This window comes from Paenarthrobacter sp. TAF1, assembly GCF_052113825.1.
GTDB classification, from domain to species: Bacteria; Actinomycetota; Actinomycetes; order Actinomycetales; family Micrococcaceae; genus Arthrobacter; species Arthrobacter nicotinovorans.
Map to the genome: position 1 here is coordinate 1 of NZ_JBFRDO010000001.1, position 114,869 is coordinate 114,869.

Sequence of the window (114,869 nt, forward strand, 5' to 3'; positions counted from 1 at the left end):
GCTTTGTCCAGGGCGGTGCTGATGATCGTCGCGGACCGGGACGGGACCTGTCCGGTGTGGAGGGCCTCGGCGAGTCTTTGACGACGGGCCGGGATTTCCTGGCCGGTTATTCCGGCCCCGGGCAGGACATCGTTCGCGAGGGCGAGCCGGCGCCGTGCTTCGCCGATCCCGATCCGCAACCGGGCCCGGAGGAACTCCGCCGCGTTCCGGTACCCATCATCCAAAACACTGCCACCACCACCAGCACCAGCACCACCCGCTTTGACGGCGCTTCCGGTGGCTGCTTCACCCGTACCACCACCGGATCCACCGCCGACGCCGCCTTCTGACTCACCGGCGGGCTCGGTCCACCCCGTCCGCCACTCCTGCGCACTCGACGGCGGGGTCTGTCCGGGCTGCGGTGCCGGCGCCGCACGCTGCGCCTCCGTCCGGGTCCGCTCCACAGCCTGCGCCGCGACGACCTGCACGTACTCCAGCTGACGAGACAGATCCTCTACCCGGCCCGCAAAATCAGCAGCCTCCCCAAAGCCAAACAACCGGGCATCGGCAGCGACCGAATCACACAGCTCGACCAACGCCTCGGAAGCATCGTCAAGCAACTGTGCCTGTTCTGACGGACCACCTCCAGAGCCGGACGTGGGTCCGCAGCTGACAGGAAGCCTCTTACTGTTGTGATCGCTCGGGGACAAATCGCTGGAGCCTGATTGCTCGGATTGCGGATTCCCTGAACGGAAGGACACGTCGGACGGTTCGCCCGGCCGACTGAGAACCTGCCCGTTTGTGTCCATGCAACGAGCCTGTCATGGCCCGACGCCGGCGATTAGCCCCCTCACGGGCTATGTGGAAAAGTCCGTGACTACGCCGGTCTTGGAAGCCGAAAATCCACCCATGCAGCTCCTGCTGACAGAGCCTCCAACGGCAACATCCTCATCATGCCGAGAGGGTTTCTGCCAGTACCCGTAACAGCAGTGACTGCTTACACTCAGCCAAAGCGTGTTAGATGGAAACATCCACTAAAGACAGACACGTTGGAGAAACATGCCTACCGCTTCCGCATTTGCCTCACCCTCGGCCACGGGCGACCTGACCCTGACCACCATTGAACGCCGCGAAGTTGGCCCGAACGACGTCCATATTGATATCAAGTTTGCGGGTATCTGCCACTCGGACATCCACACCGTTCGCGGTGACTGGGGTCCCCAGCAGTACCCCTTGGTGCCGGGCCACGAAATCGCCGGCATCGTTACCGAGGTTGGCGCCGAGGTGACCAAACACAAGGTCGGCGACCGCGTCGGCGTCGGCTGCATGGTCAACTCCTGCAAGGAATGCAAGAACTGCCTGGCCGGCGAGGAACAGTATTGCCTGAAGGGCAACGTGGGCACCTATGGCGCGGTGGACCGCGACGGTACCATCACCCAGGGTGGCTACTCCAGCAACGTCGTGGTGAATGAGGACTTCGTGGTGACCATTCCGGAAGGGCTGGACCTCGATGTTGCTGCTCCGTTGCTTTGCGCCGGTATCACCACCTTTTCCCCGCTGCATCACTGGGGCGCGGGTCCGGGCAAGAAGGTAGCGATTGTCGGGCTGGGCGGTCTCGGACACATGGGCGTCAAGATTGCCCACGCCATGGGTGCCGAGGTGACGGTTCTGTCGCAGTCCCTGAAGAAGATGGAAGATGGCCTGCAGTTGGGCGCAGACCACTATTACGCGACCAGTGACCCCGCCACCTTCGAACAGCTCGGCGGTACGTTCGACCTGATCATCAACACGGTCAGCGCTTCGATCGACATCAGCGCCTACCTCCAGTTGTTGACGCTCGACGGGACGCTCGTCAACGTCGGCGCGCCCGCAGAACCGCTCCCGGTGAACGCCTTTGCCTTGATCGGCGGTCGCCGTCGTTTCGCCGGCTCCATGATCGGTGGCATCCGCGAAACGCAGGAGATGTTGAACTTCTGTGCCGAGCACGGCCTTGGTGCGGAGATCGAGGTCATTCCTGCCAGCAAGATCAATGACGCTTACGAACGAGTTCTCGCCTCGGACGTCCGCTACCGCTTCGTCATCGACGCCTCCACCATCGGCTAGTCCGAATGTTTCGAAAGGCCGCGCCCTCAAAAGGGGCGCGGCCTTTCGGCTGCCAGGACGGCACCAAAAAACAGCGACAATGGTTTGGTGACTTTCAGACTGGACACCATTGGCAGGGGACTGGTCTTCGCCGACTCCATCCAGGACCTTGCAGCGGCCCTGTCGCAACAGGGCGAAGGCGGCACTGCGGTTGTGCAGGCACCGCCAGGTACGGGAAAGACCACGCTGGTGCCGCCGCTGCTGGCGAACCTCATTGGTCAGTGGCATTCCGGGCAGCCACGCGTCGTCGTGACCCAACCCCGGAGGGTCGCAGCACGTTCCGCCGCACGGCGGCTCGCTTCCTTGGACGGAACCCGGTTGGGCAGCAAGGTGGGCTACACCGTCCGTGGCGAGTCCAGGACGGGTCCGGACACGATGGTGGAGTTCGTTACTCCCGGGATACTCGTCCGGCGACTCCTCAACGACCCCGGTTTGGAGGGCGTCCAGGCGGTGGTCCTGGACGAGGTCCATGAGCGGGGCCTTGAGTCTGATCTTCTGGTGGGGATGCTCGCCGAGGTCCGCGAACTCCGCGAGGACCTCACACTGGTCGCCATGTCGGCAACCCTTGATGCCCGGCGGTTCGCCGCGTTGTTGGGAACCGGGGACGACGGCGGCGGGCCGGCTCCCGTTATCGACTGCCCTTCCGTAATGCACCCTTTGGACGTTCAGTGGCGTCCGTTCCGGGAACACCGTTTGGACGAACGGGGAGTGGCCCGTACCTTCCTCGATCACGTTGCCCGCACCACGGCGGAGGCCCACGCAGCCGCCGTGGCCGGGAACCCCGACGTGGATGCCTTGGTGTTCCTCCCGGGCGTCCGTGAGGTATCCGACGTCGCTTCCCGCCTACGGGCGGAGGTGTCGGGGAACGTTGAGGTTCTTGAGTTGCACGGCCAAGTGGGTCCTGACGCCCAAGACCGCGCAGTATCCGGGCGGGAGCCGGGAGGCGCAGCACGGATCATCGTGTCCACGTCTCTGGCTGAGTCGTCACTCACCGTTCCGGGAGTCCGGTTGGTCGTCGACTCAGGGCTGTCCCGCGAACCGCGCAGGGATGCCGGCCGCGGCATGTCCGGTCTCGTTACCGTCTCCTGCTCACGTGCATCGGCGGATCAGCGTGCGGGGCGCGCGGCGCGGCAGGGACCGGGTACCGTGGTCCGCTGCTACGACCAACGGGACTTTGCTTCCGCCCCTGCCCATCAAACCCCGGAGATCCTGGCCTCTGACCTGACTGGAGCGGCGTTGGTGCTCTCGTGCTGGGGCGCGCCCCGCGGCAAGGGGCTGGCGTTGTCGGATACCCCGCCCTCTGCCGCCATGGACGACGCTATGGAAGTGCTCAGGGAACTGGGCGCCGTGACGGAAGACGGAACAGCCACCGCCCTGGGCAAAACTCTTTCGCGCGTACCCGCCGATCCGCGTCTGGCCCGGGCCCTGCTGGACGGATCAGCAGTTGTGGGCCGACGCGTCGCGGCCGAGACGGTGGCCATGGTGGCCGGCGATCAGCGTGCTCCCGGGGCGGACTTGACCAAGCTACTGGGCTACCTGCGTTCCGGATCAGATCCCGCAGCGCGGCGTTTCGCCGAAGACGTGAAGCGGATGGAGAGCATCGCGCGGCAGGAGGCGACCGCCGTCGTGCCCTTACCAAATGCCCGCCACATCACGGCGGCTGAGGCGCCCGGCTTCGTGGTGGCGCTGGCGTTCCCGGACCGTATGGCCAAACGCGTTACGGGGAGTGGCCCGGACAGCTATCTGCTGACCTCGGGTACGCGGGCGGGACTGCCGGCCGGGAGTCCGTTGTCAGGGCACGATTGGCTGGCGGTTGCTGAGGTCTCACGCGCGCAGGGCCGCGACGCTGCCGGGACGGGCGCGGTTATTCGCTCGGCCGCGCCGCTTTCGGCGGAACTGGCCGAGGCCGCGGCCCCCCACCTCTTGACCGGGAAGGAGTACGCCACCTTTGACCAAGGTCGCGTGACCGCCCGCCTGGAACGGAGGCTTGGGGCGATTGTGCTGTCCTCAACGCCGGTACGTCCCAGCGTCGCGTCCGGACGAAGGGCAGTAGCAGAGTCCCTGGGCAAGAACGGATTATCCATGCTGCATTGGTCCAGCAACGCCGATGCGTTCCGGCGGCGTTTGGCCCTGCTCCACCGTGAGCTCGGTGATCCTTGGCCAGATGTCACGGAATCAGGCCTGTTGGCCAGGTTGGAAGAATGGTTGGCCCCCGAGTTGGAGGCGATGGCCACTGGCACTGCTGCCAGTGCCGTGAATCTTGCCGATCCGCTGCGCCGCCTCCTTCCATGGCCGGATGCCGGCCGTTTGGACGTTCTTGTTCCCGAACGCCTTGCGGTGCCCAGCGGTTCTCTGGTGCGCCTTGACTATCCGGACGTGGATGACGACGGCGGTCGTCCCGTCGTGGCGGTCAAGTTGCAGGAGTGCTTCGGCTGGGACAGCACGCCCCGGCTGGTGGACGGCAGGGTGCCCGTGCTCTTTCACTTGCTGTCCCCGGCAGGGCGTCCCCTGGCCGTCACGGATGATCTCTCGTCTTTCTGGTCCGGCCCCTACGCGCAGGTCCGGGCAGAGATGCGGGGACGTTATCCCAAGCATCCCTGGCCCGAAGACCCGTGGACCGCACCGGCTACCGCCAGGACCAAGAACCGGATGTAGGGCGGCCTGCTAGGCCGAACGGTCCAGCATGAACTGGATTTCCCCGTCCACGAACGTTCCCAGGACGCGGCTTGCGGCCAGCTCGTCCGGCGCTGCGCTAAGAGGGTCCAGTTCAAGAACAGTGAAGTCCGCCCGCTTGCCCTTGGAAATGGACCCCGAAACATCCCATAGCCCTGCGGCTTTTGCTGCGTGTGAGGTGTAGCCCTCAAGCGCTTGAAGCGCCGTAAGTGCCTGGGCGGGAGCGATGGGGTCCTGCTCCGGGTGGCCCGAACGGCGCCGCAGGCGTGCATCCGCCATGATGGGCAACGGCGGGAAAGGAGCGATTGGCCAATCGGAGCCAATCCCCAGGGCGACACCGGCTTCACGAAGATCCCGGCAGCGCCACGCCCTGTCGGCCCTCTCGGGACCGAGCCTGGTGGACCAGTTGTCGCTATGGTCGGCCAGGGAGTAATGAGTGCAATGGGTCGGTTGCATGCTCGCCACCACCCCCGCATCCTTGAAGCGCGCCACGAGTTCGTCCGGAACGGTTTCGAGGTGCTCGATCCTGTGGACGGTCCGGCGGAGGACATCCGACGGCACAACATCGCGGAGGGACTCCATCGCTTCCAGCACGTGTTGCACTCCGGCGTCACCGATCGCGTGGGTCGCCGTCGGGATTCCGCGGGTGGCGAAGTAGCGGACGGCGGCTGAGTATTCTTCTGGCCGCGGCCAGAAGGGCGCCGTGGATTCGCCGTACAGATCGGGTTCGTAGAGCCAGGCCGTTCCGTTATCCACCGTTCCATCTACGAACAGCTTGATGGCTTCAACGGACCAGCGGCGCCCACCCTTGCCCAAGGTACGGGCGAGTTCCTTCCAGTCGTCCTCTCCGGTGCCAGGCATGCACCACGGCGCAGAGCGCAGCCGGAGCGGCAGCTCACCGTCGGCCTCGAGTGCGTGGAAGAGCGCTGCGGATTCTGCACTGTGGTCCATGATGTGGCCGCCGGTGAGTCCCGACCTCGCAAAATCCCGGAGCAACGCGGCCAGTCTCGTCTTGCGCCGGGCAAAGGACTCCTGGGGGATGTGGCGCTGCACGAGCTCCATGGCGGCGGCTTCGAGCAAGAGGCCGGTAGGAACTCCTTCGGCGTCACAGACCACTTCCGAGGCTTGCTCGAACGCGTACCTGCCACGGACGCCGGCCACCTCCAGGGCGCGGCTGTTGGCCACGGCCGAGTGCCCGTCGAACAACCGGATCAGTGCCGGTTTGCCGCCGCTGACGTCGTCCAGCATGCTGCGGTGCAAGGGCGCCGTGCCGAACGCGTTCGGATTCAGGCCCCAGCCACGCAACCACTCGTCGTCGTGTGCTGCCTGGTCGCGGAGGAGCGTCCGAACTTCATCAAGCGTCGAAGCACCGGAAAGGTCCACACCGACGGTGAGGTCCAGGCCGAATACCGGATGGATGTGGCAGTCAACCAGGCCCGGCGTGAGTGTCGCGCTGCCGAAGTCCACCACGTTTGTGCCCGCCTGTCGCCAGTCGTGGGCGTCAGCGCGGCTCCCGACGGCGGTCACGGTGCCGTCGCTGACCCCGACCGCTTGGACGGGCCCACGCTGTGGGTGCTCGTCCAGGGTGTGGATGGTATCGGCGAGGACGATGAGGTCAGGAGTCATGGGTTTCAAAGCTTCCAATCCGGGCGAAGACATCGGGGCGGGCAGTGCGCAGGCGGCGGGCGATCAGCAGGCCTGCGAGGAAAACGATGGGTGTGACAGACAGGAGAATGGCGTTGGTGACGGCATCGGCAAAGGTCAGCAGTTCGATGTTGACGGCGATCAGCGCCACGACCCCGAAGAGCAGGAAGGCCGATGCAATGCTGACTGGAATGAGCACTCGGTTGGTCACTGCGGCGGGGTTCCGGCGCAGGTAGATGAACGCGGCCACCGAAACAAGCCCCTGCAACGCCACGATCCCCACGATGCCTGGTGTGTTGACCCAAATGAGCAGGTGCTTGTAGGGGTCGGCATTGGCCACGGCACAGATCAGGATGACGACGGCGGCCAGCACCGTCTGGATCTGTCCCGCACGGTGCGGTGACTTGTATTTCGGGTGTGTCCTGCCCAGGAAGGCGGGAAGGATCCCGTCCTTGGCCAGCATGTAGACATAGCGGTTGATGGCGTTGTGGAAGGCCAGCTGGGAGGCATAAACGCTGGTCACGATCAGCACATACATGACGACCTCGGCCCAGGGGCCCACGTACTGGTTAATGGTGGCGAAGAACATCCCGTCGGCGAGTTCACCGGCAGCAGCCACCACGTTCCCGTTGCCGAATGCCTGGATGACCGTCCACACAATGAAGGCGTAGAACACGGACATGAATCCCACGGCGATGTAGGTCGCCCTGGGGACGGACTTGTCCGGATTACGTGCTTCATGCCGGTACAGGACCGTTGATTCGAAGCCCATGAACGCCGCGAAGCAGATAGCGAGAATGGCCAGGACTCCGGGAGTGAAGGCGTTTTCGGGGGAGAAGGAAGCGAAACTGATACCTTCGGCACCTCCGCGGGCCAGGATGCCAACACCCATGATGGCGAGGATCGCGGTCTCAGCGATGAGCAAGACGCCCAGCACCTTGGCGCCGACGTCAATTCCGCGGTAGCCGAGGAACCAAACAGCCGCTATCGCGGCCAGGGCTACCAGCGGCCAAGGGACTTCCAGGCCGAAAAGCGTTCGAAGCATGGCTTGGGTCTGGACCGCGAACAGCCCGTAGACCCCGATTTGCAGACAGTTGTAGGACACGATCGCGAGGATTGCCGAGGCAAGTCCCACCGTCTTGCCCATGGCCAAGGTGATGTAGGTGTAGAAGCCGCCGGCGGCTTTGACGTGCTTGGTCATTGCCATGAAAGCGACGGCGAATACCAACAGCACCGCGCCGGCGACGACGTAGCCCATGGGGGCGCCGATGCCCCCGATTCCAATGGCTACGGGGGCCACGCCGGCCATGACGGTAAGTGGGGCCGCTGCGGAGATCACCAGGAAGGCGATGCCGCCGGTGCCGATGGCGTTCCGTTTGAGCCCGTTTCCAGCATCGGCTGCTGGCGGTCGGGTTTCCAGATCAGACATGGGGATCCTATGGGGTGAAGGGGAAAACTGGGGGAGGGAGACTTAAGCGAAAGCCTTTCGTTTATCGTAAGGTCTTGTGATCCGCAGCACAATACCCATCGGGCAACTTCTGGCTAGAGTCGTAACAACAACCTTGAATGGAGTACCCCGTATGGCACGCCCGCTGGTCCCGCTGATATCCATCGACGCACTCGTCACCGCCGCCCTGGAGTTGGTGGACGAGGCCGGGGACTTCAGCCTGCCCAAACTGGCCAAACGGATCGGCGTCAGCCAGTCCTCCATCTACAACCACGTCAGTGGACGCGAAGAGATCCTTGAACTCATGCGGGGCCGCATCATCTCCGAAAGCACTTACGAACTCGACGCCCGGCAGGATTGGGAGGCCGCCCTTCGCGCGATTGTCCGTAGCTACCGGGATGCCTTTGCCCGGCACCCCAGGCTCGCTCCGCTGCTGGTACTGCAGACGGTGCAGGACCACCAGGTCCTTGGGCTCTACGAGGACCTGGCACTGGCCCTGGAAGCCGCCGGTTTCCGCGGCCGCGACGTGTTGTCCGCGATCTCCACCATCGACAGCTTCGCACTGGGTTTTGCCTTGGATCTGGCAGCCCCGGACGTTGTCTGGGCACCTCCACAGCAGGGCTTCCCGGCCCTCAGCGGCGCCTTGGCCAACGCGGGACCTGCCGATGAGCGGGGCGAAGCGGCCTTCGAATTCGGTTTGGAAATCCTCATCGCGGGCTTGCATACCCGGCTGCGGACCGCGGTTCAGTGAACTTTCTGCAAATGTGGTGGGAGGCGGTGGTCCGTGGTTTCACCCAGACCCACACCACTGCCGTACCCATGCCTGTCCTCGTTGGCATCCTCGCCTGTGCTGTGGTCCTCAGCATCCCGCGCGCGACGTGGCGATGGTTCGGCCTGTACGTCACCTTCGTCCACGAACTGGGCCATGCCTACGCAGCCCTCATGACGGGAAGATTCGTCCATGGACTCCGGATCGGGCTCGATCACTCCGGCCGCCTGGTCAGCAGTGGCCGGAGCGCCTTCGGTGCGGCGTGGTCCGGTTTCTGGGGTTATCCTGCCCCGGCCGTCGTGGGACTGTGCCTGATTGCGGCGGTCAGTGCCGGGCGGTCCGGCGCTGCCATGTCGGTCGGGGCCTTGATCCTCTTGGTTTCTCTGGTCTTCCTGCGCAACCTCACGGGGATACTGGTGGCTCTGGCCAGCGCAGGGATTGCCCAAGTTTTGCTCCTTTTTGCCACTCCCGACGTAGTCAACTACGTCGTGTTGGCCCTGGGCGTAGCCCTGACCGTAGGAGGGGTGCGTGACCTCTTGAAGCTGGCCGGCGTCCACACAAAACGCCGTGAACGCCTCGCTTCGTCAGACGCTTTCATTCTGGGCCGGACCACTGGCGTGCCTGGGTTTGTGTGGCTCTCCGGGTTCACGGTCGTCATTGCCGGCTGCGTGGCGGCGTCAGCGTGGTTGCTGTGGGGGCTGCTCACCGTTTAGCCCGGCATCAGGGACAGCGGGGGACGTGCGACGCCGCGGGCTTTGGTTCAGTGGCTGCAGGCACTTGCCGTGTGGTCGCCTCAGGGTGTCCAATCCTCTTAAAGATTCGGAGCTCTGGATGCGAACCATGAGCGTTCGGGCTCCGCGGCGGGAGAACCTCAGGAGATGCCATGTCTGCAAAGGGCACGCGGGATGCAGGAAAAGCTACAAGCCCCACCGCGAATGAAACCAGGCGCAGTGGGAACGGCGTGGTTTCTGCACACCGAGACCCCGCCAGGATACGCAACGTGGCACTGGTCGGGCATTCGGGCTCCGGCAAATCGATGCTGGTCGAAGCGCTGCTCGCGGCAACGGGAGCCATTACCAGGATGGGCTCCATCAGCGAAGGCACGACTGTCAGCGATGCTGATCCTTCAGCCATCCATCAACAACGCTCGGTAACCCTGTCCGTCGCACCGATCCTCATTGGCGACATCAAGGTCAATCTGATCGACACCCCCGGCTACACCGACTTCACAGGCGAGTTGCGGGCTGGTTTGCGGGCCGCCGACGCGGCCCTTTTTGTTGTGTCCGCCGTGGAGGGAATCGACGGCGCCACCGTCGCGCTGTGGAGCGAATGCGAAAAGATCCGGTTGCCCCGCGCAGTAGTGATCAGCAAACTGGACCATCCCCGCGCAGACTTCAGCGCCGCCGTCGAGCGCTGCCGGGAAGCCTTCGGAGAATCTGTCCTCCCGCTGTACGTTCCGGCAGTGGGTAACGCCGGCCTCATCGGTGTCCTTCACGGCGCAGCGGAGGAGTTGACCCCCACGGCCGATGTGGAATCAGTAAGGGATGCCCTGCTGGAAGGAATCATTGCCGAAAGCGAAGACGAAACCCTCATGGACAGGTACCTGGGCGGTGAAGAACTGCCGTTGCCCGACCTCATCAACGACCTTGAAACCGCCGTGTCACGCGGCAGTTTCTTTCCCGTGTTGCCCACCTCGGCCGAAACGGGCCTTGGGTTGCCGGAACTGATGTCCCTGCTCACCGACGCTATGCCATCGCCCCTTGAACGGACGCCACCTGCAGCCATGACGCTCGACGGTTCATCGCTGAAGACGTTGCACTGCGATCCCGCGGGCCGTCTCGCCGCCGAGGTCGTGCGGACCACCGTGGACCCTTTCCTCGGCCGGGTGTGCCTGCTTCGGGTCTTCTCGGGAACGCTGCGCGAGGATTCGTCCATTCACATCGGCGGCAGGGGACTGGCGGACAGGGGACATGAGGACCACGACGCGGATGAGCGCATCACACACCTGTACTCCCCGGTGGGATCCAGCCTCAAAGCCGTCCCGGAGTGCATCGCGGGTGACATCTGTGCCATCAGTAAACTGGCAAGTTCCGAAACAGGCGACACCGTCTCGGACCGCGAAGCCCCGCTCCTGATCGAGACCTGGAACATGCCCGAACCCTTGATGCCGATCGCCGTGGAGGGCGCATCACGAAGCGACGAAGACGCGTTGGCGAAGAGCATTGGAAAGGTAGCGGCCGCCGATCCAACACTCAGGCTTGAGCGCAACCCGGACACCCATCAGCTCATCTTGTGGTGCATGGGCGAAGCGCACGCCGAGGTGATCATGGACCGCTTGCGAAACCAAGGCGTGAAGCTGCAGACCGTGGATATCATTACTCCCCTTCGGGAGACGTTCGCCAGCAAGGCAACCGGACACGGCCGCCACGTCAAGCAATCAGGCGGCCATGGCCAGTTCGCCATCTGCGACATCGAGGTGGAACCGCTGGCACGCGGCGAGGGGTTTGCGTTCACGGACAAGATCGTTGGCGGGGTCATTCCGGGAACGTTTGTCACGTCCGTGGAAAAGGGGGTCCGGGCCCAAATGCTCAAGGGGGTGTCTGCAGGATTCCCGGTGGTGGACATCAAGGTAACGCTGGTGGGTGGCAAGACCCACAGCGTGGATTCCTCCGATGCCGCCTTCCAGGCAGCAGGCGCCTTGGCGCTGCGGGAGGCTGCCGCCGCCGCGAAAATCCAACTCCTTGAACCTGTCTCCTCCGTGGTGATCAGCGTGCCCGACGAATACGTCGGAGCTGTCATGAGCGACCTCTCCGGGCGACGAGGGCGGGTGAACGGCACCAATGCCACCGACAACGAGGGTACCGAGATCCTTGCGGAAGTGCCGGACCAGGAACTCCTGCGTTACGCCATCGACCTCCGCGCACTCACGGCCGGCACAGGACATTTCCGGAGATCGTACCTTCGCCACGAGCCACTGCCCAAGTAGGTTCAGGCACCCGTTTTCAAGAACGCAGCTACCTCGGGTGCCAGCGAAGCACCTGTTTCAGCGGCGGTCCGCTTCAGGCCCTTGACCGCAAATGAATGGTCACCGCCCTCGCACCACTGGAGCCTCGCCGTCGGGCCGATCCTGGACACCACGCCTTCCAGGATTTCAGGAGTGGCGAAGGTGTCCCGGGTGCCCTGCAGGAACAGCATCGGCACGGTTATTCCGTAAAGGTGTTCATCCCGGAGCTTCTCAGGCTTCCCGGGGGCATGCAGCGGGTACCCAAGGTAGACGAGTCCCTGCGCGGGCATGCCTTCGGCCACCGCCATGGACGCCATGCGCCCCCCGAACGATTTGCCTGCGGCCCATAACGGATTACCGTCCGACAACTCTGCCGCTGCCTCCATCACGGCCCGCCACGTTGCGATGGCAAGTGGCGGACGGTCCGGGAAGCGACGCCCGGCTTCGCGGGAGGGAAAGTTGAAACGGAGTGTAGCCACACCCTCCTGCGCCATGGCCGAGGCGAAGCCCTGCAGGAAGGGATGTTCCATCCCGGCCCCGGCGCCATGGGCCACCACCAAGGTGGCAAAACTGTCCTCAGGCTGGACATGGAGGGCGGAAACACGGGTATCAGCGACGGCGACGGTCAGGTATGTCTCGACGGTGGGCATATGAACATCATTACCTACCGGAGCGGCAGGAGAAGAGCCCATCACGAAACACGCCCTCGGGCATCAGGCACAAGGTGCTGACGCGGCGCACCTTTACGGGGTAGCTTGTGCCCATGGCGAGTGAAGCAACCACTGTAACCGTGCCCGGTCCCAACGGCCCACGTGAGGTCAGGATTTCCAGTCCGGGCCGGGTCATGTGGCCGGACGCGGGGCTTACCAAGCTCGATCTCGCCAACTACCTGATCGATGTCGGCGAGCCGTTTGTCGCCGCCAACGGCAACAGGCCTGTGAGCTTTCAGCGGTACTCAGGAAACATCGATGGAGAGATGTTTTTCTCCAAGAACCCTCCCAAGGGCGCCCCTGAGTACGTTCGCGCCGTCACTGTTACCTACCCGAGCGCGCGGTCACACCCCCAACTGGTCATCGACGAACCTGCGGCAGCGGTGTGGGCAGCCCAGATGAACACAGTGGTTTTCCACCCCTGGGCTTCCCGTGCCAACGATCCCGATAACCCCGACCAGCTACGGATCGATTTGGATCCCCAGCCCGGGACGGATTTCGACGACGCCATCCCGGCTGCGATTGAGCTTCGCTCTGTCCTGGAGGAGGCCGGGCTGACGGCGTTCATTAAGACATCGGGTAACCGTGGTCTGCATGTTTACGCCCCCATCCATCCCAAGCACGAGTTCCTCGAGGTCCGCCACGCCGTGATCGCTGCCGGACGCGAACTTGAGCGCCGCATGCCCGACAAGGTCACCACGGCGTGGTGGAAGGAGGAACGCGGAAAGCGGATCTTCGTGGATTTCAACCAGGCCAACCGGGACCGGACCATCGCTGGCGCCTACAGCCCGCGGGCTGTACCGACAGCGCAGGTGTCCTGCCCTTTGACCTGGGAGGAACTGGAGAATGCGGACCCCGGTAAGTACACCATCACCACTGTTCCCGACCGGTTGAAAAAGGTGGGGGATCCTTGGGCGGCCATGCACGATCATCCAGGTGACATTGACGTCCTGCTCACATGGTGGGAACGCGATGTCGAGAACGGCCAGGGCGAGATGCCTTTCCCGCCGGAGTTTCCCAAAATGCCCGGTGAACCCATGCGGGTACAGCCAAGCCGGGCGCGAAAGCCGGAATAGTACGCCACCGCCGTCGGCCTTGACCGTTATTCGAAGCGGGAAGGATCGCCCGTACCGCGCCGTACCACCTCGGCCACCCCGCTCGAAAAGTCGATCACCGTGGTTGGTTCCGAACCTGTGTCTCCGGCATCGATCACGCCGTCCACCTGGTTGTCCAAACGCTCCTTGATTTCCCAGCCCTGGGTCAACGGTTCTTCCTCATCCGGCAGCAGGAGCGTGCTGGACAGCAGAGGCTCGCCCAATTCGGCGAGAAGTGCCTGCACCACCTTGTGGTCCGGGATGCGGACGCCGACTGTTTTCTTCTTGGGGTGCAGAAGCCGCTTCGGAACCTCCCGGGTGGCCGGAAGGATGAACGTGTAGCTGCCGGGGGTTACAGCTTTGATGCTCCTGAAGATGTCGTTGTCCAGCATGACGAACTGGCCCATCTGGGCGAAGTCCTTGCAGACCAGAGTGAAGTGGTGTTTGCCGTCCAGATGCCGGATGGTGCGTATCCGGTCCAGCGCTTCCCTGTTTCCGATCTGGGCGCCCAAGGCATAGCAGGAGTCGGTGGGGTAGGCGATCAAGCCGCCGTCCCGCAGCATATTCACCACTTGGCCGATGGCGCGTGGTTGAGGGTCTTCCGGGTGCACATCAAAGAATCTGGCCATGCAAAGAGCCTACGACAAAGCTACGACAACACGTCCTTGTTGGAGAATTTCGCATACGCCAAGGCGCCGCACACCACTATGTAGCCGGACTGCAGCAGCGCGTTCGCACCAAACGATGTCCAGTCGATGGGCTGCCTGAGCAGATCAGCGAAGTCCAGCCAGTGGTGGCTGAAAAGCCACGGATGCAGCCACTCCAGCTGTGGCAGGTTGTCGAGGACCTGCGACACGACGGACAGGACAATCGTGGCTGCCATGGCACCAACAGGCGCATCGGTGAAGGTCGAGATCAAAAGGCCGATCGCCCCCAACCCCATCAGGAACACCGTGATGTAGGCAGCGATCAGCAGCGACCGCAGTGCGGAATCGCCCACGCTGACGGTGTCGCCGGACAGCAGGGTGACCGGCCCTACGGGAAAGAGGACGACGCCGGCCAGGGTGCCTGACGCTGCCACAGTTGCCGTCGCGGCACAACAGAAGGCGACCGTTCCCGCGTACTTGACCAACAGCAGGCGAATGCGCCCCGCAGGTGCCAACAGCAGGTACCGCAAGGTTCCGAGGTTCGCTTCCCCTGCGATCGTGTCTCCTGCCACCACACCTATGGTGAGGGGAAGGAACAATGGCACGCATACCACCAGCGCCGTGACCGCCACGAAGAGCCCGTTCTGGGTGATCCTGTCCAGGAACAGCGGGCCGCGGCCAGGAGTTGCGGGCCTCGACGACAACCTCACCGCGACTGCAATCAGGATGGGCACGGCGGCCAACGCGACCAGCATGGCCCACGTGCGGAGCCTGCGGAAGAGTACCGACAGTTCAGAGGCAAGGAGTGCCCACCCTGCCCCGGACCGCCCGGTGGCAGATGGAATACCAGCAGCGGTTTCAGCCGGCAACGTCAAACCCCTCTCCAGTAAGGGACACGAACCGTTCTTCCAGGCTTGCGTGCCCAACAGTGAATCCGCGGACGCGCACGCCTCCTGCAACCAGTGCGGCCACAATCGTCTCCGGGGCCATGCCGTTGAGTCCGGTGCCCATGAGCGTGTCGTCGCCCCTGCCTGTCGCATCACTTGGGACCACACCAAGGCGGGACAGGACGCCTGCGGCCACACCGACGTCGGGCGTGTGGATCAGGACGTGCGACTCCCCGGAGGAGCGCAGCTCATCCAGTGGCCCTTGGGCCACCAGTTTTCCCGCGCTCATAATGCCTGCGTGCGTACACATCTGCTCGACCTCGGCCAACAGGTGGCTCGAGACAAAGACCGTCGTGCCACCTGCGGCAAGGGAACGAACCAGGGCGCGCACTTCGCGCGTCCCTTGGGGGTCAAGTCCGTTGGTCGGTTCATCGAGGACAAGCAGTTCACGGGGACGCAGCATCGCGTTGGCCAGGCCGAGGCGCTGTTCCATGCCTAGTGAGTAGGCGCGGACCTTCTTTCCGGCAGCATGGCCGAGCCCCACACAGTCCAGGGCCTCGTGGGCACGTTGCCGCCTGGTCGATGAGGGTGCGTGGCGGTCGGCCGAGTCCAGGCGCATCAGGTTTGCCTCGCCGGTGAGGAACGGATAGAAACCGGGGCCCTCAACCAAGGCGCCCACGTGCGGCAACACGGAGGTCAAGGATTGTGGCATCTCCTTGCCCAAAACGCTGATGTCGCCGCTGTTCGCCGTGGCGAGGCCAAGCAGCAACCTGATGGTGGTGGTCTTTCCCGAGCCGTTAGGCCCCAGGAAGCCGTAGACCGCCCCCTGGGGAACGGCCAGATCAATGCCGTCGACGGCGGCGCGGCGGCCGAAGCGCTTCACCAGTCCACGTGTTTCGATGGCAAGATTGTCGCCGGTGCCTGGATGGCTTGCCAGGACGGCAGGGCCGGTCAGCGGGCTGGTCGCTGGGTCGGTCACGGGGCAGGGACGTTTAACTGTTGGGCGACTGCCTGAAGCCGCTCCAACGGCACCATGCCCGCATAGACGCGGCCGTCGTCGAGAATCAGCACGCTGATCACCGATGTCGTCAGTGCGCGGCCGCCCGGAACAGCTTGGAGCGCTTGCGTGAGTTCCGGGCTGGCGGTGAGTCCGGCCGGAGCGGTTCCCGCCGGAAGGGAGATCACGGCGTCCCAGCCGGCGCCTGTAACCGTTGCACCATGATGTGGCTGGGGCGGTTGCGGCTGGGTCGTTGGGCCGGAGGGCTCAGGCAGTGGCATGGAAGGAACGGGTGCTGCGGGGATCGTCTTTTCGCTGACCGATGCGCCCTGCGGCGGTACGAATTCAAACAGCGAGGCGTCCGGGGCAGTCAGGTCCAGCTGCGTGTACTCCAGTGAATAGGCGGGCCCGGCCTGCCCTTTGGCCCTCAGTTCGATACCGAGGGGGAGGCCGGTTTCGGCATCCACATCAATCGCCACAGCGTCCACCAAGGTGCCCGCCGTGCGGGGTTTCAGGAGGAGTTTGTAGGCGCTGCGCCCGGCCACCGAGGACGAATTCCCGACGCTTACTTCAGTGCTGGCGTCAATGGCTGTCAGGAAGCGCGACGCTAAAGCCTCGGGAGTGTGGATGGTGGGGCGCGGTGATTCTGGTACCCGGGACTCGGTGGGTGCTCCCACCGACGGACGGGGGATGCTCACATGCGTAGCACTGTTGTCCGAGGAGTCATAGAACCACGCGTCCTCGCCGTTCAGTACAAGATCGCGCTCGGCCATCCGGTCCAGGATCTGTACGCGTGCTTTGGAAGGACCATCAATGTAGACCCTCGCAGTGTGCGAGCCTGTCAGGAACTCCAAGGCGGAGGCGGTTCCGGGCGCAACCCCGGGGCCGGCCGTTGGAACTTCGGGAAGTCCCAGTTCGGCGGTTTGTTCCAGTGTGCCGGACAGCTCCCGGACCTGGGTGCGCGCGATCATGGCCAGGATCTCGTCTGCGGTTTTGGGTGGCAGGGAGCCGCTTGCGCCCGCTTGGACTGCACCAAACAGCACGGCCATGCCCATGGCAAGGCTTATCAGGAGCGCCGGCAGCCACCGCCGCCTGGCCCGGGTCATTGCTACCGGCCACCGCACATCAAAGGCATGAGTCCAGATTACTCCCGTTGGCCGTCGGGATCACTCGTGGTTCGTTACTGCTGGATCAGTTGCCGCGCAAGTTTGACTGCGCCGAAAACGGGGGCTTGGGGGAGTATCCGGACCAGCGACGGATCCTCCAAGGACACTTTGCGCGCTACAGCCGCAGCGAGTTGGTCCTGGTTGACCAGCAAAGCGCCGGCCATCACCAAGGGAAGATCCAATCCGAGTTCGCCCAGTACTTGCCTGGCCAAGGACGCCAGGGAGTGGGCGGCCTCGGCCTGGATCCGCAGCGCCGCAGGGTCGCCGTCCTGCGCCATCTCAAGGACGAGCGGGGCCAGTCCAGCCCAATGGTCGGGTTCCGGCTTTGCATAGAAGAAGTCCATGAGCTGCAGGGCGTCCACACTGGCCGTGGCTGCCATCAGCGATTGGACCAGCGGGCCGGGTTCAAGTCCGGCGTAGTACTCCCGTAAGGCCTCGCGAACGGCGTCCCGGACTACCGAGTATCCACCACCCTCGTCGCCGAGGAGATAGCCGTATCCTCCACTGCGGGCTTCCCGCCCCTCACGGTTCCTGCCCCAGGCCACAGAGCCGGTTCCGGCCACCAGGACCACGCCTGCTTCGAGACCGGCCGCGGCGAGGATGATGCGTGTGTCATGGACCACCTCGATTTTGGCACCGGGAAAATGTTCCGAGAGGAGGGCCGACAGAACGGCCCGGCTCGCAGGGGTGTCGGCGCCGGCCGCTCCCGCACAGACTGCTGCGACACTACCGCCCACACGTGCCGCAATCCGCCGCAGCACTGCGTCCGCGCCCTGGTGCCCCACGGAAGACAGGTTTGCACGTGCTTCGGTGATCTCCAGGCGGGCATCATTGTCCGCCCCGGAGAAGCGGGTGTCGTCGGCGAGAACCGCGTGGGTTTTCGAACCGCCGATGTGGAGCCCGAGGACAACCGGGGCAGCGTTTGTGGCGCTGTTGCTCCCGGACTGCTGCATTTCCTCCAAGTGACATCCCTTCGTCTCACGCCAAGTTTGGCACTCCGCCTAGATTGGCATAGACCAATCCCCTTGTCTACAGGTAGTTTGTCCGTATGTCCGCTGATACAGCTCCGGCAACACCCAAGTACTACATGGTCAAGACCGAAATCCTTGCCCGCATCACGGGGTTGAAGCCCGGTACCCTCATTCCCACCGAGAGGGCTCTTGCGCAGACGTATGCAACGTCCCGCACTACGGTGCGCCTGGCCATCAGTGAGCTTGTTGCCGAGGGGAAGCTGGGGAGGATCCAGGGGCATGGCACTTTTGTCGCACCCCCCAAGGTGACCCATGTGCGGCAGTTGACCTCATTTTCCGACGACGCCCGGATGCAGGGACTGAAACCTGGTTCGACGCTGGTGGCCCTGAATGTCACCAAGGCCAGCCAGGAGGTCGCTGCGCACCTCGGGCTCGCGGAGGGTGGCTTGGTAACCAGACTGGAACGCATCAGGCTGATCGATGGTGCACCACTGGCCCATGAGGTCGCATGGCTTCCGGGAAGGCTTCCACGGTTCAAGGCCAGCCTTGCCAAGGCGGGTTCGCTGTATGCCGCTCTCCGGGACACTTACGGGATAAGCATTGCCGAGGTCGAGGATACGGTGGAAACTGCGTTGGCCGGCCCGGGTGACGCCCGGATATTGGGGATTGAAATGGGGGCCCCTCTTCTGGTGGTCAACAGGCTGGCGCGCGACGGGATAGGGGCGCCCGTTGAGTGGACTCACAGTACCTTCCGCGGTGACCGGTTCAGGTTTGTCTCGCGCGTGAAATCAGGGGAATAGCGTGGCCAACTCGACTTCCGGCGAGTCCGTCATCCGTCGGGTTGTCCGGCTTGTCGGCGCGTTCGACGACTCCCATCGGACCATGAGCGTCGCCACGCTGGCCCGCCGCTCGGGGCTGCCCGTAACCACCACCTACCGCTTGGTGGACGAGATGCTTGCCGAGGGCCTTCTTGAACGGGAAGCCAATGCCGAGGTCCGCATTGGCACGAGGTTGTGGGAGCTTGTGTCCAGAAGCTCCCGGATGGTTGGCCTGCGTGAGGCCGCGCTGCCCTTCATGGAAGACGTGCAGTCTGTGGTCCGGCATTCAACAACGCTGGGAATTTTGGAGTCCGATGAAGTCCTTTACATCGAGCGGATTGGTTTCAGGGATTCGATGGTGGACATCACCAAGGTGGCCGGACGTCTGCCCGTGCACGGCACATCCTCCGGGCTTGTCCTGCTGGCGTATTCCTCAGCCGCCTATCAGGAGCTCTTCCTCTCCCGGACGCTTGAAAAGTTCACTGACGCCACGCTGACCGATCCAGCCGAACTGCGCCGCCACCTGGCAGCGATCCGCCAGCGGGGATTCGCGTCCATGCCTGGGATCATCGTGCCGGAGTCGAGTGGGATCGCCGTGCCTGTCTTCGACCGCACCAACGCCGTCGTGGCGGCCTTGAGTGTGGTGGTGCCCAGGAATGAAGAAAACGCCGCCGTCCGTGTGCCCGTTTTAATGACGGCAGCAAGGGGTATTTCGCGTGCCCTCGGTTGGCGCGGCGAACTCAAGGGCGCTCTTCGCCAAAGCAACGGAAGCATCTGATTCCCGTTCATCGGTAACGCTGTGGCTCTACTCACAGGGCCGCTGGCAAAGTGGAGGACACAGCAGGGCACTGCGGACAGGACCACCGTCCGGAGCCATCCAAGAGGACTCAGACCCTCACGGCATTTCGCCCAAGTTCACGATCAGCCCCTTGAGGCTCTCTTCCGTGCTGCCCTGCGCCGCAGTGATGTTTGAACGCCGCAATGCCGCGGCAGGAGGAGTTTGATCATGGATTCAGAAAGACGCGGAAAGCCGGCCGATGCGGCCCGGCGCGTGGCCGGGAAAGTGGCCGTGGTTACCGGCGGCAGGGGCGACCTGGGGAGCGCGACTGCCCGGCTGTTGGCGGACCATGGAGCCTTGGTGGCGTCGTTGGACCGCGCCGGGGCACCGTCCGGAGGCGGCCGCCCGGGCATCACCGAATACGACGTCGATGTCACCGATGAGTCCAGCGTCGCATCAGCGATCGGGAGACTCAGCAAAGAACTCGGCACCCCGGACATCCTGGTCAACGCAGCCGGAATCATCGGTGCCGCCGGAGCAAGCCACACCGCCTCCATGGATGACTTCAATGCCATCTTTGACGTCAACGTCAAGGGGGTTTGGCTCATGACCAAATACATCGTTCCGGGGATGATCGAAAAGCAGTCCGGGAGCATCATCAACTTTTCGTCCATTCATGGACTAACAGGTGGAAGCAACGTGCCCCTCTACCACGCAACGAAGGGTGCCGTCAGGCTCCTCAGCAAGTCCGACGCCGCTACCTACGGGATTCACGGTGTCCGCGTGAACTCGATACACCCCGGTTCCATGAACACCAGGATGAGCCGCCGTTCAGCGGAACAGTCCGCGATCGGGGCAGAGGCCTACTACCGGCAATTGGTCGGCAACAGCCCCCTCCCCAGGCAGGGGGAACCGGACGAAATCGCCTACGGCGTTCTTTACCTTGCCTGCGATGAGTCCCGCTTCACCACGGGATCCGAGCTGGTGATCGACGGCGGCTACACCGCTGTCTGAGCCCAAGCATCCGCAACTGAACCACAATTCCCCTCTGAAAGGCATTCTTCGTGAAATTTCTCAACGGCACACAGGCCGGTACCTACGACGTCGTCGTCGTCGGCTCTGGCGCAGGGGCACTGACAGCAGCGGCCACCGCCGCACGGGCGGGCAAGTCCGTCGTCGTGCTCGAAAAGACCGAACTTCTCGGCGGAACCACTGCCGTCTCGGGCGGCATGCTCTGGGTGGCTGACAACCACCATGCCCGCCAAGCGGGCCTGGACGACTCCAAGGAAGCGGCCGCCCGGTACATCCGGGCCGTGGCGCGTGGACGCAGCCGCGAAGAGCTCCTTGACGCTGCCCTTGATTTTGGAGACACCATGCTCCGTTTTGCCGAGGACGAATGCGGGCTCCGCTTCATCTTCCTGGATAACTTTCCGGACTACCGCCAGGACCTACCCGGTTCCGTTGAAGGCGGGCGCACTGTTGAACCTGAACTATTCAATATCCGGGAGGCGCTCGGCGACCTCGCCCGCCACGTCCGCTCCGATGGCAGGGCACCATTCACTATGCAGGAGTATGAGAACTGGGGCGCCTTCACCAAATTTCCGTGGGCTCAACTCAACCAGCGCCAGGACCAAGGGCTCGTGGCCAAGGGGCACGCCTTGATTGGCATGCTGCTCGCAAGCCTGGTCCGGGACGGCGCTGCGCTGGTGGTTGGCGCCCGTGGTCAACGATTGCTGCTCGACGGCGGCCGGGTCGCGGGCGTCGAACTCGAATCGGGAGAAACGTTCCTTGCCAACGATGGTGTCGTACTGGCTACCGGCGGATTCGAATGGGACAAGGCCCTGGCCGATTCGTTGCTGGCCTCGCGCCTCTACATTATGTGCTCACCGCCCTCCAACACAGGCGACGGGCTCAGGATGGCACAACGCATCGGGGCACAGACCCGCGGAACCCGCGAAGCCTGGTGGGCCCCCATGTCAATAACGGGAGACACCCGGGACGGGGCACCCGTGGGCACACTGCTGAGGTTCGAACGGCAAGGGCCCGGCTCGCTCATGGTCAACCGGCACGGACGCCGCTTCGCCAACGAGTCACAGAACTACAACGACCTTGCGCGCTGCCTTCAGTCCTGGGATTCGCCCAACAACCAGACCTTGAATACACCGGCACATGTGGTCTTCGACCACGCCTACTTGGAGCGCTACGGCGTCCTTGCACACCGGGCCGGCCAGCCCACGCCCGAATACCTCGTGGAAGCACCCACGCTGGAGGGACTGGCCGCAAAGATCGGTGTTCCTGCCGGGGAACTGAGGGCTACGGTCAGCCGCTTCAACGAATTCGCCGTCAAAGGCGAGGACCCGGACTTCGGCCGGGGTGAAAGCGCCTACGACAAGTACTGGGGCGACGACGACTGCCCTTGGCCCAACCCATCGCTCGGCCCGCTGGTGACCGGCCCGTTTTACGCGATGGAAGTGGTCAATGGTGCCTTTGGGAGCAATGGAGGCATAGCCACGGACGGACGGGCACGCGTCCTGGACGTCGACGGACAACCCATTCCGGGCCTTTTCGCTGCCGGTAACACCACCGAAAATGCCTACGCCGCTGGGTACCCGGGTGCCGGTGCCACCCTGGGTCCCATCATGACCATGGGGTACCTGGCGGGCCGGACCATTGCGGGCCAGCCGGCCGAATACGCGGGTGAAAGCGTCATGACAGGGGTGGAAGCATGATCCGCCATGCAGTGCTGTTCAAGTTCAAGCCGGATTTTCCCACAGCCGACAAAGCCGCGTGGATGGCGGGACTGGATGCCATGGACGGCAACATTCCCGGCCTCCTGAAACTGACCCACGGCGCTGACATCTTGCAGCAGGAACGCTCCTTCGACTACGCGATCGTTGCCGACTTCGCCGCGGCGGAAGACATTGAGGTCTACAACACACACCCGCTGCACGAGCCCCTCAAGAAGTATTCGTTTCCCAACAGCGAACACATCATCGCCGTCGATTTCCACCTCTGAATCAACGCCTGGACGCCGTTCAAAGGAGAACAGCCATGCATACAACTGCCACGCAGCCAACGACGCTGCGCAAAACCCCCGGAAAAGCCGCTTTGGCCTCGTTTCTGGGAAGCACCCTCGAGTACTACGACTTTTTCATCTACGGCTCAGCCGCTGCACTGGTCTTCGGCCCGCTGTTCTTCCCTTCCGATGATCCCGCAGTTGGCCTGATCGGGGCTTTCGCCACGTTTGGCGTGGCCTACGTGGCACGGCCGGTCGGCGGCCTGGTCATGGGACATTTCGGTGACAAGCTGGGCCGGAAGAAGATCCTGCTCATCACCCTGGCCGTGATGGGACTGTCGTCCCTTGGCATCGGGTTCCTGCCGGGTTACAGCCAGATCGGCGTCTGGGCTCCGGTTCTCCTGGTCATTGGCCGCCTGGCACAGGGTTTCTCCGCAGGGGCAGAATCGGCAGGCGCGTCCACCTTGACCCTGGAGCACTCACCGGAAGGGCGACGTGGTTTCTTTACCAGCTTCGTCATGACCGGCTATGCCTCCGGCATGGTGCTCGCGACGATTGTCTTTATTCCTGTGTCCGCTCTGCCCACTGAGGCACTGATGAGTTGGGGTTGGCGCATCCCTTTCTGGTTGTCCATTGTGGTGTTGGGCATCGCCTACTGGGTGCGTACGCACCTGGATGAGACTCCGATCTTTGAAGAAGCAAAGGACCGCAAGGCTGTGGCTCCTTTGCCGTTACGGGAAGTCCTGCGTTTCCAATCTGCGGATGTGGTGAGGGTGATTGGCATGTCCATCATGTCAGTGATGCAGACGATCTTCACGGTCTTCGGTTTGTCCTACGCCACCGGTGCAGCAGGGTTCGACAAGGCACCCATCCTCACGGTGAATGCGGTAGCCATTGGCCTGTCCATGTTCGTGATGCCCCTGACTGCGAAACTCTCCGACAGGTTGGGACGCAGGCCGCTGCTGCTGACTGCGGCCATCGGCTGCTCGGTGACGATCTTCGCCTACTTCGCGGCTTTGTCCACGGGCAACATCTTCCTGGTCTTCGCCGCAGCGTTCATCAACATGACGTTGCTCTACTCCTGCTTCAACGGGATCTGGCCTGCCTACTTTGCCGAACTGTTCGCGGCCCCGGTCCGGTATTCCGGCATGGCTTTGGGGAACCAGTTGGGTTTGGTGGTGGCTGGTTTTGCTCCCCTCATCGCAGGACTGCTCCTGGGCAAGGGCCACGACGGTTGGCTTCCCGTAGCGGGATTCGCGGTACTGTGCATGGCCATCGCCGGAGTTTCCGCCTTCTTCTCCCGGGAAACGGCCAGGACTCCCATAGGAGAGTTGGGGGAGCCCTACTGGCGGGGAACTGCTGTCAGGAAGCCGTGACCGTCACCGTGTCCTGGAGGGAACGCCGGACGAACTCCGAGCTGGGTTCCGCATAAGCTGCGAGGATCCGTTTGAACAACTCGGCACCTTCGGCCCCGGGCCAGTCGGCGGGCAGGAATGCCTGCGGCAGCCCGGGGTCGAGGTAGGGAATGATGCGCCACCGGTCGATGCACCGGACGTAGGCAGCGAAGGCGGAGGCGCCGGGTTCGACTTCCGGTGCGGCATCAATGACCGCTGCTGCGTGTTCACGGATGAAATCCCTATGGAGTTCAGCAACTGCTTCCAAGTCCCACCATTTGGACGCCGCTTCCCGGAGGCTGCCACCCACCATGGGTGTACCGGCCACGAAGATTGTGGTTACGTTGCGCAGCCCCAGGTCCGACAGTATTTCCTCCACTTCCACCCGGAGGGAATCCGGGCAGATCCACAGGCCGGCGGCCACTGTCCCGCAGCCGATCCAGTGCAATCTGCGCCGCAGCTGGTGCCGTTTCTCACGTTCGGTCTCAGGGATCGAAAACGAAATCAGGCACCAGGGATCCGTGGGCGACATGGTCCGCGGGTTGTAGATCCGCCGATCGCCCCGGGCAAGCATGGTGGCCGCACCTTCTGTCAGGGTGAAGCCTGGAATGCCCTCCCGGTTCTCCTGCACGAGCACGTCCTTCTTCCGCAAGCGGCCCAATGCCGTCCGCGTGACTGTTCCCGATGTCCCCAGGGCGTCCATGAGCAACACAATGTCCTTGGTGGACATCCATCCGCCCGCGTCGCGCAAGTACAGGCCGATGACGGTGCGCAGCAATGAGGTTGTGCTGCCTGGACGGGAGTCCATGTCATCGAGGACGGCGCTCATACCCGGCTCACCGCAATTCGGCGAGGGCGTCGCGGATAGCTGCCACTCCCAGCTCAACCTCGGCGTAGCTGGTGCTGAGCGGGGAGAGGCCGATGCGGAGGCCGTGCGGGGGGCGGAAGTCGGGGATGACTCCCTTTTCCCACAGCTTGGCTGTGACGTCGGCGAAGAGCGGGTGGTCCACGGTGATGTGAGAACCGCGTTCTGCCGGGTCCCGGGGGCTGACAATCTCTGCTCCGAGCGGGACCAGGAGTTCCTCGGACAACGCGATGGCGTACTCCGTGAGTTTGATGGACTTCTCCCGTATGGCGTCCATTCCCACGGTGGCGATAAGTTCGACCATGTCCTTGAGGGGTTGCATGGCCAGGACCGGGGGTGTGCCGGTTATGAAGCGGCGGATGCCCTGCGCCGGACGGTAGGCCTCGGTCATGCCGAAGGGGTTGTCGGCGCCCATCCAGCCCCAGATGGGCTGCTGCAGGCGGTCCTGCTGCGAGGAGTTGACGTAAGCGAAGGCAGGGGAGCCGGGTCCGCCGTTGAGGTACTTGTAGGTGCAGCCGACGGCAAGGTCCACGCCCCACGCATCCAGTTCCATGGGTACGGAGCCCACAGAGTGGCAGAGGTCCCAGAGCATGAGGGCGCCGGCTTGGTGCACCTTGGCGGTGATTCCCTTAGCGTCCGCCAGGAACCCTGAGCGGTAGGCGACATGGCTGAGGACCACGACGGCGGTCCGCTCACCGAGGAGCCCGTCGAGGTCCGCGGCGCGGACGCCGCTGGCGGGGTTGGCCGCGATCCATTTGATCGTTGCCCCGCGTTCCTTGGCGATCCCTTCGATGATGAAGCGGTCAGTAGGAAAGTTGTCACGGTCGATGATGATCTCGTCGCGGCCTGGCTGAGCGTCGACAGCGGCGCGGATCATCTTGTAGAGCATGACGGAGGTGGAGTCACCCACCATGGTCTGGCCCGGGGCCGCTCCGAGGGTCACTTCGCCGATGCGGTCGCCCACAGCGGTGGGCTCGTCCATCCATTGTTCGTCCCAGCCGCGGATGAGGCGGCTGCCCCAGGCGTCGTGGACGAAGGAGGCGAGGTTCGCCGCTGTTGCCTTCAGGGGGCGTCCGAGCGAGTTGCCGTCCAGGTACGAGGTGAGCTGATCGGCGTCGGGGGCGTAAAAGGCCTCACGCTGGGCGGCGAGGGGATCAGCGGCGTCCAGTTCGGCCGACGTCTGCAGTGGGCTTTGGGTCTGCTGTGGGGTGGTCATGGCTTCTCCTGCGGAAGGTCTGGGCGGCGCTGCCCGGGGGTGGTGTGCTTAGTTGCCGATTTCGGTGCGGACGGCGTAGAGCTCGGGGAAGAACGTCAGGTCCAGGGCGCGTTTGAGGAAGTCCACGCCGGAGGATCCGCCGGTACCGACCTTGAAGCCGATGGTGCGTTGGACGGTCCGGAGGTGACGGAAGCGCCAGGCCTGGAAGTTGTCTTCGATGTCCACAAGGTCCTCGCAGGCTTCGTAGAGTCCCCACTGAGTGTCATCCGATTCGTAGATCTTCTGGAAGATGGGAACCAGATCCTTGCGGAAGATCCACGGCTCGCTCGTGTCACGGTTCAGGATGTCCGCCGGGATGTCATAGCCGGCACGGGAAAGGACCCCGAGGAACGCGTCGTACAGCGTGGGCTCCTCCAGGAGGGTGCTCAGCAGGGCGTGGGCTTCGGGTTCGCTTTCAAAGACGCGCAGCATCCCGCGGTTCTTGTTGCCCAGCAGGAACTCGACCCCGCGATATTGGTAGGACTGGAAGCCTGAGGAGCTGCCCAGGAACCCGCGGAACTGGGCGTACTCGCGCGGCGTAAGGGTGCCCAGGACGGACCACTGCTCCGTCATCGTGCGCTGGATTGCCTTCACGCGGGCGATGCATTTGAGCGCTTTGCCGAGGTTGTCAGCGTCGAAAAGCCGCCTGGCCTCCAACAACTCGTGCAGCACCAGCTTCAGCCAGAGTTCGCTGGTCTGGTGCTGGATGATGAACAGCAATTCGTCGTGGTGTTCCGGCTTGCTGAGCGGGTGCTGGGAACTAAGCAAACGATCAAGGTCCAGATACCCGCCGTAGGACATGGCGTGCCTGAAATCGGTGCGGACGGTGTCCTCGATGTCGCGGACGCTCTGGGCGGAGTGGACTGGGGGCTTTTCCATGATTCGAGATTATCACTTCCATGACGCACGTCAAGAGATTGATTATCGGCTCGCTGCATCCGAACAAACCCCGTTCCCGTAGGCTGGCTTCCATCTATTGGGGAGGGGACGATTGTGGATTCCATGGGGGACGCCGTGAGGCCCGTGTCCATCTACCTTGACGTCGACGGCGTGGTGAACCCCTTCAGTCCGATGGGAACCACGGACTGGGGCGGCGAATGGAGCATCGCCGACGCCGGCATCCTGGAGGTTGCCTTTGCGCCTGAAGCCGTGGCCGAGCTCAACGACCTCGCTGAACATCCCTCCGCCAGGTTCGTGTGGCTGACGACGTGGGAGCGCCTCGCGCCGGAGTTCCTGTGCCCCGCTATTGGCCTGAACGGCCAGGACTGGCCGGTACTTTCAAGCCAAGGCTGGGATGAGGGGCCGGAATGGTGGAAGCTGGTAGCCCTGCAGAAGGACCTGGCAGCGACCGGGAGTGAACGTATTATCTGGCTTGACGACCAGCTCAGCCAGGAGTCGGATGCCCGCTCGTGGGCCGAATACCAGCAGGATCGTGTGCTTTGCATCTCACCGGATCCCCGCAAAGGGTTGAGCCGGGGCGAACTCGCGGCCGTGCGCAGGTACCTGGGGTGAACCGGGGATCCCATACGTTTGGCTGCTCAGTGGATGGCACGTAGGATTCTTAAGGTTTCAAGCCCGCCAGAGTGAATCCCGCAAGCAGGGTCAGTTGAACAATTGCTGAACTATGCTGTGGATGGCAGGTATGGGGAAGTGAAACTGCTGAACGTCGACTCTGCAGATTGGGCAACAGGTGGATATCACCTTCATGGTCGCGCTGGTAATAGCGTTGGCCCTATTCTTTGACTTCACCAACGGGTTTCACGACACAGCCAATGCGATGGCCACGCCTATCGCTACGGGGGCGATCAAGCCCAAGACGGCCGTTGCCTTGGCCGCGGTACTCAACCTTGTGGGCGCATTCCTGTCCACTGAAGTGGCCAAGACCATTTCCGGTGGCCTGATCCGCGAAGGCTCCGACGGCATCCACATCACTCCTGACATTATCTTTGCCGGGCTGATGGGTGCCGTCCTCTGGAACATGATCACCTGGCTCAAGGGCCTGCCGTCGAGTTCCTCGCATGCGCTTTTCGGCGGTCTGATCGGCGCCGCGGTTGTGGGCATCGGATTCCACTCCATCAACTTCGAAACCGTTCTGCAGAAGGTCATCCTTCCTGCGCTCTTCGCGCCGCTGATCGCTGGCGTGGTGGCGTACATCTGTACCCGCCTGGCCTACGCGCTCACCTCGCGGCATGATCCCGAAACCGGCGACAAGCTCACGCAAAAGCGAGGCGGCTTCCGCACGGGCCAGATCTTCACGTCCAGCCTGGTGGCCCTCGCGCACGGTACCAACGACGCGCAGAAAACCATGGGCATCATCACGCTGGTCCTGATCGCCGGGGGCACCCAGACACCTGGCAGCGGACCGCAGTTCTGGGTCATCGCCGCCTGCGCCTTTGCCATTGCCATCGGAACCTACGCCGGTGGCTGGCGCATCATCCGCACCATGGGGTCCGGTTTGACCGAGGTCAAGCCCGCCCAGGGTTTCTCAGCTGAAACCAGCACAGCCTCCGCAATCCTTGCTTCCTCGCACCTGGGTTTCGCCCTGTCCACCACGCAGGTTGCTTCCGGCTCCGTCATCGGTTCCGGCCTGGGCCGCAAAGGCACCTCCGTCCGCTGGGGCACCGCAGGCAAGATCGCCTTGGGATGGCTGTTTACCCTCCCGGCATCGGCGATCGTTGGTGCCCTGACCGCCCTGCTTGTTGGGGTCGGCGTCGTGGGTGTCGTGATCGCCGCAGTAGCCGGAACGGCAGCCATCGTCTTCATGTTCGTTGTATCCCGGAAATCGCACGTTGGGCACCACAACGCCGTCGAGGTTGAAGAGGCCGGCCACGCCGTCCGGTTCCGCAAGAAGAAGAAGTCCCGAAAGAACACCCCGAGCAAGGACGTGCAGCGATGAAATGGTTGGAACTGCTGCAGGTAGCCGGCGTTACCCTCCTTGCCGCCGTGACGCTCGTGGTCCTGTACTCCCTGGGCGTGCGGCTTACTGCCATTGCCGGCGACGCCCAGCAGAAGTCCCCGGTCCTGATGCGGTCCCTGGCCTACATTTGCTTTGGCTTCTGCGGGGTGGCCGTCCTGTTCGGCATCTACCTGATTGTTCCGTACTTCGGAAAGTAGCAACTGCGGGTAGCAACTACTCTGGCAGCTTCGTCCATTCGGGAGAATAATCGGCAGTGTAGCCATGAATATGACTGCGTGGTCGTGGTCCGGCAGATATGGGGCTGTCATGAAGTGCCAATCCCGAAGCCGCCCGGCAGGACTTGCCCTGGTCCCGGTCCTGCTGCTGGTCCTTTCAGCCTGCTTGCCGCCGTCCTCTGAAGGCCTTTCCCCGCAGCCGGGGTCCGGGGCGCAAACGACCGCAACCTCCGGACAGGCCAGTCCAACGGCCGGCGATCCGACGGCGGCACAACCTGCCGGCCCTGCCGGTCCCGCAGCGCCGCAGGCAGACGCGCCAGTCGTGCGATGGATTCCCATAGGGCCAGTCGGGCCCAACGATCCCACCTCCGGTCAGCGATACCTCCTTCTGCAGCAATTCCAGTGCGACGCCCTGGACCGCAGCATCGAAGGGGCGGAGGACGCGGCCGTTTGGGTGGCCGGTGCCGCTGTCTGCCGCGCCGTGCTAAGCGGCAGCCGGGGGGACTGGGAAAGGGCGTCCAACGCGGTTTCGGCCATGCCGCGGATTCCACAGAGTCAGTGCCTGGAGTTCAGGGTTGCAGCCATGTCGGCCTCTTTGGTGGCCCAACGTCGCAGCAACCCTGATGCTGCCTTCAAGGTCGAACCCGGGCTGGGCGAGGCATGTCCGCGCCAGTTGCTGGGCTTGACGGTAGTGGACGAACAGCTCAGGCCGGTTCCGGGGACGCCCCGGGCCTCCGGCCCAAGTTCCGGCGGCACCATTGTCCGCCTCGACGGCTACTACGTCCGCGTTGGCGAGGTCATGTTCGACGGCGTTCCGGCAGACGTCGAATTCGTGGGGGACAGGGAAGACTACGGGACGCTCTACCTGCGGATGCCGCCCGCCCAAGGGCGGAAGTCAGTCCGGATATCGGTCACGGACACCGTGGACATCGCCGGTTCAGTGACGTTCTTCTACGACGACGCTGGAGTTACCCCGAGCCCTAAGGCAACCGGAGGAGGTCCATCTACCACCACCGGGACCCCCACGGTGTCCGTTGAAGCAACCCCCACGGCCTCACCGTGAGCGAAGAAACGGCGGCTCCAGACCGAAGCAACACCCGATGGCAACGGACCCTCGAGGTGCTCTCGGTCGTCGGTCCGCCGTTGACGGTTGTCACGGCGTTGCTGGTCTATTTCGGATGGGCACGCACCGATGCCCAGGCGAAAGCGATGGGCTTGGATGTCAGCCTGTTCGGCTACACGGTCCAGGACTTCATGCTGCGGAGTATCCAGTCGTTGTTCCAGCCCCTGGCGTGGTTGGTGGTCATCGCTTTGTTGTGGTTGATGCTGGACCGGGCAGTGGCACGCCTCCTCGAATTTCCCGGGCAGCGGAGGCGGGTGCAGTTGACCGCCACGGTAATTCTTTTCCTAGCTTTCGCCTATGCCGCCGTGATGTGGCTTGCGGTGACGGCGCGCCCTGAACAGACTGTCCTCTATGCGCCGTTCCTCATCGCGGCGGGGCTCGTTGTCGGCGCTTGGGGCCTGCGGGTCCGACGCCGGGCTGCCGGGCTTTCAGCGCAGGCCCCGCGCGCCGGCAAGGGCGCCCTCGAAGGGTGGCTGGTATTTGTCCTGGTGACGCTCCTGCTGTTCTGGGGAACCTCCGACTACGCCCAGGCGCTGGGGCGGGGCGCCGCGGTCGACTACCAGGAGCGCTCCCACCTGCTGCCCACCGCCGTCGTTTACAGCAAGGAACGGTTGGCCGTTACTGTGCCTAACGTCAAGGAGGAGTCGGCCGGCTCGGAGGCGGCACCCCTGTACCGTTACACCGGCCTGCGCTTGCTGGTGGTCAGCGGCGGACGGATCTTCCTGCTGAACGACGGATGGTCGCTGGATCGCGGCAGGGTGGTGGTCCTGCCGGATAACGGGAGTGTCCGCGTGGAGTATGGGAACCCTGCTTCGGACTGACTAGTCTGGGGCCATGTCGACGTTCCAGTACTACGTAGCTTCCACCATCGACGGCTTCATCGCTTCGCCTGACGACGACCTCGGCTGGCTCCTGCAGTTCGACAGCGTCGACGAAGTCAACGAGGGCATTGGCTTGTTCATGGCCGGCGTTGGTTGCATCGCCATGGGCGGAGACACCTACAGGTGGCTCATTGAGCACGAACCCGGCACGTGGCCGTATCCGGATATCCCGTGCTGGGTCTTCACCCACCACGAGTACTCCGCACCCGCGGGATCGGATATCACCTTCGTTCGGGGCGAGGTCAGCGAATTCGCTCCCGACCTGGTCAAGGCCGCCGACGGCAAGAACGTCTGGTTGGTCGGTGGAGGTGACTTGGTGGCCCAATTTGCCAACGCCGGACTGCTCGACGAAATGATTGTCACCATCGTGCCTGTGATACTGGGCGCCGGAAAGCCGCTGTTGCCGTTGAAGGGCCCGACGGCGCCACTCGAGTTGGTCTCGTCGAGGACGCTTGGTGGGGCTGCGGTGGAATTGCGCTACCGGCTGCAGCAATCCGCACGGTAATGGCGGGTTTCCGGCCCGAGCGGAATCAGTGGCGGTTGTCCCGGATCATGTTGGTGATGCGGGCTGTTGAGAGCCTCCGGCCTTTCTCGTCAGTGATGACGATTTCATGCGTGGCCAAAGTGCCGCCGAGGTGGATCGCGGTGCACGTGCCGGTGACGGTACCCGTTGCCACTGAACGGTGATGGGTTGCGCCCACTTCAATGCCGACGGCGTGGCGTCCCCTTCCGGCGTGCAACGATGCCGCAAAGGAGCCAAGGGTCTCCGCCAGCACAACGTGGGCTCCACCATGGAGAATGCCTGCTACCTGGGTGTTTCCCTCCACAGGCATGGTGGCCACCATCCGTTCCGCACTCATCTCCGTGAAACGGATACCCATTTTCACCACCAGGGTTCCCACGCCGTGCGCGGAAAGCCAATCGTGGAATTCTTCGGGCACCCCGGCCTCATTGAGTTGGTCGACAAAGCTGTTCGGCGTGAAATTGTCCATCATGCCAACTAGGCTGGCACCTGTGAGTGAAACAACCAAACCGGACCAGGTTCCAACGGCCCAAGCTGCTGCCATTGCAACAGCACCCGCCCCTTCTGCCACTACTTCCAGCGTCTCCGCGGGGGAGGGCCGGCCAAGGTTGCTGGTCCTGGATGGCCACTCCATGGCGTTTAGGGCTTTCTACGCCCTTCCTGCCGAGAATTTCTCCACGGCCCGGGGTCAGTACACCAACGCGGTGCACGGTTTTACGTCCATGCTGATCAACTTGATCAAGGACCAGAAGCCCACGCATGTGGCTGTCGCTTTCGACGTTTCCGACGACACGACGTTCCGCAAGGCGGAGTACAGCGAGTACAAGGGCGGCCGAAACGCCACTCCGGCTGAGTTCGCCGGCCAGATAGGCCTCATTGCGCGGGTGATGGAGGCATGGGGCATCAAAACCATCGCCATGCCCGGATACGAGGCTGACGATGTCCTTGCGACGCTGGCCTCGCAGGCTGATGCTGCCGGTTTCGAGGTGCTGCTGGTTTCCGGTGACCGGGACGCCTTCCAGCTCATCAACGACAACGTTTTTGTGCTTTATCCGAAGCAGGGTGTCAGCAACATTCCCAAGATGGACGCGGCCGCCATCGAGGAGAAGTACTTCGTTAAGCCCGGTTTGTACTCCGACCTCGCCGCACTTGTCGGCGAATCCGCCGACAACCTGCCCGGCGTTCCAGGCGTTGGCCCCAAGACTGCGGCCAAGTGGATCAACCTCTATGGCGGCCTGGAAGGCATCCTGGAGAACCTTGATTCCATTGGAGGCAAGGTGGGCGGCGCGCTCAAGGAGAACCTGGAAAACGTCAAGCGCAACCGCAGGCTGAACCAGTTGCTTACGGACCTGGAGCTGCCCATCACTTTGGAGGATCTCCACGAACCGCGTCCTGACCGGCAGGCCATCGAAGAGCTTTTTGAAGAGCTCGAATTCCGGACCCTCCGCACGCGCCTTTTCGACCTCTATGGTGACGACACAGCAGGGGCTGCTCCGGACACCATCGATGCCCCCGAGTTCGACTCACTCACGGATGCTTCCGGGCTGGAAGCCTTTTTCACCGCCGGATCCGGCATGCGTTCGGCCCTCGCCGTGCAGCTGGTCCCCGGCCGGGTGGGCGAGGACGCCAGTGCCTTGGCCGTCGTCCGCGCCAACGGTGCAGCCTTCATTGAACTGACGGGCCTGGACGCCGAGGCCGAGGGAGCGTTGGCCCGCTGGCTGCGTGACCCCGAAGAAGCCAAAGTGCTGCACGAGTTCAAGGCGGCACTTAAGGCCCTGCACAACCGTGGCCTCGGCCTGGAAGGGGTCGTGGATGACACGTCCATCTCCGGGTACCTCATCCAGCCCGACCGCCGCAGCTACGACCTCGCCGAACTCGCACAGGTCCATCTCAAAATCTCCCTGGCCACGGCCGCTTCCCAGTCCGGACAGCTGGAACTCGACCTCTCCGGTGATACGGACCAGGCTGCCGCTGCCGCGCTCGTCCAGCATGCCGCCGTCGTGCACGCGCTCAGCAAGCAATTCGAAAAGGAGCTTGCAGACCGCAAAGCCGACGCCCTGCTGACCACGCTGGAGCTTCCAGTGGCGCGCGTCCTGGCCCAAATGGAACTGACGGGCATCTTCGTCTCCACGGACCGTATGGATGAACAGCTGGCGGACCTCACCAAGGTGATCCAGACCGCCCAGGAACAGGCGTTTGCGGCTATCGGGCATGAGGTGAACCTCGGTTCGCCCAAGCAGCTGCAGACAGTCCTGTTCGAGGAACTGGGCCTGCCCAAGACCAAGAAGATCAAGTCCGGCTACACCACGGACGCTGCCTCGCTCAAGGCTCTGCTTGAAAAGACCGGCCACGAGTTCCTGGTCCAGCTCATGGCGCACCGAGAGTCGTCCAAGCTGGCACAGATGGTGGAGACGCTGAAGAAGTCCGTCGCTGACGATGGGCGAATCCACACCACCTACGCGCAGAACATCGCCGCCACCGGCCGTATCTCGTCCAACAACCCGAATCTGCAGAACATCCCGGTCCGCAGCGAAGAGGGGCGCCGGGTCCGCGGTATTTTCGTGGTGAGCGAAGGTTACGAGTGCTTGCTGTCCGCTGACTATTCGCAGATCGAAATGCGGATCATGGCCCACCTTTCGGGCGATGAGGCACTGATCCAGGCGTACCGGGACGGCGAAGACCTTCACCGCTTTGTGGGCTCCCGGATCTTCAACGTCGCGCCGGCAGAAGTCACCAGCGCCATGCGCTCCAAGGTCAAGGCAATGTCGTACGGGCTGGCCTACGGCCTCACCTCCTTCGGCCTGTCCAAGCAATTGGAGATTTCCGTCGATGAGGCCCGGACGCTCATGAAGGACTACTTTGACCGCTTCGGTGGTGTCCGGGACTACCTGAGGGGCGTCGTGGACCAGGCCAGGACCGACGGCTACACCGCCACCATCGAAGGCCGCCGCCGCTACCTGCCGGATCTGACCAGCACCAACCGCCAGGCCAGGGAAGCAGCAGAGCGGATCGCCTTGAACTCGCCGATCCAGGGCTCCGCTGCCGACCTCATCAAGCGGGCCATGCTGGGGGTATCGGCCGAGCTCGCCAGCCAGGGCCTGAAGTCCCGCATGCTGCTGCAGGTCCACGACGAACTCGTCCTGGAAGTAGCGCCGGGGGAGCGCGAAGCCGTGGAGAAACTGGTCATCGAACAGATGGGCTCTGCCGCGGACCTGTCAGTTCCGCTCGATGTCCAGATCGGCGTCGGATCAAGCTGGTACGAGGCCGGACACTAGCTTTCGAGTAACCGCTTGAGGGCGCGCCGCCGTGGTGGTGGCGCGCCCTCAGGCGTCTGGCTAGGCTCGAAGGCGTGGCTGATCCCAATGAAAGAAACTCCGAAAAGTACTCTGTCCAACGATTCCCTGTTGTCGCCGACAAGACTGACGAAGGCTACAGCCGTTGCACCACCTGGGTGCAGGCCGTCTCGCACGGCTTCCACCAGGAGCGGCGGGACGACGAATACCTGGCCAAAACCCTGGCTGCCTACCGGACCGACAAGCGCGAGCTGACCGGTGTCTATGTCAACGCGGACGTTCCCGAGCATTCGCTCGGCGCGGATGTCCCGGTGGCCACCTATGCCACCATGCGCAAGTCCCTCAACATCGGCTACGGGCGCCAGCTGGAGTCCAACCTGATTACTGCCGTAACCGTCCGTGGAACCCACAGGCGCAACGGAATCCTCCGCGGCATGATCACTGCCGACCTGCAAGGCGCCAAGGACGACGGCCTCGCCATGGCGGCGCTCACGGCCTCCGAAGGTTCCATTTACGGACGATTCGGCTTTGGTGTGGCCACTTTTGAACGCAGCATCAAAGTCGACACCGGTCCGCGATTCCGGCTCAAGGGACAGCCTGAAGGCGTGGTCGAAGTCGCCGATCCTTCAGTCCTCCTGGACGTTGCGCCCGAGGTCTTTGAGCGGGTCCAGCGGCTTTCTCCGGGTTCGGTCGACAGGCAGGAGTACTACCGCTTGGTGGCATCCGGTTCAATCGGCCATGACGGCAAGCCCGATGCCTCCGTGCGTTGCGCCTTGCATTACGACCCCTCCGGAACATTGGATGGCTACGTTTCCTACCGCTTCAAGGGCTGGGACCACAAGCCGTACACCATGGAAATCGTGGACCTCGTTGCCGCAACCAACGCCGGCTACCGCGACTTGTGGCGCTTCCTGGGCAGCATCGACCTCATCGACGAAGTCACGTGGGCCGAGGCCCCCGTGGATGATCCGCTGGCATGGGCGCTCGAGGACCAGAGGTGCATTGAGGCTTCCGAAGTCCGTGACATGCTGTGGCTCAGGATCCTGGATACCCAGACCGCTTTGGAGGCCCGGAAGTACCCTGCAGCCGGCCGCCTGGTTATTGAGGTCACCGACTCCTTGGGCTTGGCGGGCGGCACCTGGCTTCTGGAATCCGACGGCGGTGCTGCCGCCGTCGTCAAGGATGCTTCGGGTGAGACGCCGGACCTCAGCATGGACGCCGCAGGCCTCGCCTCCATTTACCTGGGTGCGGTATCGCCGGTGACGCTGGCAGCCGCCGGCCGCATCCGCGAGAACACCCCGGGCGCCGCGTTCCTGGCCCAGCAGTTGTTCACAGTGGAACGTTCCGCTCACTGTCTGACACACTTCTAGGCAGTACCACTTCACTACAACCACATAGTTACAACGTCAGTAAGGACATCCATGGGGGATTCCAAGCGGCGGCCATTGGCTGGCCGGCGATCAGTGCTGCTTGGAATGGCAGGTTTGGCAACTGCTGTCCTGGCAGGATGTGCAGACAGCGGGACCGGGTCCTTGCCGGCCGCTCCTGAAAAGGATGCGGCAACGGAGCAATTGCGGCCAACCGGTCCCGCTACGCCGCCTCCGTCCGTCTCTGCCAAGTCGAGCGAACAGGCTGCAGCCGCCCTCGCGCAGCCGACCATGAAGACCCCGGCGGTGCCGGACAAACTAAAAATCCTTGCTGAGTTTGCAGGCAGGCAGCCAAAGGAATGGGGACTGCACGTCACCGGAGTCGTCAACGACTCTCCGGCCAAGCAAGTGGCTTTGACGTTCGATGCGTGCGGCGGGCCGGGGGGTTCAGGGTGCGACCATGAACTGCTGCAGACCCTGCGCAAGCTCCACGTACCCGCCACACTCTTCGTCAACAGCCGCTGGATCCAGGCCAATCCCGGACTTTCCGCGGAGCTGGCAGCGGACCCGCTGTTCGAACTGGCCAACCACGGGACATCACACCTTCCGTTGTCGGTCAGCGGCAAGTCAGCCTATGGGATCACCGGAACGGCCACAGCGTCCGCGGCGTACGACGAACTCATGGGCAACCAGGCAATCATGCAGGACACGTTCGGGAAGTCCCCGCGGTTCTTCCGTCCGGGAACGGCCTTTTACGACGACGTCACGGCCGCCATGACGCGCAGGCTCGGCATGCTGCCGGTCAACTTTACTGTCAACGGCGACGGCGGCGCGACCTTTCCGGCGGCCACCGTCGCCACCGAGGTGGGCCGGGTCGGGCCCGGAGACATTGTCATTTCGCACTTCAACAAGCCGGCGGGAGCAACGGCGGAAGGCTATGGGCGCGCCTTGCCGCGGTTGCTGGACAAGGGTATTTCCTTCGCGCGGCTCGGGGATGTCTTGAAGCCATAACACCGCTTTTGACCCTGCTTTGCCAATACGACTAGAATAAACGGGCGTGTACTACGTGCATGCATCCATTTTGTACTAATCCACAAATCAGGATGACCCGGCGCTTTGCCGTGTTCTGCCGTCCGGACCCGGGCGGCAGCGGTTTGCCTGACCGACTAACTATCCACAACGGAGCCCCTACTACATGACCATCACCTCCACCGAGAAGCCCGGTACCCCCGTAGTCGCCATTAACGACATCGGTACCGCTGAGGACTTCCTCGCAGCTGTCGACGCCACCATCAAGTACTTCAACGACGGAGACCTCGTCGAAGGTACCGTCGTCAAGGTCGACCGCGACGAAGTTCTGCTCGACATCGGTTACAAGACCGAAGGTGTCATCCCTTCCCGCGAGCTTTCCATCAAGCACGATGTTGATCCCGGTGACGTTGTCGCCGTTGGCGATCAGGTCGAAGCTTTGGTTCTCACCAAGGAAGACAAAGAAGGCCGTCTGATCCTCTCCAAGAAGCGTGCTCAGTACGAGCGTGCCTGGGGCGACATCGAGAAGGTCAAGGAAGAAGACGGCGTCGTTACCGGTACCGTCATCGAGGTTGTCAAGGGTGGCCTCATCCTGGACATCGGCCTGCGCGGCTTCCTGCCCGCATCCCTCGTCGAGATGCGTCGCGTCCGCGACCTCGCTCCGTACATCGGTCAGCAGATCGAAGCCAAGATCATCGAGCTCGACAAGAACCGCAACAACGTTGTTCTGTCCCGCCGTGCATGGCTCGAGCAGACCCAGTCCGAGGTTCGCTCCACGTTCCTCAACAAGCTGGAAAAGGGCCAGGTTCGTCCGGGCGTTGTTTCCTCCATCGTCAACTTCGGTGCATTCGTGGACCTGGGCGGCGTAGACGGCCTCGTTCACGTTTCCGAGCTGTCCTGGAAGCACATCGACCACCCGTCCGAGGTTGTCGAGGTTGGCCAGGAAGTCACCGTCGAGGTCCTCGAAGTGGATCTGGACCGCGAGCGTGTCTCCCTGTCGCTCAAGGCTACGCAGGAAGATCCGTGGCAGACCTTCGCCCGCACCCACGCCCTCGGCCAGGTTGTTCCGGGTAAGGTCACCAAGCTGGTTCCGTTCGGTGCGTTCGTTCGCGTCGAAGACGGCATCGAAGGCCTCGTCCACATCTCCGAGCTGGCTGTCCGCCACGTGGAGCTCGCCGAGCAGGTTGTCTCCGTTGGCGACGAACTGTTCGTCAAGGTCATCGACATCGACCTCGAGCGTCGTCGCATCTCCCTCTCCCTCAAGCAGGCCAACGAGGGCGTGGACGCTGACAGCACCGAGTTCGATCCCGCTCTGTACGGCATGGCCGCTGAGTACGACGAAGAGGGCAACTACAAGTACCCTGAGGGCTTCGACCCCGAGTCGAACGAATGGCTCGAAGGCTACGAGACCCAGCGCGCCGCTTGGGAGCAGCAGTACGCTGACGCCCAGACCCGTTGGGAAGCCCACAAGAAGCAGGTTGCCCAGCACGCTGCCGACGACGCTGCTGCTGCAACGTCCGGTGAGAGCGATTCCGGCACCACCAGCTACTCCTCGGAGCCGGCTGCTGCTGAGTCCAACGCTGGCACCCTGGCGTCCGACGAAGCACTCGCCGCACTGCGCGAGAAGCTGACCGGCAACTAATTCCGCCGCCCTCACGGGATGTGCTGAATAGCCAAAGAAGGACCCCTGCCTCCGGGCAGGGGTCCTTCTGTTTTGCGGTCAATCTGTTGGCGCATTCTTAGGCCGGAACGTCAATCCATTCGGTACCCTCGGGACGGAGGAGTGAGCTGCCTGCGGTCAGTGCCGCCACCCGGGCGTGGGCATCGCCAATCTCAGTGGCTGAGTCCTCCAGCGCTATGCGCAGGACCGCATGCCGTGCTTCATACGAGGTTTCAGCCATGACATATCCGGCATTCCGGAGTTCGTTCTCCAAACGCCCGGCTTCGGCATGGGCGACCTCTACGGCGCAGAGCCGCAGACGCCGTCGCTGAACCAGGGGAGCCAGGTCCAGGGCCGTCGAGACCGATTCCGAATAGGCACGGACCAGCCCGCCCGCCCCCAGCAGAATTCCGCCGAAATAGCGTACGACGACGGCAGCGACGTCGCTGAGGTCGGTCACCCCGGGCTGCGACTCACGTTTGATAAGGGCTTCGAGCATCGGTATGCCCGCGGTACCGGAGGGTTCGCCGTCGTCGTTCGATCGCTGGATCATCCGGTCCGGTCCGATGACGAACGCCGAGCAGTGGTGGCGGGCGTCGTGGAACTCGCGCCGCAGCCCGGCCACCAACGCGCGCGCGGAATCCTCATCCGGCACCCTGCGGAGCACGGTGATGAAACGCGACCGCCGGATTTCCAGTTCGTGGCGGAAGTCGGGCCCTGCCCGGAGCGTCGTGTACCGGGTCGCACGGCTTTCTTCCTCAATTTCCACCGCTTCAGTCTAGTGTTGAGGGGTGCTGAAAATCGGACTGACGGGCGGCATCGCCTCAGGCAAATCGTTGGTGGCATCCAGGCTCCGGGAGCTGGGGGCACTGCTCATAGACGCGGATGTTATCGCCCGGCAAGTAGTGGAACCCGGGACACCGGGGCTGGAACAGGTTGTTGAAGCCTTCGGTCCTGGCATCCTGGATCACGACGGCGGGCTCGACCGGCCGAAGCTGGGTTCCATCGTGTTCCGGGAACCGGCTCAGCGCGAAATCCTGAACGCCATCGTCCACCCGCTCGTCCGCAAGTCCGCGGCCGCCATCATGAACAGCGCCGGTGCGGGTGGCATCGTGGTGCAGGACATTCCTCTGCTGGTGGAAACCGGACAAGGCAGCACCTTTCATCTGGTGTTGGTAGTGGATGCGCCTGATGAGCTGCGTGTCCAACGGATGGTGGAGCTTCGAGGCATGACGCCGGAGGACGCGCGTTCCCGCATGGCCGCGCAGGCCTCCAGGGCGGAGCGCCAAGCTGCAGCCGACGTCATCCTGGACAATTCCGGCAGTCGGGAGGATCTACTTGTCGCGGTTGATGCACTGTGGGAGCGGCGTCTGGTGCCTTTTGCGGAAAACATCAAGCGTGGTGTCCGCGCGCCCCGGACCGATGGCCCCGTCCTTGTTGCCCCGAATGGGGAATGGGCACGGCAGGCCGAACGGCTGGCAGCCCGCGTCGCCCTGGCTGCTCCGGATGCGATTCTGGCGGTTGACCATATCGGCTCAACCTCTGTGCCGGGCCTGGCCGCGAAGGACGTCATCGACCTTCAACTGACAGTGCGCGATCTCGAGACGGCCGACCGGATCTCGCCCCTGCTTGGCGCAGCCGGATTCCCAGCAGTGCAGCACGTTCGCGGGGACACTCCGAAGCCCTCCCACCCTTCTCCGGAATCCTGGCAAAAGCGCTTCCATGCCAACGCCGATCCCGGCAGGGCTGTGAACCTTCACGTTCGGAAGGCTGGATCGCCCGGCTGGTATTACGCCCTGTTGTTCCGGGACTGGCTGCGCGCCGACCCTGCAGCCCGCGCTGAGTATGAGGCCCACAAACGCGGCCTGGCCGGGGCCCATGCGGGGGACAAGGACAGTGCAGCCTATGCAGAAGCCAAAGAGCCTTGGTTCACTGACGTGGCGTGGCCGCAGATGGAGGAGTGGGCCAAACGCACCGGCTGGGCACCGCCGTCGTATTCATCTTCCGCTGAGCGCAAACGCGGACAGTAGCTGTCCGGGGTCGGGGGTAGATTTGATGTATGAGCCTTGCCCAGGAAATCAACCGTGTCGTCGCACCCTTTGAAGTTGTCAGTGACTATAAGCCCGCAGGCGACCAGCCATCCGCCATCGCAGAGTTGACCGAACGCATCAACAACGGTGAGAAGGACGTAGTCCTCCTTGGTGCCACGGGTACGGGCAAGAGCGCCACCACGGCATGGCTCATCGAGCAGGTCCAGCGGCCTACCTTGGTGATGGTGCAGAACAAGACCCTGGCGGCGCAGCTGGCCAACGAGTTCCGGGAGCTCCTGCCGAACAACGCGGTTGAGTACTTCGTTTCGTATTACGACTACTACCAGCCGGAAGCGTATGTGGCCCAGACGGACACCTTCATCGAGAAGGACTCGTCCATCAACGAGGAAGTCGAACGGCTGCGCCACTCTGCCACCAACGCATTGCTGACCCGCCGCGATGTCATCGTGGTGGCAACCGTTTCCTGCATCTACGGCTTGGGCACGCCCGAAGAGTACATCGCCGGGATGGTGACACTCCGGAAGGGAGCGGAAATGAACCGCGACCATCTCCTGCGGAAGTTTGTCTCCATGCAGTACGCCCGCAACGACATGGACTTTCACCGGGGAACCTTCCGGGTCCGTGGCGATACCGTGGAAATCATTCCCATGTACGAGGAACTCGCCATCAGGATTGAGTTCTTCGGCGATGAGATCGAGAACATCCAGACGCTCCATCCGCTGACTGGCGAGGTCATCCGGGAGGAGGAAGAGATGTACGTCTTCCCGGCCTCGCACTACGTGGCCGGTCCCGAACGGATGGCGCGGGCCATCAAGCGGATTGAAGACGAACTGGCGGACCGCCTGAAGGTCCTCGAAGCCCAGAACAAGCTGGTGGAAGCCCAGCGACTCCGCATGCGGACCACCTATGACCTTGAAATGATGCAGCAGATGGGGTTCTGCAACGGCATCGAGAACTACTCGGTGCACATCGACGGCCGCGAGCCCGGCACGGCACCTCACTGCCTCCTGGACTACTTCCCGGATGACTTCCTGCTGGTGGTCGATGAATCGCACGTGACCATTCCGCAGATCGGCGCCATGTACGAAGGCGACATGTCCCGGAAGCGAAACCTCGTGGACTTCGGCTTCCGGTTGCCCTCTGCCATGGATAACCGGCCCCTGAAATGGGACGAATTCCTTGAGCGCATCGGCCAGACGGTCTACCTCTCGGCCACTCCCGGAAAGTACGAGCTCGGCAAGGCCGATGGCTATGTGCAGCAGATTATCCGACCCACGGGCCTCATCGACCCCGAGGTGGTGGTCAAACCCACCAAGGGCCAGATCGACGACCTGCTGGGGGAGATCCGAATCCGCACGGAGAAGAACGAGCGCGTTCTTGTGACCACCTTGACCAAGCGGATGGCCGAGGACCTCACCGATTACCTTGTGGGACACGGCATCAAGGTGGAGTACCTGCACTCGGACGTCGACACCTTGAGGCGTGTGGAGCTGCTCCGGGAACTGCGCATGGGTGTCTTCGATGTCCTGGTGGGCATCAACCTGCTCCGGGAAGGCCTTGACCTTCCGGAGGTCTCCTTGGTGAGTATCCTCGACGCCGATAAGGAAGGCTTCCTGCGTTCCTCCACGTCGCTGATCCAGACCATCGGCCGTGCCGCCCGTAACGTGTCGGGCCAGGTCCACATGTACGCCGACCGGATCACGGACTCCATGGCGCACGCGATTGATGAGACCAACCGGCGCCGCGCCATCCAGGTCAAGTACAATACTGAGCACGGCATCGACCCGCAGCCCTTGCGCAAAAAAATCGCTGACATCACCGACCAGTTGGCCAAGGAAGACGCAGACACCCAGGAGCTGCTCAACAACAACCGGCTGGCCAAGGGCGGCAAACGCGGTAAGACGTCCGCGAAGGGTGCCGCAACTGTCCGGCAGGACGGCCTTGCAGCAGCGCCAGCGGAGGATTTGGTGGGCCTCATCGAACAGCTCACGGAACAAATGCATGGTGCAGCCGCCGAACTCCAGTTCGAGGTCGCGGCAAGGATCCGTGACGAAGTCAAGGAGTTGAAGCGCGAATTACGGCAGATGCAGTCCGCCGGTCACGCCTAGGGTAAGGTTTAAGCCACGTAGGGGAGTATCCCAAGCGCTAGGTTCGTCAGCACGCAAGGCATGGTTGCCTCGCCGGGCCTAGCGGGTCGCCATGTCAGAGCATCAAACGCTCCAAGGCGGCCGGAGAGACTTACACCGTTTTCCCGTACCCTGCGAAAGGCCCTTTAATGGAGCTCCCTGTCTGGTTCGAGGTCGGCTCGTTTGTCGTCCTCGGAATTATCCTCGCTGTCGACCTGCTGTTGGTCGTCAAGCGCCCCCACGAACCCTCGATGAAGGAAGCCGGCCTGTGGGTCGCTTTCTACGTGGCCTTGGCCATGGTGTTCGCCGGAGCCATGTTCTACTTCACGGGCCCCGAGTACGGAAGCCAGTTCATTGCGGGCTGGGTGACTGAATACAGCCTCAGCATCGACAACCTGTTCGTGTTCATCATCATCATGGCCCGGTTCGCTGTGCCCCGTAAGTACCAGCAGGAAGTGCTGATGGTGGGCATCATCATCGCCTTGGTGCTCCGAGGTATCTTCATCGCCCTGGGCGCCGTGGTGATCGAACAGTTCAGTTGGGTGTTCTACATCTTCGGCGCTTTCCTTCTGTGGACCGCATGGAAGCAAGCCAAGGACTCCGGTGAGGATGAGGAAGAAGGGGCCGAGAACCCCTTGATTGCCCGCCTTCGCAGGGTGCTTCCCATGTCCGAGAAGTTCGACGGCGGCAAGTTGCGGACCACTGTCAACGGCAAGAAGGTCTTCACCCCCATGCTGATCGTCTTCGTGACCATCGGCCTGACCGACCTCTTGTTCGCCGTGGACTCCATCCCCGCGATCTTCGGCCTGACCCAAAGTGCCTTCATCGTTTTCACAGCCAACATTTTCGCGTTGATGGGCCTTCGTCAGCTCTACTTCCTGTTGGGCGGACTCATGACCCGCTTGGTCTATCTGAAGCACGCCTTGTCGGTAATCCTGGCGTTCATCGGCGTCAAGCTTGTCCTGCACGCCATGCATGTCAACGAACTTCCCTTCATCAACGGCGGCCACCACATCGAGTGGGCTCCGGAGATCCCCACGTACGTGTCGCTGGCGGTCATCGTCGGTACCATCGTCGTGGCCGTAGTGGCCAGCCTTCTCAGCCCCGCAGCACGCCAGGCCAAGATTGATGCCCGGCTTGAGGAAGACGCACGAAAGAGCTTGAGCGAAGCAGAGTAACTTCATCGAAAGTTGTAGTCTCATGGGGTGACTACCTCCCCAACTACGGCGCTGGACCCACAACGGGTTCAGCGCCGTAGTGTTTTCCTGCTCAGTGCGTCCCAGCTCCTCAGCGGAGTTGGCAATGGAGCGACGCTTTCCATTGGCTCCCTGCTGGCTGTTGATCTGTCCGGCTCCGAGGCATGGGCAGGTTCCATCACTACCGTGTTGACCCTGGCGGCCGCCATTGCCGCCCTTCCGCTGGCGCGGCTGGCCGAAGCACGTGGACGCCGGGTGGGTCTGGTCACCGGCTTGGTAGCTGCCATGATCGGGGCACTCCTGTTCATAGTCGCCGTGATGGCCAGGTCATTCCCCGTCCTGATACTGGGGGCAGCCTTCCTGGGCCTGGGCACTGCGGCAAACCTCCAGGCGCGGTTTGCTGCCGTAGACCTCGCCGAGCCCGAACATCGCGGCAGGTCCCTGTCCACAGTGGTCTGGGCCATCACCATCGGAGCGGTTGCCGGGCCGAACCTCATCCAGCCAGGTGCCTTGGTGGGACAGGCTCTTGGGTTGCCGCCCATTGCGGGCCCCTTTGTCTTTTCCGCGGCAGGGCTCTTGCTGGCGGCGCTGCTTCTGTTCCTCGGGCTCAGGCCGGATCCCTTGTTGCTTGCCCGGCGGCTGGCATCAAGCGCCCACGATTCGGGCGGTACCGGGAGCATCCCCGTCAGGGGCACTGTCAGGTCCGGCCTACGGGCCGTTCGTTCCTCCCCGCAGGCCCTTCTGGCACTGGCCGCTGTTATCGCCGCCCACGGGGTCATGGTGGCGGTCATGTCCATGACGCCTCTTCACCTCCAGCAGCTGGTGGACGGATCCCATGCCGGCCACCACGGGGGAACCACGGACAGTACGGATGCTCTGGTGATTATCGGGGTCACCATTTCGCTTCATATTGCCGGCATGTTCGCCTTGTCGCCGGTGTGGGGATGGCTGACGGACAAGGCCGGCCGGCTGCAGACCATTGCCATCGGGCACGGCCTGCTGCTGGTGGCCGTGTTCATCGCCGGCTTCGGGCAGCACGAACCCACGCTTGTCACTGCAGGATTGATCCTTCTGGGCCTGGGTTGGTCCGCAGCCACCATCGCTGGTTCGACGATGCTGGCTGAGAGCGTCAGTCAGGATGAGCGGGTCACCGTCCAAGGAGTCTCGGACACCTTGATGGGCGCTGCGGGGGCAATCGGGGGTGCCACCTCCGGCCTTCTCCTCGCGTGGATTGGCTACCAGGGCCTCAACGTGGCGTCCAGCTTAGTGGCTGCAGCAGTCCTTGCCCTGACTCTGGCCATGGCTCTTCGGCGCCGCCCGGGCGTGAGCAGCCGCTGAAGCTCAGCCAAGCGGTCAGCGTGCGCCACGGACCATGCCCAAAAGCCGTTTGAAGATGCCTTCACCATCTTCCGCGATACCGTCGTGGTGGAAATCGGACGTAACCCATGCCTGGAGCCCGCGAACGGCCGCAGCGGTTTCAAGTGACAAATCGTGGTCCACGTAGATGTCATCCTTGTACACTGCCGCAGCCACGGGAACCGGGTTCGCGGCCAAGGCGGCGGTGTCGTACAGCGGCTTCCAGTCTTTGTGGGCGGCAAGGATTTCCGCTACTTCGCGCAGGGGTGCGAGGGAGGGGTCCTGTTCGAAATACCAGGGATAAACCATTTCCCCGGTGAGCAGCGGCTGTTCGGCGCCCGGCTCGAACTCCGGATAATCCTCCAGGACCCGCCACGCCGCCCAGTTGGTTGCCTCGCCCTGGCCATAGATTGATTCATGCAGCACAGCGTAAAGGGGGTTGGCAGCCCTGCTGACCAGGCTTCGTACTTGCTCGAGGAACACTTCTGAGAGTCGCTCCCCGTCCAAGGTGTCGATGAACGCATCCTCCAGCAGATAGTGGAGCGAATCCACGCGGGTGTTGCCTCCCAGGAACGATCCGACCATTTGGAACCGTTCCGGGGTCAACCGCTCACCGCTTGCCAGGAACTCGGGAGTCTTTTCCAAGTGCCGGACGATCCGGGTGACCCGTTCACGGTCTTCCGGGTACCAACCGAAGTATTCGGCGTTCCGTGCAGCAACGCGCTTGAAGGTCGCCTGGTAGACCCGGTCAGCGGGTCCTTCCAAGGGAGCCAGGCCTCCGGTGATCAGGACCTCGCGCAAACCCTCCGGCGCGAAGGACAGATAGGTCAAGGCACAGAACCCGCCGAAGGATTGGCCCATGACGGTCCAAGGACCCGAGCCAAGGACGCCACGGATAAATTCTGCATCGGCAACAATCGAATCGGCCCGGAAGTGCGTCAGGTACTCAGCCTGGGCAGCAGCGTCGCCACGAAGCTCCAGCGTTTGCCGTTCAACGGGCGTGGAAAGACCGGTGCCGCGTTGGTCGAGCATCAGGATGCGGAAATCCCGCGCGGCTGCCTTCATCCAGCCGGCCAGGGAGGTTACCCGGTTCCCGCGTCCACCCGGACCTCCCTGCAGGAACAGCAGCCACGGCAGCTTGGACGCTTCGTCCGCGGTATGCGCCGTGGAGGAGTACTCCCGGGCAAAGACAGTGATCGTTTCACTGGTGGCTTCGTTGGCACCGGGGGAATGCACCAGGGGGACGGTGAAGTAGTGTTCAACCGTGCGTACGCCACGGAATTCGTGGCGGTTCAGGACGGTGTGTTCCGGCATTGAGGAGTGCGTTTCAGCCACGGGCAAACGATTCCTCTGACTGTCCGGCCTTCGTGCCGAAAGCTTCCAGGGCCTCTCCAGTGAGGCGGAAAGTGGACCATTCCTCCATGGGGAACGCGCCGAGTTTTTTATAGAAATTGATGGATGGTTCGTTCCAGTTCAGGACGCTCCATTCCACACGGGCGTAACCACGTTCGACGGCGGTCGCTGCCAAGTACTGAAGAAGCGCCTTCCCATGGCCCTCACCACGGGCGTCGGGTTCGACGTAAAGGTCCTCCAGGTAGATGCCGTGGACGCCTTCCCAGGTGGAGTAGTTCAAGAACCACAGCGCGAACCCCTGCACGGTGCCGGCAGCGTTTTCCGCGATCGTCGCAAAGACCCGCGGGTTCTCGCCAAACAGCACCTCCGTGAGCCTCTCCGGGGTGTTCTTGACGGCGTCCGGCTCCTTTTCATAGATCGCCAGATCGTGGATCATGCGCAGGATCGCGGGGACATCGTCAACAGCGGCTTGGCGGATAACACTCATGCATTCGAGCTTACTAAAGGAAGCCCGCCTTACTGGCTCCACGCCACAGGGGATGTTCCATACCGCACAGGCGGCCGGCGATACTGCAGTTGCACGCCGTCCACCAACAGCGGCGGCCCCACGAACCGCAGCTGGCCATACGCACTCGGGGTCTCCCGATACGCAGGTTGGGGCAGCCGGGCGGCCTTTACGTCAGCTTGACGGGCCGGCAACCTGAACAGTTCCTCGGCGGTGCGTGCCAGCGACAAAGCCGCCATTCCTCCTGCCCCTGTCCTCAACCTCTCTGCCAACAGGGCCAGTACGGCAGCCGCCACTCCGTAGCCTGTTGCGTGGTCCAGGGCCTGCACCGGCAGCGCACCTGGCTTCCACCCGTCGTCGTCCAGGTGCCCGTATTCTTCGGCGATGCCGCAGGCCGCCTGTACCAGGCTGTCGAAACCGCGCCGTTGTCTCCACGGCCCCGCGCTTCCCCAAGCCGACAGGGTCGCCACCACGAGGTCCGGCTTCCCGGCCAACAGGGTTTCAGCTCCCAGGCCAAATCTGTCCAGGCCGCCGTTGCGGTAACCCGTCACGACGACGTCCGCGGTGGAGATCAGGTCTTTGACGGGCTCCAGTCCGGCAGCGTTCCCCAGGTCGGCCACGGCAGATCGCTTATCGAAACCGCCATCCACGAAAGCCTCCTCCAATTCCGGGAGGCCCGGAGGATCGATCCGCAGGACATCGGCTCCGAGCGCTCCGAGGAGCCGGGTCGCCGTCGGGCCTGCAATGACGCGGGTCAGGTCCAGAACCCGCAGGCCGGTGAGTGGCCGTTCAGGGTCCTTGGATGGCTTCCACGCGGCTGAGGCAGAAGAAACTGGTGAGGTGGTTGACGACATCTGCAGGGCGGTTGATGGGAGAAATCGGATCCACGGTTCATCAGAGAGCGCGCGGTGCATGGCGGAGGAGGCCCATTCGCCACGGCGTCGGACCGCCGTAGCCACGCCCCGGTTGGCGTTGATGGCATCCTCGGCGTCCAGGGAGGTCATGGTCAGGAGTGCGTCGTCCACGTCCTGGGCGCTGTTCGCGCCCAACGCTTCCATCAGCCGCGCTGCGTGGTGAGGGTAGTTCGCGTGAAGGCGGATCCAGCCGTCGGAGGTCCGCCGGAAGCCCGACGCCGGTGCGAAGCCCTGGGGTTTGGCGCCCGCGATCCGCAGGTGCGTCAGCGAATCGAACGAAGCAGCCACCGGCCCAGATGACGCTGAGTACCTGCCCGCACAGCCTGTCAGGGCTTCCAGGGCAGTGGCTGCTGCCAACACTGAACCCAATGCAAGGCCCTCGACATCCAGCGCACCTTCCCACCAGCTTCTCAAACCCGGCGGGATCATCGGGGTCACGGGGGTTACCGAGCGCAAGGCCTCCAGGCTGCGCAGGCTGCTGGTCAGGTCGGGGACGGGTTCCATGGCTTCTTCGGGCTAGAGCCTGTTGACGTCGGTCACGCGGACTACGGCTGTGCCACTCTCATCGGACGCCGCCAGATCCACTTCGGCCGAGATACCCCAGTCATGGTTTCCCGCGGGGTCGTCGAAAATCTGTCGGACCTTCCACAGGCCCGGCTCCTCCGTGATAATCAGCAAACCGGGTCCACGCGCGTCCGGGCCGGTCCCGATGTCATCGTGTTCGTCGAAGTAGTCGTCCAGAACTTCTTCCCACCGCCCGGCGTCCCAGCCGGCGTCGGCGTCGAGTTCTCCCAAGGCACTGGAATCCTCGTCTGCGAAAAGTTCAACCCTGCGGAACATCTCATTCCGGACCATCACCCGGAAGGCCCGGATGTTCGAGGTCAACAGTGGCGGCGGGGGAGGAGGCGCATCGTGCGGTGTCGGAGCCAGCCCGGAGGTCAGTTCCTCCCATTCGTCCAGCAGGCTCGAGTCAACCTGACGAACGAGTTCTCCGAGCCAGGCAATGAGGTCTTCAAGATCCTCGCGCAGCAAGTCCTGGGGAACGGTCTGCCGGAGTGCCCGGAAACCGTCCGCAAGGTATCGCAGGACGATGCCCTCCGAGCGTGCCAGGCCGTAGAACTGCACGAACTCGCCAAAGTTCATGGCGCGCTCATACATGTCCCGGATGATCGATTTTGGTGCGAGTTCGAAGTCGCCAACCCACGGCGCAGCTTTTCGATAGACCTCGAACGCCTCACCAAGAATCCCGGCCAACGGCATGGGATAGGTCACTTCGTCCAGCATGGCCATGCGCTGCTCATATTCGATGCCGTCCGCCTTCATGGCGGCAACAGCTTCCCCGCGGGCCTTCTTCTGCTGTGCGGAAAGAATCTGGCGCGGCTTCTCCAAGGTCGACTCAATGACTGAAACGACGTCCAGTGCGTAGGAAGGCGACTCCGGATCAAGCAGTTCCAAGGCTGCCAGAGCGAAGGGGGACAGCGGCTGGTTGAGGGCGAAGTTGGCTTGGAGGTGAACCGTCAGCCGAACCGACCGTCCTTCAGCTTCCTGCTCGTCCTCGGGGATTCGTTCAACAACCCCGGCAGCCAACAGCTCCCGGTAGATCCCCAGTGCTTTCTTCATCAGCCGAAGTTGGGCAGGGCGGCTCTCGTGGTTCTCGCTGAGCAACCGCCGGGTGGCTTGGAAGGGGTCGCCCGGACGCTCCATCAGGTTGAGCAGCATCGCGTGCGTAACGGTGAAACTGGACGTCAGCGGCTCAGGAATGGACTCGACGAGCTTCTTGAACGTGGGTTCGCCCCAGGACACGAATCCTTCCGGGGGCTTCTTCTTGACGACTTGCCGGAGCTTCTTCTGGTCATCACCGAACTTGGCAGTGGCCTTGGCCATGGCCTTGGTGTTCTCCACCACGTGATCCGGCGCCTGCACCACAACGGTGCCTGCGGTGTCGTAACCGGCGCGGCCGGCACGACCGGCAATCTGGTGGAACTCCCTCGAGTTAAGAGACCTGGTGCGTACGCCGTCGTACTTGCTCAAGGCCGTCAAGAGCACCGTCCTGATCGGAACGTTGATGCCCACGCCCAGGGTGTCCGTGCCACAGATGACCTTAAGCAGCCCGGCCTGGGCAAGCTGTTCCACCAAACGGCGGTATTTGGGCAGCATGCCCGCGTGGTGGACTCCGATGCCGTGGCGCACCAGCCGGTTGAGTGTCTTTCCAAAGCCTGCCGCGAACCGGAAGCCTGCGATCAGTTCGGCGATGCGATCCTTCTCGGCCCTGCTGCACATGTTGATGCTCATGAGGTTCTGGGCACGTTCGATGGCTTCGGCCTGGCTGAAGTGCACTACGTACACGGGAACCTGCTTGGTGGAGAGCAGCTCTTCCAGGCTCTCGTGGACCGGGGTCAGCTGGTAGTAGTAGTGCAGCGGAATAGGCCGCTCCGCGGAACTTACCGTTGTCGTAGTCCGGCCGGTCAGTTCCGTGAGGCCTGTTTCGAAGCGGGAGACGTCTCCAAGGGTGGCAGACATGAGGAGGAACTGGGCCTGGGGGAGTTCCAGGAGCGGCACTTGCCACGCCCAGCCGCGCTGGGGATCGGAGTAGAAGTGGAATTCGTCCATGACCACCGAGCCGAGTTCGGCCGCTGACCCTTCGCGGAGGGCTATGTTGGCCAGGATTTCCGCTGTGCAGCAGATGATGGGTGCATCCTGGTTGACGCCGGAATCGCCGGTGATCATTCCCACGTTTTCCGCACCGAAGATGTCGCACAAGGCAAAGAACTTCTCCGATACCAGTGCCTTGATGGGCGCCGTGTAGTAGCTGCGCTGGCCACGGGCCATGGCTTCGAAGTGGGCGGCGATGGCCACCAGGGACTTACCGGAACCTGTGGGCGTAGCAAGAATGACGTTGGCGCCGGAGGCGAGTTCCATGATCGCTTCATCCTGGGCCGGGTACAACTGCAGGCCACGGCTTTCAGTCCACTCGACAAACCGCGTGTAGATGTCATCCGGGTCCAGGGGACCTGTGGCGGTGGAACCAGGAAGCTGCTCAAGAAGTTTCATTGGTTTCCAGCTTAGTGCCCGGACAGTTTAGGCTCAGCCCAGCAGTGTTGCCCGGCTCCAGGAGGCTTTTATGAAGTGGAATCCATCCAAGTACGCCGAGTTCGGCAATCATCGGGACCGTCCGTTTCATGACCTGGTGGCGAGAATCCAAGCCGCTAAGCCCGGCCACGTGGTGGACCTGGGCTGCGGCCCTGGCAACATGACTGCCACTTTGGCGGACCGCTGGCCCGCGGCACACGTTGTTGGGATTGACTCGTCGCAGGAAATGCTGGCCAAAGCCGCGTCATTGACGGGTCATTACAGTGGGCTGTCCTTCAACCAGGGCGAAATTGCTGAGTGGATGCCGGACAACGATGTCGACGTCGTGGTGACGAACGCTGCCCTCCAGTGGGTCCCCGGGCACCAGGAGATGCTCGCCGCCTGGCTCGAAGCGCTAAGGCCAGGCGCTTGGTTTGCCCTGCAGGTCCCGGGCAACTTTTCGTCGCCCTCCCACGCATTGATGCGTGAACTTGCCGGTTCGCCGCGATGGCGGACGCGACTGGATGGGGTCCTGCGGCACGATGACGCGGTGGGCACTCCCGCGGACTACTTGGGCATAATGCTCGACGCCGGATGCTCGGCTGACGCATGGGAGACCACGTACCAGCAGGTACTTACGGGGGAGGATCCGGTGCTGGAATGGGTACGGGGCACAGGACTGCGACCCGTCCTTTCGGCCCTGCCCGCGCCCGAAGCCGACGCCTTCGAAAAGGAATACGCAGCCATGCTGCGCCAGGCCTACCCGTCGACGGCCCACGGTACGGTGTTTCCGTTCCGCCGTATTTTTGCGGTGGCGAGGAAGCACGCGTGAGCCGACATACATTTATGACCGGCCAGAGGAACACGCACCCCCATGTCTTGTCCCATGGTGGTGGCGCTGGTCTAATTCTCGGCATGGACCAAGGATGCAATCCGGATCTGCCGCCGACGGTAGCGCACGTGCCTGCCAGGAGCTCATCATGACGCCCGCAGGGGATTTCCCCGGGAGCTGGCGACCCAACGCCGGCAGTGCTGTGGCGCTCTTTGAACAGTTGAGGCTCCGCATCATCGAACTCGCAGATTCAGGCGTTCTCGCCGTGGGGTCGAAACTGCCGCCCGTCCGGAACCTGGCAGGTGTACTGGACGTGGCACCCCATACAGTCGCCCGGGCATATAAGGAGCTCGAAGCAGCCGGCGTTGTCGCTACCCGTGGACGCAACGGGACAGTAGTGTGTGCCCGCGATGACCGTTGGGGGGCACTGGCCGAAGTTGCCGCCCAGTACGCAGCTGCTGCCAAGGCCCAAGGCGCTTCCTTCGCCGAGGCAGTGCAGCTTTTCGCTGCCGCTTACGACGCCGATTGATACCGATCGGTAGCATGTGAGGCACGACATGGAAATTCGAAGAAGTTTTCGATTAGCATTGGTGGGTGCCCAAAGCCTTAGCTGAAGATACAGCCATCGATTCCCTGAACAGCGCTTCCGTCGTTTCTGCTAACAAGCCAGTCAAGCCGGATCTGTCCCGCCTGGTGGTCAAGGGAGCCCGGGAACACAATCTGCGCAACGTGGATCTCGACCTCCCACGCGACGCCATGATCGTCTTCACCGGACTCTCTGGTTCCGGTAAGTCCTCCCTGGCTTTCGACACCATCTTCGCCGAAGGCCAGCGCCGGTACGTCGAATCATTGTCGGCGTATGCACGCCAGTTCCTTGGTCAGGTCGACAAGCCCGACGTTGACTTCATCGAAGGTCTCTCGCCTGCGGTGTCCATCGACCAGAAGTCCACCAGTAAGAACCCGCGTTCCACTGTGGGCACCATCACCGAAATCTACGACTACATGCGCTTGCTGTGGGCGCGCGTTGGCCGCCCGCACTGCCCGGTCTGCGGTGAGCCGATTACGCGGCAAACACCCCAGCAAATCGTCGACCAACTCCTGGAGTTGGAAACCGGCACCCGCTTCCAGGTCCTCGCTCCGGTCGTCCGCGGCCGGAAGGGTGAATTCGTTGACCTCTTCAAGGAGCTGACGGCCAAGGGTTACTCCCGGGCCCGGGTTGACGGCGAACTGGTCCAGTTGAACGATCCGCCCAAGTTGGGCAAGCAGTACAAACACACCATCGAAGTCGTTGTTGACCGCCTGGTGGTGAAGGAAGAGATCAGCCAACGGCTCACGGATTCCGTGGAGACTGCACTGGGCCTGGCCGAAGGCCGTGTGCTGGTTGAATTCGTGGACCTGGACGCTGAAGATCCCGCACGTATCCGTGCCTACTCCGAGAATCTGGCGTGCCCCAACGAGCACCCTCTGGCCATCGACGAGATCGAGCCGCGATCCTTCTCCTTCAACAACCCGTTCGGTGCCTGCTCTGCCTGCAGCGGCATCGGCACCAAGTTGGAAGTCGATGAGGAACTGATCGTTCCCAACCCGGAACTTTCGCTGGGCGAAGGCGCGATTGCTCCGTGGTCCCTGGGTACAGCTACCACGGAGTACTGGAACCGCCTCCTTGAAGGCCTCGCACACGAACTCGGCTTCTCCATGAAGACCCCGTGGGAGAAGCTCCCCAAGGATGTCCGGAACACGGTACTTCACGGCAAGGACCACAAGGTCGTAGTCCAGTACAAGAACCGTTTCGGACGTGAGCGCAAGTACAGCACCGGCTTCGAAGGAGCCATCCAGTACGTTCACCGGAAGCACGGTGAAACGGACTCTGACTGGGCCCGCGACCGGTACGAAGAGTACATGCGCCAAATTCCTTGCCCCGAGTGCAACGGAGCCCGCCTGAACCCGGCATCGCTGTCCGTACTGATCAACGGGAAGTCCATCGCCGAGGTGGCCGCGCTCCCGATGCGGGAATGCGCAGAGTTCCTCGGAAGCCTGACGCTGACCAACCGGGAAGCCCAGATCGCCAACCAGGTTCTCAAGGAGATCCAGGCCCGCCTGACGTTCCTTCTGGACGTTGGCCTGGAGTACCTCAATCTCGAGCGCCCTTCCGGCACGCTGTCCGGCGGCGAGGCCCAGCGCATCCGGCTGGCCACGCAAATTGGCTCGGGCCTGGTCGGCGTCCTGTACGTCCTGGACGAGCCCTCCATCGGCTTGCACCAGCGCGATAACCGACGCCTTATCGAGACCCTCACACGGCTTCGGGACCTGGGCAATACGCTCATTGTGGTCGAACACGATGAAGACACCATCCACGAGGCCGACTGGGTGGTGGACATCGGACCCGGCGCCGGCGAGCACGGTGGCCAGGTCGTCCACTCCGGTACCTACAAGGAACTCCTCGAAAACACGCAGTCCCTCACCGGTGACTATCTCGCCGGGCGCCGGAAGATCGATATTCCTGCCAAGCGCCGCAAGTACGACAAGAAGCGGGAGCTTAAGGTTGTTGGCGCCAGGGAGAACAACCTCAACAACGTTGACGCTACGTTCCCCCTCGGTCTGTTCACTGCGGTCACGGGTGTCAGTGGTTCGGGCAAGTCCACCTTGGTCAACGAGATCCTGTACAAGGTCCTCGCCAATAAGCTCAACGGAGCCAAGCAGGTAGCCGGACGCCACCGCTCCGTGGCCGGCCTGGAGCACTTGGACAAGGTAGTGCACGTCGACCAGAGCCCCATTGGCCGTACGCCGCGCTCCAACCCCGCCACCTACACGGGCGTGTTCGACAACATCCGCAAGCTGTTTGCGGAGACCACCGAAGCCAAGGTGCGCGGGTACCAGCCCGGTCGTTTCTCCTTCAACGTCAAGGGTGGCCGCTGCGAAGCCTGTTCCGGCGACGGCACGCTGAAGATCGAAATGAACTTCCTGCCTGACGTCTACGTTCCGTGCGAGGTCTGCCATGGGGCCCGGTACAACCGCGAGACGCTGGAGGTCCACTACAAGGGCAAGACCATCGCGGATGTCCTCAACATGCCCATTGAAGAAGGTGCGGAGTTCTTCGCCGCCTTCACTCCAATCGCACGGCATTTGAACACCCTTGTGGACGTTGGACTTGGCTACGTCCGGCTCGGCCAGCCTGCCACGACACTTTCCGGCGGCGAGGCCCAGCGCGTGAAGCTGGCTGCGGAGCTCCAGAAGCGTTCCAACGGCCGCAGCATCTACGTGCTGGACGAGCCCACCACGGGATTGCATTTCGAAGACATCAGGAAATTGCTGATGGTCCTCCAGGGCCTTGTGGACAAGGGCAACACCGTCATTACCATCGAGCACAACCTGGACGTCATCAAGTCGGCGGACTGGATCGTGGACCTTGGCCCCAATGGTGGTTCCGGCGGCGGACGAATCGTCGCGACCGGAACCCCGGAGCAAGTAGCGAAATCCACAGAGAGCCACACTGCCACCTTCCTGGCTGAGATTCTGGGTTAGAAGTATTCCGGTAGCGGCATGCGAGTTTCAGGCATGCCGCCACTCGTGAGAAACTAACCCGGTGACTCAAACAAAGGTGCCCGTAATATTCGATCTGGACGGCACCCTTGTCGATCCTGCCGGCGGTATCACCGGAGGCATTTCGCTCGCCCTCCAGGAAATGGGCCTTCCTGTTCCGGAACAGGCCGTACTGAATTCCATGGTGGGTCCCAAGCTCAGTGATTCCCTTCTGCATTTGGCTGGCGTTCCCGGCGAATTGGTGGATGAGACCATTCACCGTTATCGGCGTCACTACAAGGAAACCGGTATTGGTCAAAGCCGGCTTTATCCGGGAGTCTTCGACCTCCTGGAGTTCTTTGCCGAAAGCGGCCGCCCCGTAGCGGTAGCCACGCAAAAGCCACAGTCCATTGCGCGGCTCGTCCTCGACCACCACCGGATCGCGGACTTCTTTGTTTCAATCCGTGGTGCTGCTGATGACGAGTCCGCGAAGGCAAACACGGCACCGGGGAAGGTCGCGATCGTCGGGGCAGCCCTTGCCGATCTGCATTCCCAACCAGCGGTCATGGTGGGGGACAGGCATCAGGACGTCGCCGGGGCGATGGCCAACGGATTGGACTGCATCGGCGTCAGCTGGGGTTTCGCACCTGACGGCGAACTTGAAGAAGCGGGCGCCGTGGCTGTTGTCAGCACGGCCCTTGAACTGCGTACGCGAATTGAAGAACTTGATGCTGTCCGTGCGGCGGCCCTTAGCGAGGTACAAAACGATGGCAGTCTTTGATGCGATCCGGTGGACAACCCGCGGACTGATCTCGTCCACATGCCGGCCAACAGTCATCGGACTTGAAAATGTCCCCAAAAGCGGACCTTTCATCGTGGCACCAAACCACCTTTCCTTTCTGGACAGCGTGATCGTCCAGGCCTTGATGCCGCGGCCCGTTGCGTTCTTTGCCAAGGCCGAGTACTTCACCACCAAAGGTGTCAAGGGCGCCGTGATGAAGTCGTTCTTTGAAGCCGTGGGTTCAATTCCCGTGGAGCGCGGGGAGCAGGCGGCCAGTGTGCAGGCACTCAAGACCCTCCTGGACATCCTCGAAGCCGGGAAGGGCATCGGCATCTACCCCGAGGGCACCCGCTCCCGGGACGGGATCCTTTACCGCGGCCGAACAGGAGTAGGCTGGCTGGCCTTGACCACGGGCGCCCCGGTGATACCCGTTGGCCTCATCGGCACGGAAAAGCTGCAACCTGCGGACAAGAACGCCGTCCGACCGCAGCACTTCACCATGAAGGTCGGCGAACCGCTCTATTTCGAGAAGACGGGCCCTGACCATTCCCTCCCGGCCCGCCGGGAGGTCACTGACAAGATCATGGACGCGATTGCACTGCTCAGCGGGCAGGAACGTTCTGGCAGCTACAACCAGAGCAAGTCGGTAGACTAGGCTTCCGGCGCGCTGCACTGGCGTTTAGCAGCCAGTCCGGTTCACTAGACTGGACGTGTGGCAGATCCATCAACTTACCGACCCCGGACCGGTGAAATCCCCACTACCCCGGGTGTCTACCGCTTCCGTGACCCCCATGGCCGGGTCATCTACGTGGGCAAAGCGAAGAACCTCCGTTCAAGGCTGAATTCTTACTTTGCCAACCCTGCGGGGCTGCTCCCCAAGACCCATGCGATGGTCCATGCAGCCAGCAGTGTTGAATGGACCGTGGTGGGCAGCGAGCTGGAATCCCTGCAACTTGAGTACACCTGGATCAAGGAATTCAAGCCTCGGTTCAATGTTGTTTTCCGCGACGACAAGACCTATCCCTACCTGGCCGTGACCATGGGGGAGAAATTCCCCCGGGTACAGGTCATGCGTGGCGAACGCAGGAAGGGCACCCGCTATTTCGGTCCCTATACGGCGGGGGCCATCAGGGAAACCATGGATACGCTCCTCAGGGTTTTCCCGGTCCGAAGCTGCAGCCCTGGAGTCTTCAAGCGGGCCGAAGCCAGCGGGCGGCCCTGCCTGCTGGGGTATATCGACAAATGCTCCGCGCCCTGCGTGGGCCGTGTGACTCCTGACGAGCATCGGGGGCTGGCCGAGGATTTTTGTTCCTTCATGGGCGGCGAGGCCAAGCGCTTCATCAGCCGTTTGGAAAAAGACATGGCAGCAGCCGTGGCGGAACTCGATTACGAGCGTGCTGCCGGGCTCCGTGATGACATCATTGCTTTGCGCAAGGTCTTCGAGCGCAACGCCGTGGTCCTTGCAGAGGATACTGATGCCGACGTCTTCGCACTGCACGATGACGAACTGGAAGCATCGGTCCAGGTGTTCCACGTCCGTGGAGGCCGGGTCCGCGGCCAGCGCGGCTGGGTGGTGGAGAAGGTGGAAGATGCCACCACCCCGGAACTGATTGAACATCTTCTCCAGCAGGTTTACGGCGAAGACAGCGAGGTTCAAGGCAGGATCCCCCGGGAAGTCCTGGTTCCGGAGAACCCCAGCAACCATGCCGAACTGACTGAATGGCTTGGCGGACTCCGTGGCGCCAAAGTGGACATCCGGGTTCCGCAGCGCGGGGACAAGGCCGCATTGATGTCCACGGTCCGTGAGAATGCCGAACAAGCCCTCAAACTCCACAAGACGCGGCGCGCGGGAGACATCACCGTCCGGTCCCTCGCGCTCCAGGAACTCCAGGAAGCCCTGGACATTCCGGTTCCCTTGCTGCGCATCGAGTGTTTCGATATTTCCCATGTCCAGGGCACCAACGTAGTGGCTTCCATGGTGGTGGTCGAAGACGGGCTTCCCAAGAAGGCCGACTACCGCAAGTTCTCCATCACGGGCGCGGCCGCTGCCGATGACACCGCGGCGATGCACGACGTCCTCACGCGGCGGTTCAAGCACTACCTGACGGACAAGGCCGCCCAGGTACCGGTCGTTTCGGGCGAGATCGTCAACCCCACCCGGTCCGTGTCCAGCGGCATGACCGACCCAACGACGTCGGATGCCACGATCCCGGCGCCCAAGGCCAAGTTTGCCTACCCGCCCAACCTCGTGGTGGTCGACGGCGGTCAGCCGCAGGTGAACGCAGCCGCGCGAGCCCTCGCCGAACTTGGCATCGACGACGTCTACGTCGTGGGACTCGCCAAGAGACTGGAAGAGGTCTGGCTTCCCGACAGCGACTTCCCGGTCATCCTGCCGCGGACTTCCCAAGGGCTGTACCTCCTTCAGCGTATCCGCGATGAAGCGCACAGGTTCGCCATCACCTTCCACCGGCAAAAACGCGGCAAGGCAATGACTGTGTCGGTACTGGACGGAGTGCCTGGCCTCGGTGAGGCCAAGCGGAAGGCCCTCGTGTCGCACTTTGGGTCGCTTAAGAAAATCAAGGCAGCCTCGGTCGAGGAACTGACGTCCGCCAAGGGCATCGGTCCAGCCCTGGCCGCCGCAGTGGTCCAGCACTTGGGTTCCACTGCCGCGGATGGGGAGACCGCTCCCGCAGTGAACATGACAACCGGCGAAATCATCGAATCTTAGCTAGGGTAAGAACTTGGCCGCTGCGGCAATTTCCGGCGCTGCGGTCAAGGGGTGCTCCGCCGTGTCCGGCGGGTGGCACAGGCAGCTATGACACTTCCGAGGAAACGGGGACAACTGATGGATGAGGCAATGGCTGGGTCCGGCACGGAGCAGGACGGCCTGACGCCAGTCAAGCCACCGGAGGCGGAGCTCCTGGTCGTCACCGGCATGTCGGGAGCGGGGCGCAGCACTGCGTCCGATGCCCTTGAGGACCACGGCTGGTATGTGGTGGACAACCTGCCTCCCCAGATGCTGGGCACCTTGGCTGAGATTGTCTCGCATGCTCCCAAGTCCATTCCCAAACTGGCAGTCGTGGTGGATGTCCGAAGCAAGGATCTCTTCACGGACATCCAAACGGCCCTGGGTGCGTTGAGCGCCAGCGGGATTACTTTCCGCGTGCTGTTCCTCGATGCCAATGATGATGTCCTCGTCCGCCGCTTCGAGCAGGGCCGGCGTCCGCACCCGCTGCAAGGCGGAGGCCGGATCCTCGACGGGATCGGCATCGAGCGGGAGGTCCTGCGCGAACTGCGCGAACACGCCGATGTAGTGCTGGACACCTCGGAGTTCAACGTCCACGGCCTGGCTACCGCCATCACCGAGCTCTTCAGCGACACGGGACCTGTGACTCTGCGGCTCAATGTCATGAGCTTCGGCTTCAAATACGGACTGCCTGTCGACGCAAACTTCGTGGCCGACGCCCGCTTTATCCCCAATCCCCACTGGGTGCCGCAACTCCGTCCCCACACCGGCCTGGACGAGGACGTAAGTGACTACGTGCTCGGCGCAGAGGGCGTGCAGGAATTCGTGGATCGTTACGTCCGGGCCCTGGAGCCTGTTCTGGACGGCTACCGCCAGGAGAACAAGCACTATGCAACCCTTGCCGTTGGCTGCACAGGAGGAAAGCATCGTTCGGTGGCTGTCGCCGTCGAGCTTTCCAAGCGCCTGGCCCAGTTTCCCCGCGTGACCGTAACCACCACCCACCGCGACCTGGGACGTGAGTAGTGGGTGTCCTGACGGGCCCGCTGCCCCTCATACCGCCCAAGGGAGTCCCCGGCAGCCAGCAGAAGAAGAGCCCGTCCGTGGTGGCTCTCGGCGGTGGGCACGGCCTGGCAGCGTCACTTTCGGCCCTCCGGCTGCTTACCTCGGAGCTGACTGCCATTGTCACGGTGGCAGACGACGGCGGATCGTCCGGGCGTCTGCGTGAGGAGTACGGCGTCCTCCCGCCGGGGGATCTGCGGATGGCGCTGAGCGCCCTCTGTGACGACACCGACTGGGGCCGCACCTGGCGTGATGTCATGCAGCATCGTTTCGACGCCGGAGGCAAGGCCAAGGGCGGCTCGTTGGACAACCACGCCATGGGCAACCTCCTCATCGTCACGCTGTGGGAGCTTCTGGGGGATACGGTTGCCGGCCTCAAATGGGCCGGTGCCCTTCTGGGCGCCCGCGGCCAGGTGCTTCCTATGTCCAGCATTCCGTTGACCATCGAGGGCAAGGCACGCACGGAACTTCCCGACGGGAGCCACCAACTGCAGACTGTGCGCGGGCAAGCGAAGTGCGCTGTCGCGGGCAAACTGGAAGAGGTCAAGCTGTTTCCCGAGGATGCCCCGGCATGCACGGAAGCCCTTACGGCAATAGAGCTCGCAGACTGGGTGATCCTTGGACCTGGCTCCTGGTACACCTCCGTGCTGCCCCACTTGCTGCTTCCCGAGCTGCGCCAAGCGCTCGGTGACACCGCCGCCAAGCGTTGCTTGACCATGAATCTGGACGTGGAGACCAAAGAGACCTCCGGCATGACCGCCGCAGACCACCTGGACGTCCTTCGGCGCTACGCCCCGGAGTTCAGTGTGGACGTCGTGCTTGCCGACCCGGCTGCCATCCAGGACCTCAAGGCCTTTGAAAAGGCCGCCGGGATGATCGGAGCCGAAGTGGTGTTGGGTAGAGTAGGGGCGTCGAGGCGCCGCCCAGTCCATGACCCATTGCTGCTGGCAGCGGCTTACCACGATATTTTCGGGAACAGTTAGGAATACGCGATGGCACTTACTGCGTCGGTCAAGGACGAACTGTCCCGGCTGGACATCAAGAAATCTTCGGTCCGCAAGGCAGAGGTCTCTGCAATGTTGCGCTTCGCTGGTGGCTTGCACATCATCTCCGGCCGGATCGTCATCGAGGCAGAAGTCGACCTCGCCTCGACCGCCCGGCGCCTGCGCGCCGCGATCGCCGAGGTCTACGGACATCAGAGCGAGATCATCGTGGTATCCGGGGGAGGCCTGCGCCGCGGGAGCCGCTATGTGGTCCGCGTCGTACGCGACGGAGAGGCTTTGGCACGTCAGACAGGCCTCCTGGATGGCCGTGGACGGCCGGTGCGCGGGCTGCCGTCGGTAGTGGTCAACGGTTCTGCCGCGGACGCTGAAGCCGTGTGGCGCGGAGCATTCCTTGCCCATGGTTCCCTCACCGAGCCAGGGCGGTCCTCGTCCCTGGAGGTGACATGCCCGGGTCCTGAATCCGCGCTTGCGCTGGTGGGCGCTGCCCGCCGTCTGGGCATCCAGGCCAAGGCACGCGAGGTCCGCGGCGTGGACAGGGTGGTCATCCGCGACGGAGACACCATCGCTGCCCTGCTGACCAGGATGGGTGCCCATGACGCGCTCATGGTCTGGGAGGAACGCCGGATGCGGAAGGAAGTCAGGGCTACCGCCAACAGGCTGGCGAACTTTGATGACGCCAACCTGCGCCGCTCGGCCCAGGCTGCAGTGGCGGCCGGTGCCAGGGTGGACCGGGCCCTTGAGATTCTGGGCGACGACGTCCCGGACCACCTCAAGTACGCGGGGGAGCTGCGCGTGGCCCACAAGCAGGCCAGCCTGGATGAACTGGGCCGGCTTGCAGACCCGCCCATGACCAAGGACGCCATTGCCGGGCGCATCCGCCGTCTTCTCGCCATGGCCGATAAGCGTGCTTTGGACCTCGGAATTCCCGGGACTGAGGCAAATGTGACTCCCGAAATGATGGACGAGTAGTAAGCACCCATAGAATCGGGAAAGTGTGGAGGAAATACTGCGAGGCAACTGCTGGTTGACCCCGGTGGAGGCAAGAGCAGTTATCTTCCCCAAGGATTTCCGGCTGGTCCGCCGGTCGGATGAACATAACGAGAGTTACCAAACCGGACGTTAGTCCATTACATTGGAGGATTTCGTGACAGAGTACGTTCTGCCCGAGCTCGGCTACGACTACGCAGCACTTGAGCCGCACATTTCGGCAAAGATCATGGAGCTGCACCACAGCAAGCACCACGCTGCCTACGTTGCAGGCGCCAACAACGCCCTTGCCCAGCTGGCCGAGGCCCGCGACAAGGGTGACTTCGCCAACATCAACCGTCTCTCCAAGGACCTCGCGTTCCACACCGGCGGCCACATCAACCACTCCGTGTTCTGGAACAACATCTCCCCGGACGGCGGCGACAAGCCCGAGGGCGAGCTGGCCGCAGCCATCGATGACGCCTTCGGCTCCTTCGACGCTTTCCGCGCCCAGTTCACAGCAGCCGCTCTGGGCCTGCAGGGCTCCGGCTGGGCCTTCCTGGCCTACGAGCCCATCGGTGGGAACCTCCTCATCGAGCAGCTCTACGACCAGCAGGGCAACGTAGCTGTTGGCACCACCCCGCTGCTGATGCTCGACATGTGGGAGCACGCGTTCTACCTGGACTACGTCAACGTCAAGGCTGACTACGTCAAGGCCTTCTGGAACATCGTCAACTGGGCCGATGTCGCCAAGCGCTTCGAAGCAGCACGCACCAACGCCACGGGCCTCATCGTCCTGTAGCTGGTGAGCTCCGGTTCACGCCGATGTAACAAAAGTCACTTTTGGCGTGAATTGAAGCGAAATGCTGAAAAGCCTGCCTCCGCAGTTGCGGGGGCAGGCTCAATTAAACGTAAGATGGATCACGGAAGGCGGTTAGCCTTCAGCAACGTGGCTGGTCGCCCTCCGATCTGATAATCACCTCTGCCCAACGACGTGCGGGGTCTGTTAGTTGGAAATATTTGATCCGACTCACTAGGCGTGCTTGCAAGAGCACCAAGGAGATTGACACATAGTGACCACCCGTATTGGTATCAACGGCTTCGGCCGCATCGGCCGTAACTACTTCCGCGCAGCACTGGCCCAGGGCGCAGACCTTGAGATCGTCGCAGTCAACGACCTCACCAGCCCTGAAACCCTCGCCCACCTCCTGAAGTATGACTCCGTCGGTGGACGCCTCGCCCAGACCGTGGAAGTTGTCGATGGAAACCTGGTAGTCGACGGCAAGTCCATCAAGGTGCTTGCCGAGCGCGACCCCGCGAACCTCCCTTGGGGCGATCTCGGCGTCGACATCGTGATCGAATCCACCGGCTTCTTCACCAAGGCCGCAGCAGCGCAGAAGCACATTGATGCCGGGGCCAAGAAGGTCCTCATCTCCGCACCTGCCAGCGACGAAGACATCACCATTGTCATGGGCGTCAACGACGAGCTTTACGACCCCGCGGCGCACAACATCATCTCCAACGCCTCCTGCACCACCAACTGCCTCGGCCCGCTGGCCAAGGTCGTAAACGACGCGTTCGGCATCGAGCGTGGCCTCATGACTACGGTCCACGCCTACACGGCTGACCAGAACCTGCAGGACGGCCCGCACGGCGATCTTCGCCGCGCACGCGCCGCAGCCATCAACATGGTTCCCACCTCAACAGGTGCAGCCAAGGCAATTGGCCTGGTCCTGCCGGAGCTCAAGGGCAAGCTCGACGGCTACGCCATCCGCGTACCGGTCCCCACCGGCTCGGCCACGGACCTCACGGTCACCGTTTCCCGCGAAGTCACGGTTGAGGAAGTCAACGCAGCCGTCAAGGCAGCAGCCGAGTCCGAGCAGTGGGCCGGCATCCTGTCCTACACGGATGCGCCGATCGTTTCGTCGGACATCGTCGGGGACCCGGCGTCGTCCATCTTCGACTCCGGCCTGACCAAGGTCATCGGCAACCAGGTCAAGGTTGTTTCCTGGTATGACAACGAGTGGGGATACTCCAACCGCCTCGTAGACCTCACGGAGCTCGTTGCATCCAAGCTGGGCTAGGGTAGACACATGACATCTCACACCCTCAACGAACTCATCGCTGAAGGTGTCCGCGGGCGGTACATTCTGGTCAGAAGTGACCTGAATGTGCCGCTCGACGGCTCTACAGTGACCGACGACGGCCGCATCAAGGCCTCCCTCCCGGTCCTCAAGAAGCTCTCGGACGCCGGTGCCCGTGTGCTCGTGACAGCCCACCTCGGACGCCCCAAGGGCGCGCCTGAAGCCAAGTTCTCATTGAAGCCCGCAGTGGAGCGCCTTGCCGAACTCGCTGACTTCAAGGTCCAGCTTGCTGCGGATACAGTCGGTGACTCCGCCAAGGAGCATGCCGCTGCGCTGCAGGACGGCGACGTGCTTGTCCTGGAGAACGTCCGCTTTGACGCCCGCGAAACCAGCAAAGACGACGCCGAACGCGGCGCCTTCGCTGATGAGCTGGTTGCCCTGACGGGCAGCAATGGAGCGTACGTGGACGACGCATTCGGTGCAGTCCACCGCAAGCACGCCAGTGTCTACGACGTCGCCACACGGCTTCCGTCGTATCTCGGTGATCTTGTCCATACCGAGGTGGAAGTTCTGCGGAAACTGACCACTGACACCCAGCGCCCGTATGTCGTGGTTCTTGGCGGGTCCAAGGTCTCCGACAAACTGGCCGTCATCGACAACCTGCTGGGCAAGGCCGACACCATCCTTGTGGGTGGCGGCATGCTGTTCACCTTCCTTGCAGCAGCAGGGCATAAGGTTGCCGGCAGCCTCCTTGAAGAAGACCAGATTCCGGTTGTCCAGGATTACCTCAAGCGTGCTGCCGATGCAGGCACCTCCTTCGTCATTCCAACTGACGTTGTTGTGGCCAGCCGTTTCGCAGCGGATGCTGAGCATGAGGTCGTCAAAGCAGATGCCATCGAGGAGAGCACCTTTGGCGCTTCCGGCATCGGCCTGGATATCGGACCTGAATCAGCGTCGGCTTTCGCTGCCCAGATTGAGGGCGCCAAGACCGTCTTCTGGAACGGCCCCATGGGCGTTTTCGAATTCGAAGCGTTCGCCAATGGCACCCGGGCCATCGCCCAGGCGCTGACGGACACCGTGGCCTTCACTGTGGTGGGTGGCGGCGATTCTGCTGCCGCAGTCCGTACCCTCGGGTTCGAGGATTCGCAGTTCGGCCACATCTCCACAGGTGGCGGCGCCAGCCTTGAATACCTTGAAGGCAAGGAACTTCCCGGCCTGAGCGTCCTGGACCGCTAAGCAACAAACCGGCCGGCAGGACGCCACTGCGTCCTGCCGGCCGTTCCACATCCCAACGCATTCTTTTGGAGTACATGTGACTACCTCCGCCAACGGCAACTTCGTCCGTAAGCCCTTCATCGCCGGTAACTGGAAGATGAACATGGACCACGTGCAAGGCATCACCTTGCTGCAGAAGCTCGCGTGGACCCTCTCCGACGCCAAGCACGACTACAACCGCGTTGAGGTCGCCGTGTTCCCCCCCTTCACTGATCTGCGCGGAGTCCAAACCCTCGTCCAGGGCGACGAGCTCGACATCGTCTATGGCGGCCAGGATCTTTCGCAGTTCGACTCGGGAGCCTACACGGGCGACATTTCCGGCCAGTTCCTTAACAAGCTGGGATGTTCCTATGTTTTGGTGGGTCACAGCGAGCGACGGACCATCCACAACGAATCGGACGAGGTCCTCAACGCCAAGGTCAAGGCAGCCTTCCGCCATGAGGTCACTCCCGTCCTCTGCGTGGGCGAAGGCCTCGAAATCCGCCAGGCAGGCACCCACGTTGAGCACACTCTCGCGCAGCTGCGTGCGGGGGTTGATGGACTGACTGACGAACAAGCCGCGGATCTCGTCGTGGCTTATGAGCCTGTCTGGGCCATCGGTACCGGTGAGGTAGCGGGCCCGGAGGACGCGCAGGAAATGTGCGCAGCCATCCGCGCAGAACTCGCAGTGCTTTTTAATGACGCTGTCGCGGCCAAGACCCGCTTGCTCTACGGAGGCTCCGTCAAGGCCAACAACGCCGCCGCCATTATGGCTGGAAGCGACGTTGATGGACTGCTTGTGGGTGGCGCCAGCCTGGACCCCGCAGAATTTGCTAACATTGTCAGGTTCGAGAGCCACCTCGTCACGGACTAGTCCGGCTCCCGTTTTCCGCTTCTTCGAAAGGCCGTCGTGGACGTTCTTCAAGTCATTTTGCAGATTCTGCTGGCTATCACCAGCCTTCTGCTGACGCTGCTTATCCTCCTGCACAAGGGACGTGGCGGCGGTTTGTCCGACATGTTCGGTGGCGGAATGAGTTCGGGGTTGAGCTCCTCCGGTGTTGCCGAGCGCAACCTGAACCGCTTCACCATCATTCTTGGCGTCACTTGGGGCGTTGTCATCATCGGGTTGGGGCTCATTATGCGCTTCACCTCGGGCGGCGACTCCTAGCAGCCACCGGGTGGGGAGGTTCCTTGACGGGAGCCTCCCCATTTTTGTGTCCGGATCGGCACGCAACTACCAGTGCCGCCGTCGGGCCCCTCGCATTAGACTGGCCCTGTTGGCTGTAAAGCTTCCAGGGCCGTGACGGCCGACCACCGAGTCGCTAGGGGTTCGAAATGGTTCATGGCACGCCAGGTTATCGGGGCACCCGCGTGGGTGTGGCCCAGGGGTCTGAACCCAGAAATCACAGCGACCACGGACAAGGCGAGCAACTGCCGCGTATTCGGGTTCCCTACTGGTGTGCCAAGGGACACGAAACGCGGCTTGTTTTTCTTAAGCTTCCAGACGAGCAGATCCCGAAGACCTGGGACTGCCCCAAGTGCGGAATGCCCGCGTCACGTGATCCTGAGAGTCCAGCCAATCCACGACCGGAAGACGAACTCTTCAAATCCCATCTGGACTACGTTAAAGAAAGACGCTCCAGCCAGGACGCTGAAATTGTCCTGGCCGGAGCGTTGGAAAGACTACGCGCCCGCGGGATCCTTTCGGACCAACTGCTGGGGGACACGTGAGGCTGCGTTCTCGTCAATGAGCCAGAGAGTCCTGGTGCGTCCTGCCGGCCCCGCTGCGGGAACCTGGACCGGATTGGCACCGGCCAAAGCCAAGCCCACGGCGCCGGCCTTGTCCTCACCCGCCACCACCATCCAGATTTCCTGAGCGGTATTGATCGCTGGCAACGTCAAAGAAATACGCGACGGCGGGGGCTTGGGCGAGTTTTCGACGCCAACCACGGCGCGGCTCTTCTCGCGGATGCCCGCCTGCTCGGGGAAGAGCGAGGCAATGTGCGCATCCGGTCCTACACCGAGCAGCAGGACATCGAAACGCGGCAGGTTTCCAGGCTGTTCAGCCCTGTCGTCCGACATGTCCGCGGCGTGCTCCGCCTCCGCAGCTGCCTTGAGCTCGGCTTCGTAGGCCGTTGCAGCTTCATCCGCCGTAGCGAATTGATCTGTTGAGCCGGGCTCATGCACCCTGGCCGGGTCCACCTGGAGGTGGGACAAGAGCGCCTGATGGGCCTGGCGGGTGTTCCTGTCGTCGCTGTCAGCGGCAACGAACCGTTCATCCCCCCACCAGAAGTTGACCCTCGACCAGTCCACGGCCGGAGCCGCGGCGGAGTCGGCAACGGCCTTCAGGGTACCGATGCCCACCGTGCCACCGGTGAGCACCACTGTGGCCTCGCCGTGCTTGTCCTGGACATCCACTAGTTTGGTGATGAGTCGCGCCGCGATGGCGGCCATCAACACCTTTGAATCCGGGTGGATGCTTACTCTTGGCTCAGCGTGCACTGGTTTGGACTCTCCTCTGGCTGGTAAGTGGCAGTCCCATCGTAATCACTTCTCCGAAGACTTCGTCCGGATCCAGCCGCCGGAGTTCCTCAGCGAGGCAATCCTTGAGGCTTCGCCGGGGAAGCGTGATACGCTGCGCCGGCTGTCCCGGCTGCGTCAGCTCCGCGACGGACAGGCCCGGACGGAAAAGCTGCACGTCACCACTGGCGCGGGTGAGACGAACGCGGCGAATGCCGGTGCCCGCGGGGTCCGCCACAATCGTGACAGGCGCCTGCAGGGCCAAGCTCAGCCATGCCGCCAAGAGCAAGGTGCTGGGGGAGTCCGAGGCACCCTCCACAGCGACGGCGGAGACAGGGTCACCATCCACTTGATCGAAGACTGCAGCGAGCTGCATGCGCCAATTGGTCAGGCGCGTCCACGCGAGGTCGGTATCGCCGGCCTTGTACGTAGCACGGATGTTCTCCAATGCCAGGCGGGGATCGGGCTCGTTGGCGGAGTCGGTGATGCGGCGGTGCGCAATCCGGCCTATCGAGGTTTCACAGGCGCTCTCCGGGGCTCCGTGCGGCCACCAGGCCACGATCGGAGCGTCCGGCAGGAGGAGAGCCGAAACCAGGGATTCGCTCTCGTGGGCCATGTGCCCGTGGCCGCGCAGGACGATGACTTCCGACGCGCCGGCGTCTCCACCGACGCGGATCTGGGCGTCCAGACGATCGGGGCCTTCAGACCCGGCGTCGGCGAGCACAATGATGCGGCAGGGGTGTTCCCGGCTGGCTTCATTGGCCGCTTCGATGGCTTCTTCTTCCTGCCCGGACTTGGTCACGACAACCAGCGTCAGGACCCGGCCCAAGGCAATCACGCCGCCCTGTTCGCGCAGCGACATGATCTTCTTGGAGATCTTGGAAGTAGTGGTATCGGGAAGATCTACGATCATGGCCTTCTCCAGGTTCGTCCGTCACGGGCCAGCAGGGCATCGGCCGATGCCGGTCCCCAGCTGCCGGGTGCGTAGGGTTGCGGTTGCTCATCAAGCCCGGCCCAGTAGTCCTCGAACGGATCCAGGATCTTCCAGGATAGTTCCACTTCCTGATGGCGCGGGAAGAGCGGCGGCTCGCCGAGCAGCACGTCCAGGATCAGACGCTCGTACGCTTCGGGGCTGGACTCTGTGAACGAGTGCCCGTAGCCGAAGTCCATGGTGACATCGCGGACTTCCATCTGCGTGCCCGGCACCTTGGAGCCGAAGCGGATCGTGGCGCCCTCGTCGGGTTGGACACGGATAACTACGGCGTTCTGGCCGAAGTCGTCCTCGCCGTGGTCACGGAAGAGCAGGTTGGGTGCCCTCTTGAAGACCACTGCGATTTCGGTGACTCGGCGGCCCAGGCGCTTTCCGGCGCGCAGGTAGAACGGAACCCCGTTCCACCGGCGGGTATTGATATCCACGCGGATCGCGGCGTACGTCTCGGTTTTCGAATCTGCCGGGATGCCGTCCTCGTCCAGGTAACCGAGGACTTTCTCGCCGCCTTGCCAACCGCCGGTGAACTGGCCGCGGGCGGAGTGCGTTGAGAGGTCCTCTGGCAATTTAACGGCTGCGAGGACTTTTTCCTTCTCTGCACGCAGGTCATCTGCGTTGAATGAGATCGGCTCTTCCATGGCAGTCAACGCCAGAAGCTGCAACAGGTGGTTCTGAATGACGTCGCGGGCTGCACCGACACCGTCGTAATAGCCTGCGCGACCACCGGTGCCGATGTCTTCGGCCATGGTGATCTGGACGTGGTCCACGTAGTTGGCGTTCCAGAGGGGTTCGAACAGCTGGTTCGCGAAGCGAAGAGCCAGGATGTTCTGGACCGTCTCCTTGCCCAGGTAGTGGTCAATCCTGAACACGGCATCAGGCGGGAACACGGACTCCACGATGTCGTTGAGCTGGCGGGCTGATTCGAGGTCGTGGCCGAACGGCTTCTCGATCACCACACGGCGCCACTGGCCGGGCTGGGCCTGCGCCAAGCCGTGCTTGGAAAGCTGACGACATACCTGTTCGAACGCCTTCGGCGGGATGGACAGGTAGAAGCCGTGGTTGCCACGGGTGCCGCGGGTTTCGTCCAATTCGTCCAGGACATCGCCCAGACGCTCGAAAGCGTCGTCGTCGTCGAACTCGCCCTGAACGAAACGGATACCGGAAGCGAGCTGCTCCCAGACACCTTCGTCGAACTTGGTACGGGCGTGAGCCTTGACGTTTTCCTTGACCTCAGCCGCGAAATCGGCGTTGTCCCAGTCCCGGCGCCCGAATCCCACCAGTGCAAAGCTCGGCGGCAACAGGCCCCGGTTGGCGAGGTCGTAGACCGCCGGCATGAGTTTCTTGCGGGCGAGGTCGCCGGTCACTCCGAAGAAGACCAACGACGACGGCCCGGCGATGCGGTTCAGGCGGCGGTCCCGCGGATCCCGCAAAGGGTTCCGCAGGCCGCCGTTCTTCCTGCCGTTTTCAGTTTCTGGCATGTTTTTCTATGTGCCTTAGCTTTCGAGTGAGCTGGCCTGGCCGGCCAACGCAGCGACGACTTCCTGAAGCTGAGCTACGCCGGCAGCGCGCTCGGTGAGGTGCAGGCGAAGCACAGGGCGGCCATGGCCTTCCAGGACCTGGGCGTCACCGGACGCCTGGGCAGCGATGAGCTGGCCGAAGGTGAACGGACGCTCTGGGATCTCGAGGTCAGTGGACGAGGCCGCGGTGATCTGCAGGAATACACCGATGGCCGGTCCGCCCTTGTGGAACTGGCCGGTCGAGTGCAGGAACCGCGGGCCCCAGCCGAAGGTCACCGGACGGCCCGATACAGCTGCGAGTTCATCCCGGATACCCTCAAGCGGAGCATGGGTGATGCGGTCAAGGTAGGCCTGGACGCTAAGGTAGCCATCCGAGCCAAGCTGGCCGAGAAGGGCCTGCACGGCATCAGCTACCGAATCCGCAGAGCCGAGCCATTCGCCTCCGCGTACTTCCACTGCACCGTCGGTAAACGCCGCAGGCGTGGGTTCCGGGCGGGCATCCAGCAAGCCGCGTGCAGCCACCTTGGCAGCCTCGACGTCGGGCTGGTCGAACGGGTTGATGCCAAGCAGGCGGCCCGCCACGGACGTGGCAAACTCCCACACAAACATCTGGGAGGCGAGCCCGCCGGCGATCGCCACCTCGTTTTCGCGAAGTTCGATGTCGGCATCGGCACTTACCAGACGGACCACCAAGACGTCCTCGGCGCCGCCAAGGGCTTCGGGGGAGTCCGGACCGGCAACCACGGGCAGGACACCGGTGCCCAGCTTGCCCGTTGACTCTGCGATGAGCTGTTCAGCCCAGTCAGCAAAGCCAACAATGCCGGAGCCGTCCTCGGCGATGACGATCTTGTTGCGCAAGGGAGAGGTACCACCCAGGGCAATGCCGAGGGCAAGACCGATGTTGTCGGTCGAATCCTCGTTCAGGATCTCGGCTGCTTCTTCTGCTTCATCCAGGAACGCCTGGATATCCACGCCAGCCAGGCCACAAGGGACAAGGCCGAAAGCGGTCAGGGCCGAGAAGCGGCCGCCTACGTTGGGATCCGCGTTGAAAACGGCACGGTAGCCGGCCTCACGGGATGCTTTGTCCAACGGCGAACCGGGGTCGGTGACGATAATGATGCGGCTCTTGGCGTCGATGCCGGCGTCGTTGAACGCCTTCTCGAAGACCCTGCGCTGCGAGTCGGTCTCCACGGTGGAACCGGATTTGGAAGAGACAACGATGGCAGTTTCGGCCAAACGGTCCGCCAGCGCAGCACTGACCTGTTCAGGGTCGGTGCTGTCCAGCACAGTCAGCTCGACGCCAGCGGTGCCGGCAATGACCTCGGGAGCCAAAGAGGACCCACCCATGCCACACAGGACAATGCGCGAGACGCCTTCGGCCCGAAGGGCATCACGAAGCTCCAGGATGTCGCCAACCAGGGACTGGGAAACCGTGGCCGCTTCCACCCAACCGAGACGGATGGCCGCCTCGGACTCCGCGTCGGGACCCCACAGTGTGTGGTCCTTGGCAAAGATGCGGGTGGCGATCCTGTCTTCGACCAGGCCGTCAATGTGCTTGGCGATGGCTTGCTGCGCAGCACCGCTGGCGTCGTAACTGAGTGTGCTCATGGTCGCTTAGGAGGCCTTCCGTGCGGTGACGAGTGCGCCTTCGACGTCGGCGAGGAGTTCCTTCCAGGAGCCCACGAACTTCTCGAGGCCTTCGGTCTCAAGAAGGGTCACGACGTCGTTGTAGGAGACGCCCAGCGCTTCGAGGGCGTTGAGGGTCTCGTTCGCTTCGTCGTACGTCCCGGTGATGGTGTCGCCGGTGACCACGCCGTGGTCGAACGTGGCATCGAGGGTCTTTTCGGGCATGGTGTTCACCACGCCCGCAGCAACGAGCTCCGTGACGTAGAGGGTGTCCGGGTAAGCGGGGTCCTTCACGCCGGTGGAAGCCCACAGAGGACGCTGGGGGAGTGCGCCGGCCTCAGCCAGAACTGCCCAGCGCTCGGTGGAGAAGAGCTCTTCGTAGACCTGGTAAGCCAGACGTGCATTGGCAACGCCGGCCTTGCCCTTGAGTGCTTTGGCTTCTTCGGTTCCGATGGCATCCAGGCGCTTGTCGATCTCGCTGTCCACGCGGGAGACGAAGAACGAGGCAACGGAGTGGATCTTGGAGAGGTCGTGGCCGTTATCCTTGGCCTGCTCCAGGCCGGACTGGAAAGCGTTGATGACGGCGCGGTAGCGCTCCAAGGAGAAGATCAGAGTGACATTGACGCTGATGCCCTCGGCCAGGGTGGCCGTGATGGCCTCGAGGCCTTCCAAGGTAGCCGGGATCTTGATGTGGACGTTGTCCTTGTTGACCTTCGCGTAGAGGTGCTTGGCCTCGGCGATGGTGCCCTCGGTGTCCCAGGCAAGGCGGGGGTCCACCTCGATGGAAACGCGGCCGTCGACACCGTTGGTGGCCGCGGCAATCGGGGCGAAGAGATCGCAGGCATCGGCGACATCGGTCGTGGTGATTTCGAAGATGGTCTCTTCGACGCTGGCCCCGGCTTCCGCCTTGGCCGCGATGGTTGCGTCATAGTCCGTGCCGGAGGTGATTGCGGCGTGGAAGATGGACGGGTTGGTGGTGACACCAACAACGTTCTTTTCGTCGATGAGCTTCTGCAGGGTGCCCGTTTCCAGGCGGGTGCGGGAGAGGTCGTCGAGCCAGATCGAAACGCCGGCGTCGGAAAGCTGCTGCGTGGGAGTTGTAGACATGTGGTTTCTCCTGTTGTGAGGTATCAGGCTGTTACGCGTTGGCGTCTGCGAGGGAGTCCTTGGCTGCGGCGGCGACGGCTTCGGCGGTGATGCCGAATTCGTTGAAGAGCCGCTTGTAGTCAGCCGAGGCGCCAAAGTGCTCCAGGGAGATCGAACGGCCGGCGTCGCCGACGAATTCGCGCCATCCAAGGGCGAGGCCGGCTTCGACGGAAACACGGGCCTTGACGGCCGCCGGCAGCACGGATTCGCGGTAGGCCTCGTCCTGCTTGTTGAACCATTCCACGCAGGGCATGGACACGACGCGAGCTGCGATGCCTTCTGCTTGGAGGGCTTCGCGGGCCTGGACTGCGAGCTGGACTTCCGAGCCGGTGCCGATCAGGATGACCTGTGCGTCAACGGTCTCGCCGTCCTTGGAGGCTTCGGCCAGGACGTAACCGCCCTTGGCAACGCCTGCGGTGGAAGCGAAGGTGTCACCGACGGCTTCACCTTCGCCGCGGGCGTAGGTGGGGATGTTCTGGCGGGTCAGCACAATGCCGGCGGGGTTTTCGTGGTTCTCCAGCATGGCCTTCCATGCAGCGGAGACCTCGTTGGCATCGCCCGGGCGGACAACGTCCAGGCCCGGAATGGCACGCAAGGAAGCAAGCTGCTCCACCGGCTGGTGGGTAGGTCCGTCTTCGCCCAAACCGATGGAGTCGTGCGTCCACACATACAGGGACGGAACGCCCATCAGTGCGCCGAGACGGATAGCCGGACGCTGGTAGTCGCTGAAGATCAGGAACGTGCCGGAGAACGCGCGGGTGCGTCCGTGCAGGGAAATGCCGTTGACGATCGAGGCGGCAGCGTGCTCACGGATACCGAAGTGCAGGACACGTCCGTACGGGTTGCCCTTCCAGGCATCCGTGGAGCGCGAGGTCGGGATGAACGACGGCGAGCCTTCGATGGTGGTGTTGTTCGACTCGGCGAGGTCGGCCGAACCGCCCCAAAGCTCAGGAAGGACCGGACCGATGGCGTTGAGGACCTTGCCCGATGCCGCACGGGTGGAAACGTCCTTGCCGGCTTCGAAGACAGGAAGCGCAGCGTCAAGCTCGGCCGGCAACTTCTTCGCCTCGACGCGCTCGAGCAGGGCAGCGGCATCCGGGTTGGCAGACTGCCATGCCTCGAACGATGCCTGCCATGCGGCCCGGGACTCGGCACCGCGGTCAAGGACCTTGCGGGCGTGGGCCAGGACTTCCTCGTCAACGTCGAAGGACTTGGCCGGATCGAAGCCGAGCACGCTCTTCAGTGCAGCGACTTCTTCGGCACCCAGGGCAGAGCCGTGGATCTTGCCCGTGTTCTGCTTCTTCGGGGCCGGGTAGCCAATGATGGTGCGCAGCGAGATGATGGACGGCTTGTTTGTCTCGGCCTTGGCAGCCAGAAGAGCCGAGTACAGTTCCTGCACGTCTTCGACGTATTCGCCGGTCTTGGTCCAGTCAACGCGCTGGGTGTGCCAGCCGTAGGCCTCGTAGCGCTTGAGGACGTCTTCGGTGAAGGCGATGTCGGTGTCGTCTTCGATGGAAATGTGGTTCTCGTCGTAGATCACAACGAGGTTGCCCAGTTCCTGGTGTCCGGCAAGCGAGGATGCCTCGGAAGTGACACCTTCCTGCAGGTCGCCGTCGGAAGCGATGACCCAGATGGTGTGGTCGAACGGCGACTCGCCGGCGGGAGCATCGGCGTCGAACAATCCACGCTGGCGACGCTGCGAGTAGGCGAAGCCGACGGCCGAAGCCAGGCCCTGGCCCAGCGGGCCGGTGGTGATTTCCACGCCAGCGGTGTGCTTGTACTCCGGGTGGCCCGGGGTCAGCGAACCCCAGGTACGCAGTGCTTCAAGGTCCTTCAGCTCCAGGCCGTAGCCGGAAAGGAACAACTGGATGTAAAGGGTCAGCGACGTGTGACCGGGGGACAGCACGAAGCGGTCGCGGCCCAGCCAGTCCGGGTTCTTCGGATCGTGGCGCATCAGCTTCTGGAACAGCAGGTATGCTGCCGGAGCCAAGCTCATCGCCGTGCCGGGGTGGCCGTTTCCGACCTTCTCCACGGCATCAGCAGCCAACACGCGAACGGTGTCAACAGCCTTCTTGTCCAGATCGGTCCATGACAGTTCTTGCTCTTCCAAATGTGGCACGAAAACCGAGCCCCTCTCTGTGCTGACGGCAGGCGTATGGACACGGCACGCAGGAAGCACAGGATGGCGCCCGCTGCAATGTGTCTACCAGCCGTTCACCATTGAAACGTTGATCTCTCATCCAGACCCACGGATATCCGAGAATACGGTTTCCCGGATGATCAACGTGTGCTGTTCTGCTCAACAGCTTAGCCCCAAACGTGTCATGGAACTCAGGGAATCCCACTAACTGGACAGAAATTCCCTTATATGAATCACGATTGCCCCCGGGAGCAGTGAAGATTCGGAAACATTGGCGTATTTTGCGGACATCGGGCCTCTTCCGGCCACGGTATGATATTTGGAGGCCACCAGCGGTTCATGCGCCCGTGTTTGCTTTCGAAAGCCGGGACGACATCCGCTGCGAGAACCCCAGAGCATAGAACAGAGTGACTGCCGCCGTGAGCACAACTGATACGCCCGTCAACGCTTCCCCGGCCCGGGGAAGCATCGGAACTTCCCGTAAATTAAAGGCGTATCTGGCTCTGACCAAACCCCGTGTCATCGAGCTGCTCCTGGTCAGCACCCTGCCCACCATGATCTTTGCGCAGCGCGGCTTCCCCTCCATCGGCCTGATCCTGGCAACCCTCGTCGGCGGCGCCTTCGCAGCCGGCAGCGCCGGTGTGTTCAACTGCTACATCGACCGCGACATCGACAAACTGATGCACCGAACCGAAAAGCGCCCGCTGGTGACAGGCGAAGTCTCCCCCCGGGAAGCCCTCGTTTTCGCTTGGATCCTTGGTGCTGCGTCCATCGCCATCCTGTGGTTCGGCGCAAACCCGCTTTCCGCCTGGCTTGGACTTGGCGCCATCGTGTTCTACGTGGTCATCTACACGATGATCCTCAAGCGCCGCACAGCCCAGAACATTGTTTGGGGCGGCGCGGCGGGCTGCTTCCCGGTCCTCATTGCCTGGGCCGCGGTCACCAACACTGTCGAATGGCCCGCAATCGTCCTTTTCATGGTCATCTTCCTGTGGACGCCTCCGCACTACTGGCCCCTGTCCATGCGTTACGGCGAGGATTACCGCAACGCCAAGGTACCCATGCTCGGTGCGATCGCCGGTGCCAAGGTCGTTTCGGTGCAGGTAGTCCTCTACGCCTGGGCCATGGTTGCCTGTTCGCTGCTGATGATTCCGGTCGGAGGCGCGGGCTGGGTCTACACGATCGTTGCTGTGGCCGCCGGTGCATGGTTCCTCTACGAAAGCCACGCCCTCTACAAGCGTGCGCAGGGCGGCGATGTCTCCAACAAGGGCGCCATGAAGGTCTTCCACGGCTCCATCAGCTACCTGACACTCCTCTTCATCGCCTTGGCTGTGGATCCGTTCATCGGTTCCCCGATCATCGGCGGCTGATTCCACCCCTCCGTCCCGCAGCAATATCCGACGACGTCGGCACTCACCTGAGTGCCGACGTCGTTCCGTTTCCCCCATCGCTCGCTCACATCCCTACCGCTTGGACCCATCGCTGAGCACCTAGATGGAGTGCTCACACCACCTATTTTGGCGATCTGACCACTCAAAGTTGATGAAATCACCACCTAGATGAGCCTTTTGCGTCTAGGTGGTGCCTTTGGAGACCTACCGTTCGTGGAGGAACAAAGTTGTTCCGATTCAAATGGAGCATTGGGGAAATCATGAAAGCGGTACTTCGCACAGCGGGTGTTTTGGCAGTAGCGTCAGCCTCGGTCCTGACAGGAGTGAGCGCAGCTCAAGCCGCTCCTGCCTGCTCCACGGCCCGCGTTTGCTTTTACGACGATTATTGGTTCCTGGGAACCCCGCGCCCCTTCGGCTGGGTAACTTCCTACGTCGGCAACGCCGCAAATGACCAAGCCAGTTCCTTGGTAGTTGGGCCGCCGTCAGACTGGGCCTCGCCCTACGTGTACTTCTATCGGGATGCCAACTATGACGGCCACGCCATAATCTTCCGGGGCGGCAACGCAATGAATGATCTGCGTGGCAGTGCCATGATTCCCGGCGTGAATTGGGATGACGAAATCTCAAGTGTTTGGGGCTGAGTTCTTGAGGACCCGGGCCGGTGGTCTCGCCGCGGTTTTTGCTGTCATCGTCACGATAGTGGCTCTGTTGGGAGCAGCTTGTTCAGCACCTCCAGCTTCACCGCCAGACCGCGGTTCCGATGGCAGCCTTCCGATCGTCGACCGTTCTGACGGAGCGGGGGCAAGGGCTTCTCTCAACGAGATCACCGGCGAAGTCCTCCTCCCCATGAGCAGCTATTGGTACTCGGATCGAGAGAACCTCATCGTCAACACCGCGGTCGCATTCCTTATCTACGATTGCGTCGAAGATGCGGGCTTCGGCGGGGCTCCGCGGGGTGGAGCCGGTAAGGCAATGCAGGACCGCAGTTACGGTCAGTGGTCCCGGGCCCTTGCCGCGAGGAACGGGTTCAGCCCGGAAATCCGCAAAATCCCGGGCGTGCTGGACGCGCAGCCCGAGCGATCTCCCGTCACTGCACGACAACAGGAAGCCGAAACCAAATGCTACAACTCTGTTGGACGGGCGGGGTTTCCGGAGCTCCTCGAAGGATTGGCCGTCGATCAGTCGGTTCAGAACAGGATAGTTCAGACTTCCTTGGCCTTAACTGATCGAGACCCGGATTACCTGTCATATCGGAGGGCATGGGAGGACTGCGTGGCGGCCAAGGGTTTGAAGCTCGCCGGCTCGGATTCGTGGTCTTTCCAAGGCGCAGCGTCCAAAGAAGAGGAAGTTCGGATGGCATTGCTTGATGTCGAATGCAAGGACTCCAGCGGCGGGGCACAGCTTCCGTATGACATCCTCGCGCAGTACGAGGCCGCGCAAATGAAGGACCATCAGGCCGAGCTCAATGAAGTCGCTAGCCAGAAAGCTGCATCCGTCGAACGGGCCAAGCAGGTGCTGAGGGACCACGGGGTGGCCGATGCCACGCTCTGAAACCATGCAGAACTCTGAAACCCAGCTCAACTCTGCAATGCGGCGCATTCCGCGATGGTGGCTCCTCCCGTGCGTGTTGGTGCTGGTCGTGGGCGGGCTGGGGGCCGCCTACTGGGCAGGTATCAGCGCGGCGGAGAGTGCAGAGTCACCTCAGGCCTCCCAGCAAACGGTTCCTGTATCCGCCACTGTGGAGAGGCGTGCCGTCGTAAAGCAGGTCGTCTTGTCCGGCAAGGTCGTCCCTGGGACGCAGTCAACCATCAAGGCTGCCGCCTCCAGCGGAATTGCCCGCCTGGTGGTGACGTCGGCTGCCAAGTCACCTGGCGACGAGCTCGTACCGGGGCAACTTGTGGCCGTCGTCTCCGGCCGCCCACTCCTTGTCATGCCGTCCGCCGTCCCGCTCTACCGGGACATTTCACCGGGTCAGTCCGGGCCTGACGTCAAAGGTCTTCAGGAGGCGCTCACCAATTTTGGATTTCCTGTGCCCGCCAGCGGTGTATTCGACCACGGAACCCAGCTGGCACTCTCCAATTGGTACCTGGCTGCTGGATCAAAGGCGCCCACGGAGGTGGCGGCCGATAATCACGGCGACGATACCAACACCTCGGCTGTCATCTTCCGCTGGCAGGAATTCGTCCAGATCCCTGGCGATGTTGGAAAGATCGCAACTATTGCGCAACCGGGAACTGTCCTCGGAGAGGACGGCATCGTCGCCAACGTAACCATCGCCCCTGACACCATCATCGCGCGTGCCGACGTGCTGCAGGCGGAGTCATTCCCCGTGGGTGCAGCTGTGACAGTCCGTGCCGGATCGGCAACCCTTGACACAAAGGTTGCCGGAGTAAGTGCTTTCATCGCAGGAGGAAAAGACAGCAGCGACATTCCGGGAAAGGACATAACGCTGCCGCTGACGGCCGGCAGTGCAGGGTTTTCGGCCGGGCAGACACTAACGGTCACTGCCATCACCGCGGCCCCTGAAACCTTGGCGGTCCCTCTGATCGCAATCCGTCAGGAGCGAGGCAGTGCCTTCGTTGAGGTTGAGGCCGGCCCAGATGTCCGACGCGTGGATGTCTCTGTGACGGGCCAAGCCGACGGGTGGGCTGCCCTGGCAGATGTCCCGTCCATTGCGGAAGGGGATCATGTCCGACTCCCATGATCGAACAACTGTGCCTGAACCAGCAAAGTGCGACCCGAACGGTCGGCCGGCGCTCCTAAGCCTGCGTGGGGTCACCCGCTCCTTTTCGGGAACGGAAGCGCTCAGAAGCATCGACCTGGATATCCATGCGGGGGAATTTGTAGCGATCGTGGGACTTTCAGGTTCCGGCAAGTCGACGCTCCTCAACATCCTGGGCCTTTTGGATACGGCGACCAGCGGCACCTACCTCCTTAGCGGCGCGAACACGGCAGGATTCAACGAGGGCCAACGCGCTGAAAGCAGGGCCCGTACATTTGGCTTTGTCTTTCAGGACTCCCATGTGGTGGGACGCGACTCAACAGCACGCAACGCCACGCTGGGTCTTCGCGCCCGGGGGATAAAGGCGGCGCTTCAGAAATCGCTGGTCTGGCCGCAATTACATCGTTTTGGCCTCGACCATCGCGTGGGCACACCGGCGGCGATGCTCTCTGGCGGTGAACGGCAACGGCTCGCAATCGCCCGCGCTGTCATCGGTGATCCAGACGTTATCCTCGCTGACGAGCCCACTGGAAGCCTCGACACAGCCAACGGCGCGATTGTGCTGCAGCACTTACGCGAGCTTCGCGAGGGCGGGACCACCGTCATCATGGTCACTCATGATCCGGGCATTGCCGGCTCCGCAGACAGAGTCATCACGATGCGGGACGGCCAGGTGATCAGCGATACAGGAGCGGCGATCCGTCAAGCGACGGCGACGGACGCACAGGTTTCCCCATCCGCGTCCGCCCTCAAGCGTCAGCGCATAAGTGAGTTCACCGACCTCGTTGCCGAGGCACTCTCCGCCCTTACCGGACGACCCGGGAAGGCACTGCTCTTGATTCTGGCTTTTCTCATCGGCAGCGGTGGCTTGGTCGCAGCCATCGGTCTTAGCGAAAGCGCCGCCGTTAAGGTCGCGGACCGCATTGACGACGCCGCCAGCGATGAAGTCCGAGTAAACCGCGACGGCGGGTACCCATCCTGGGATGCGGTCCGATCCGACCTCGGACGAGCAAAGCAGCTTAAGGGAGTCCGGGGAGGCGGAATTGTCGCCGAGCTATCGGCTTCGGTTGTCCTCCCGTCAACCTTCCGCCCAGGCACTTTTCCTGATCAACCCGTATTTGGTGGGGCAGTCAGAGTGGCGGACTCCGGCTATCTGGCGATACAAGGCGCAACGGTTTCGTTCGGTGACCCGGCCCTGCTCGATCAATCATTTGGTGGTCCAGTGGCATTTATCGGTCGAGGAGCAGCGCAGGATCTGGGCATCGGCACCCCTGGGCCCGGCGCCGTCGTCTGGCTCTTTGGGCAACCTGTTCCGGTGGTCGGCCTCATTACGGACCCGGGACGGGACCCCATTCTGACCGAAGCTGTGGTGGTGGGACTCGGATCCTATTCCGTCACAGACAGAATGGCGGCCAGCCTGGTTTTGCGCACGGACCCCGGAATGCCTGCCGCAATTGCCGAGGCAATCCCCAAGGCGCTAAACCCCACCGAAACGGGCGCCGTCAAGGTTGAGACCGTGGCTGACCTACGCGAACTCAAGCAAGGAATCAATTCGGATCTCGGCCGACTGGTAGCGATCGTCTCCGTCGTCCTGTTGGCCATCGCGTGCCTCAGCGCAGGCACGACGATGTATCTCGGAGTGACAGCGAGGTTCAATGAGATCGCCTTGAGGCGGGCCCTCGGTATGCGGCGCTGGCCGCTGGGCTGCATGTTTCTCCTGGAAGGGGCCATCGTCGGGGCGATCGGCGGCGCAGCAGGGGCCGCCATTGGAATGGCCGCTGTCCTTAGCTATGCGGCGAGTGAGGGCTGGTGCCGGCCATTCCAGGGTTTGCCGCATTCTGGGGAATCGGCGCAGGCACCCTGAGCGGCACCATCGCTGCCGCGTACCCTGCCCTCGTTGCATCCAGGGCCAACCCAGCCCAGTTGATTCGCCTCTAGCCACTGGCAGGTAACCAGCTACCAGAAGCGCGTTACCCGAGGGCCTGTTCCCAACCCGACAAGTACGCCTAGCCGACCGGACTGTGTTTGGCGACGTCCGCTGCATTCGTGGCAGCGCTCATCAGCAGCGCAGCGCCCAGCATGTGCGCGCCCACCAGAAGCGCCGGAATGCCGTTGTAGTACTGGGTGAAGCCAATGACTGCCTGCAGCAACGTCACGCCCAGCAAGAGGAAGGCAGCAGTGCGGAACGGACCACTGATCCTGCGCCGGACCACCAGGAACACGGCGAGGAGGGTGCCGGCCGTGATGAGGTAGGCGGGAATGGCGTGGATGTGTGAGAAGAGATCCCAATCGAGGTCATTCCTCGGAGCATCGGCGTCCCCGGCGTGCGGGCCGGCTCCTGTGACCACGACGCCGAGCATGACAGCGATGGCGGAGAACACGGCAACCGCCATCATCAGGGGACGAGTTACTGAAGGTAGTGCCGGCAGGGTCCTGTTCATGAATCGGCCCGTTCGCCCGTAGGCCCTGTTGACCAGCAAAGTTGCGAAGACAACGAGTGCCATCGAGACAAGGAAATGCAGGCCCACAACCCAGGGGTTGAGGTTGGAGAGCACGGTGATCCCGCCAATAATGGCCTGCGCCGGGATGCTGGCAAGAAGGCCAAGTGCCAGCAGGAAGAGGTCCCGGCGCTGCTTGCGGAGGTTCCACAGGTACACCAGCATGAGCGCGGCGACGGCGGCCAGGGCGAAGGTGAGCAGGCGGTTGCCGAACTCAATGAAACCGTGGATACCCATTTCGGGGGTATTGACCAAGGAGTCGTTGGTGCAGCGGGGCCACGTAGGGCAGCCCAAACCGGATGCCGTAAGCCGTACGGCGCCCCCTGTCACCACCAGGATGGTCTGCCCGATGAGCGACAGCAACGCCAAGCGACGTACGGCCGAGTTGACCTCGGTGGGCAGTTTGGATGTCCATTGCTGGACGGTTTTCGGGAGGCGGGATGCCGTGCTCACAGTTTTCTCACTTCTTAGTTCTGCTCGGATCAGTTTTGCTCGGATTTGCTTAGTTCCATTTGAACCAGCGGATGGCCGCGCCGCCTGCCAGCACGGTCCACAGCAGCAGGATCACAACGGCAGACAAGGGAATGGTGCCCTGAAGGAAGGCATCCCTCAGTCCTTGCCCAAGTGCCCCGGAAGGCAGGAAATGCACAATGCCCTGCAGAACCGCCGGCAGGCGATCGGCCGGTACGACGATTCCGCCCAGCGCACCCAGCAGGATCCAGAGCAAATTGGTAATGGCGAGCGTAGCCTCGGGCCGCACAGTGCCGGCCACCAGCAAACCGAGAGCCGTGAAAGCTGCTGCGCCAAGGACGAGCAGGCCCAGCCCGGGAAGCCAGGCTTCCGGGCGTGGCTGCCATCCAAGGAAACCTGCCACGGCGCCAACCACCAGGACCTGGAGGGCAAGGACCACCAGCACGGCAAGGATCTTCCCTGCAATGAGGCCGCCCCTGCCAAGCGGGGTGGTGGAGAGGAAGCGGAGCACCCCGTAGCGGCGATCAAATCCTGTGGCAATGCCTTGTCCGGTAAACGCGGTGGACATGGCGCAAAGAGCCAGGATGCCCGGCGTAGCGGTATCTACCCGCGAGGGACCGAGACCGTCCAGCAGCGGGGTCACCACCAGGCCCACCAAGGCCATCAACGGAAGGACGATGGCGAGGATGAGCTGCTCACCGTTGCGCAGCATGGTGATGGTTTCGTACCGTCCCTGCTGCATGATGCGGCGGGGCAGGGACGCCGGACCTGCGTTGGGAGCGAGTAGGCCGGTCATCGGAGGTCCCTTCCGGAGATGTCGAGGAAGACGTCCTCGAGGCTTCGTGATTCCAGGCGCAGCGATGCAGGCATGATGTTCCGTTCTGCCCACCAGGCAGTCAGCCCGGCGAGGTCAGCGGGAGTTATGGCGCCGGCAATGGCGTAACTTCCGGAGCGGGACTCGGTAATGCGGAGCCCGGCTCCCACGACGCCTGCGAAGTCGAGACCTGCAGGAGCATCGAAGTACAGAGTCCGGTCTGACGCTCCGGATTCGGCGGAGTGGTCATGCCTGAGGAGTTCAGCCACTGTCCCTTCCGCCACGTTGTGTCCGCCGTCGATGATGTAGACGTAGTCCGCCAGCCGCTCGGCGTCGTCCATCAGATGCGTGGTGAGAACGATTCCCATGCCCGCGTCCCGCAGTTCGGCAATAAGTTCGAACACCATTTGCCGCGACTGCGGATCGAGCCCGGCACTGGGCTCATCAAGGAACAGGATCTCCGGGTTTCCAACGAGGGCTGCCGCCAAAGCCAGCCGTTGCTTTTGACCCCCGGAAAGACGCCGCACCCCGGTCCTGCTGAACTGGTTGATGCCCAGCCGCTCCACCAGGGCATCGACGTTCATGGGGTTCTTGTACATGCCGGCCACGTGGCGCAACAGCGGGATTGGACGGGCCGACGGCGGCAGGCCACCGTCCTGGAGCATCACGCCTACCCGGGCGCGCAGTTCAGCACCTGCAGTATCCGGATCCGCCCCCAGAAGGGTGATGGAGCCACCGGTTCGCTTCTGCAGGCCCTGGGCACACTCCAGCGTGGTGGTCTTGCCGGCCCCGTTCGCACCAAGAAGTGCGGTTACCTGGCCACGCTCTGCCACCAGGGACAGTCCACTGACCACCCGTAACATTTTGCCGTCGAGGGAGGCCAAAGGGCCTACATCCTTGATGAGTCCGTCTATGGTGAGGACAGGAGATTCGGGTGAGCGCACCAAAGTATTCTACGTGAAGTAGTACGGTCACACTTGGCGCGGAGCCAAGGTCAGTCTTGCCTTACTGGATGCGTGAAACAAATTACGACATGATTGTGTTGTGTATTCCATGAGCAGTCCAGTATCCATGCCCCAAAAGCGGCATGCTGCAGCGGGAGAGGCCCTTGTTGCCTCACCCTCGCTGCCGGACGCGGATGACCGCACCCGTGACCGCGTCCTCAGCGCCGTGCTCGAGAATGGTCCTGTCAGCGCAGCCGAGCTGGGAGATCTCCTCGGATTTACCCCCGCCGCCGTTCGCAGGCACCTTGACCATCTTGAACGCAGTGGCGTCATTGAGGTCAAGCGTGTTGCCAAGGCCGGTTCAGGTGCCGGTCGGCCCGCGCGTCGCTATGTCCTGAGTTCACAGGGGCAGTCCAAGCTGGGCGATGACTACCTGAACATCGCAAGCTCGGCCCTGCGTCGCCTCCAGGAACTTGCGGGCGAGGACGCTGTCCGGGAGTATGCGGAAGAGCGTTTCGCGGACATGGAAAGGCGCTATGCACCGGAAGTCCAGGCCGCAGGGGACGACATCACCGCCAGAGCCATGGCACTATCCAAGGCATTGAGCCGCGACGGCTTTGTTGCCTCCGCCCATTCCATCGAAGCCAAGGCGCCGTTGCCCGCAGCGTTGTCCAGCGTTCAGCTGTGCCAAGGGCATTGCCCCATTCAACGCCTCGCCGCGGAGTTCCCGGTGTTCTGCGATGCCGAGACCAAGGTCTTCTCCCGTTTGGTGGGAGTCGACGTCCGGCGCCTCTCGACGCTCGCGCAGGGCGGACATGTTTGCACCACCCACATACCTACCGGGCGATTGGCTGCCACGGTGCCCCCAGGCGCCGAAGTGCAACCCAAGAGCCCGTATCAGGAATCTAACAACCAGCAAGAAAGGCCGTGATGACGGACCAAATAGCAGAGAAAGCGGTAGCCGACGGCACTGTGATCTCGGAGATTCTGGAGAAGAATCCCGAACTGCACGGTATCGGAAACTACGAGTACGGCTGGGCCGACAAGAACGACGTAGGCGCCAATGCCCGTCGTGGCCTCAACGAGGAGGTCGTCCGCGACATCTCCTCGAAGAAGAACGAGCCCGAATGGATGCTCGATCTGCGCCTCAAAGGCCTGAAGTACTTCGACCGCAAACCCATGCCTACCTGGGGTGCGGACCTCTCGGGCATCGATTTCGATAACATCAAGTACTTCGTGCGCTCCACCGAAAAGCAGGCGGCAACCTGGGAAGACCTTCCCGAGGACATCCGGAACACCTACGAGAAACTGGGTATTCCGGAAGCTGAGCGCAGCCGCCTCGTCTCGGGCGTGGCCGCCCAGTACGAGTCCGAGGTTGTCTACCACCAGATCCGTGAGGACCTGGAAGCCCAGGGCGTCATCTTCCTGGACACCGACACCGCGCTGCGTGAGCACCCTGAGATCTTCCAGGAGTACTTCGGCACCATCATCCCCGTGGGCGACAACAAGTTCGCATCGCTCAACACGGCTGTTTGGTCCGGCGGATCATTCGTGTATGTGCCCAAGGGTGTGCACGTCGACATCCCGCTCCAGGCCTACTTCCGTATCAACACGGAGAACATGGGCCAGTTCGAGCGCACCTTGATCATCGCCGATGAGGACTCCTACGTTCACTACATCGAAGGTTGCACGGCTCCGATCTACACCTCGGACTCGCTGCACTCCGCGGTCGTGGAGATCATCGTGAAGAAGGGCGCACGCGTCCGCTACACGACCATCCAGAACTGGTCCAACAACGTGTACAACCTGGTCACCAAGCGCGCCATCTGCGAAGAGGGCGCCACCATGGAGTGGGTCGATGGCAACATCGGCTCCAAGGTGACCATGAAGTACCCGGCCGTCTACCTCGTTGGCGAGCACGCCAAGGGTGAGACGCTGTCCATCGCTTTCGCAGGCGAGGGCCAGCACCAGGACACCGGCTCAAAGATGGTCCACATCGCGCCGAACACCAAGAGTTCCATCATTTCCAAATCTGTCGCCCGTGGTGGTGGCCGCGCTGCCTACCGCGGCTTGGTCCAGGTCCGCGAGGGTGCCAAGCACTCTGCCAACACGGTCCGCTGTGACGCGCTGCTGGTGGACACCATTTCGCGGTCGGACACGTACCCGTACATCGACATCCGTGAGGATGACGTCGTACTCGGCCACGAGGCCACCGTTTCCCGTGTCAGCGAAGAACAGCTCTTCTACCTGATGTCCCGCGGAATGCCGGAGGACGAGGCCATGGCCATGATCGTGCGCGGCTTTATCGAGCCGATCGCCCGCGAGCTGCCCATGGAATATGCCCTTGAGCTGAACCGCTTGATTGAACTTCAGATGGAAGGATCCGTCGGTTAATAATGACTGATATCACTACTGAAAAGGCCCGCATCGGCGCGCCTTCAGCACAGCCCTTTATCGACGGCTTCACGGAGGAAGGCGAGAACCTCTCGCCCATCAACGCTGACGGTTCGACGGCGGCAAAGCCGTCGGCGGGTCCGCTCGCGGGCGCTTCGTCCAAGAGCCACTCCCACGGTGGCGGGGTAGGCGTCCCGGACAGCTCCCGCGCCGGCCGTCTCACCTCGTACAACCTTGACGATTTCAAGGCACTGACCGGACTCGAAGAGGACTGGCGGTTTACTCCGCTTCGTCGTCTCCGTGGGCTGCACTCCGAAGCCCTTATCGGCGCGGCGCCGGCTGTCACGGTTTCCGCACCCGCCGGCGTCACTGTCGAAACTGTCGGCCGTGATGACCGCCGCATCGGCTTGGCCGGCATTCCGGAAGACCGTGTTTCTGCCAACGCCTGGTCCGGCTTCAAGGAAGCCACTGTGATCACGGTTCCCTCGGAGACCACGCTCGAGTCGGAAATCACGGTTACCTTGACCGGCGCCGGTACCGATGCCGCTGCCCAGCACATCGTTGTGGTGGCGGAGAAGTTCTCCAAGGGTGTCCTGGTCCTCGGCCACGAAGGTTCTGCCGTTGTGTCGGAGAACGTGGAAATCGTTCTTGAGGATGGCGCAGAGCTGACCGTCGTGTCCCTGCAGGAATGGAACGATGACTCCGTTCATGCTTCGTCCCAGCAGGCGAAGATCGGCCGCGATGCCAAGTTCAAGCACATCGTGGTCAGCCTCGGTGGAGACCTCGTCCGTGTCACCCCGACTGCACGCTTTGCTGCTCCGGGTGGCGAGGTTGAACTCTTCGGCCTGTACTTCGCAGACGCCGGCCAGCACCTTGAGCACCGCACGTTCGTTGACCACGGTCAGGCGAACTGCGTGTCCAACGTGCTGTACAAGGGTGCTTTGCAAGGCAAGGGTGCACACACCGTATGGGTGGGCGATGTCCTGATCCAGAAGAATGCCGAAGGAACCGACAGCTACGAGAAGAACCAGAACCTGGTTCTGACCGATGGCTGCCGCGCCGACTCCGTGCCGAACCTGGAGATCGAGACGGGTCTCATTGCCGGTGCAGGCCACGCCAGCGCTACCGGACGTTTCGACGACGAGCACCTCTTCTACCTCATGGCCCGCGGTATTCCGGAAGAAGTTGCCCGCAGGCTCGTAGTCCGCGGCTTCCTCAACGAGATCATCCAGAAGATCAACGTACCGGCCATCGAAGATCGCCTGACGGACGCTGTTGAGCGCGAGCTCGCCGCGACCGAGAACTAACGACGAACCCAACAAAGACAGGCAGTCCGGACAAGCATGAGTGAACAAACCAAGGGCGAACTGGTATGCAACGCCAATGACATCCAGGTCAAGCAGGCCCTGCGGGTTCTCATTGACGACTATCCCGTAGCGATCGTCAGGGATTCCATGGGCGAAATCCACGCCATTGGCGATACCTGCTCGCATGCGGATATCTCGTTGTCCGAAGGCGAAGTTGAAGGTTGCGCAATCGAATGCTGGGGACACGGTTCCCAGTTCGATCTCCGCAGCGGACAACCCCTCCAGCTGCCCGCCTACGATCCCGTGCCCGTGTTCGCCGTCACCCTCGACGGCGATGACGTTTACGTGGACGTGACCAACGTTGTGAACGGCGCTTCGGTAGAGAACTACTGAGCGCCCAGTACCGCCAGACTTACGAACAAAAAGAAAGAAGAGCATGTCTACTCTTGAGATCAACGACCTGCACGTCAGCATTGAGACGGAGCAGGGCACCAAGGAGATCCTGAAGGGCGTCAGCCTGACCATCAGGACCGGCGAAACCCACGCCATCATGGGCCCCAACGGCTCGGGCAAGTCCACCCTCGCCTCCACGATCGCCGGCCACCCGCGCTACACGGTCACCAGCGGCACCATCACGCTGGACGGCGAGAACGTGCTGGACATGAGCGTCGACGAGCGCGCCCGCGCCGGCCTCTTCCTGGCCATGCAGTACCCGGTGGAGGTCCCCGGTGTGACCATGACCAACTTCCTGCGCACCGCCAAGACCGCGATCGACGGCGAAGCACCGGCACTTCGTACCTGGACCAAGGACGTCAAGGCTGCCATGCAGCAGCTGCGCATCGACGCCGACTTCGCCCAGCGCAACGTCAACGAAGGCTTCTCCGGTGGTGAGAAGAAGCGCGTGGAGATCCTGCAGCTGGAACTCTTCAAGCCGAAGTTCGCCATCCTGGACGAGACCGACTCCGGCCTCGACGTCGATGCTTTGAAGGTTGTCTCCGAAGGTGTGAACCGTGCGCACGACGCCGGTAACATGGGCACCCTGCTCATCACCCACTACACCCGCATCCTGCGCTACATCAAGCCGGAATTCGTCCACGTATTCGTGGATGGCAAGGTTGTCGAGGAGGGCGGCCCCGAGCTGGCCGACCGCCTTGAAGAAGAGGGCTACGACCGCTATGCGCCAGGCGCCGGCGTTGCCGTTGCTCCTGCCGTGCAGGCCTAGTTAGGATCGTCCCATGACCGAAATCAAAGCGGCGCGTACCAGCCTCGAGGACGTCGAGGAAGCGCTCAAGGACGTCATTGACCCCGAACTCGGCGTCAACGTGGTGGACCTTGGCCTCCTCTATGGCCTCAAGTACTCGGACGAGGACGGCGCCCTCCTGATCGACATGACGTTGACCACGGCGGCCTGCCCGCTGACGGATGTGCTTGAAGAACAGGTAGGCAAGTCCCTCGACGGAGTTGTTGACGATTGGCGCCTGAACTGGGTCTGGATGCCGCCATGGGGTCCGGAGCGGATCACCGACGACGGCAAGGACCAGATGCGGGCCCTCGGCTTCAACATCTGATCCGGGATTTCCGCCCGCTAATGCGGGCATAAAGAAGGGTTCCGGGCTATATGCCCGGAACCCTTCTGCTCTTTAAGCGTGAAAGCTATGGGGTTGCCACTCCGAAGGTGTCGCACTTGTTGATGTCACCTGTGCTGTAGCCCTGATAGAACCACTTCTGCCGTTGTTGGCTGGATCCGTGCGTCCACGATTCGGGGGAGACCCGTCCAGTGGCCGCTTCCTGGATCCGGTCATCTCCGACGGCGGAAGCAGCCGACAGCGCGTCCTGCAGGTCCTGCTCGGTGAGGGGATCAAGGAAGGGCTTGCCGCTGGCATCAGTCTGCGTGGTGGCGTGGCGAACCCACAGCCCTGCATAGCAATCGGCCTGCAGTTCCACCCGAACGCCTCCCGACTGGGGTCCTTGCGGATCCTGCTGTGCCCGGTCGAGGTTGCCCAGGATGTTCTGGACATGGTGACCGAATTCATGGGCCACCACATATTCCTGGGCGAGCGGGCCGCCCGAAGAGCCAAACCGTGTCACCAGTTCATCGAAGAACCCGGGGTCGAAATAGGCCTTCACGTCGGCGGGGCAGTAGAACGGTCCAACAGCCGTGGTGGCCGGACCGCATCCGGTGTTGGTGGCCTGGTCAAAGATGACCGTTCCTGGCCGCGAGTATTTCACATTGTATTGGGCCAGGTAGTCGGGCCAGAAGGCATTCAGGCTGTTCACGGTGCCGGTGATGCGGCAGTCGAGGCGCTTGTCCGCGTCAGCCCCGGTCTGGCACTCCTGCACGCCCCCTGCTCCGGTTCCGCTTTCGACGGCGGGAGGCGGACTCCCTCCACCGCTCAGGTCTCCGAGGATGTTGGGGTTGATACCGAAGAGGGCGAGCAGCAGCACCACGATGCCACCACCGATGCCACCACCGATTTTGGTCCCTCTGCCCATACCACCGCCACGTCGGTCCTCGACTTGGGACGGGTCAAGCTGCGCGCCATCGTTGAAACTCATACTGTCAGAATAGACGTCACTTTTGATGCCAGGGTGCGGACACTGCCGTAAAATTGGCTGGATGCCTTTCCTGGACAAACTTCACATCTGGGCTGATGAGCGCCCGCACGACACCGCCGTCGTCGTGGGCAGCAGCCGGATCACGTGGGCCGGACTTCGCGACGGCGCAGCAGGACTGCTGGCCGCCTCCGGCTCCACGACGGTGCTGGCCGAACCAAACTCCGTTGACTTCGTTGAGCGGTACGCTGCCGCCGTCGCGGGGGAGCGACGCTGCGCAGTCCTTGACCCCCTCTGGCCTGCTCCAATGATTGAAGACGTAGCCTCGCGCCTTGTTGAATCCCGCAACTGCGGCGCAGCCAAAACTGCAGGAACAGCCGGAACCGCAATGGGGAGCGGTCTGCATGACGGAGATCCTTCAAGCACGTTCCTGGTTGGCCTGACCTCGGGTACTACCTCAGTTCCCAAAGCCTTCACCCGTTCCCGCCGCTCGTGGCAGGTCTCGTTCGAGGCTTCCATCGAATTCTTCGGACTCTCGCAGGATGACCACACGCTGGCGCCGGGCCCGCTTTCCGCGAGCCTGAACCTTTATGCCCTCTCCGAGTGCCTTTACGCGGGGGCCGCGTTCCACACCCTCGAATCATTCGATGTCGGAGACGCCCACGCGTCCATCAGCCATGACGGCATCACCCGCTTGGTCCTTGCCCCCACCATGCTGCGGTTGCTGAGCGAACGGGGCCTGGCAGGCGACGTGGACGCCTCCGGTATCCGCAGTATCATCTGCGCCGGATCGAAGCTGGACGCACGGACCCTGGAAGCTGCCAGGCGCTGGGCACCGCATGCTGCCATTTATGAGTACTACGGCGCTTCGGAGTTGAGTTTCGTCTCGGGTACCCGGCTGGCCGCCGGTGAACCGCTGGATGTGGGGGGCACGGGCATCGGAACCCCCTTCCCGGGCGTGGAGCTCAGCATTCTCGACGACTCCGGCAACGTCTTGCCCGAAGGCACCCACGGCAACATCAGCGTGCGCAGCGGAATGGTCAGCAATGGCTACTTGTGGGGCGACGACGGGCACGCCCTGCGCTGCCTCAACGGCTGGTACACGGTAGGGGACCAGGGCTACCTCCGAGGGGGAGTCCTCCACATCCTTGGCCGGCGTTCGGACATGATCGTCACTTCAGGGAAGAACGTGTACCCGCACGAGGTGGAAGTGGCCATGGCCTCTGTGCCGGGCATCGAGGTGGCGGTCGCCGCCGGCGCACCTGACGACATCCGCGGTCAAAAGGTGATCGCCGGCGTCGTTCCTGCCTATGGCGCCGTGACGGCGACGCAGCTCCGCACCGGGCTCGACGGCCTGCTGGCGCGGGATAAGTGGCCGCTGCAGTTCTACCTGCTCTCCGAACTGCCAATAACGGATCGTGGCAAAGTCAGCCGTAAGGTGTTGCTGGATTGGATCAAGAACCATGATTCCAGGGCACAGCCCCTTGGTTAGCACGGCGACGCAAACGGACCCCGCCCGGCAACCTGTCATCATTGCGGCCCTTCGATCGCCGGTTTGCCGCGCCAACGGGCAACTCAAGCATCTCCGCGCGCCGGATCTCCTGGCGCCGGTCCTGGCTTCGCTGCTGGAGTCCACGGCGGTGGAACCCTCGGACGTGGACGACGTCATCATCGGCAACGCAGTGGGCGGGGGTGGAAACCTCGCCCGGTACGCCGCGCTCCAGGCCGGCTTGCCTGTCACCGTCCCGGGGCTAACGGTTGACCGTCAGTGCGGCTCTGGACTGGACGCCATAGCGCTGGCATCCCGGCTGGTTGCCGCCGGTGGTGATCCGCTGTTCCTGGCCGGCGGCGTCGAAAGCATCAGTACGGCCCCGGCCAGGGCCAACAAGGATCACGACGGCGGACTCGAGTTCTACTCCCGGGCCACCTTCGTGCCGCCACAGTTCGGAGACCCGGACATGGGAGTCGCTGCGGAAAATGTTGCCAGGACTTTCGGCGTGACCAGGGAGAGGCAGGACGAGTATGCCCTACGCAGCCACCGCCGCGCAGTGGAGGCTGCCGCTGCGGGCCGATATTTCGACGAAATCGTCCCGCTGAGCGGCACTGATGGGCCCGTGATGTCCGATGACGGTCCCAGGCCTTCGCTGCGACCCGCTTTGATGGCCCGTTTCCCGGCCGCCTTCGTGACCGGTGGAACAGTCACGGCAGCGAACTCGTGCTTCGACGCGGACGCCGCGTCCGCCGTCGTGGTGACCTCCATGGCGCGGGCACGCGCGATGGGTGCGGTGGACGGACTCGAGGTGCTTGGCAACGACACGGCAGGCGTTGATCCGGATCGGCTGGGTATTGGTGCCGCCCATGCTGCCGAACGATTGCTCGCCAGTCGTGGTGTGGCAGCAAACACGCTGGACCTCATCGAGTTCAACGAGGCGTTCGCATCGCAAACCATCGCATGCTTGGAACACTTGGGCCTGGATCCTGCCCGGGCGAACCGTGAAGGCGGTGCCCTCGCGTTGGGTCACGGGTACGGTGCATCGGGGGCCGTTCTGGTGACGCGGCTCTTGGCGCAGGCCAGGACACGGTACCGCGAGACAGGATCCGGGGCCCTCGGGCTGGCGATGATCAGCATCGCCGGCGGTATGGGCACCGCCAGCCTTTTGCGTTACTCGCGGCTCTGACTCAAGGGGGCTTCGTCGGCTTCGCCCAGCCCCCTGGCAGCTAGGGCGTCGCCGGTCTGCCGTGCATAGGCCACGGTCGAGATGAACACGGGCAGGACCAAGGCCCTGGGGTTCCGTTCAAGGCCCCGGGCGCGCGCGGAATCCCGGACATCGGCGAAGGCGCCGGCGATAAACGGAATGCTGCGGAGCATCACGGCAATGGTCAGTGCGAAACGTTCGGGATCGGCGCCGAACCGGCGGAACGGTTTGGAGATGGAGACCACGCCATCCAGCAAATCCTGCACGGGGGTGGTGGCGGTCAGCACCGAAGCGGCCACGACGCATACCAGTACATTCAGCACGATGCGCGCCGCTGTTGGTCCGCCCAACTGCCACCACTGGAAAAGACCGATGGCCAGCAGGATGGGCGTGACCATCCAGAGGGATCCCAGGAGTCGTTTGATCCCGGCGCCGCTGAGCAGGAAGAGCCCGCACATGACGATGAAGACGGCCAGGGATACTGCCCAGTCGACAATCAGGAACGACGCCGTTCCGCAGGCCGCCACCACAAGGAATTTCAGCCACAGGGGAGTGCGGTGTATCAGGGAACTGCCAGGGACGTGCTGTGCGAGCAGGTGGCCGTGGCCCCTCACCTCGGTAACCCTTCCACGGGCAGTTCGACTGCTGTACCTTCGCACAGCGCACGGTAATGGGCCACGGCTTCGGCCGCGCCGCCGTCGAACACTATGCGACCGTCCTCCACCACCAGGACCCGGTCCATGTCGAGGACCAGGTCGAGGTCATGCGTGGACATGATGACCTGTTGGTCCAGCCCCGCAATGGTTCGGCGCAGGAGCTCACGGTTGCGCAGATCCAGCAGGGTGGACGGTTCATCAAGGACCAGAACCCCGGGGTTGACGGCCAGCACCGCGGCCAGCGCGAGCAGTTGGCGTTCTCCGCCGGAGAGTTCATAGATGCTCTGGTCGGCTACGCGGAGGAGCCCGAAGCGGTCGAGGACGGCTTCAGCCCTGGCAGTACGTTCCTTGGGGTTCCTGACGGAACGCCGCAGGGACAGCTCAACATCTTCCCGCCCTGTCGGCATCACCAGTTGGGACAACGGATCTGTGAAAACGAAACCTACGTTAGCCCGCACGCGGCGGACATCTGAATCCGTGCTGCGGCCATGCACCACGACTGTTCCATCAGTGGGAGCCACCAGACCGTTGAAGAGCCGGAGAAAGGTGGACTTGCCGGAGCCATTGGCGCCGATCACACCGATACGACGCTCCGTGAGCTCCAGGGAAAACCGGTGCAGCAGTGTCTTGGGAGCGTCGCCGGTGTCGACAGCCACGCGCACCGAGACCCCATTGAAACTGATGCTGTTCAACTTCCCTGCTTAACCCGACGTACCAGGACATCCGGGCATGCCTTGTGAATTGCCAGTGCGATGATCACGGCCAGGACGTTCTTGAGGGTGTCCCCGGGAAGGAACGGCAGGTCAGCGAGCAGTGCCTTGCTGAAGTCGAGTTTGGCGTTGACCATCATGCCGAGGACGCCCAGGCCATGGACAACAACGAGACTGCTGGCCATGGTGGCAGCGAACAGCCAAAGTCCCCGGTATTTGATGGTCCTGCGGATCGCTACGGCGGCAAGGTAGCCTGTGGCCGCCGCCGCCAGCGGGAAGGCGATGATGTACCCGGCCGAAGGGCTCGCGAGGATACCCAGGCCGCTGCGGCCCCCGCTGAAGATGGGCAAACCTGCCAGGCCCAACAAGACATAGAGTCCGACGGCGGCGAAGCCGCGACCGGCGCCAAGTACCAGTCCGCTGAGCATCACGGTCAGGGTCACCAAAGTGATGGGCACACCAAGGGCGCCCACCGGAATGCCGGGTACGATCGACGACGCGGCCACGAGGGCTGCAAAGACGGCGATGAGACCGATATCGGTTGCGTTCCAGCGTTTGCGTGAGGTGGTGGGCCGCTGCACAGTGACAGCATCGGTCTTGCTCATGACGGGTCCTAACGGATGAGATGGGTGCGATGAAAGTACTTGTTTCCCCTGGCTTCGACAATACGGATGCGGGGCGACGTGGATTTTGGAGCCTCCCTACAAGGGTGCTCGGGGAATCTTTGGTCGTTGGCACAGTTTCCGCTGTTGGAAGAGGATGTCAGTCCGTGCCCTGGGTGCCGGTAGACTTGAACAGGCTGTTCTCACGGCCGCACCCCGCCGCACTCATCGGGCCCACCGGCCCCCGCAGGCGTTCCCCATTGAAAGGCATCACCCGAATTGATTACCGTCCAGGAACTCGAACTCCGCGCCGGCGCACGCCTGCTCATGGACCAGGTCAACTTCAGGGTGGACAAAGGGGACAAGATCGGGCTGGTCGGCCGCAACGGTGCCGGCAAGACAACTCTGACGCGCGTCCTGGCAGGGGAGGGCCTTCCCGCGGGCGGCAAGGTGACGCGCAGTGGCGAGATCGGCTACCTGCCCCAGGATCCCCGGACGCCTGACATGGAACAGCTCGCCCGCGACCGTATCCTCTCGGCCCGCGGCCTGGATGTGGTGGTCGGAAAGCTGAAGAAGGCACAGCAGGAGATGGCCAGCGAAGACGCGTCCATTCAACGGAAGGCCATGAACCGGTACGACCGCTTGGAGTCGGAGTTCCTGGCCGGTGGCGGGTACGCCGCGGAGGCAGAGGCTGCCGCCATTTCCTCGAACCTGGCCCTTCCGGAGCGCATCCTCAACCAGCCGCTCAAGACACTGTCCGGTGGCCAGCGCCGCCGTGTGGAACTGGCCCGCATCCTGTATTCCTCGGCCGAAACGCTGCTGCTCGACGAACCGACCAACCACCTCGACGCCGACTCCATCACCTGGCTGCGGGACTTCCTGAAAGACCATCAAGGCGGCTTGATCGTGATCAGCCACGATGTGGAGCTGCTTGAGGCTACGGTCAACAAGGTCTACCATCTGGACGCCAACCGCGCCCAGATCGATTACTACAACATGGGCTGGAAGCGTTACCTCCAGCAGCGCGAAACCGATGAGCGCGCCCGTAAGCGCGAGCGTGCCAACGCAGAGAAGAAGGCCCAGGTCCTGATCGACCAGGCAAACAAGATGCGCGCCAAGGCCACCAAAGCCGTTGCCGCTCAGAACATGGCCAAACGTGCGGAACGCCTTCTCGGCGGGCTTGAAGCGGTTCGTGAAAACGATCGCGTGGCCGCCCTGCGCTTCCCGGATCCTTCACCGTGCGGCAAGACCCCGCTCACCGCGGAGGGCCTGAGCAAGTCCTACGGGTCCCTGGAAATCTTCACGGATGTGGATCTGGCCATCGACCGCGGCTCCAAAGTGGTCATCCTCGGCCTCAACGGTGCCGGCAAGACCACCCTCCTGCGTATGCTGGCCGGCGTCGACAAGCCTGATACCGGCGACATCATCCCGGGCCATGGACTCAAGGTGGGTTATTACGCCCAGGAGCACGAAACGCTGGACCACGAACGTACGGTGCTGGAAAACATGAGGTCCTCGGCTCCGGACATGAAGGACGCTGAGGTCCGCGGGATCCTGGGTTCGTTCCTGTTCTCCGGAGACGACGTCGACAAGCCCGCGGGAGTGCTTTCCGGTGGCGAGAAGACACGCCTGGCGCTTGCCACCATTGTGGCTTCGAGCGCCAATGTGCTGCTCCTTGACGAGCCCACGAACAACCTTGACCCTGCCAGCCGTGCCGAAATCCTGGGTGCGCTGAAGAACTACAGCGGCGCCGTCGTCATGGTCAGCCACGATGAAGGCGCAGTGTCAGCCTTGAACCCGGAGCGGGTAGTGCTGCTCCCGGACGGTGTCGAGGACCACTGGAACGAGGACTACCTGGACCTCATCACCCTGGCCTAAGGGCCGGCGGTGCCCCGCATGCATCGCTCTACCGAACCAGGAGTTCCTCGGCGTTCGTGATCCTGCGGAGTTCTTCATAACTGATGGAGAACATGGAGTTGTGGTCGCCGGCGCCGGCCCAGAGGACGGGGTGCTGTTCCAGCGAGGCATCCAGGATGGTCCGGATCCTGCCGGGGTGGCCCAGCGGGGCCACTCCACCCACTTCCTGACCCGTGTGCTCCAGCACGAATGCAGGCTTGGCGCGCCGGATCCTGCCGGTCCCAAGCTGATCTGCCACGAGTGCGGTGTCAACCTTGGCAGCGCCGCTGGCAAGGATCAGCAGCGGTTCGCCATCGACATCGAATATCAGGCTGTTGGTAATAGCTGCCACCTCGCAGCCAAGGACCGCCGCTGCAGCTGCGGCCGTAGGCACCTCGTCATCGAATACTTGGACTGTGTCCTTGGCGCCGGCGGCTATCAGGGCCGACCGCACGTTGTCCACGGGATCAGTAGCCGGTTCAGTAGCCTTGTGCATCCAGGATTGCGTCTTCCTCTTCTTCGGCTGTGGGCCGCTTGTTCTTGCGCGGGGCAGGGGCACGGCGCTTCGGGCTTCCGCCGGCGGCCATGATCTGCTCGTCCTCTTCGTCTTCGGCGTCGATGGCAGCGTTGCGGGCCTGTTGGCGCGCGGCGTAGCCGAACCCAATGAACATCAGGACTCCAAAGGCGAACCATTGAAGGGAGTAGGAGAGGTGGGTTCCTTCTTCGGTGGCCGGTTTGGGGAACGGTGTCGGCATGGGCTGCACGGCAGGGTTCTCGCTGGCCAGCTGTCCGTAGGCTCCGGTGGCGATGGGGTAGGAAAGTTCAGTGGCAAAGCTTGCCAGGTCAATGGAGGCAAGCTGCCCATCCACCGCCCCGCGGTCAAGCTTCGGTTCGGCGGGCTTCAGGCGCGCAACAACGGTGACCTCGCCTGTGGGAGGCGCCGGAACGACGTCGGGACGGCCCGGTGTGTTGTTGCCGATCGGCAGCCAACCGCGGTCGATCACCACCGCCTCGCCGGTGGTGAGGCGGAAAGGAACCACGACGTCGTAGCCTGGCTGGCCGTTCAACGGGCGGTTGCGGACAACGCGCTGCCCGTCGATGTCGTAGCTGCCGCGGAGTTGGACCTGCGTCCATTCCCGTTCGGGATCCAGCGCGTTGAACTGGTCCTTGATCTCGGAATAGGGGATGGGCGTCGCGGAATAGTTGCTGACAACGCGATTGATTTCGGCGAGCGTCTCAGCCCTGCGGTCCATCTGCCAGCGCCCCAAAAACACACAGGCAGTCGCGAAAATCACGGCCAAAACGAAGTACCCCAGCCACTTGCTGGAGAAGAGGAAACGGTACATTCAGCGGGCCTCGTTCACTGCCGGATCATCGGTAAACGGCACCGTCTCTTTCCAGAGGCCCCGGGTCTGCAAGTAGTCTTCAAGCCATTCACGGTGCTCATCGCACGCAAGCCACACCTTTCGACGCTCCGGCGTGTGGATGCGAGGATTGTTCCACAGGAGCTGCCACCCGGCATCCTGGCGGCATCCCTTCCGGGAGCATGTGGCAGCTGCTGTGGCGCGACCGGAGTCCTGGCTGCCCAAGCCTGCGCTGCCAAGATTAAAGATATTCATGAAGCCGTCCGTCCGTCGCCGGGGTTGCCGGCTTCTCCTGCGTGGTCATTCGTTCCGGGGTCTGCTTCTCCGTCGGCCGGTGGGTCGTCCACCAGTTCGCCCTGAAGCACCGTGGGCGCGTCGCCATCCTGGTCATCGTCAGGCAGGTCCGACCGCTCGAGTTCCGGAACTGCCACATAGTCCAGCAGTGAATCGCTGTGGTCCTCGGCTTTGTCGTTGCCGTTGGCTATGACCACGGCGATCCAGGGGAGAAAGACCGCGCCTGCAATGGCAATGATCTTGAACCAGCCGTCAACGACGAAAATCAGGACGATGCAGACCATGCGGATCCCCATGGCGACGGCGTACTTGATCATTCGTTCGCGCATGTCCTCGGAGTGCGCGGCAGCGGCATCGGTGATGCTGTGGACTTCGGGGTCGCTGGAGACCGCGTCCGGTTCCCCGGGCACTTGCTGCAGGGGGCTGTTCTCTCGTGTCACAGCTGAATCATCACGCTCCAAAGGCCTCTTCCAATTCTCTCACCAAGGCCATAGCCCGCCCAAACCGCGCAGCGTGCCGGTTACCCGCGGGTTGCTGCAGGCGGCGGATAAGATCGAGACAGGAAAATCCCTCTTCACGCGGCATTCGATGACCGCAGAACCTGGAGCAAAAGCATGTCTGAAGCAGTATCCACCGGTCGCAGCGTCCTCATCACTGGCGGTAACCGCGGCATCGGCCTGGCCATCGCGGAATCATTCCTTGCCAACGGCGACAAGGTGGCTGTTACCTACCGCAGTGAAACAGAACTCCCTGAGGGAATCCTGGGCGTAAAGGCCGATGTCACTGATGAAGCTTCGATCGATGCGGCGTTCAAGGTTGTCGAAGAGGCGCACGGGCCGGTTGAGGTTCTGGTGGCGAACGCAGGCATCACCAAGGACACGCTCCTGCTGCGGATGAGCGAAGACGACTTCACCTCGGTTCTCGACACCAACTTGACGGGAGCATTCCGGGTCATCAAGCGCGCCAGCAAGGGCATGATCAGGCTCCGCAAGGGCCGTGTGGTGCTTATCTCCTCCGTATCCGGCCTCTACGGAGCTCCGGGACAGATCAACTACTCCGCTTCCAAAGCCGGAATGGTGGGTATCGCACGGTCCCTGACGCGCGAGCTGGGAAGCCGTGGCATCACCGCCAACGTAGTGGCACCCGGGTTCATCAACACGGATATGACAGCCGAACTGCCGGAGGACACACAGAAGTCCTACCTCGCCAACGTCCCGGCCGGGCGTTTCGCTGAGGCATCCGAAGTGGCCAACGTTGTCCGCTGGGTGGCCAGTGATGAGGCCGCCTACATCTCGGGCGCGGTGATCCCCGTCGATGGCGGCTTGGGAATGGGCCACTGACCCACTACCGCAAACGGTAGTTTTTGTCCGGGGCCGACAACGGATTTCATCGTTGCCGCTGGCATGATGGAATCCGAGCCCACGGAATTTGGATGAACTGAACAAAAGGAGCACGAATGGGAACGCTGGATAACAAGACCGCCATCGTCACGGGGTCTTCCCGCGGAATCGGCGCTGAAGTTGCCAAGATCCTCGCTGGCGAGGGTGCCGCCGTCGTCGTTAATTACCGCCAGAAGGCACCCCGCGCCAACAAGGTGGTGGCCGAAATCCAGGCGGCCGGCGGTCGTGCAGCTGCGGTTGGCGCAGACCTCACCACCGACGAAGGCGTGCATGCCCTGGCCAGCACAGCCATGGAGCAGTTCGGCTCCCTCGACGTGCTCGTGCTCAATGCCTCGGGAGGCATGGAAAGCGGCATGGAAGAGGGCTACGCGCTCAAACTGAACCGCGACGCACAGATCAACATGCTCAACGCTGCCGTGCCCCTCATGCCGGAAGGTTCGCGGGTGGTCTTCGTGACCAGTCACCAGGCTCACTTCGTGGAGACCGTTCCCACCATGCCTGAGTATGAGCCCGTGGCCAAGAGCAAGCGCGCTGGTGAAGACGCCCTCCGTGCGTTGCTGCCCAGCCTCGCAGACAAGGGCATCTCTCTTGTAGTGGTTTCCGGCGACATGATCGAGGGGACCGTAACGGCAACCCTTCTTGACCGGTCCAACCCGGGAGCCATCGAGGCCCGCCGCGCAGAAGCGGGCAAGTTGTACTCCGTGGAAGAGTTCGCCGCTGAGGTCGCCAAGATGGTGACAGCCGATGTCGAATCCGGACACACCGAGTATGTCGGCGGCGCGGACTACTTCAGCAAAAACGCCGAGTAACTGCGGCTTCTTTCGTTGCGGCCCGGGACTTGCCCCGGGCCGCTTCCTTTTAAGCAGCTTTTTAGATGATGACATTTTGATAAATTCTGACAAATCTCGCGTCACGAATTGCCAGTGATGGTTTTGTTATTCTTTTTTGCCATTTGTTAGGTCTTCTGATTGACTCAGCACTGCATCCGGACCCTTTATAACTTCAGTGCTTTTCTGGATGCTTTGCGCTTTACGGCCTTTCGACAGCCGTTCACGCATTAGTGCGGATTAGGAGCTTCTGTGGACCTGCTATTGCATGCGGATGGTATTCATGCCTCACATGACCAGCGCCGCATCCTCAAGGGTGTCGATTTCTCATTGCATCGAGGCGAGATACTTGGACTGATCGGAACCAACGGGGCAGGGAAGACCACCCTGATGGATGTCCTGTCGGGATCGCTCAGGCACGAGTCCGGATCCATGACGTTGGCGGGAGAAAAATACGGTCCCGATTCGCGCGAAGAAGCGCAGGCCTGTGGCGTGGGGATTGTTCCGCAGAACTTCCGCCTCGATCCCGGTATGACAGTGGCCGAGGCCGTGTACCGGGGCACCTTCCAATCCGGAAAGCCCCATACGGGACTTCGGGGTCCCGCCCTGAAACTCATCAAGGACGCCGGCTTGGACCTGGATCCTGACGCGAAGGTGGGCACCCTGGTCCGGGCCGAACAAACGCTCGTTGAAGTCTTGCGGATGGTGGCTGAGGAAGCACAACTGGTCATTATGGATGAAGTGGCTGCTTCCCTTCCTGATCACGACGTCGCCGCCCTGCACCAGGTCCTCCGAATGCTGATCAGCCAAGGGCGGGCGATCATCTACATCACCCACCGCCTCGATGAAGTCCATTCAATCGCGCACCGCATTGCCGTGTTGCGCGATGGCAGGGTCCACAGAGTCGTTGAGGCTAGCCGGACCGACGCCGATGAACTGGCTTTCCTCTTGCTGCAGCACAAACCGGCGGGCGGCCAGCGGCCTGCGGAGCCGGCCGGCGACGACGAGGTGCTGCGGGTCATGAACCTCAATGTTGGGGCCTCTGTCCGGGACGTGACCTTCAGCGTCGGCAAAGGCGAAATTTTCGGACTGCTCGGAACCCATCAATCGGGTGTCTATCACTTGCTCGAATCATTGGTGGGTAGGAGGCCCCGTACCTCGGGAGAGCTCTTCCTGCATGGACAGTCCATTGACATCCAGGGTCCTGAGGACGCCCTGCGGCACAGGATCGGTTACCTCTCGGACGACGCCGGACACGTGGAAACAACAACCAGTATTGCCACCGGCCTGCGTGAGGATTCTGTCGAAGCAGGATTGCAGGACGAGATTGCCGGGCTCCGTGGAGTGATAGACCTTGTGCGCCGCATGCGCATCAGCACGACGAACATCCACGGTTCTGTTACAAACCTGTCAGGCGGGGACCGCCAGAAGGTCTCCCTCGCCAAATGGATGACGAGCGGCTGTGACGTGTTGATCCTGAGTCATCCGAGCCGCGGCATCGACATCGGGGCGAAGGATGTTGTGTACCAGATGCTCAACGAACTGAGGGAGACAGGTGTCGCGATCATTCTGCTGTCCTCGGATCTCACGGAACTGGTCAACTGGTGCCACCGGATAGGAGTTGTCCGCGATGGTGAGCTTGTCACCATCGAGGCAAACGCCAACACCAATGAAGACGTTTTGGTCTACCACATGCTGGGCAAAGCCGTCGCCTCGGCAAACAGTGGTGCCCGGAGGGTGAAAAGCCAGCGCTTGGAGCCAGTGTCCGAAGACGGCCACTGACAGGGGACAGCCACTGATAAGGGACGGCCGCGGTCAAGCGGCCGTCCCCAAGCTGACGACCTTGATCAGATGGTGATTCCCTTGGCTACGTTGTTGAGTTTGTGACGGGCCAGGGCGAGGTTTGCGTAGGTACGATCGAGCACCAAGTACACAAACAATCCCTTGGAGTCACGTGAATTCAGGACGTTGATGAGGTGGTATTGCCCACCCAGGGTGATGAGAATGTCTTCGATATCTCCGTCCAGGCTGAGGTCAGCCATGGTGCGCAGCTTTGCGCTCACCACATTCGAGTTTCCGGCCGCCGCTACCCCGAGATCGAATCCGGGGTTTCCTCCCTGCGCGAGTGCCATGCCACTGGAATAGTCGACGACGGCCGCGCCAGTAGCGCCTTCAATGGACAGCAGTTGCTTTATGGCTTCATCAAGCGTGCTCATGTTGCATTCTTCCTGTTTGGTAATGACTTCAGTGGAATACGGGAGATGGACATTTGCCCTCGATTCCTCCAACAGGGTAGGCACATTTGCCGATTAAAAAGCAGCTCGATTCCAAGATTTCGTGAATAATCCGCGCTCGACCCATCGCGGGTAACAATCAAATTACGTATTCGAGTTCTTGCGTCACGAAATCGAGTCACGTGTTTCTTGTGACATTCGCATGCCGGGGTCCGACACCCCGAAAAGGAACGGTTTCGTCCGTCGTCCCTGGCCCGCGGGAGGGCTGTGCGCGTCTTCCGTGGTGCCTCCGAACCACGACTGCCGCCAGCGGCACCAGGACAAGCACGGCGAAGGACCCGATAAGGGCGGCTATCGCCGCACCAAGAATGAGTATGGCCATGAGGCCGATCTGGACAATCGTCGCGTCAAGGCCGGCCATGCCAACGGACGCTCCCACGTGTGTTTGCTGAATAACCATCTTTCGCTCCTGGGGATCTGGTTGCTGTGAGTCACCAATAGGTGGGACAGCAGCGTCGATCGTGTCGCGAAAAAACCGGGAAGTCCGTAGAGCCGGGTCAGACGTTTGCGATGTGCCGCACAGCGTCGAGGTAGGGCATATTGATCGCGGCGTCCGCCACTGCACGGACCGCGGGCTTGGCGTTGAATGCCACACCGATCCCGGCCGCGCCCAGCATGTCGAGGTCGTTCGCGCCGTCACCGACAGCGATCGTGTGCGCCAACTCGATTCCCTCGGCCGCAGCCCACTGCCTCAAGTACTTCTCCTTGGCAGCCCGATCGATGACGGCCCCCAGGACTTTGCCGGTCAACGCGCCGTCGACGATTTCAAGCTCATTGGCAATCCAGTAATCAAGGCCCAGATCTTCTGCGATGGGCCCAAGGATCTGGTTGAAGCCACCGGAAACAACAGCCACCACGTGGCCGGCCGCCTTGAACGCGGCCACGAGTTCTGCCGCCCCCAAGCTGAGGCGTACCTCGTCGCGGACGGAATTCACGACGTCGGCCGGCAGGCCCGCCAACACGGCCACACGGGCATGGAGACTCTGCGCAAAATCCAATTCACCCCGCATGGCAGCTTCGGTGACGGCAGCGACCTCTTCGCGCTTGCCCGCATATGCTGCGAGCAGCTCGATGACTTCCTGCTGGATGAGCGTTGAATCCACATCCATGATGAGCAGCTTGCGCCCTGCCTGCCGAAGGCTTGCAGGCACCAGGGCGGTATCGGCGCCCTCGACGGCAGCTTCGGCCACCCGGCGTCGAAGATTGGACAGCTCGGCGGGGGAATCAAGCCGCACGTTCAATTCAGACGTAAAGACGCCGAACCTGTCATCGCTGCTGTGTGATTCCGCTGACACTTCTGCGCCTGCGTCGGCCAGTACCTTGTGCACGCCCTCAAGCGAATCGGGGGAAAGTTTCACGCCATAGCTGACCGCAGCCAAGTTCGAAGTCATGGCTTCAATCCTACTGAGGGCGCTCCGTCCACCCGAAACTGTTTCGACTCATATACGAGCAGAAACATCAGTTATCAGTCATGTGCAGTTTTGTCCTAGTGTCTACTGCTATGAGTGATGTTCTGGAATTGGCCTCCGTCAGCGTTGTCCGCGGCAAGAAGACCCTGCTGGACAAGGTGGACTGGCAGGTCAACGAAGGCGAACGTTGGGTCATCCTTGGCCCGAACGGCGCGGGCAAGACGACTCTTCTCCAGATTGCGGCCGCGCGACTCCATCCCAGCAGCGGCAAGGCCGGGATCCTCGACGAAACCCTGGGTCGTGTCGATGTCTTCGAACTCCGGCCCCGGATCGGACTCTCCTCCGCAGCGCTGGCTACCCAGATCCCCGAGCATGAGAACGTCCTGAACGTAGTGGTCACTGCAGCGTACGGCGTCACCGGCCGCTGGCGGGAAGGCTATGAGCGCGACGACGAACGGCGCGCCTTTGGCCTCCTGAACGACTGGGGGATGGGCCCCCTTCTCAACCGCACCTTCGCAACATTGTCTGAAGGTGAGCGGAAGAGGGTACAGATCGCCCGCGCCCTGATGACCGACCCCGAACTGCTCTTGCTGGATGAGCCTGCCGCCGGCCTTGATCTTGGCGGCCGCGAAGAGCTGGTTCACAAACTTGGCGAACTCGCCAGCGACCCGGCCGCACCGGCCATGGTCCTGGTAACCCACCACCTTGAAGAAGTACCTCCGGGATTCACCCACGCCATGCTGCTCCGGGAAGGGGGCGTGGTGGCTGCCGGTCCCATCAAGGACGTCCTCACTGACGAGCACCTCGGCAACACCTTTGGCCTGGCGCTGGACGTTTCCGAAAACGCCGGGCGCTACACAGCCACCGCACGGCGCTAGGGCGGTCCGGGACAAACGTGGAGATTCTTAGCAGCATCCTGGTCTTTTTTGCGGGCTTGTGGGCCGGCACCATCAACGCAGTAGTCGGCTCGGGCACCTTGGTGACCTTCCCCGTGCTGATCGCCCTGGGTGTGGCGCCCGTCGTCGCTTCCATGAGCAACGCGATGGGTCTCGTAGCCGGTACGGCCGCTGGCGCCTGGGGTTACCGCCGCGAACTGGCCGGCCGCGGCAGGCAGCTGCTCAAGCTGATGCCGGCATCGCTGTTGGGTGGCATCACCGGCGCATGGCTGCTCCTCCACCTGCCGGAAAAGGTGTTTGGCTACGTGGCACCTGTGCTGCTGGTCGCAGCCTTGCTCATGGTGCTGTTCCAGCCCAAACTCCAGGCATGGATCCGCAACAGGGAACAGAACCCCGAGCATGCCATCAAGGACAAGAGCCACGGCATCCTCCTGGTGGTCCTGATCTACCTCGCCGGGGTTTACGGCGGTTACTTTGTGGCCGCGCAAGGAATCCTCCTGGTGGGGATCCTCGGAGTTTTCCTCTCCGGCACCATGCAAAATGCCAACGCCATGAAGAACATCCTCACCCTGACGGTGAACATGGTTGCCGCTGTTTCCTATCTCATCTTCGCCTTCGACAGAATCAACTGGTGGGTCGTCCTGCTCATTGCCGTCAGCTCCACGATCGGCGGGCTGCTTGGATCGAAGGTTGGCCGGAAGTTGTCGCCCAAGGTGCTGCGCGGCGTCATCTTCACCCTCGGTATTGTGGCGCTTGGCTTCATGATCGCCAACCTCCTGAAGTGATCCCGGGGTGACATTCCACTACCTTGAGTCCGCTGACGATCCACGCGTCAGTGACTACACAACACTTACCGATGTGCACCTCCGGAAGCTCCGGGAGCCTCGCGAGGGCATGTATATCGCCGAGTCATCCAGGGTCCTGCGCAGGGCGTTGGCCGCCGGCCACCAGCCGCGTTCCTTCTTCCTGGCCGAGAAGTGGCTGGAGGACCTCACCGACGTCTTCCAGGCCTATCCGGACGTGCCAGTATTCATTGGGAAAGCGGCACTCCTGGAGGAAATCACGGGCTTCCACCTCCACCGGGGAGCCATGGCCGCCATGCACCGCCCGGCTCCCGTCCCGCTGGAGGAGCTCCTGGCATCCGCCAGGCGCGTCGCCGTGCTCGAAGACATCGTGGACCACACCAATGTGGGGGCTATTTTCCGGTCGGCGGCTGCACTGGGGGTGGACGCCGTCCTGGTCTCGCCACGGTGCGGCGACCCGTTGTACCGCCGCAGCGTGCGCGTCAGCATGGGCACGGTCTTCCAGGTCCCCTGGGCACGTTTGGAGAGCTGGCCACAGGACCTGGGCCGCCTCAAGGAACAGGGCTTCACCGTGGCAGCCATGGAACTGACAGACGACGCCCTGGACCTTGACGACCTCGCCGCCAGGGAGCTCCCGAAACTGGCGCTGGTGCTGGGAACCGAAGGTGCCGGCATGAGCGCAGAGACCCTTGCCGCCGTCGACCTCGCCGTCAAGATCCCCATGCGCGCCGGCGTCGATTCCCTCAACGTGGCGGCTGCCTCCGCCGTGGCATTCTGGGAACTCCGTCCGCGGGGCTGACGCCGGTTCGTATGGCGTGTTCGTTTCGGCTATGATTGGTTGTTGGCCCGGAAGCTGGAATGTTGCATTGCAGTCCACGGACCACCTCCATTCATACCTGGCAGCTGGCAAAATCCAGTTGCGTGAACAAAAGGTCCCATTATGAAGTCTGATATCCACCCGAAGTACGAAGCTGTTGTATTCAACGACCTGGCTTCCGGTACGCAGTTCCTGACCAAGTCCACCGTGTCTTCCTCGAAGACCATCGAGTGGGAAGACGGAAACACCTACCCGGTTATCGACGTCGAAATCTCCTCGGAGTCCCACCCGTTCTACACGGGCAAGCAGCGCATCATGGACTCCGCTGGCCGCGTCGAGCGCTTCAACGCCCGCTTCAAGGGCTTCGGCGGCAAGAAGTAACCACTTCACCCCAAGGCTTTCAAAAGCCCGCATTACCGGATTCTCCGGCAATGCGGGCTTTTGCGTTTTCCGGCAAGATGGAAACCATGACTTCCCAGCCGACACCTGAAACCGATAACGACGACGCCGGGACCCGCCTTCACGGCGAATATAAAGTTCCCGGCGGCAAACTGGTGGTTGTGGACCTGGATGTGGTGGACGGCCTGTTTGCCAACGTTTCGCTGAGCGGCGACTTCTTCCTCGAACCCGATGAAGCCCTGCAGGACATCAATGGGGCACTGACAGGACTTCCCGGGAACTCAACAGCAGCAGATATTGCCGCGGCGGTCAGCGCCGGATTGCCCGCCGGCGCAGCGCTGTTCGGTTTCTCCGCAGAGGCTGTGGCCATTACAGTCCGACGCGCATTGTCCAAAGCCACCAGCTGGGACGACCACCAGTGGGACGTCATCCCGCCGTCAGTTCTCCCGACCCATGTGAACGTCGCACTGGACGAAGTACTGACCGAAGAAGTCGGCGCCGGGTTGCGTAATCCCACGCTAAGGTTCTGGGACTGGGAGGAGCCATCAGTAGTCATCGGCAGCTTCCAATCGGTCAAGAACGAGGTTGATCCTGAGGGCGTTGCCCGCCACGGCATCACCGTGGTCCGCCGGATCAGCGGCGGCGGAGCCATGTTCATGGAGGCCGGCAACTGCATCACGTATTCCCTGTACCTGCCACAGACCCTGGTGGACGGCATCAGCTTCGCCGACTCATACGCGTTCCTGGATGCCTGGGTCATGGCAGCACTCGAGAAGCTGGGAATCACCGCTTTTTATGTGCCCCTCAATGACATCGCAACGGACCAGGGCAAGATCGGCGGAGCCGCCCAGAAGCGGCTTGCCAACGGCGGCATGCTCCATCACGTCACCATGAGCTACGACATCGACGCCGACAAAATGGTCGAAGTGCTGCGGATCGGCAAGGAGAAGCTTTCGGACAAGGGCACCCGCAGCGCCAAGAAACGCGTGGACCCCTTGCGTCGCCAGACCGGCATGGCGCGGGCCGCAATCCTGCAGGCCATGCAGGATGTCTTTACCGAGCGATACGGTGCCTCAGAGTCCGTGCTCACTGAAGCAGAGCTCGCAGAAGCCAGGAAACGCGTGGACTCCAAGTTCGGTACCAGTGAATGGCTGAAGCGGGTTCCCTGACCATCATGACCGGAGTTGGAAACTGCCGGGTTCTGGATACTGTCGGGTTCACTGCGCACGCCCATGCACCGGCCGGGCGTTCACCGGGGGCTCGCCAACTTCGTCGATGGTATGGCCGCTGCAGGCAGTTGTGGTGACGCTGGCCCCTTCGATGCGGGAAACGGTAAACCATCTCATCGCGTCGCGCAGCCGGCACCACCCCACCAGGTACCACCGGCCGTTCGTGGAGGCGAAAAGCACAGGTTCCACGTCGCGGATGGTCGTAGTCCCGTCGGCCGAGGTGTAACTGATACGGACCACTCGCTGCGCGGCCATTGCTTCCTCCAGCGCTGACCTGGTTTTGCGCGACGGGGAGCGAACCTCATTGACCCAGATGCGACCGGCCAGTTCGTCTGCTTTAGCCTTGGTTCCGGGATCGAGGACGTCCAGGATTTTGTGGATACCCGCTGCGGCCAGGTCTGCGTACGGCGCATCGGGCGCTGCGGACACAGCCGCCATGAGGGCCACGGCCTGCGCCGGGGACAGGGTGACGGGCGGCAGGGAGGACCCTGCAGCCAGTCCGTAACCACCGCCGGGACCTGGGCGGGACCAGATGGGCGCCCCACTGTTCTCCAGGGCATCAAGGTCTCTCTTGACGGTTCGTACGGATACCGCGAACTCCCTGGCCAGCATTTCGGCGGAGACCCCCCGGGCTCCGCTGCGGCGCAATATCTCAGAGAGGGCATGGAGCCGTTCGACTCTTCTCACTGTTCGAATCTTCCCAAATTCATGACACAAATAGTGACATACCCTTGTCCACGGCGCCTGCGAGGGTGGTGTCATGACAACTTCCACTAACCGCCCAACCATCATTCTCCTCGCCGGCCACTGGTTGGGCGCTTGGGCCTGGGACGAGGTCCTGGAACACTTGGGGTCCCATGACTCACGCGCGACGGCATTGACCTTGCCCGGCCTCGATCCCGACGACCCCGACCGTGCCGCGAGGACCCTCGACGATCAGGCAGCAGCGATACTGGACGCCATGGCGCGACTCGGGGTATCCGAAGACCAGCCGGCGGTCCTCGTCGCCCACAGTGGTGCAAACGCACCTGCCAGCCTCGTCCTGGACCGACGCCCAGAGCTCATCCACCGAATGGTCTGGGTAGACTCGGGCCCTCTGGCGCCAGGAAGTATCTTCGCCCCGGACTTTCCGGACGGCTTGGCGGAGCTTCCGTTGCCGTCCATCGATGTCCTCGCAAGCCAAGCGAGCCTGGAAGGCCTGAACACCGGGGACCTTGAGCGCTTCCAGGCCAGGGCCGTCCCGGAACCCGGCCCCGTGCTTCGTCAGCCCGTCGAGCTCACGAACGATGCCCGCCGCAAGGTCCCCACCACACTGGTGTGCTGCTCGATACCCGGCACGACCGTGTTGGAGCTCGCCCTCTCAGGCCATGGCATGTTTGCCGAAGTCGCGCACATCGAGAACCTCGACGTTCTTGACCTCCCCACGGGGCACTGGCCCATGTGGAGCCGTCCCCGCGACCTCGCCAGGGCCATTCAGTCAGAAGCTACCCGGAACAACTGAAGAGCATTCCTGGACCGCCGGCGCGGAGAGCCTGCGCAGCCTGCAGGAGCAGGAACGGGCTTGGGTCCGGTCCTGAATGACAGCTAAACCTGTGCCGACTGTGCTGTGTTTGCCGACTGCGCTGTGAGGGACCGCACGAGGTGGCTCCGCTGCTCAATGATGATGCGCCGTAACGCGCGCGGGGCATCAGAGTGGTGGTGGAGCCATTCATCCGTCCTGAGCACGACCGGGTGGCCGGAGGGCTCCATTCCCTCCGCGAGGTCCTGGGCCGCCGGGAAGAGGCCCCTGACGATCCTGCCGGCAATTTCAATGCTCCGCTCGGCCCATACACGCTCAAGGCATTCGAAATAGGGCTCGACATAGGACGCCAGCATGTCACTGGGCGCAGTGGCGAAGCCGGCAATTGTGGCGCTGAGGATCTCGTTGGAGAGGCCCGTGGTGTTGACGGCCAGGTCCCAGGCTGCCGCCTTCACGGCAGCATCCGGGCGGGCAGCGGACGCCAACGCGTGCCCTTCCTTGCCTGACGCTGTCTTATCCGCTTCGAGTTGCCTGTCCAGCTCGGCCTGGGATGCCTCGCCGTGCGCGGCCAGGGCCTGCCAGAAGCTCCATCGCAGCTCTGCGTCGACAGTCAAGCCCTCCACTACTGTGGTGCCGTCAAGGATGCTGCGCAGCAAGGGGAGCTGACTGTCACCGTGGCGTGAGACCTCTGCCAACGTTCTGGCCCACGCCAGCTGCGCGTCGGAGCCGGGAGCCGAAGCCCGCAGTTGATGAGCCGCGACAGCCAGGAAATCCGTGCGAACGCTGTCCCTGGACCGTGCGGGTACGAAGCGTTCAATGGCGCCGGAGGCGTTTCCGAGCACATTTTGGAGGACTCCGATGCCGGATTCTGCCGGAGCGAACTGCTCCACCGCGCTCACGTACCGTGCAGCAGGCCTCACGCCGTCCCGGGCAGAATCCCACAGTGCCGTCCAGCACAACGCCCGGGCCATGGGGTCCTGGATTTTATCCAGCGAGGTACGCACCGTGCGCTCGGAGACAGGATCAAGCCGTACCTTGGCGTAGCTCAGGTCGTCATCATTGACCAGCAACAAAGCCGGACGCTTCTTGCCTGCAAGCCCGGAGACGAGGGTGCTGGGACCTGCGACATCCACTTCCAGGCTTTCCAACCTGAGCAAAGCGCCGGTCTGGTCGGCGTCGTACAGTCCAAGGCGCATACGGTGGGGCCGGAGTTCCTGGTGGCCGGTCAAGGGATCGATGGCTTCCTGCTCCAGCATCACCGCGCCCATCACACCATCGTCCTCCACGATGTCGGCCGTGATGGTCGAGATACCGGAGGTCTGCAGCCACTGCCTGGCCCAATCGCCGAGGTCCCGTCCCGAGGCTTCGCTGAGGGCCTTCAGCAGATCCTGCAGGGACGTATTACCGAAGGCATGCTCGCGGAAGTACTGCCGGGATCCGGCAATGAAGGCATCGAAGCCCACGTAAGCCACCAGTTGCTTCAGCACTGAGGCACCCTTGGCATAGGTGATTCCGTCAAAGTTCTGTTTTGCGGCCTCAAGATCCGGAATATCCGCCACAATCGGGTGCGTCGTGGGCAGTTGGTCCTGGACGTAGGCCCACGCTTTGCGTTTGCTGGCGAAGTTTATCCAGGCTGTGTCCCAGTCGGTGGCCCGGTCCACACCCAGGGTTCCCATGAAATCGGCGAACGATTCCTTCAGCCACAGATCGTCCCACCAGGTCATGGTCACGAGATCGCCGAACCACATGTGCGCCATCTCGTGCATGAGGGTGTTTGCCCTGGCCTGGTACTGGGCATCGGTGGCACGTGAAGCATAGACGTACTTTTCGGTGAAGGTCACCAACCCGGGGTTTTCCATGGCGCCCAGGTTGTACTCGGGCACGAAGGCCTGATCATATTTGCCCCAGGGGTACGGATAGTCGAAAAGCCTGTTGAAGAAGGCCAGGCCGCTCTTGGTGAGCCGGAACAGTTCCTCGGCATCGAAGGACGGCGCCAAGGATGCGCGGCAGTAAAGTGCCAGCGGAACATCCAGGCGGGTGCCGTCGTCGAGCGTTGCATCCCAGTGGTCGGTGGCTTTGAAGTAGGGGCCCGCCAGCACAGTGGTGATGTAGGTGGACATCCGTTCAGTGGTGGCAAAGTCCCACTGAGAAACGTCCTCAGAGCCCGGCACCGGCACCCGGGCGGCCTCCGAGCCGTTGGACGCGACTTCCCAACCCGACGGCGCAATGACGTGGAACGTGAATTCCGCTTTGAGGTCGGGCTGTTCGAAGTTGGCGAAAACACGCCGGCAGTCCGCCGGTTCGTACTGGGTGTAGAGGTAGCACTGCCCGTCGGCAGGGTCCACGAAACGGTGCATTCCCTCACCGGAACGGCTGTAAAGGGCTGTCCCTGTAACCGTCACGGTGTTCTCCGTTGCGAGGCCCTCCAGGATGATTCTGTCCTGGTCCACCACTGTTCCTACATCCAAGGCGCGTCCGTTCAACACCACGGACTGCACGCCCCCACTGATGAAATCGAGGAAGGTGTCGGAGCCGGCCCGGGCCGAAAAAGTGATGGTGCTGGAGCTTGGATATCCGCTGACTGCGGGATCCGCCGCGTCCCGGACATCAAGGGTGACGTCGTAACTGTGGGTGGTAATCAGGGCTGAACGGGTAGCGGCTTCATCGCGCGACAGATTGTGATTCGACACACAGCTATCTAATCATGATCCAGGCAGCCCCCAGGCCCAGTGAAGCGATGATCAGCCAGGACCCCAGTGCCACCACGGCAGCACGTCCCCCGGTATGGATCAGCGTCCTGACACGCACGGCAGAGCCCAGACCGAAAAGCGCCGACGCCAGCAAAATGTCCTGTGCCACCGCCGCCGCTTCCAGGAGTTCCGGAGGCGTCCATCCGAGCGAGCGGACCGCGACCATGGCGATGAAGCCGACCACGAAAAGCGGCACGATGGGCGGGAAACGGCCGTCCGCATTGTCCGCATCCGCTGAACCGTTGGCGCGTTGACGGACATGCTGGACCCGCTGATGCAATCCTGCCGCGGCCACAATGGGGGCCAGGAGGATCACCCGCGTCAGCTTAACGACGACGGCGATCGCCAGGGCCGCTGTTCCTGCCGTTTGCGCTGTGGCCACCACCTGGCCGACATCGTGCACGGAAGCGCCCGTCCATGCCCCGAACTGCTCCGGACTCAGCATCAACGGATGCATCAGCAGGGGCAGGACGCCAATGGCCAAGGTCCCGCAAAGGGTGACCAGTGCGACGGGCAGCACCGTGTCCTGGTGTTTGATGCGCCGCACTGCGGCCATGGCGCCGATGGCGGAGGCCCCGCAAATGGAGAAGCCCGTAGCAATCAGCAAGGAAGCCTCACCGGGCAGGCGCAGCAATCTCGCCAGGCCGTAGGTTCCGGCGAAACTGGCCAGGACCACCCCGGCTATCAGGAGCAGGGACAACCAGCCGAGTCCCAACACGTCACCCACACTGACTTTGAGGCCGAGCAACACAATGCCCGCACGCATCAGGTGCTTTCCGGCGAAGTCCAGGCCGGGCCGGGCGCGCCCCGCAACGACCACCGCCGTGCCCGGTATATTTGCTGAGAGCAAACCCAAAGCAACAGCAAGCGTCATGACCGGTATGACTGAAACCGCAGGCAGCAGTGCGTGCATGGCGAAGGCAAGGCCGGTCGCGGCAACGCTCAGGACCAACCCTGGCCCCAGCCGTGACAGCTGGGACGCGAGTCTGTTGAAGGGCATGCCTCAACCCTGCCGGATGGGGGCACGGAAGGCGAAACCGGGAGCACCCGGAAACCGCGACACAATCAGTGCGTAATGCGCTCGACTCAAAAAGGTGATTGTCTGAATCCCATGTCTGACCTATTCCAGGATTACTCCGAGGCCGCTGCACGCAGTGGAGCCTACGACGAGATGTTTGCCCCCGGCCACGTTGCCAGA

General features: G+C 62.8%; 106 protein-coding genes (1 of these 106 running past the window's edge). 67 read left to right on the plus strand and 39 right to left on the minus strand.

All coding sequences use genetic code 11. The annotated features are described in order from the left end of the window. The 3 genes from AB4Y81_RS00005 to hrpB all read left to right on the plus strand — a co-directional run. Window positions 1-329: hypothetical protein (locus AB4Y81_RS00005; RefSeq protein ID WP_441994768.1), on the plus strand; the 329-nt coding region annotated here is incomplete at its 5' end. A gap of 709 nt (window positions 330-1,038) precedes the next feature. Continuing rightward, window positions 1,039-2,082, plus strand: a complete 1,044-nt coding sequence (locus AB4Y81_RS00010; RefSeq protein WP_039241152.1) for an NAD(P)-dependent alcohol dehydrogenase — start codon at window positions 1,039-1,041, stop codon at window positions 2,080-2,082. An 87-nt stretch (window positions 2,083-2,169) separates the two neighbouring features. Continuing rightward, window positions 2,170-4,776, plus strand: a complete 2,607-nt coding sequence (hrpB, locus tag AB4Y81_RS00015; RefSeq protein WP_441994769.1) for an ATP-dependent helicase HrpB — start codon at window positions 2,170-2,172, stop codon at window positions 4,774-4,776. Between the two features lie 9 nt (window positions 4,777-4,785). Here hrpB and AB4Y81_RS00020 read toward each other — a convergent pair whose 3' ends face one another. Together AB4Y81_RS00020 and AB4Y81_RS00025 are read right to left on the minus strand one after the other, a co-directional pair. Continuing rightward, window positions 4,786-6,420 (minus strand): amidohydrolase, encoded by a 1,635-nt coding sequence (locus tag AB4Y81_RS00020; protein WP_441994771.1) that lies wholly within the window; start codon window positions 6,418-6,420, stop codon window positions 4,786-4,788. Continuing rightward, on the minus strand, window positions 6,410-7,867 hold the full coding sequence (locus AB4Y81_RS00025) for an amino acid permease (protein WP_018777508.1): 1,458 nt from the start codon (window positions 7,865-7,867) through the stop codon (window positions 6,410-6,412). Before AB4Y81_RS00025 ends, AB4Y81_RS00020 begins: the two co-directional genes overlap by 11 nt. Before the next feature lie 151 nt (window positions 7,868-8,018). On the opposite strand from AB4Y81_RS00025, the gene AB4Y81_RS00030 reads away from it, so the two are divergent. From AB4Y81_RS00030 to AB4Y81_RS00040, 3 genes are all read left to right on the plus strand, one after another. Next, window positions 8,019-8,636, plus strand: coding sequence for a TetR/AcrR family transcriptional regulator C-terminal domain-containing protein (locus AB4Y81_RS00030; protein ID WP_441994772.1), 618 nt, complete (start codon window positions 8,019-8,021; stop codon window positions 8,634-8,636). Next, window positions 8,633-9,367, plus strand: coding sequence for a M50 family metallopeptidase (locus tag AB4Y81_RS00035; RefSeq protein ID WP_181423288.1), 735 nt, complete (start codon window positions 8,633-8,635; stop codon window positions 9,365-9,367). Before AB4Y81_RS00030 ends, AB4Y81_RS00035 begins: the two co-directional genes overlap by 4 nt. Window positions 9,368-9,537: 170 nt before the next feature. Next, the gene (locus AB4Y81_RS00040; RefSeq protein ID WP_441994773.1) at window positions 9,538-11,640 is read left to right on the plus strand and encodes an elongation factor G-like protein EF-G2; all 2,103 of its coding nucleotides are present in this window, start codon (window positions 9,538-9,540) and stop codon (window positions 11,638-11,640) included. 2 nt (window positions 11,641-11,642) lie between these two features. Here the strand turns inward: AB4Y81_RS00040 and AB4Y81_RS00045 are convergent, their stop codons facing one another. Further along, entirely contained in the window at window positions 11,643-12,308 is a 666-nt protein-coding gene (locus AB4Y81_RS00045) for an alpha/beta hydrolase family protein (RefSeq protein WP_441994774.1), read from the minus strand. 113 nt (window positions 12,309-12,421) lie between these two features. Between AB4Y81_RS00045 and ligD the strand changes: the two genes are divergently transcribed. Further along, entirely contained in the window at window positions 12,422-13,444 is a 1,023-nt protein-coding gene (gene ligD / locus AB4Y81_RS00050) for a non-homologous end-joining DNA ligase (RefSeq protein WP_441994776.1), read from the plus strand. A 26-nt stretch (window positions 13,445-13,470) separates the two neighbouring features. On the opposite strand, the gene AB4Y81_RS00055 is transcribed toward ligD, so the two are convergent. The 5 genes from AB4Y81_RS00055 to AB4Y81_RS00075 form a co-directional block, all read right to left on the minus strand. Continuing rightward, window positions 13,471-14,091: an L-threonylcarbamoyladenylate synthase gene (locus AB4Y81_RS00055; protein WP_018777514.1), complete on the minus strand. Its 621-nt coding sequence runs from the start codon at window positions 14,089-14,091 to the stop codon at window positions 13,471-13,473. A 20-nt stretch (window positions 14,092-14,111) separates the two neighbouring features. Further along, complete coding sequence (locus AB4Y81_RS00060; protein WP_441994778.1) at window positions 14,112-14,984, minus strand: ABC transporter permease; 873 nt, start codon at window positions 14,982-14,984, stop codon at window positions 14,112-14,114. Then, window positions 14,968-15,951, minus strand: a complete 984-nt coding sequence (locus tag AB4Y81_RS00065) for an ABC transporter ATP-binding protein (protein WP_441994982.1) — start codon at window positions 15,949-15,951, stop codon at window positions 14,968-14,970. The genes AB4Y81_RS00060 and AB4Y81_RS00065 overlap by 17 nt, the downstream gene beginning before the upstream one ends. A gap of 20 nt (window positions 15,952-15,971) precedes the next feature. Continuing rightward, a complete protein-coding gene (locus AB4Y81_RS00070) occupies window positions 15,972-17,099 on the minus strand; it encodes a LolA family protein (protein ID WP_441994780.1) in 1,128 nt (375 codons plus the stop codon). A gap of 74 nt (window positions 17,100-17,173) precedes the next feature. Then, window positions 17,174-18,112, minus strand: coding sequence for an N-acetylglucosamine kinase (locus tag AB4Y81_RS00075; RefSeq protein ID WP_275779922.1), 939 nt, complete (start codon window positions 18,110-18,112; stop codon window positions 17,174-17,176). A 95-nt stretch (window positions 18,113-18,207) separates the two neighbouring features. Here AB4Y81_RS00075 and AB4Y81_RS00080 point away from each other — a divergent pair, with 95 nt between their 5' ends. The 6 genes from AB4Y81_RS00080 (at window position 18,208) to AB4Y81_RS00105 (ending at window position 24,118) form a co-directional block, all read left to right on the plus strand. After that, the gene (locus tag AB4Y81_RS00080; RefSeq protein WP_189075608.1) at window positions 18,208-18,930 is read left to right on the plus strand and encodes a GntR family transcriptional regulator; all 723 of its coding nucleotides are present in this window, start codon (window positions 18,208-18,210) and stop codon (window positions 18,928-18,930) included. Between the two features lies 1 nt (window position 18,931). After that, window positions 18,932-19,726 (plus strand): IclR family transcriptional regulator, encoded by a 795-nt coding sequence (locus AB4Y81_RS00085; RefSeq protein ID WP_079581484.1) that lies wholly within the window; start codon window positions 18,932-18,934, stop codon window positions 19,724-19,726. A 228-nt stretch (window positions 19,727-19,954) separates the two neighbouring features. Next, window positions 19,955-20,740, plus strand: coding sequence for an SDR family NAD(P)-dependent oxidoreductase (locus AB4Y81_RS00090; RefSeq protein WP_055975638.1), 786 nt, complete (start codon window positions 19,955-19,957; stop codon window positions 20,738-20,740). 50 nt (window positions 20,741-20,790) lie between these two features. Continuing rightward, a complete protein-coding gene (locus tag AB4Y81_RS00095; protein ID WP_193590511.1) occupies window positions 20,791-22,455 on the plus strand; it encodes an FAD-dependent oxidoreductase in 1,665 nt (554 codons plus the stop codon). After that, window positions 22,452-22,742, plus strand: a complete 291-nt coding sequence (locus tag AB4Y81_RS00100; RefSeq protein ID WP_018777523.1) for a Dabb family protein — start codon at window positions 22,452-22,454, stop codon at window positions 22,740-22,742. The genes AB4Y81_RS00095 and AB4Y81_RS00100 overlap by 4 nt, the downstream gene beginning before the upstream one ends. Before the next feature lie 35 nt (window positions 22,743-22,777). Beyond that, window positions 22,778-24,118 carry an MFS transporter gene (locus AB4Y81_RS00105; protein ID WP_018777524.1) on the plus strand — a complete coding sequence of 447 codons (1,341 nt, stop codon included), beginning with the start codon at window positions 22,778-22,780 and terminating at the stop codon, window positions 24,116-24,118. On the opposite strand, the gene AB4Y81_RS00110 is transcribed toward AB4Y81_RS00105, so the two are convergent. The 3 genes from AB4Y81_RS00110 to kynA are packed head-to-tail and all read right to left on the minus strand — an operon-like array spanning window position 24,105 to window position 27,135. Then, on the minus strand, window positions 24,105-24,965 hold the full coding sequence (locus AB4Y81_RS00110) for a PaaX family transcriptional regulator (protein WP_431230567.1): 861 nt from the start codon (window positions 24,963-24,965) through the stop codon (window positions 24,105-24,107). The genes AB4Y81_RS00105 and AB4Y81_RS00110 overlap by 14 nt on opposite strands. A gap of 7 nt (window positions 24,966-24,972) precedes the next feature. After that, the gene (locus tag AB4Y81_RS00115; RefSeq protein WP_018777526.1) at window positions 24,973-26,217 is read right to left on the minus strand and encodes a kynureninase; all 1,245 of its coding nucleotides are present in this window, start codon (window positions 26,215-26,217) and stop codon (window positions 24,973-24,975) included. A 48-nt stretch (window positions 26,218-26,265) separates the two neighbouring features. Next, a complete protein-coding gene (gene kynA / locus AB4Y81_RS00120; RefSeq protein WP_018777527.1) occupies window positions 26,266-27,135 on the minus strand; it encodes a tryptophan 2,3-dioxygenase in 870 nt (289 codons plus the stop codon). Window positions 27,136-27,249: 114 nt separating this feature from the next. Between kynA and AB4Y81_RS00125 the strand changes: the two genes are divergently transcribed. The 6 genes from AB4Y81_RS00125 (at window position 27,250) to AB4Y81_RS00150 (ending at window position 31,897) form a co-directional block, all read left to right on the plus strand. Next, window positions 27,250-27,768, plus strand: a complete 519-nt coding sequence (locus AB4Y81_RS00125) for an HAD domain-containing protein (RefSeq protein ID WP_039241178.1) — start codon at window positions 27,250-27,252, stop codon at window positions 27,766-27,768. Between the two features lie 178 nt (window positions 27,769-27,946). Beyond that, the gene (locus tag AB4Y81_RS00130) at window positions 27,947-29,152 is read left to right on the plus strand and encodes an inorganic phosphate transporter (protein WP_018777529.1); all 1,206 of its coding nucleotides are present in this window, start codon (window positions 27,947-27,949) and stop codon (window positions 29,150-29,152) included. After that, window positions 29,149-29,370, plus strand: coding sequence for a hypothetical protein (locus tag AB4Y81_RS00135; protein WP_018777530.1), 222 nt, complete (start codon window positions 29,149-29,151; stop codon window positions 29,368-29,370). Before AB4Y81_RS00130 ends, AB4Y81_RS00135 begins: the two co-directional genes overlap by 4 nt. Window positions 29,371-29,479: 109 nt before the next feature. Further along, window positions 29,480-30,451 carry a hypothetical protein gene (locus AB4Y81_RS00140; RefSeq protein WP_064722102.1) on the plus strand — a complete coding sequence of 324 codons (972 nt, stop codon included), beginning with the start codon at window positions 29,480-29,482 and terminating at the stop codon, window positions 30,449-30,451. After that, entirely contained in the window at window positions 30,448-31,332 is an 885-nt protein-coding gene (locus tag AB4Y81_RS00145; protein ID WP_018777531.1) for a hypothetical protein, read from the plus strand. Before AB4Y81_RS00140 ends, AB4Y81_RS00145 begins: the two co-directional genes overlap by 4 nt. Window positions 31,333-31,345: 13 nt before the next feature. Next, the gene (locus tag AB4Y81_RS00150) at window positions 31,346-31,897 is read left to right on the plus strand and encodes a dihydrofolate reductase family protein (RefSeq protein WP_018777532.1); all 552 of its coding nucleotides are present in this window, start codon (window positions 31,346-31,348) and stop codon (window positions 31,895-31,897) included. Between the two features lie 25 nt (window positions 31,898-31,922). Here AB4Y81_RS00150 and AB4Y81_RS00155 read toward each other — a convergent pair whose 3' ends face one another. Then, the gene (locus AB4Y81_RS00155) at window positions 31,923-32,387 is read right to left on the minus strand and encodes a hotdog fold thioesterase (RefSeq protein ID WP_026267138.1); all 465 of its coding nucleotides are present in this window, start codon (window positions 32,385-32,387) and stop codon (window positions 31,923-31,925) included. 160 nt (window positions 32,388-32,547) lie between these two features. On the opposite strand from AB4Y81_RS00155, the gene polA reads away from it, so the two are divergent. The 4 genes from polA (at window position 32,548) to rpsA (ending at window position 39,246) form a co-directional block, all read left to right on the plus strand. After that, window positions 32,548-35,190, plus strand: coding sequence for a DNA polymerase I (polA, locus tag AB4Y81_RS00160; protein ID WP_441994984.1), 2,643 nt, complete (start codon window positions 32,548-32,550; stop codon window positions 35,188-35,190). A gap of 74 nt (window positions 35,191-35,264) precedes the next feature. Beyond that, complete coding sequence (locus AB4Y81_RS00165) at window positions 35,265-36,578, plus strand: GNAT family N-acetyltransferase (RefSeq protein ID WP_441994788.1); 1,314 nt, start codon at window positions 35,265-35,267, stop codon at window positions 36,576-36,578. A gap of 51 nt (window positions 36,579-36,629) precedes the next feature. Continuing rightward, window positions 36,630-37,586 (plus strand): polysaccharide deacetylase family protein, encoded by a 957-nt coding sequence (locus tag AB4Y81_RS00170; protein WP_189075598.1) that lies wholly within the window; start codon window positions 36,630-36,632, stop codon window positions 37,584-37,586. A gap of 184 nt (window positions 37,587-37,770) precedes the next feature. After that, window positions 37,771-39,246 (plus strand): 30S ribosomal protein S1, encoded by a 1,476-nt coding sequence (gene rpsA, locus AB4Y81_RS00175; RefSeq protein WP_011774756.1) that lies wholly within the window; start codon window positions 37,771-37,773, stop codon window positions 39,244-39,246. A gap of 97 nt (window positions 39,247-39,343) precedes the next feature. Here the strand turns inward: rpsA and AB4Y81_RS00180 are convergent, their stop codons facing one another. Continuing rightward, complete coding sequence (locus tag AB4Y81_RS00180; RefSeq protein ID WP_441994791.1) at window positions 39,344-40,033, minus strand: IMPACT family protein; 690 nt, start codon at window positions 40,031-40,033, stop codon at window positions 39,344-39,346. Window positions 40,034-40,055: 22 nt separating this feature from the next. Here AB4Y81_RS00180 and coaE point away from each other — a divergent pair, with 22 nt between their 5' ends. From coaE to AB4Y81_RS00200, 4 genes are all read left to right on the plus strand, one after another. Further along, a complete protein-coding gene (gene coaE, locus AB4Y81_RS00185) occupies window positions 40,056-41,294 on the plus strand; it encodes a dephospho-CoA kinase (RefSeq protein WP_039241194.1) in 1,239 nt (412 codons plus the stop codon). Between the two features lie 29 nt (window positions 41,295-41,323). Beyond that, window positions 41,324-43,423, plus strand: coding sequence for an excinuclease ABC subunit UvrB (gene uvrB / locus AB4Y81_RS00190; protein ID WP_441994793.1), 2,100 nt, complete (start codon window positions 41,324-41,326; stop codon window positions 43,421-43,423). Window positions 43,424-43,590: 167 nt separating this feature from the next. Continuing rightward, complete coding sequence (locus tag AB4Y81_RS00195; protein ID WP_018777540.1) at window positions 43,591-44,619, plus strand: TerC family protein; 1,029 nt, start codon at window positions 43,591-43,593, stop codon at window positions 44,617-44,619. Window positions 44,620-44,646: 27 nt separating this feature from the next. Continuing rightward, window positions 44,647-45,975, plus strand: coding sequence for an MFS transporter (locus tag AB4Y81_RS00200; RefSeq protein WP_275779352.1), 1,329 nt, complete (start codon window positions 44,647-44,649; stop codon window positions 45,973-45,975). A 15-nt stretch (window positions 45,976-45,990) separates the two neighbouring features. On the opposite strand, the gene AB4Y81_RS00205 is transcribed toward AB4Y81_RS00200, so the two are convergent. Genes AB4Y81_RS00205 through AB4Y81_RS00220 form a run of 4 tightly spaced genes read right to left on the minus strand, consistent with a single transcriptional unit; the run spans window position 45,991 to window position 51,816 of the window. Beyond that, on the minus strand, window positions 45,991-47,307 hold the full coding sequence (locus AB4Y81_RS00205; RefSeq protein ID WP_441994986.1) for an alpha/beta fold hydrolase: 1,317 nt from the start codon (window positions 47,305-47,307) through the stop codon (window positions 45,991-45,993). A gap of 13 nt (window positions 47,308-47,320) precedes the next feature. Next, the gene (locus AB4Y81_RS00210; RefSeq protein WP_441994796.1) at window positions 47,321-47,833 is read right to left on the minus strand and encodes a GNAT family N-acetyltransferase; all 513 of its coding nucleotides are present in this window, start codon (window positions 47,831-47,833) and stop codon (window positions 47,321-47,323) included. Window positions 47,834-47,862: 29 nt separating this feature from the next. Continuing rightward, window positions 47,863-49,269, minus strand: coding sequence for a CoA transferase (locus AB4Y81_RS00215; RefSeq protein ID WP_441994798.1), 1,407 nt, complete (start codon window positions 49,267-49,269; stop codon window positions 47,863-47,865). 12 nt (window positions 49,270-49,281) lie between these two features. Continuing rightward, window positions 49,282-51,816: a DEAD/DEAH box helicase gene (locus AB4Y81_RS00220; protein ID WP_018777545.1), complete on the minus strand. Its 2,535-nt coding sequence runs from the start codon at window positions 51,814-51,816 to the stop codon at window positions 49,282-49,284. A 70-nt stretch (window positions 51,817-51,886) separates the two neighbouring features. On the opposite strand from AB4Y81_RS00220, the gene AB4Y81_RS00225 reads away from it, so the two are divergent. The 15 genes from AB4Y81_RS00225 (at window position 51,887) to AB4Y81_RS00295 (ending at window position 67,810) form a co-directional block, all read left to right on the plus strand. After that, a complete protein-coding gene (locus tag AB4Y81_RS00225; protein ID WP_441994801.1) occupies window positions 51,887-52,666 on the plus strand; it encodes a trans-aconitate 2-methyltransferase in 780 nt (259 codons plus the stop codon). 148 nt (window positions 52,667-52,814) lie between these two features. Further along, on the plus strand, window positions 52,815-53,195 hold the full coding sequence (locus tag AB4Y81_RS00230) for a GntR family transcriptional regulator (protein WP_018777547.1): 381 nt from the start codon (window positions 52,815-52,817) through the stop codon (window positions 53,193-53,195). A gap of 65 nt (window positions 53,196-53,260) precedes the next feature. After that, window positions 53,261-56,188 (plus strand): excinuclease ABC subunit UvrA, encoded by a 2,928-nt coding sequence (gene uvrA / locus AB4Y81_RS00235; RefSeq protein ID WP_110504605.1) that lies wholly within the window; start codon window positions 53,261-53,263, stop codon window positions 56,186-56,188. A 61-nt stretch (window positions 56,189-56,249) separates the two neighbouring features. After that, window positions 56,250-56,966, plus strand: coding sequence for an HAD hydrolase-like protein (locus tag AB4Y81_RS00240; RefSeq protein WP_018777549.1), 717 nt, complete (start codon window positions 56,250-56,252; stop codon window positions 56,964-56,966). Further along, a complete protein-coding gene (locus tag AB4Y81_RS00245; RefSeq protein ID WP_018777550.1) occupies window positions 56,953-57,621 on the plus strand; it encodes a lysophospholipid acyltransferase family protein in 669 nt (222 codons plus the stop codon). The genes AB4Y81_RS00240 and AB4Y81_RS00245 overlap by 14 nt, the downstream gene beginning before the upstream one ends. A 57-nt stretch (window positions 57,622-57,678) precedes the next feature. Beyond that, window positions 57,679-59,694 carry an excinuclease ABC subunit UvrC gene (gene uvrC / locus AB4Y81_RS00250; protein WP_441994804.1) on the plus strand — a complete coding sequence of 672 codons (2,016 nt, stop codon included), beginning with the start codon at window positions 57,679-57,681 and terminating at the stop codon, window positions 59,692-59,694. A 117-nt stretch (window positions 59,695-59,811) separates the two neighbouring features. Further along, window positions 59,812-60,735, plus strand: a complete 924-nt coding sequence (rapZ, locus tag AB4Y81_RS00255) for an RNase adapter RapZ (protein WP_018777552.1) — start codon at window positions 59,812-59,814, stop codon at window positions 60,733-60,735. Further along, the gene (locus AB4Y81_RS00260; protein ID WP_018777553.1) at window positions 60,735-61,754 is read left to right on the plus strand and encodes a gluconeogenesis factor YvcK family protein; all 1,020 of its coding nucleotides are present in this window, start codon (window positions 60,735-60,737) and stop codon (window positions 61,752-61,754) included. Before rapZ ends, AB4Y81_RS00260 begins: the two co-directional genes overlap by 1 nt. A gap of 9 nt (window positions 61,755-61,763) precedes the next feature. Further along, a complete protein-coding gene (gene whiA / locus AB4Y81_RS00265) occupies window positions 61,764-62,744 on the plus strand; it encodes a DNA-binding protein WhiA (RefSeq protein WP_018777554.1) in 981 nt (326 codons plus the stop codon). A gap of 175 nt (window positions 62,745-62,919) precedes the next feature. Further along, window positions 62,920-63,543, plus strand: coding sequence for a superoxide dismutase (locus AB4Y81_RS00270; RefSeq protein ID WP_018777555.1), 624 nt, complete (start codon window positions 62,920-62,922; stop codon window positions 63,541-63,543). 271 nt (window positions 63,544-63,814) lie between these two features. Continuing rightward, on the plus strand, window positions 63,815-64,825 hold the full coding sequence (gap, locus tag AB4Y81_RS00275; protein WP_018777556.1) for a type I glyceraldehyde-3-phosphate dehydrogenase: 1,011 nt from the start codon (window positions 63,815-63,817) through the stop codon (window positions 64,823-64,825). 9 nt (window positions 64,826-64,834) lie between these two features. Then, window positions 64,835-66,061 carry a phosphoglycerate kinase gene (locus tag AB4Y81_RS00280; RefSeq protein ID WP_018777557.1) on the plus strand — a complete coding sequence of 409 codons (1,227 nt, stop codon included), beginning with the start codon at window positions 64,835-64,837 and terminating at the stop codon, window positions 66,059-66,061. A gap of 76 nt (window positions 66,062-66,137) precedes the next feature. Next, window positions 66,138-66,953 (plus strand): triose-phosphate isomerase, encoded by an 816-nt coding sequence (gene tpiA / locus AB4Y81_RS00285; RefSeq protein WP_018777558.1) that lies wholly within the window; start codon window positions 66,138-66,140, stop codon window positions 66,951-66,953. A 36-nt stretch (window positions 66,954-66,989) separates the two neighbouring features. Then, the gene (gene secG, locus AB4Y81_RS00290; protein WP_018777559.1) at window positions 66,990-67,247 is read left to right on the plus strand and encodes a preprotein translocase subunit SecG; all 258 of its coding nucleotides are present in this window, start codon (window positions 66,990-66,992) and stop codon (window positions 67,245-67,247) included. Window positions 67,248-67,414: 167 nt separating this feature from the next. Beyond that, window positions 67,415-67,810 (plus strand): RNA polymerase-binding protein RbpA, encoded by a 396-nt coding sequence (locus AB4Y81_RS00295; RefSeq protein WP_079581468.1) that lies wholly within the window; start codon window positions 67,415-67,417, stop codon window positions 67,808-67,810. Here AB4Y81_RS00295 and pgl read toward each other — a convergent pair. Genes pgl through tkt form a run of 6 tightly spaced genes read right to left on the minus strand, consistent with a single transcriptional unit; the run spans window position 67,763 to window position 75,995 of the window. After that, window positions 67,763-68,581 carry a 6-phosphogluconolactonase gene (gene pgl / locus AB4Y81_RS00300; protein ID WP_441994810.1) on the minus strand — a complete coding sequence of 273 codons (819 nt, stop codon included), beginning with the start codon at window positions 68,579-68,581 and terminating at the stop codon, window positions 67,763-67,765. The two genes, AB4Y81_RS00295 and pgl, sit on opposite strands and share 48 nt — an antisense overlap. Continuing rightward, entirely contained in the window at window positions 68,571-69,512 is a 942-nt protein-coding gene (locus AB4Y81_RS00305) for a glucose-6-phosphate dehydrogenase assembly protein OpcA (RefSeq protein ID WP_018777561.1), read from the minus strand. Before AB4Y81_RS00305 ends, pgl begins: the two co-directional genes overlap by 11 nt. Continuing rightward, window positions 69,509-71,065, minus strand: coding sequence for a glucose-6-phosphate dehydrogenase (zwf, locus tag AB4Y81_RS00310; RefSeq protein WP_039241219.1), 1,557 nt, complete (start codon window positions 71,063-71,065; stop codon window positions 69,509-69,511). The genes AB4Y81_RS00305 and zwf overlap by 4 nt, the downstream gene beginning before the upstream one ends. A gap of 15 nt (window positions 71,066-71,080) precedes the next feature. Then, a complete protein-coding gene (locus AB4Y81_RS00315; protein WP_434326734.1) occupies window positions 71,081-72,712 on the minus strand; it encodes a glucose-6-phosphate isomerase in 1,632 nt (543 codons plus the stop codon). Window positions 72,713-72,718: 6 nt separating this feature from the next. Continuing rightward, window positions 72,719-73,837 carry a transaldolase gene (gene tal, locus AB4Y81_RS00320; protein WP_079581465.1) on the minus strand — a complete coding sequence of 373 codons (1,119 nt, stop codon included), beginning with the start codon at window positions 73,835-73,837 and terminating at the stop codon, window positions 72,719-72,721. Between the two features lie 31 nt (window positions 73,838-73,868). Beyond that, window positions 73,869-75,995, minus strand: coding sequence for a transketolase (gene tkt / locus AB4Y81_RS00325; protein ID WP_200888246.1), 2,127 nt, complete (start codon window positions 75,993-75,995; stop codon window positions 73,869-73,871). Between the two features lie 428 nt (window positions 75,996-76,423). On the opposite strand from tkt, the gene AB4Y81_RS00330 reads away from it, so the two are divergent. The 5 genes from AB4Y81_RS00330 to AB4Y81_RS00350 all read left to right on the plus strand — a co-directional run bounded on the left by AB4Y81_RS00330 (window position 76,424) and on the right by AB4Y81_RS00350 (window position 81,993). Further along, entirely contained in the window at window positions 76,424-77,386 is a 963-nt protein-coding gene (locus AB4Y81_RS00330; protein WP_018777566.1) for a heme o synthase, read from the plus strand. 281 nt (window positions 77,387-77,667) lie between these two features. Further along, complete coding sequence (locus AB4Y81_RS00335) at window positions 77,668-78,048, plus strand: peptidase inhibitor family I36 protein (protein ID WP_110504612.1); 381 nt, start codon at window positions 77,668-77,670, stop codon at window positions 78,046-78,048. After that, complete coding sequence (locus tag AB4Y81_RS00340; RefSeq protein ID WP_441994814.1) at window positions 78,020-78,958, plus strand: hypothetical protein; 939 nt, start codon at window positions 78,020-78,022, stop codon at window positions 78,956-78,958. Before AB4Y81_RS00335 ends, AB4Y81_RS00340 begins: the two co-directional genes overlap by 29 nt. Window positions 78,959-78,962: 4 nt before the next feature. Beyond that, on the plus strand, window positions 78,963-80,111 hold the full coding sequence (locus tag AB4Y81_RS00345; RefSeq protein WP_434326736.1) for a hypothetical protein: 1,149 nt from the start codon (window positions 78,963-78,965) through the stop codon (window positions 80,109-80,111). Between the two features lie 10 nt (window positions 80,112-80,121). Next, window positions 80,122-81,993, plus strand: coding sequence for an ABC transporter ATP-binding protein/permease (locus AB4Y81_RS00350; RefSeq protein ID WP_441994817.1), 1,872 nt, complete (start codon window positions 80,122-80,124; stop codon window positions 81,991-81,993). Window positions 81,994-82,135: 142 nt separating this feature from the next. Here the strand turns inward: AB4Y81_RS00350 and AB4Y81_RS00355 are convergent, their stop codons facing one another. Genes AB4Y81_RS00355 through AB4Y81_RS00365 form a run of 3 tightly spaced genes read right to left on the minus strand, consistent with a single transcriptional unit; the run spans window position 82,136 to window position 84,856 of the window. Beyond that, window positions 82,136-83,080 carry a COX15/CtaA family protein gene (locus AB4Y81_RS00355; RefSeq protein WP_018777571.1) on the minus strand — a complete coding sequence of 315 codons (945 nt, stop codon included), beginning with the start codon at window positions 83,078-83,080 and terminating at the stop codon, window positions 82,136-82,138. Window positions 83,081-83,129: 49 nt separating this feature from the next. Next, window positions 83,130-83,894 (minus strand): ABC transporter permease, encoded by a 765-nt coding sequence (locus AB4Y81_RS00360; protein ID WP_018777572.1) that lies wholly within the window; start codon window positions 83,892-83,894, stop codon window positions 83,130-83,132. After that, window positions 83,891-84,856 carry an ABC transporter ATP-binding protein gene (locus AB4Y81_RS00365; protein WP_018777573.1) on the minus strand — a complete coding sequence of 322 codons (966 nt, stop codon included), beginning with the start codon at window positions 84,854-84,856 and terminating at the stop codon, window positions 83,891-83,893. Before AB4Y81_RS00365 ends, AB4Y81_RS00360 begins: the two co-directional genes overlap by 4 nt. A gap of 109 nt (window positions 84,857-84,965) precedes the next feature. On the opposite strand from AB4Y81_RS00365, the gene AB4Y81_RS00370 reads away from it, so the two are divergent. From AB4Y81_RS00370 to AB4Y81_RS00395, 6 genes are read left to right on the plus strand one after another with little or no spacing between them, the layout of a single operon-like run. Continuing rightward, window positions 84,966-85,787 carry a helix-turn-helix transcriptional regulator gene (locus tag AB4Y81_RS00370; RefSeq protein WP_026267140.1) on the plus strand — a complete coding sequence of 274 codons (822 nt, stop codon included), beginning with the start codon at window positions 84,966-84,968 and terminating at the stop codon, window positions 85,785-85,787. Continuing rightward, on the plus strand, window positions 85,787-87,250 hold the full coding sequence (gene sufB / locus AB4Y81_RS00375) for a Fe-S cluster assembly protein SufB (RefSeq protein WP_018777575.1): 1,464 nt from the start codon (window positions 85,787-85,789) through the stop codon (window positions 87,248-87,250). The genes AB4Y81_RS00370 and sufB overlap by 1 nt, the downstream gene beginning before the upstream one ends. 2 nt (window positions 87,251-87,252) lie before the next feature. After that, on the plus strand, window positions 87,253-88,557 hold the full coding sequence (sufD, locus tag AB4Y81_RS00380) for a Fe-S cluster assembly protein SufD (protein ID WP_018777576.1): 1,305 nt from the start codon (window positions 87,253-87,255) through the stop codon (window positions 88,555-88,557). A gap of 36 nt (window positions 88,558-88,593) precedes the next feature. Then, the gene (locus AB4Y81_RS00385) at window positions 88,594-88,950 is read left to right on the plus strand and encodes a non-heme iron oxygenase ferredoxin subunit (RefSeq protein ID WP_018777577.1); all 357 of its coding nucleotides are present in this window, start codon (window positions 88,594-88,596) and stop codon (window positions 88,948-88,950) included. A 43-nt stretch (window positions 88,951-88,993) separates the two neighbouring features. Beyond that, on the plus strand, window positions 88,994-89,779 hold the full coding sequence (gene sufC, locus AB4Y81_RS00390; protein WP_018777578.1) for a Fe-S cluster assembly ATPase SufC: 786 nt from the start codon (window positions 88,994-88,996) through the stop codon (window positions 89,777-89,779). Window positions 89,780-89,792: 13 nt separating this feature from the next. Beyond that, on the plus strand, window positions 89,793-90,125 hold the full coding sequence (locus tag AB4Y81_RS00395) for a metal-sulfur cluster assembly factor (protein WP_055975711.1): 333 nt from the start codon (window positions 89,793-89,795) through the stop codon (window positions 90,123-90,125). A gap of 85 nt (window positions 90,126-90,210) precedes the next feature. On the opposite strand, the gene ypfJ is transcribed toward AB4Y81_RS00395, so the two are convergent. Further along, on the minus strand, window positions 90,211-91,113 hold the full coding sequence (gene ypfJ / locus AB4Y81_RS00400; RefSeq protein WP_018777580.1) for a KPN_02809 family neutral zinc metallopeptidase: 903 nt from the start codon (window positions 91,111-91,113) through the stop codon (window positions 90,211-90,213). Between the two features lie 61 nt (window positions 91,114-91,174). Here ypfJ and AB4Y81_RS00405 point away from each other — a divergent pair, with 61 nt between their 5' ends. Both AB4Y81_RS00405 and AB4Y81_RS00410 read left to right on the plus strand, forming a co-directional pair. Beyond that, window positions 91,175-92,602, plus strand: coding sequence for a class I adenylate-forming enzyme family protein (locus AB4Y81_RS00405; protein WP_441994821.1), 1,428 nt, complete (start codon window positions 91,175-91,177; stop codon window positions 92,600-92,602). Continuing rightward, complete coding sequence (locus tag AB4Y81_RS00410; RefSeq protein WP_434326742.1) at window positions 92,574-93,788, plus strand: thiolase family protein; 1,215 nt, start codon at window positions 92,574-92,576, stop codon at window positions 93,786-93,788. The genes AB4Y81_RS00405 and AB4Y81_RS00410 overlap by 29 nt, the downstream gene beginning before the upstream one ends. On the opposite strand, the gene AB4Y81_RS00415 is transcribed toward AB4Y81_RS00410, so the two are convergent. Genes AB4Y81_RS00415 through AB4Y81_RS00425 form a run of 3 tightly spaced genes read right to left on the minus strand, consistent with a single transcriptional unit; the run spans window position 93,773 to window position 95,777 of the window. Further along, a complete protein-coding gene (locus tag AB4Y81_RS00415; protein ID WP_018777583.1) occupies window positions 93,773-94,420 on the minus strand; it encodes an energy-coupling factor transporter transmembrane component T family protein in 648 nt (215 codons plus the stop codon). The genes AB4Y81_RS00410 and AB4Y81_RS00415 overlap by 16 nt on opposite strands. Then, window positions 94,417-95,154 (minus strand): energy-coupling factor ABC transporter ATP-binding protein, encoded by a 738-nt coding sequence (locus tag AB4Y81_RS00420; protein ID WP_434326744.1) that lies wholly within the window; start codon window positions 95,152-95,154, stop codon window positions 94,417-94,419. The genes AB4Y81_RS00415 and AB4Y81_RS00420 overlap by 4 nt, the downstream gene beginning before the upstream one ends. Beyond that, a complete protein-coding gene (locus AB4Y81_RS00425; RefSeq protein ID WP_441994822.1) occupies window positions 95,151-95,777 on the minus strand; it encodes a biotin transporter BioY in 627 nt (208 codons plus the stop codon). The genes AB4Y81_RS00420 and AB4Y81_RS00425 overlap by 4 nt, the downstream gene beginning before the upstream one ends. A 276-nt stretch (window positions 95,778-96,053) precedes the next feature. Between AB4Y81_RS00425 and AB4Y81_RS00430 the strand changes: the two genes are divergently transcribed. After that, the gene (locus AB4Y81_RS00430; protein WP_018777586.1) at window positions 96,054-97,652 is read left to right on the plus strand and encodes an ABC-F family ATP-binding cassette domain-containing protein; all 1,599 of its coding nucleotides are present in this window, start codon (window positions 96,054-96,056) and stop codon (window positions 97,650-97,652) included. A 28-nt stretch (window positions 97,653-97,680) separates the two neighbouring features. Here the strand turns inward: AB4Y81_RS00430 and AB4Y81_RS00435 are convergent, their stop codons facing one another. The 4 genes from AB4Y81_RS00435 to AB4Y81_RS00450 are packed head-to-tail and all read right to left on the minus strand — an operon-like array spanning window position 97,681 to window position 99,789. Beyond that, entirely contained in the window at window positions 97,681-98,166 is a 486-nt protein-coding gene (locus AB4Y81_RS00435; RefSeq protein WP_055975727.1) for a YbaK/EbsC family protein, read from the minus strand. Then, complete coding sequence (locus AB4Y81_RS00440) at window positions 98,150-99,016, minus strand: SURF1 family cytochrome oxidase biogenesis protein (protein WP_275779386.1); 867 nt, start codon at window positions 99,014-99,016, stop codon at window positions 98,150-98,152. The genes AB4Y81_RS00435 and AB4Y81_RS00440 overlap by 17 nt, the downstream gene beginning before the upstream one ends. Then, complete coding sequence (locus AB4Y81_RS00445) at window positions 99,017-99,289, minus strand: hypothetical protein (protein WP_039241248.1); 273 nt, start codon at window positions 99,287-99,289, stop codon at window positions 99,017-99,019. It abuts the gene before it with no gap. Next, on the minus strand, window positions 99,286-99,789 hold the full coding sequence (locus AB4Y81_RS00450; RefSeq protein ID WP_064722130.1) for a DUF3099 domain-containing protein: 504 nt from the start codon (window positions 99,787-99,789) through the stop codon (window positions 99,286-99,288). The genes AB4Y81_RS00445 and AB4Y81_RS00450 overlap by 4 nt, the downstream gene beginning before the upstream one ends. A 153-nt stretch (window positions 99,790-99,942) precedes the next feature. On the opposite strand from AB4Y81_RS00450, the gene AB4Y81_RS00455 reads away from it, so the two are divergent. The 3 genes from AB4Y81_RS00455 to AB4Y81_RS00465 all read left to right on the plus strand — a co-directional run bounded on the left by AB4Y81_RS00455 (window position 99,943) and on the right by AB4Y81_RS00465 (window position 103,337). Further along, window positions 99,943-100,668: a beta-ketoacyl-ACP reductase gene (locus AB4Y81_RS00455; protein WP_039241251.1), complete on the plus strand. Its 726-nt coding sequence runs from the start codon at window positions 99,943-99,945 to the stop codon at window positions 100,666-100,668. 116 nt (window positions 100,669-100,784) lie between these two features. Beyond that, window positions 100,785-101,537 carry an SDR family oxidoreductase gene (locus tag AB4Y81_RS00460; protein WP_018777592.1) on the plus strand — a complete coding sequence of 251 codons (753 nt, stop codon included), beginning with the start codon at window positions 100,785-100,787 and terminating at the stop codon, window positions 101,535-101,537. A 270-nt stretch (window positions 101,538-101,807) separates the two neighbouring features. After that, window positions 101,808-103,337, plus strand: coding sequence for an ATP-binding cassette domain-containing protein (locus AB4Y81_RS00465; RefSeq protein WP_441994826.1), 1,530 nt, complete (start codon window positions 101,808-101,810; stop codon window positions 103,335-103,337). A 65-nt stretch (window positions 103,338-103,402) separates the two neighbouring features. Here the strand turns inward: AB4Y81_RS00465 and AB4Y81_RS00470 are convergent, their stop codons facing one another. After that, window positions 103,403-103,771 carry a hypothetical protein gene (locus AB4Y81_RS00470; protein ID WP_018777594.1) on the minus strand — a complete coding sequence of 123 codons (369 nt, stop codon included), beginning with the start codon at window positions 103,769-103,771 and terminating at the stop codon, window positions 103,403-103,405. Window positions 103,772-104,072: 301 nt separating this feature from the next. On the opposite strand from AB4Y81_RS00470, the gene AB4Y81_RS00475 reads away from it, so the two are divergent. Next, complete coding sequence (locus AB4Y81_RS00475) at window positions 104,073-104,279, plus strand: hypothetical protein (protein ID WP_156369819.1); 207 nt, start codon at window positions 104,073-104,075, stop codon at window positions 104,277-104,279. A 67-nt stretch (window positions 104,280-104,346) separates the two neighbouring features. On the opposite strand, the gene serB is transcribed toward AB4Y81_RS00475, so the two are convergent. After that, window positions 104,347-105,240 carry a phosphoserine phosphatase SerB gene (gene serB, locus AB4Y81_RS00480; RefSeq protein ID WP_055975746.1) on the minus strand — a complete coding sequence of 298 codons (894 nt, stop codon included), beginning with the start codon at window positions 105,238-105,240 and terminating at the stop codon, window positions 104,347-104,349. 110 nt (window positions 105,241-105,350) lie between these two features. Between serB and AB4Y81_RS00485 the strand changes: the two genes are divergently transcribed. The 5 genes from AB4Y81_RS00485 to AB4Y81_RS00505 all read left to right on the plus strand — a co-directional run bounded on the left by AB4Y81_RS00485 (window position 105,351) and on the right by AB4Y81_RS00505 (window position 109,342). After that, window positions 105,351-106,136, plus strand: coding sequence for an ABC transporter ATP-binding protein (locus AB4Y81_RS00485; RefSeq protein WP_039241258.1), 786 nt, complete (start codon window positions 105,351-105,353; stop codon window positions 106,134-106,136). A 17-nt stretch (window positions 106,137-106,153) separates the two neighbouring features. Continuing rightward, the gene (locus AB4Y81_RS00490) at window positions 106,154-106,939 is read left to right on the plus strand and encodes a sulfite exporter TauE/SafE family protein (RefSeq protein WP_018777598.1); all 786 of its coding nucleotides are present in this window, start codon (window positions 106,154-106,156) and stop codon (window positions 106,937-106,939) included. 7 nt (window positions 106,940-106,946) lie between these two features. Further along, window positions 106,947-107,756, plus strand: coding sequence for a TrmH family RNA methyltransferase (locus AB4Y81_RS00495; protein ID WP_039241262.1), 810 nt, complete (start codon window positions 106,947-106,949; stop codon window positions 107,754-107,756). Window positions 107,757-107,897: 141 nt separating this feature from the next. Further along, window positions 107,898-108,155: a type B 50S ribosomal protein L31 gene (locus AB4Y81_RS00500; protein WP_017200906.1), complete on the plus strand. Its 258-nt coding sequence runs from the start codon at window positions 107,898-107,900 to the stop codon at window positions 108,153-108,155. A gap of 86 nt (window positions 108,156-108,241) precedes the next feature. Further along, window positions 108,242-109,342 (plus strand): lipoate--protein ligase family protein, encoded by a 1,101-nt coding sequence (locus AB4Y81_RS00505; RefSeq protein WP_441994828.1) that lies wholly within the window; start codon window positions 108,242-108,244, stop codon window positions 109,340-109,342. Between the two features lie 48 nt (window positions 109,343-109,390). Here AB4Y81_RS00505 and AB4Y81_RS00510 read toward each other — a convergent pair whose 3' ends face one another. Beyond that, window positions 109,391-110,089 (minus strand): helix-turn-helix transcriptional regulator, encoded by a 699-nt coding sequence (locus tag AB4Y81_RS00510; protein WP_441994830.1) that lies wholly within the window; start codon window positions 110,087-110,089, stop codon window positions 109,391-109,393. Window positions 110,090-110,162: 73 nt separating this feature from the next. Here AB4Y81_RS00510 and AB4Y81_RS00515 point away from each other — a divergent pair, with 73 nt between their 5' ends. Beyond that, window positions 110,163-110,903 (plus strand): alpha/beta fold hydrolase, encoded by a 741-nt coding sequence (locus AB4Y81_RS00515; protein WP_110504633.1) that lies wholly within the window; start codon window positions 110,163-110,165, stop codon window positions 110,901-110,903. 83 nt (window positions 110,904-110,986) lie between these two features. Here AB4Y81_RS00515 and pepN read toward each other — a convergent pair whose 3' ends face one another. Together pepN and AB4Y81_RS00525 are read right to left on the minus strand one after the other, a co-directional pair. Next, entirely contained in the window at window positions 110,987-113,611 is a 2,625-nt protein-coding gene (gene pepN, locus AB4Y81_RS00520; RefSeq protein ID WP_441994832.1) for an aminopeptidase N, read from the minus strand. A gap of 4 nt (window positions 113,612-113,615) precedes the next feature. Next, window positions 113,616-114,671, minus strand: coding sequence for a YeiH family protein (locus AB4Y81_RS00525; RefSeq protein WP_018777604.1), 1,056 nt, complete (start codon window positions 114,669-114,671; stop codon window positions 113,616-113,618). Window positions 114,672-114,782: 111 nt separating this feature from the next. Between AB4Y81_RS00525 and AB4Y81_RS00530 the strand changes: the two genes are divergently transcribed. Next, a protein-coding gene (locus AB4Y81_RS00530) for a circularly permuted type 2 ATP-grasp protein (RefSeq protein ID WP_039241274.1) crosses the window boundary here: on the plus strand, window positions 114,783-114,869 show its 5' end (the start). The gene runs 1,470 nt beyond the window's last position; 87 of the gene's 1,557 nt are visible here — the first part of the coding sequence; its start codon is at window positions 114,783-114,785; the stop codon falls past the right edge of the window.

What these genes read in the sequence shown, in the direction of transcription:
- AB4Y81_RS00010 (WP_039241152.1), top strand. Translation starts at nt 1,039, where the DNA reads ATGCCTACCGCTTCCGCATTTGCCTCACCCTCGGCCACGGGCGACCTG.
- AB4Y81_RS00020 (WP_441994771.1), bottom strand. Translation starts at nt 6,420, where the DNA reads ATGACTCCTGACCTCATCGTCCTCGCCGATACCATCCACACCCTGGAC.
- AB4Y81_RS00025 (WP_018777508.1), bottom strand. Translation starts at nt 7,867, where the DNA reads ATGTCTGATCTGGAAACCCGACCGCCAGCAGCCGATGCTGGAAACGGG.
- AB4Y81_RS00030 (WP_441994772.1), top strand. Translation starts at nt 8,019, where the DNA reads ATGGCACGCCCGCTGGTCCCGCTGATATCCATCGACGCACTCGTCACC.
- AB4Y81_RS00040 (WP_441994773.1), top strand. Translation starts at nt 9,538, where the DNA reads ATGTCTGCAAAGGGCACGCGGGATGCAGGAAAAGCTACAAGCCCCACC.
- AB4Y81_RS00045 (WP_441994774.1), bottom strand. Translation starts at nt 12,308, where the DNA reads ATGCCCACCGTCGAGACATACCTGACCGTCGCCGTCGCTGATACCCGT.
- ligD (WP_441994776.1), top strand. Translation starts at nt 12,422, where the DNA reads ATGGCGAGTGAAGCAACCACTGTAACCGTGCCCGGTCCCAACGGCCCA.
- AB4Y81_RS00055 (WP_018777514.1), bottom strand. Translation starts at nt 14,091, where the DNA reads ATGGCCAGATTCTTTGATGTGCACCCGGAAGACCCTCAACCACGCGCC.
- AB4Y81_RS00070 (WP_441994780.1), bottom strand. Translation starts at nt 17,099, where the DNA reads ATGACCCGGGCCAGGCGGCGGTGGCTGCCGGCGCTCCTGATAAGCCTT.
- AB4Y81_RS00075 (WP_275779922.1), bottom strand. Translation starts at nt 18,112, where the DNA reads ATGCAGCAGTCCGGGAGCAACAGCGCCACAAACGCTGCCCCGGTTGTC.
- AB4Y81_RS00080 (WP_189075608.1), top strand. Translation starts at nt 18,208, where the DNA reads ATGTCCGCTGATACAGCTCCGGCAACACCCAAGTACTACATGGTCAAG.
- AB4Y81_RS00090 (WP_055975638.1), top strand. Translation starts at nt 19,955, where the DNA reads ATGGATTCAGAAAGACGCGGAAAGCCGGCCGATGCGGCCCGGCGCGTG.
- AB4Y81_RS00100 (WP_018777523.1), top strand. Translation starts at nt 22,452, where the DNA reads ATGATCCGCCATGCAGTGCTGTTCAAGTTCAAGCCGGATTTTCCCACA.
- AB4Y81_RS00105 (WP_018777524.1), top strand. Translation starts at nt 22,778, where the DNA reads ATGCATACAACTGCCACGCAGCCAACGACGCTGCGCAAAACCCCCGGA.
- AB4Y81_RS00110 (WP_431230567.1), bottom strand. Translation starts at nt 24,965, where the DNA reads ATGAGCGCCGTCCTCGATGACATGGACTCCCGTCCAGGCAGCACAACC.
- AB4Y81_RS00115 (WP_018777526.1), bottom strand. Translation starts at nt 26,217, where the DNA reads ATGACCACCCCACAGCAGACCCAAAGCCCACTGCAGACGTCGGCCGAA.
- kynA (WP_018777527.1), bottom strand. Translation starts at nt 27,135, where the DNA reads ATGGAAAAGCCCCCAGTCCACTCCGCCCAGAGCGTCCGCGACATCGAG.
- AB4Y81_RS00135 (WP_018777530.1), top strand. Translation starts at nt 29,149, where the DNA reads ATGAAATGGTTGGAACTGCTGCAGGTAGCCGGCGTTACCCTCCTTGCC.
- AB4Y81_RS00140 (WP_064722102.1), top strand. Translation starts at nt 29,480, where the DNA reads ATGAAGTGCCAATCCCGAAGCCGCCCGGCAGGACTTGCCCTGGTCCCG.
- AB4Y81_RS00150 (WP_018777532.1), top strand. Translation starts at nt 31,346, where the DNA reads ATGTCGACGTTCCAGTACTACGTAGCTTCCACCATCGACGGCTTCATC.
- AB4Y81_RS00155 (WP_026267138.1), bottom strand. Translation starts at nt 32,387, where the DNA reads ATGATGGACAATTTCACGCCGAACAGCTTTGTCGACCAACTCAATGAG.
- polA (WP_441994984.1), top strand. Translation starts at nt 32,548, where the DNA reads ATGGCGTTTAGGGCTTTCTACGCCCTTCCTGCCGAGAATTTCTCCACG.
- AB4Y81_RS00170 (WP_189075598.1), top strand. Translation starts at nt 36,630, where the DNA reads ATGGGGGATTCCAAGCGGCGGCCATTGGCTGGCCGGCGATCAGTGCTG.
- rpsA (WP_011774756.1), top strand. Translation starts at nt 37,771, where the DNA reads ATGACCATCACCTCCACCGAGAAGCCCGGTACCCCCGTAGTCGCCATT.
- uvrB (WP_441994793.1), top strand. Translation starts at nt 41,324, where the DNA reads ATGAGCCTTGCCCAGGAAATCAACCGTGTCGTCGCACCCTTTGAAGTT.
- AB4Y81_RS00195 (WP_018777540.1), top strand. Translation starts at nt 43,591, where the DNA reads ATGGAGCTCCCTGTCTGGTTCGAGGTCGGCTCGTTTGTCGTCCTCGGA.
- AB4Y81_RS00205 (WP_441994986.1), bottom strand. Translation starts at nt 47,307, where the DNA reads ATGCCGGAACACACCGTCCTGAACCGCCACGAATTCCGTGGCGTACGC.
- AB4Y81_RS00210 (WP_441994796.1), bottom strand. Translation starts at nt 47,833, where the DNA reads ATGAGTGTTATCCGCCAAGCCGCTGTTGACGATGTCCCCGCGATCCTG.
- AB4Y81_RS00215 (WP_441994798.1), bottom strand. Translation starts at nt 49,269, where the DNA reads ATGGAACCCGTCCCCGACCTGACCAGCAGCCTGCGCAGCCTGGAGGCC.
- AB4Y81_RS00220 (WP_018777545.1), bottom strand. Translation starts at nt 51,816, where the DNA reads ATGAAACTTCTTGAGCAGCTTCCTGGTTCCACCGCCACAGGTCCCCTG.
- AB4Y81_RS00225 (WP_441994801.1), top strand. Translation starts at nt 51,887, where the DNA reads ATGAAGTGGAATCCATCCAAGTACGCCGAGTTCGGCAATCATCGGGAC.
- AB4Y81_RS00230 (WP_018777547.1), top strand. Translation starts at nt 52,815, where the DNA reads ATGACGCCCGCAGGGGATTTCCCCGGGAGCTGGCGACCCAACGCCGGC.
- AB4Y81_RS00245 (WP_018777550.1), top strand. Translation starts at nt 56,953, where the DNA reads ATGGCAGTCTTTGATGCGATCCGGTGGACAACCCGCGGACTGATCTCG.
- rapZ (WP_018777552.1), top strand. Translation starts at nt 59,812, where the DNA reads ATGGATGAGGCAATGGCTGGGTCCGGCACGGAGCAGGACGGCCTGACG.
- whiA (WP_018777554.1), top strand. Translation starts at nt 61,764, where the DNA reads ATGGCACTTACTGCGTCGGTCAAGGACGAACTGTCCCGGCTGGACATC.
- AB4Y81_RS00280 (WP_018777557.1), top strand. Translation starts at nt 64,835, where the DNA reads ATGACATCTCACACCCTCAACGAACTCATCGCTGAAGGTGTCCGCGGG.
- AB4Y81_RS00295 (WP_079581468.1), top strand. Translation starts at nt 67,415, where the DNA reads ATGGTTCATGGCACGCCAGGTTATCGGGGCACCCGCGTGGGTGTGGCC.
- AB4Y81_RS00305 (WP_018777561.1), bottom strand. Translation starts at nt 69,512, where the DNA reads ATGATCGTAGATCTTCCCGATACCACTACTTCCAAGATCTCCAAGAAG.
- zwf (WP_039241219.1), bottom strand. Translation starts at nt 71,065, where the DNA reads ATGCCAGAAACTGAAAACGGCAGGAAGAACGGCGGCCTGCGGAACCCT.
- AB4Y81_RS00315 (WP_434326734.1), bottom strand. Translation starts at nt 72,712, where the DNA reads ATGAGCACACTCAGTTACGACGCCAGCGGTGCTGCGCAGCAAGCCATC.
- tal (WP_079581465.1), bottom strand. Translation starts at nt 73,837, where the DNA reads ATGTCTACAACTCCCACGCAGCAGCTTTCCGACGCCGGCGTTTCGATC.
- AB4Y81_RS00335 (WP_110504612.1), top strand. Translation starts at nt 77,668, where the DNA reads ATGAAAGCGGTACTTCGCACAGCGGGTGTTTTGGCAGTAGCGTCAGCC.
- AB4Y81_RS00340 (WP_441994814.1), top strand. Translation starts at nt 78,020, where the DNA reads ATGACGAAATCTCAAGTGTTTGGGGCTGAGTTCTTGAGGACCCGGGCC.
- AB4Y81_RS00345 (WP_434326736.1), top strand. Translation starts at nt 78,963, where the DNA reads ATGCAGAACTCTGAAACCCAGCTCAACTCTGCAATGCGGCGCATTCCG.
- AB4Y81_RS00360 (WP_018777572.1), bottom strand. Translation starts at nt 83,894, where the DNA reads ATGACCGGCCTACTCGCTCCCAACGCAGGTCCGGCGTCCCTGCCCCGC.
- AB4Y81_RS00370 (WP_026267140.1), top strand. Translation starts at nt 84,966, where the DNA reads ATGAGCAGTCCAGTATCCATGCCCCAAAAGCGGCATGCTGCAGCGGGA.
- sufB (WP_018777575.1), top strand. Translation starts at nt 85,787, where the DNA reads ATGACGGACCAAATAGCAGAGAAAGCGGTAGCCGACGGCACTGTGATC.
- sufD (WP_018777576.1), top strand. Translation starts at nt 87,253, where the DNA reads ATGACTGATATCACTACTGAAAAGGCCCGCATCGGCGCGCCTTCAGCA.
- AB4Y81_RS00385 (WP_018777577.1), top strand. Translation starts at nt 88,594, where the DNA reads ATGAGTGAACAAACCAAGGGCGAACTGGTATGCAACGCCAATGACATC.
- sufC (WP_018777578.1), top strand. Translation starts at nt 88,994, where the DNA reads ATGTCTACTCTTGAGATCAACGACCTGCACGTCAGCATTGAGACGGAG.
- AB4Y81_RS00395 (WP_055975711.1), top strand. Translation starts at nt 89,793, where the DNA reads ATGACCGAAATCAAAGCGGCGCGTACCAGCCTCGAGGACGTCGAGGAA.
- ypfJ (WP_018777580.1), bottom strand. Translation starts at nt 91,113, where the DNA reads ATGAGTTTCAACGATGGCGCGCAGCTTGACCCGTCCCAAGTCGAGGAC.
- AB4Y81_RS00405 (WP_441994821.1), top strand. Translation starts at nt 91,175, where the DNA reads ATGCCTTTCCTGGACAAACTTCACATCTGGGCTGATGAGCGCCCGCAC.
- AB4Y81_RS00410 (WP_434326742.1), top strand. Translation starts at nt 92,574, where the DNA reads ATGATTCCAGGGCACAGCCCCTTGGTTAGCACGGCGACGCAAACGGAC.
- AB4Y81_RS00425 (WP_441994822.1), bottom strand. Translation starts at nt 95,777, where the DNA reads ATGAGCAAGACCGATGCTGTCACTGTGCAGCGGCCCACCACCTCACGC.
- AB4Y81_RS00435 (WP_055975727.1), bottom strand. Translation starts at nt 98,166, where the DNA reads ATGCACAAGGCTACTGAACCGGCTACTGATCCCGTGGACAACGTGCGG.
- AB4Y81_RS00440 (WP_275779386.1), bottom strand. Translation starts at nt 99,016, where the DNA reads ATGTACCGTTTCCTCTTCTCCAGCAAGTGGCTGGGGTACTTCGTTTTG.
- AB4Y81_RS00445 (WP_039241248.1), bottom strand. Translation starts at nt 99,289, where the DNA reads ATGAATATCTTTAATCTTGGCAGCGCAGGCTTGGGCAGCCAGGACTCC.
- AB4Y81_RS00455 (WP_039241251.1), top strand. Translation starts at nt 99,943, where the DNA reads ATGTCTGAAGCAGTATCCACCGGTCGCAGCGTCCTCATCACTGGCGGT.
- AB4Y81_RS00460 (WP_018777592.1), top strand. Translation starts at nt 100,785, where the DNA reads ATGGGAACGCTGGATAACAAGACCGCCATCGTCACGGGGTCTTCCCGC.
- AB4Y81_RS00470 (WP_018777594.1), bottom strand. Translation starts at nt 103,771, where the DNA reads ATGAGCACGCTTGATGAAGCCATAAAGCAACTGCTGTCCATTGAAGGC.
- serB (WP_055975746.1), bottom strand. Translation starts at nt 105,240, where the DNA reads ATGACTTCGAACTTGGCTGCGGTCAGCTATGGCGTGAAACTTTCCCCC.
- AB4Y81_RS00485 (WP_039241258.1), top strand. Translation starts at nt 105,351, where the DNA reads ATGAGTGATGTTCTGGAATTGGCCTCCGTCAGCGTTGTCCGCGGCAAG.
- AB4Y81_RS00500 (WP_017200906.1), top strand. Translation starts at nt 107,898, where the DNA reads ATGAAGTCTGATATCCACCCGAAGTACGAAGCTGTTGTATTCAACGAC.
- AB4Y81_RS00505 (WP_441994828.1), top strand. Translation starts at nt 108,242, where the DNA reads ATGACTTCCCAGCCGACACCTGAAACCGATAACGACGACGCCGGGACC.
- AB4Y81_RS00515 (WP_110504633.1), top strand. Translation starts at nt 110,163, where the DNA reads ATGACAACTTCCACTAACCGCCCAACCATCATTCTCCTCGCCGGCCAC.
- AB4Y81_RS00525 (WP_018777604.1), bottom strand. Translation starts at nt 114,671, where the DNA reads ATGCCCTTCAACAGACTCGCGTCCCAGCTGTCACGGCTGGGGCCAGGG.